Source organism: Hyphomicrobium sp. CS1BSMeth3 (assembly GCF_900117415.1).
Taxonomy (GTDB): Bacteria; Pseudomonadota; Alphaproteobacteria; order Rhizobiales; family Hyphomicrobiaceae.
Genome location: NZ_FPEI01000006.1, coordinates 2,585,001 through 2,695,274 on the forward strand (window position 1 = coordinate 2,585,001; position 110,274 = coordinate 2,695,274).

Below are 110,274 nucleotides of genomic sequence, written 5' to 3' on the forward strand. Positions count from 1 at the left end.
CTTCGGCGTTCGCTACCATCCGCTGCTCAATACCCGCAAGGCGCACACCGGCGTCGACTGGGCCGCCCCTATCGGGACGCCGATCGTGGCCGCCGGCTCCGGCGTCATCGAGGAAGCGGGACACAAGGGACAGTACGGCAATTACATCCGCATCCGTCACGCGAACGGCTATCAGACGGCCTACGCGCACATGAGCCGGTTTGCGCCGGGCGTCGCGCCAGGCGTGAAAGTGCGGCAGAACCAGCTCATCGGTTATTCAGGGAATTCGGGCTTCTCGACGGGCCCGCACTTGCACTACGAGGTCCTGGTCAACAACCAGTTCGTCGATCCGCTCTCGATCCAGGTGCCGCGCGAGCGCCGTCTGACCGGACGCCAGCTCGCCGAGTTCCAGAAGGAGCGTTTGCGCATCGAGGATCTCTTGCGCCGCCATCCTGTCCGCGTCGAGCAGGTCGCCGGGCGATAAGCCCGAGGCTTAAAGCTCGGAGCGGAAGGGGCGCGCGAGCAAGCCTTCGATAGCGGCATCGACAGTGAGCCTGCCCTCGATGATCGCATAGACGGCCGCAGCGATCGGCACCTCGACGTCGTGCGCATCGGCGCTGCGAACGACGGCAGCGGCCGTATACACGCCCTCGGCTGTGGAATGCAGCTCGCTGAGCGCTTCGCTGAGTGTCCGGCCCTGGCCGAGAAATCGGCCGAGGCGCATGTTGCGTGACTGCGGGCTCCCGCAGGTCAGCAGCAGATCACCGAGCCCCGAGAGACCGACGAGCGTATCGGGATTGACGCCGAGGGCCGTTCCGAGGCGGCGCATCTCGGCGAAACCGCGCGTGACGAGCGCGGCATGTGCGCTGGCGCCGAGACCGCGCCCGTCGACAACGCCGGCGGCAATGGCGAGCACGTTCTTGATGGCGCCACCGAAGGCCACGCCGGTCGTATCGGCCGTCCAGTAGAGGCGGAAGTGGCGGCAGCCGATTGCGCCGACCAGCGCCTGGCCGATCGCTTCATCACGGCACGCGAGCGTGAGAGCCGTTGGAAGACCGCGCACCACATCGTGAGCAAAACCAGGACCGGAAAGCACGGCCATGCGGCAATCCGGAAGCGTCTCGGCCAGCACGTCGGTCATGAGCTTGCCCGTGCTCTGCTCAAGACCTTTGGAGCAGATGACGACGGGTGTTTCGGGAGCAATGTGAGACGTGAGCGAGTGCGCGATCGCCCGTTGCGTCTGCGCCGGTGTCGCGAGGAGCACCGCATCGACCTCGGCCATTCGGGCAAGGTCGGACGTTGCGGCAAGATCTGCATCGAGCGTGACGCCAGGCAGATAAGCTGCGTTGGTGTGCTGGCGATTGATCTCATTCGCGACGGAGGCGTCACGCGCCCAAAGCAGCACGCGGCGCCCGGCCATGCGTGCAACCTCGGCAAGCGCGGTGCCCCAGGCTCCGCCACCAACCACGCCAATGCTCTCGATAGTCTTGCTCACGTCTCTTGCTCGTTGCCGCCATGAGGGCGAGCGCCGCGATCGTTCGAATTGGACTCGGGGGCGCCGCTTGCTGCGTCCGAACGAGCCGCCGCACGCGCCTTCGCTTTACGTTTGACGAGGTTCTGGCGGAGTTTGTCAGCAAGACGTGCCGCGCGCCCATCGCGCCGCTCGGCCCCCTGCTTTTCGCCTGATCGAGCCATGGCCTATCCCATGAGGCCTGCGGCAGCGAGACGCGCGCGCAAATCGGCCTCAGCAGCCGCCAGACGCTCGGCATCGGTCGCTCTCAAAACAAGCTCAGTGCCGTAGAGCCGGCCATCGCGCACGAAGGGATAGCTGCCCATGGAAACATCCGGGAAGGCCTTCTGCGAGGCTTCCAGCGGAGCTGCGACCTCACCTTCCGGCTTCAGCATCTCGATGTTCACCGAGAGCATCTTGCGCCCGGTCCTGAGCTCGGGCGTCACCGCATCGAGCATGGCCTGCATGACAACGGGAATGCCGGCCATGACAATGACGTTCTCGAGCCGAAAGCCGGGCGCGACAGAAACCTTGTTTTTAACGAGGCTTGCGCCGTCCGGAATGCGCGCCATGCGAAGACGCGCCGGCGTCGCCTCGACGCCGCGGCGCGCATAATTCTCCAGCATCAGCGCCTTGACCTCGGGATGGTGGTCGATCGAAACACCGAAGGCCTTGGCGATGCTGTCGGCGGTGATGTCGTCGTGCGTCGGGCCGATGCCGCCGGTCGTGAAGACGTACGTGTAGCGGCGGCGCAGCGCGTTGACGGCGGAGACGATCTCGTCCTCGACGTCACCGACGACGCGGACCTCCTGCAGGCGGATGCCGATCATCGTGCAGTGATCGGCAATCGCACCGATGTTCTTGTCCTTGGTGCGCCCAGAGAGGATCTCGTCCCCGATCACGAGCAGCGCCGCGGTTACTGTTTCCTCGCCCGTGTCGGCCATTGCGCTCTCGTTGCTCCTGTATGGGCTCGTGCCGGATCAGCCCGGGATCTGCAATTGCACGACCTGCCGGCCACGCTTGACCACTATGCGCCACAACTGCGTGCGCCGCGCGAGCAACTTTTCGAGATCGACGACTGATGTCACCTGCTGATCGCCGATCGAGATGATGATGTCGCCCGGACGGAAGTTTAGCCGTTCTGCTACGGAGCCAGAGCGCACGCTGAGCACGACAATGCCTCCGGCCTCGTCGAGATCGAGCTCGTCGGCAACGTGCGGCACCAGATTGGCGATGCGCGCGCCATCGAACGGATGATTGCCCGTGAGATTGCGCACATCATCGGCGCCGATCTGCGGCGGCGGCTGGAGCGGGAGCTGCAGGGCTACCGCGCGCCCCTTGCGAATGAGGTTGATCTGCACAGCGTGGCCAATGCCGCGCGTCGCGAGGCGATAGTTGACGGCGCGAGCGTCCGTAACCTCATGACCGTCGACCATGGTGATCACATCGCCCGGCTCGATGCCCGCGGCGGCGGCCGGGCCGTCCTTGTGCACGCGCGTCACGAGCGCACCGGACGAACGGCTGAGCCGAAGTCCTTCGGCGATCTCGCGCGTGATGGAATCGAGGCGCGCACCGAGCCACGGGCGCTGGATCTTCTTGCCGCTGAGCGCGCTCTCCACATAGAGCCGCACGAGATTGGACGGGATCGCAAAGCCGACGCCATGCGAGCCGCCGGATCCCGAGTAGATCGCGGTGTTGATGCCGATCAGGCGCCCGGACATATCGACGAGTGCGCCTCCCGAATTGCCGGGATTTATCGCCGCATCCGTCTGGATATAGGACTGGATGTCGGCACGTCCGATCTCCGAGCGGCCGAGCGCAGAGATGATGCCGCTCGTGACGGTCTGCCCGACGCCAAAGGGATTGCCGATGGCGAGGACGAGGTCACCCACTTCGAGATTGTCGGAATCATCGAACTGCAGCGAAGGGAATTTCCCGTCTCCGCCGTCGATGCGCAGGATCGCGATGTCCGTCTTCTCGTCCTGCAGAACGATCCTGGCATCGAACTCGCGCCGGTCCGCGAGGACGACGCGAATCTCCGAGGTCGCACCGACCTTGACCACGTGGGTGTTTGTGACAATGACGCCATCCGGCGACACGATCACGCCCGAGCCGAGCGCGCTCTGAACGCGCTCACTCGACATGCCGAAGCGGTCGCGGAAGAAGTCGCGGAACAGTTCGCCGGAAAGACCCGGCGGCTGGGCGGCCACGCGGCCACGGGCGTACACGTTCACGACGGCGGGTGCCGCTCGCTTGACGATCGGCGCGTACGAGAACTGAACGGCGGCGCGAGAGGGCGGCGGCTCCTTGCGTTGCGCCGCGGCCGGGCTCAGGCCGCCGAGCAAAAGCAGCGAGAGCATCACCAGAAGGGCAGTCCCGCCGGCGCATTTTGGGCCTGAAGCGTGCGAAACCTTCATCCAACCCCCAACCAGAAACGCCCGGCACTGGAAGCGGTCGAACCGACGATGCACGGGCACCGAAGTTTATAGTGCAGGCGGGCACGCCGTTGAAGCGCCACGCTGCGACGCGGCGGGCGCATATCCGCAGGGCGGGAAGATAGCGGCCGACGAGGCCTTATGTGGCGGCCGCTGCTAATGCGCCTCAGGCCAGGCTATCGACAATACCCTCGATGGCGGCCCCGACCTCCTCGATCGGCGCCATGCCGTCGACGGCATGAAGGTTGCCCCTGCAGAAATAGTACCCGATGAGCGGCGACGTCTCGCGGTAGTAGGCGATCATGCGGGTCGTGACGGTCTCGGCGTTGTCGTCGGCACGGCGCGTGAACTCCGTGCTGCCGCAGACGTCGCAGACGCCGCGCACCTTGGGGCGCTTGAAGCGATCGTGATAGCCCTCGCCGCACTTGGCGCAGGCATAGCGGCCGACAATGCGCTCGACGAGCCGGTTGTAGTCGACCTTGAGCTCGATGACGGCGTCCATGCGCTCGCCCTTGGCCTCGAGCATCTTGTCGAGTGCGGCCGCTTGCTGGAGCGTGCGCGGGAAGCCGTCGAGAATGAAGCCCGACTTGCAATCGGGCTGCTGGATACGCTCGGCGATGATGCCGACGACAACGTCGTCGGAGACAAGCTCGCCCTTGTCCATGAGCGCCTTGGCCTTGAGACCGATCTCGGTCCCGGCCTTGACGGCAGCGCGCAGCATCTCACCGGTCGAGAGCTGCACGAGGCCGCGCTTCTTTGCGAGTTGCTGCGCCTGGGTCCCCTTGCCGGCCCCCGGCGGCCCCAACAGGATCAGTTTCATCTCCGCCCACTCCGCGACGTTGCACCCCTGAGCTTCGCCTTCTTGATGAGACCTTCATACTGGTGGGCGAGGAGGTGGCTCTGAACCTGGGCCACAGTATCCATCGTGACGCTCACTGCAATCAGCAGCGAGGTACCACCAAAGTAGAAGGGCACAGCCGCGTAGGCGATCAACAGCTCTGGAAGAACGCAAACAATCGCGAGGTAGATCGCACCGACGAGGGTGATGCGCGTCAGCACATAGTCGATGTATTCAGCCGTCTTCTGGCCGGGCCGGATGCCCGGCAGATAGCCGCCGTACTTGCGCAGGTTGTCGGCGGTATCGTTCGCATTGAAAACGACGGCAGTATAGAAGAACGCAAAGAAGATGATCATCGCCACGTAGATGACAATGTGCAGGGGCTGACCGCGGCCGAGCGCTGCCACGAGGGCATTGAGCCACTCATGGCTGCCGCCGGCACCACCCTGGCTGAACTGCGCCGCCGTGATCGGCAGCAGCAGCAGCGACGAGGCGAAGATCGGCGGAATGACGCCCGCGGTGTTGAGCTTCAGGGGAAGGTGCGAAGCCTCACCCTGGAACATGCGGTTGCCAACCTGTCGTTTCGGATACTGGATGAGCAGGCGCCTTTGGGCGCGCTCCATGAAGACGATCGCGGCGACGACGCCCAGCATCAGCACGAGGAGGGCGAGCAGCAGCGGCGTTGCGAGTGCGCCCGTGCGCGCAAGCTCGAAGAGGCCGATGAGCGCGCTCGGCAAGCCCGCGACAATGCCGGCGAAGATGATGAGCGAAATTCCGTTGCCGACGCCGCGCGCGGTGATCTGCTCGCCGAGCCACATGAGGAACATCGTGCCGCCGACCAGCGTGATCACGGTCGACATGCGGAAGAACCAGCCGGGATCGAGGACGACCGAGCCCATGGAGCCTCGCGAGCCTTCGAGGCCGATCGCGATGCCGTAGGCCTGGAAGGCGGCGAGCACCACCGTGAGGTAGCGCGTGTACTGGTTGATCTGCTTGCGGCCCTGCTCGCCCTCTTTCTTGAGGGCCTCGAGCTTGGGCGAGACCGACGACATCAACTGCATGATGATCGATGCAGAGATGTACGGCATGATGTTGAGCGCGAAGATCGCCATGCGCTCGATCGCGCCGCCGGCGAAGAGGTTCACCATGCCGAGGATGCCGGACGAGTTCTGGCGGAATGTCTCGGCAAAGGCGACCGGATCGATGCCGGGCATCGGAATGAAGGTTCCGATGCGATAGACGATGAGCGCTCCCAGTGTGAACCAGATCCGCTTCTTGAGCTCTTCGGCCTTCGAAAAGGCGCCGAAGTTCAGGTTGGCTGCAAGTTGCTCGGCGGCCGATACCATGGCGTGTCAGGCTCCCGGGACGGGTGCGGGCCCCGCGCCGGAGATCCGGGCGGAGCCACGTGAATTTCGCTCAACATGGGGCTTGAACAGGTTCGGCGCAACTGGCGACAGCGACGCGGCCCCCACACAACCGTTCCGCACCCGTTTCCGCCCCGACCGCTTACGCGGCCTATTCGTCGTCGGACGACTTCTTCTTGCCGCCCGACTTGGCCTTCTTGGCCGCAGTCTTGGCGCGCTTTGCCTCATCGGCCTCGAGAACCTTGCGCTCGATCAGCGTGATCTGGCCGCCGGCCTTCTCGATCGCCGCACGCGCGGAAGCCGTTGCGTGATTGACGGTCAGCTTGAGCGCGGCCTTGAGCTCGCCGCCGCCCAGAACGCGAACACCGCTCAGCTCGCGCCGCACGAGGCCCGCGGCCTTCAGCGCTGCGATATCGACGGGCTTGCCCGCATCGAGACGACCGGTATCGACGGCGCCCTGCAGGTTGCCGAGCGAAACCTCGTTGAACTCGTCGCGGCTCCGCGAACGGAAGCCACGCTTCGGCAGACGCCGATGGAGCGGCATCTGGCCGCCCTCGAAGCCGCCGATCGCGACGCCCGAACGCGCCGTCTGACCCTTGCCACCGCGGCCACCGGTCTTGCCGATGCCCGAGCCGATGCCACGCCCGATCCGAATGCGCGTCTTGCGCGAACCGGGATTGTCCTTGATGTCGTTGAGCCGCATGGCCCCGCGCTCCTTCCTTGCCCGACGCCGTTATTTCGTCTCTTCGACGATCCTGACGAGGTGCGGGATCCTGTTGATCATGCCGCGCACGTCCGGCGTATCGACGAGCGTGCGCCGGCGGTGCAGCTTGTTGAGGCCGAGACCGACGAGGGTCTGGCGCTGGATTTCAGGGCGCCGCGTGGGGCTTGCGATCTGCTCGACGGTGATCGTCTTGCCGGCGCCGCTCTTGCCGTCTGCCATGTTCTTCGTGTCCTCTGGCCGTGTAACCGGAGCCGCAGCCCATTTGCCGCCACTTGCCGGCTACTTGCCTACTCCTGGGCCGCCTCAGCCGTCTCGCCCGCAGTGTCGCGACGGCGCGCGACGATCTCGCTCACCTTCTTGCTGCGGCGGGCGGCAACGGCACGCGGATTTTCCTGCGTCTTCAGCGCGTCGAACGTGGCGCGAACCATGTTGTAGGGGTTCGACGAGCCAAGCGACTTCGCGACGACATCGCGCACGCCGAGCGCATCGAACACGGCGCGCATCGGACCGCCGGCGATGATGCCGGTGCCCGGAGGCGCCGCGCGCAGAACGACGCGGCCCGCGCCATGGCGACCCTTGCAGTCATGGTGCAGCGTGCGCTTGTCGCGCATCGGCACGCGCAGCATCGCGCGGCGCGCCGCCTCGCCGGCCTTGCGGATGGCTTCCGGCACTTCGCGTGCCTTGCCATGGCCGAAGCCGACCTGACCCTGCTGATCGCCGACGACCACGAGCGCCGCGAAACCGAAGCGCTTGCCGCCCTTCACAACCTTGGCGACGCGGTTGATGTGGACGAGCTTCTCGGTGAAATCGCTCTTGCGATCGTCGTCGCGGTCCCGGTCACGGGAGGGATTGCGTGCCACGTCGATAACCCTTTCTAGCTCAGAAGCTCAGGCCGCCTTCGCGGGCCGCATCGGCCAGCGACTTGACGCGACCGTGATAGATGTAGCCACCGCGATCGAACACGACTTCGGAAACCCCGGCCTTGACCGCGCGCTCGGCGAGCAGCTTGCCGACCTCGGCAGCCGCGGCCTTGTCCGCACCGGTCTTCAGCTTGCCCTTGAGATCCTTCTCGAGGCTCGAAGCCGAAGCGACCGTCACGCCCTTGGCGTCGTCGATCACCTGCGCATAGATGTGCTTGGACGAACGGAAAACCGACAGCCGCGGCCGTCCGTTCGCGACCTTCTTCAAGGTCCGCCGTACGCGCTGGGCGCGGCGCTGGAACTGCTTGTCGTGGGCGCTCATCGGTTCTCTCGCTTACTTCTTCTTGCCTTCCTTGCGCAGGATGAACTCGCCCTGATAGCGCACACCCTTGCCCTGGTACGGCTCCGGCGGACGGAAGCCGCGGATCTCCGCTGCGACCTGCCCGACTTTCTGCTTGTCGATCCCCGAGATCAGCACGTGATCCTGGCGCGGACCGCCAAGCTTCACGTCGATGTCGGCCGGGATCTTGTAGTTGATCTCGTGGCTGAACCCGAGTTGCAGCGTCAGATCCTTGCCCTTGAGCTGGGCGCGGAAGCCGACGCCGTGGATCTCGAGCGTCTCGGCATAGCCGTTGACGACACCCTTGACCTGGTTGTCGACGAGCGTACGCGAGAGGCCCCACATGGCGCGTGCGCGCTGCGTGTCCTCGCGCGGCGTCACGGCGACTCCGGCAGCCGTCTTCTCGACCTTGACGTCCTCGGGGAGCGTCACGGAGAGCTCGCCCTTCGGCCCCTTGACCTTGACGGTCTGGCCATTCACCTCCGCCTGCACATTGGCGGGAATGGGGACCGGTTTCTTGCCGATGCGCGACATCGCCTAGTTCCTCAATTCAATTCATCAAGCAGCAGGCGCCCATGTTTCATGGTCGGGCGCCTCCGCGTCAGAACACGCTGCAGAGCACCTCGCCGCCAACCTGCTCCTCACGTGCCCGCGTGTCGGACATCACGCCCTTCGGCGTCGAGAGGATCGAGAGGCCGAGGCCGTTGGCAACCGTCGGCAGATCACGGAGCGGCGAGTAGACGCGACGGCCCGGCTTGGAGACACGCGAGATCTCCTTGATGGCCGGCTGGCCGTTCAGGTACTTGAGCTCGATCTCGAGCTCGGACATACCGTTCTTGTGATCGACGCGCGTGTAGCCGCGGATATAGCCTTCCTCGGTCAGCACGTCCAGGACGCGCGTTCTGAGGTTGGAAGCGGGGCTCGTGACCTTCGGGCGCCGCCGCATCTGCGCATTGCGGATGCGGGTCAGCATATCGCCGAGCGGATCGTTCATCGCCATAGGATCTCGTCCTTCTACCAGCTCGACTTGACCATGCCGGGGATCATGCCCTGGCTTGCCAGCTCGCGGAGCTGGTTGCGGCACAGCTTGAGCTTGCGATAGTAGCCGCGCGAACGGCCGGTGATTTCGCAGCGGTTGCGGATCCGCGTCTTGGACGAGTTCCGCGGCAGCTCGGCGAGTTTCAGGCGCGCAGCGAAGCGCACCTCGGCCGGCTGCTTCTGATCAGCCGCCGTTTCCTTCAGCGCCGCGCGCCGCTCGGCATACTGATCCACCAGCTTGCGCCGGCGCTCATTCTTGTTGATCGAGCTCTTCTTCGCCATCAGGTCCTCCAAGACCCACATGTCGGCAGGAACGTCGCCTGCCTGATCGTCATTCGCCCGGCTTACGTCCGGAAGGGGAAGTTGAAGGCACGCAGCAGCTCGCGCGCCTCATCGTCGGAGTGCGCGGTCGTGCACACGATCACGTCCATGCCCCAGATCTCGTCCACCTTGTCGTAGTCGATCTCGGGGAACACGATGTGCTCCTTGAGACCGAGCGCAAAGTTGCCGCGACCATCGAAGCTCTTCGGGTTCAGCCCGCGGAAGTCCTTCACGCGCGGCAGCGCGATCGTGACCAGGCGGTCGAGGAACTCGTACATGCGGTCGCCGCGCAGCGTCACCTTGGCGCCGAGCGCCATGTTCTCGCGCACCTTGTAGGTCGCGATCGACTTGCGCGCCCGCGTGATGACCGGCCGCTGACCGGCGATGAGCGCGAGATCGTTCGACGCGTTCTCGACCTTCTTGCGGTCGTTCACGGCCTCGCCGACGCCCATGTTGAGCACGATCTTCTCGAGGCGGGGAATCCGCATCGGGTTCTCGTACTTGAAGTGCTCCGCGAGCTTCTTGCGAATCTCCTGCTCATAGAGCGACTTCATGCGCGGCTTGTAGTCCGCGGGACGAGGCTTGCGCGGCGCAGCAGCACCACCACCGGCCGCGGGCTTGCCCTTGGCTTCCTTGGCGGGCGCACCCTTGCCCTGCGGCTTGCCGCCCTTCGCACCGCCCTTGGCGCCAGCGGGGGCGCTGCCGCCCTTCTGTTTCGCGTTGTCGGCCATGGCTTATGACTTCTCCGGAATGACTTCGCCCGAACGCTTCGAGAACCGCACCTTGCGGCCATCCTCGAGGAACTTGAAACCGACGCGCGTCGGCTTGCCGTCCCTCGGATCCTCGAGCGCGAGGTTCGACAGATCGATCGTTGCTTCCTTCGAGATGATCCCACCTTCCGAAGCCGCAGTTTGCTTCTGATGGCGGCGAACCATGTTCACGCCACGCACCAGCGCGCGGTTCTCCTTCGGGATCACCTTGATGACCTCGCCGTGCTTGCCCTTGTCGCGGCCCGCGAGCACGATGACGTGGTCACCCTTTTTGATCTTGAGTGACGGCATCTCAGAGCACCTCCGGCGCGAGCGACATGATCTTCACGTGCTTGCGCGCACGAAGCTCACGCGTGACCGGTCCGAAGATGCGCGTGCCGATCGGATCGCCGTTGGCGTTGATCAGCACCGCGGCGTTGCGGTCGAAGCGGATCAGCGAGCCATCGGCACGGCGCACGCCCTTGGCGGTCCGCACGACGACGGCCTTCATGACCTGGCCCTTCTTCACGCGGCCGCGCGGAATGGCCTCCTTCACCGACACGACGATCGTATCGCCGATCGTCGCATAGCGGCGCTTGGAGCCACCGAGCACCTTGATGCACTGCACACGACGGGCGCCGGAGTTGTCGGCGACGTCGAGATTTGTCTCCATCTGGATCATGGCGCGATCCTCAATCCTTCCTGCCGCATCAGCCCGGCTGCTTCAGCGCGACCCAGCGCTTGTGGCGCGAGATCGGCGCGCTTTCCTGGATGCGCACCTTGTCCCCGACCTTGAACGTGTTCTCTTCGTCGTGCGCCTGGTACTTCTTCGACCGGCGCACGGTCTTCTTGAGCAGCGGGTGCGTGAAGCGACGCTCCACCTCGACCACAATGGTCTTGTCGTTCTTGTCGGAGACGACGACGCCGTTCAGAATGCGCTTTGGCATGATCGTTCTCCTGCTTACTTGCTGGCCGCAGCCGGGGCATTGCCCCTGAGCGCGCGGGCAACCGTCTTCACGCGTGCGATCTCGCGGCGGACGACGCGAATGCGCGCCGTGTTCTCGAGCTGGCCGGACGCCGCCTGAAAGCGCAGGTTGAACTGCTCCTTCTTGAGCTTCACCAGCTCTTCGTCGAGCTGATCGAGCGTCATGCCCTTGAATTTCTCAGTCGCCATCTCAGGCCTCTCAAACTTTCTCGTGCGGTCCGCAGGCGATCACAGCAGGCGCGTCACGATACGCGTCGCAATCGGCAGCTTCGCCGCGCCGAGCGTCAGCGCCTCGCGGGCGACATTGTCCGGCACGCCGTCGATCTCGAACATGATGCGGCCCGGCTTGACGCGGCACACCCAGAGCTCGGGGCTACCCTTGCCCGAGCCCATGCGCACCTCGGCCGGCTTCTTCGTCACCGGCACGTCCGGGAAGATGCGAATCCACACGCGGCCCGCACGCTTCATGTGACGCGTGATGGCACGACGCGCGGCCTCGATCTGGCGCGCGCTCAGGCGCTCCGGCTCAGCGGCCTTGAGGCCGTGCGAACCGAAGTTGAGATCGGTCCCGCCCTTGGCAGCGCCGTGAATGCGGCCCTTGTGCTGCTTGCGGAACTTCGTCCGTTTTGGTTGCATCATGACAGTCGTTCCTCGAAGGCCTTAATCGCGCGAGCGGCGGTCGCCGCGGTCGCCACGATCACCCCGATCGCCGCGATCCTCGCGCCGGCGACGATCACCACCGCCACCCTCCTGCGACTCGAGCGCGCGACGCTCGGACGCCATCGGGTCATGCTCGATGATCTCGCCCTTGTAGATCCACACCTTCACGCCGATGATCCCGTAGGCCGTGCGCGCAACGCCGTAGCCGAAGTCGATGTCGGCGCGCAGCGTGTGCAGCGGCACGCGGCCCTCGCGGTACCACTCGACGCGGGCAATCTCGGCGCCGCCGAGACGGCCGGAGACGTTGATACGAATGCCCTGCGCACCGAGACGCAGCGCCGACTGCACGGCGCGCTTCATGGCGCGGCGGAAGGCCACGCGGCGCTCGAGCTGCTGGGCGATCGTCTCGGCGACCAGCGTCGCATCGATCTCGGGCTTGCGCACCTCGACGATGTTGAGATGCACTTCCGACTGCGTGAGGCGCGCGAGCTCGCCGCGCAGCTTCTCGATGTCGGCGCCCTTCTTGCCGATCAGGATGCCCGGACGCGCGGAGTGCACGGTCACCCGGCACTTCTTGTGCGGGCGCTCGATCACGATCTTCGCGATGCCGGCCTGGCGCTGCATCTTCAGGATGTGCTCGCGCATCTTCCTGTCTTCGTGCAGCAGCTTGCCGTACTCACCGCGGCTCGCGAACCAGCGGCTGTCCCAGGTCCGGTTGATGCCGACGCGCAGGCCGACGGGATTGACCTTGTGGCCCATCAGGCGGCCTCCTCTGCTGTCTTCTCGGCCTCAGCCTTGGCTGCAGCCTCGCGCACGATCACGGTGAGCTGCGAGAACGGCTTCATGATCCCGCCCGAACGACCGCGACCGCGGGCGTGGAAGCGCTTCATGACGAGGTTCTTGCCGACGAAGGCCTCGGAGACGACGAGATCGTCGACATCGAGACCGTGATTGTTCTCGGCGTTCGCAATCGCGCTCATGAGGCACTTGCGCACGTCGACCGCAATGCGCTTCCTCGAGAACTCGAGCTCCGTCAGCGCCGTCTGCACTTTCTTGCCGCGGATCATCGCTGCGACGAGGTTGAGCTTCTGCGGCGAGACGCGCAGGTTGCGCGCCACGGCCTGGACCTCGTTCTCCGGCAGACGCCGTTCGGCTTTGGGCTTGCCCATCTTACCTGCCCTTCGTCGCTTTCTTGTCGCCGCTGTGGCCATGGAAGGTGCGCGTCGGCGCGAACTCGCCGAACTTGTGCCCGACCATGTCCTCGTTGACGGACACGGGAATGTGCTTCTGGCCGTTGTGCACGCCGAACGTCAGACCGACGAACTGCGGCAGGATCGTCGAACGGCGCGACCAGATCTTGATGATCTCGCTGCGGCCTCCCGCGCGCACCTTCTCGGCCTTCTTCAAGAGATAGCCGTCGACGAACGGGCCTTTCCAAACCGAGCGTGCCACGATCGATGCTCCTACTTGCTCTTGCTGCGCGTGCGGACGATGAACTTGTCCGTCGACTTGTTCTTGCGCGTCTTGAAGCCCTTGGTCGGCTTGCCCCACGGCGTCGCCCAGTGCTTGCCGCCCTTGGTGCGGCCGCCGTTCGGGTGATCGACCGGGTTCATCATGACCGAGCGCACGGTCGGACGAATGCCGAGCCAGCGCGTGCGGCCGGCCTTGCCGATCGAGACGTTGCCGTGATCCGGGTTCGAGACCGCACCAACCGTCGCCATGCACTCCTGGCGCACGCGCCGCGTTTCGCCCGACTTGAGCTTCAGCACGGCCCAGCCGGCATCACGGCCGACGAGCTGCACGAAGGCACCGGCCGAGCGCGCGATCTGACCGCCACGGCCCGCCTTGAGCTCGACGTTGTGCACGATCGTGCCGATCGGGATCGACGCGAGCGGCATGGCATTGCCGGGCTTCACGTCGACGGCGCTGCCGGCGACGACCTTGTCGCCGGTGTTGAGGCGCTGCGGCGCGAGGATGTAGGCGAGCTCGCCGTCCGTGTACTTGACGAGCGCGATGAAGGCCGTCCGGTTCGGATCGTACTCGAGCCGCTCGACCGTACCCTCGACGTCGAACTTGCGACGGCGGAAGTCCACACGGCGATAGGCCTGCTTATGGCCGCCGCCGATGTGGCGCATGGTGATGCGCCCGTGGTTGTTGCGACCACCGGTCTTACTCTTGCCCTCGACGAGCATCTTGACCGGCGCGCCCTTCCAGAGGTGCTCGCGGTCAACGAGCACGAGCTGGCGCCGGCCGGGCGATGTCGGGCGATATGTCTTCAGTGCCATGGTCGTTCTCTATTCCTCAGAGACCCGTCGTGACGTCGATCGAGTGCCCTTCCTCGAGCGTCACGATGGCCTTCTTGACCTCACCCTGGCGAGCGACGATGCCCTTGAAGGCCTTCAGCTTGCCCTTGCGGACGATGGTGTTGACCGCCTTCACCTTGACGTTGAAGAGCTGCTCGACCGCGGCCTTGATCTCCGGCTTGGTCGCTGAGCGCGCAACCTTGAAGATCACCTGGTTCGCCTCGGAGGCCATGGTGGCCTTCTCGGTGATGATCGGCGCGCGAATGATGTCGTAGGCCTTGAGCTTGCTCATTTGAAGCGCTCCTCGAGGGCGGCGACAGCGGCCTTGGTCAGCACCAGCTTCTGGCGGCGCAGAATGTCGTAGACGTTGATGCCCTGGATGGGCAGCAGGTCGACATTCGGAATGTTGCGCATCGCCTGCACGAAGCCCGTGTCGAGCTCCGAGCCGTCAATGAAGAGCGCGTTCGTGAGGCCGAGGGCCGCGAGTTGCGCCTTGAGGCCCTTGGTCTTGCCGTCGGTGGACGCGGCCTTCTCGAGCACGATGATCTCACCGGCCCGCGCCTTGGCGGAGAGCGCGTGGCGAAGCGCCAGCGCGCGCACCTTCTTCGGCAGGCCCACGGCGTGGCTGCGCGGCTTCGGCCCGAAGGCCTTGCCGCCGCCGCGCCACTGCGGCACGGACTTGTCGCCGTGACGGGCGCCACCGGTGCCCTTCTGCTTGTACATCTTCTTGCCCGTGACGGTCACTTCGGACCGGTCCTGGGCATGATGCGTGCCGGCCATGCGCTTCAGGAGCTGCCAGCGCACGGTGCGCTGAATCAGGTCCGGGCGCGGCTCCAGATTGAAGATCGCGTCGGCAAGCTCGACCGTCCCGGCCGAGCCCGCGTCGAGCGTGGTGACTGGGGTCTGCATCAGGCCTGCTCCGTCGTCGTCTGGGCGGCACCGGCAGCACGCGCGCGGAAGGCGCCAGGCGTCGGCGCATCCTTCGGCGGCTTCTTCACGGCGTCGCGAATGAGAACCCAGCCGCCCTTGGCGCCAGGAACGGCACCGCGGACCAGGATGAGGCCACGCTCGACATCGGTCTTCACCACTTCGAGGTTGAGCGTCGTGATGCGCTCGTCACCCATGTGGCCGGCCATCTTCTTGCCCTTGAAGACCTTGCCGGGATCCTGGCGCTGACCAGTGGAGCCAAGCGCGCGGTGCACGACGGAGACGCCGTGCGTTGCGCGCATACCGCCGAAGTTCCAGCGCTTCATGCCGCCCTGGAAGCCCTTACCCTGGCTCTGACCCGTCACGTCGACGAGCTGGCCGGCGACGAAGTGGTCGGCCGTGATCTCGGCGCCGACTTCGATCAGGTTTTCCGGGCTCACGCGGAACTCGGCGAGCTTGCGCTTCGGCTCGACCTCGGCGCGCGCGAAACCGCCGCGCTCGGCCTTGGTCACGCGGTTCGGCTTGCGCTTGCCAGCGCCGAGCTGGAGCGCGGTGTAGCCGTTCTTTTCCTGCGTCAGGTGGCCGACGACCTGCAGGTTGTCGAGCTTCAGCACGGTCACGGGGATATGCTCCCCGGTCTCCGTGAAGAGCCGCGTCATGCCGACCTTCTGTGCAATCACTCCGGAACGCATCCGTTGCATTCCTTTCCTAAGGACTGAGCCACTGGTTCCTGTCCGGTCTGCTGCAGCGTGCCTCTCGACCCGCCATCAGCCCCAGCCAGCCGTCAGAGCTTGATCTCCACGTCGACGCCGGCCGCGAGGTCCAGCTTCATGAGCGCGTCCACCGTCTGCGGCGTCGGATCGACGATGTCGAGGAGCCGCTTGTGGGTCCGCATTTCGAACTGCTCGCGGCTCTTCTTGTCGATGTGCGGCGAGCGGTTCACTGTGAACCGCTCGATGCGGGTCGGCAGCGGAATGGGGCCGCGCACCTCAGCGCCGGTTCGTTTCGCCGTATTCACGATCTCACGGGTCGACGCATCGAGAATTCGATGGTCGAACGCCTTGAGCCGGATCCGGATGTTTTGGCCGTTCATCGTCTCACTCGTCCCGCTGGAAACGTGAGCGCCCGTTGTCTTGCAACACCGGGCGCCCGCGCCTTCTCCTCATTACTCGATAATCTTCGTGACCACGCCGGCGCCGACCGTGCGGCCGCCCTCGCGGATGGCGAAGCGCACGCGCTCCTCCATGGCGATCGGCGAAATCAGGTCGACGAGGAACTCGGCATTGTCGCCGGGCATGACCATCTCCGTCCCTTCCTTCAGCGTCACGATGCCGGTCACGTCGGTCGTGCGGAAGTAGAACTGCGGACGGTAGTTGTTGAAGAACGGCGTGTGGCGGCCACCCTCTTCCTTCGTGAGGATGTAGGCCTCGGCCATGAACTTCTTGTGCGGCTTCACGGAGCCCGGCTTCGCGAGGACCTGGCCACGCTCGACGGCTTCCTTGTCGATGCCGCGCAGGAGGCAGCCGACGTTGTCGCCAGCCTCGCCCGAGTCGAGCAGCTTGCGGAACATCTCGACGCCCGTGACGGTCGTCTTCTGCGTGTCGCGAAGACCGACGATCTCGGCTTCCTCACCGACCTTGATGGTGCCGCGCTCGATGCGGCCCGTGACGACCGTGCCGCGGCCCGAGATCGAGAACACGTCTTCGATCGGCAGCAGGAACGGCTTGTCCTTCGGACGCTCGGGGAGCGGGATGTAGGTGTCCAGCGCCTCGTAGAGCTTGAGGATCGCCTCGTCGGCGAGCGGGCCCTTCTCACCGTTGAGCGCCTTGATCGCGGCGCCGCGGATGACCGGCACGTCGTCGCCCGGGAACTGGTACTGCTTCAGCAGCTCGCGGACCTCGAGCTCGACGAGGTCGAGGAGCTCTTCGTCATCGACGATGTCGCACTTATTGAGGAACACGACGATGTACGGCACGCCGACCTGGCGAGCGAGCAGGATGTGCTCGCGCGTCTGCGGCATCGGGCCGTCGACCGCGGACACGACCAGGATCGCGCCGTCCATCTGGGCGGCACCCGTGATCATGTTCTTCACGTAGTCGGCGTGGCCCGGGCAGTCGACGTGGGCGTAGTGGCGGTTCTCGGTCGCGTACTCGACGTGGCTCGTCGCGATCGTGAGGATCTTCGTCGGGTCGCGGCGGCCCTGGCTCTCGGAGGCCTTGGCAACCTCGTCATAGGCGATGGCCGTCTTCGTCCAACCCTTGTCGGCCGAGACCTTCGTCAATGCAGCCGTGAGCGTCGTCTTGCCGTGGTCGACGTGACCAATCGTGCCGACGTTGCAATGCGGCTTATTGCGATCGAATTTCTCCTTGCCCATCTCAGGCTCTCCTCATGCGTCTGGACGACTGGCGTCCTCTTTGAACTCAGAAGTCGTGTTGAACTTGTCCTTGGGGGATCAGGCGTACTTGGCCTTCACCTCCTCGGCAACGTTGCGCGGCACCTCGGCATAGTGAGCGAACTGCATCGTGTAGGATGCACGTCCCTGGCTCATCGAGCGCAGCTGGCTCACATAGCCGAACATATTCGCCAGCGGCACGTTGGCCCGAATGACGGTCGCGTTGCCGCGCATCTCCTGGTTGCGGATCTGGCCGCGCCGGCTGTTGATGTCGCCGATCACGCCGCCGACGAAGTCGCCGGGTGTCACCACCTCGACGTCCATGATCGGCTCCAGAAGCTTGATGCCCGCCTTCTGGCAACCCTCGCGCATCGCCTGACGCGCTGCGATTTCGAACGCGATCGCGGAGCTGTCCACCTCGTGGAACGCGCCGTCGAACAGCGTCACCTTGGTGTCGACGAGCGGGAAGCCGATGAGGACACCGCTGCCCCAGATGCTCTCGACGCCCTTCTCGACGCCGGGGATGTATTCCTTCGGGACGGTGCCGCCCACGATCTCCGAGTCGAACTCGTTGCCCGAACCCGGCTCCTGCGGCTCAAGACGCAGCTTGACGCGGGCGAACTGGCCCGAACCACCAGACTGCTTCTTGTGCGTGTAGTCGATATCGGTCGCACGCGCGAGCGTCTCGCGGTAGGCAACCTGCGGCGCGCCGGTCGCGACTTCGACGCTGTGCGTACGACGCAGGATGTCGACCTTGATCTCGAGATGCAGCTCGCCCATGCCCTTGATGATGATCTCGCCGCTCTCGGGATCGGTGTTGACCCGGAACGAGGGATCCTCGGTCGCCATCTTGGCGAGCGCGACGCCCATCTTCTCCTGGTCAGCCTTCGATTTCGGCTCGACCTTCATCTCGATGACGGGCTCGGGGAACTCCATCTTCTCGAGAATGACGCGGTTGTTCGGATCCGAAAGCGTCTCGCCCGTGCGGGTATCCTTGAGGCCGAGCAGCGCGACGATGTCGCCGGCATAGGCCTCCTTGATCTCCTCGCGGTTGTTGGCGTGCATGAGCAGAATGCGGCCAACGCGCTCGCGCTTGTCGCGCGACGTGTTGATCACGTTCATGCCGCTCTCGAGCTTGCCCGAGTAGATGCGCGCGAACGTCAGGACGCCGTACGGGTCGTCCATGATCTTGAACGCGAGCAGAGAGAGCGGCTCGCTGTCGAGCGGCTTGCGCTCGGTCATCTCACCGGACTTGACGTCCGTGCACGGCATGGCACCGCGATCGACGGGCGACGGCAGGAAGTCCACCACCGCGTCGAGCAGCGTCTGAATGCCCTTGTTCTTGAAGGCCGAGCCGCACATCATCGGATAGAAGGCACGCGTGATCGTGGCCTTGCGAATGCACTTCTTGAGCGTCGCGATGTCGGGCTCTTTGCCGTCGAAATAGGCGGCGAGCGCGTCGTCGTCCATCTCGACCGCAGCCTCGATCATGGCGGCGCGGAATTCGTTCGCCTTGTCGACCAGGTCAGCCGGAATCTCTTCCTCGACGAACTTGGCGCCCTTGTCGTCACCCTGCCAGATGAAGGCCTTCATCTTGAGCAGATCGACAACGCCCTTGAAGTTGCTCTCGGCGCCGATCGGAATCTGCAGCGGCACGGCGCGCGCGCCGAGCTTCTCGCCGATGTCCTCGAGGCACATGTAGAAGTCGGCGCCGGTCTTATCCATCTTGTTGGCGAAGATGATGCGCGGCACGCCGTACTTGTCGCCCTGACGCCAGACGGTCTCGGTCTGCGGCTCCACACCCTGGTTGCCGTCGAGCACGCACACGGCGCCGTCGAGCACGCGCAGCGAGCGCTCGACCTCGATCGTGAAGTCGACGTGGCCTGGCGTGTCGATGATGTTCAGGCGCTTGCCGTTCCAGAACGTGGTCGTGGCCGCGGACTGGATCGTGATTCCCTTCTCCTGCTCCTGGACCATGAAATCCATGGTCGCGGCGCCGTCGTGGACTTCACCGATCTTGTGGCTCTTGCCAGTGTAGAAAAGGATCCGCTCGGTCGTCGTCGTCTTGCCGGCATCGATGTGGGCCATGATGCCGAAGTTGCGGTAGTCCTCGATCGCGTATTCGCGGGCCATGTCCGTTGCCTCGTCGTCGTCCGGTTACCAGCGGTAGTGCGAGAAGGCGCGGTTGGCTTCCGCCATCTTGTGCGTGTCTTCGCGCTTCTTCACCGCCGTGCCGCGGTTGTTGGCGGCATCCAACAGCTCAGCCGACAACCGCTCTTCCATCGTATTCTCGTTGCGCGCGCGTGCCGCGGCGATCAGCCAGCGGATCGCAAGCGCCTGACGCCGCTCGGAGCGAACCTCGACCGGAACCTGGTACGTCGCACCGCCGACGCGGCGCGAGCGAACCTCAACCGAAGGCATCACGTTCTCGAGCGCCTGGTGGAACATCGGCAGCGCATCCGCCTTGGCGCGCTGCTGCATCCGCTCGAGAGCACCGTACACGATGCCTTCGGCGGTCGACTTCTTGCCCTCGACCATGATCGAGTTCATGAACTTGGACACAACCAGATCACCAAACTTGGGATCCGGGTTGATTTCCCGCTTCTCGGCACGATGGCGACGCGACATGCGCTCGTTCCTTCTCGTCTCTTTGTGCCGCCCGCTCGGGGCTATTCCTCAAATGCGAGAGCGCCGCTCCGAATAGGGGCGGCGCCCACCTGTCCTTACGTTCTTACTTCGGCCGCTTGGCACCGTACTTCGAACGGCGCTGTTTGCGGTTGGCTACGCCCTGCGTGTCGAGCACGCCGCGGATGATGTGGTAGCGCACGCCCGGAAGGTCCTTCACGCGGCCGCCACGGATCATCACCACCGAGTGCTCCTGGAGGTTATGACCCTCACCCGGAATGTAGCCGATGACCTCGAAGCCGTTGGTGAGACGGATCTTGGCAACCTTGCGCAGCGCCGAGTTTGGCTTCTTCGGCGTCGTCGTGTAGACGCGCGTGCAGACGCCACGCTTCTGCGGGCAGGCCTCCATGGCCGGGACCTTGTTACGCTCCCGGGGCTTCACCCGCGGCTTGCGGATCAGCTGCTGAATCGTCGGCATCGCGCCTCGTCCGTACCTCGTGCACCCACCCCGTTCGGGGCCGGATGCGCCAAACCTGACGAGCCGAGTTGCCCTTTTCCGGGGCCCCCAGCTCGCAACACCAGAGGATCGAACGTTCCGCCAGGGCGGCGCGCCGATCTTGGTCCGAAATTGTCCTCTGCTTGAGAACGATAGTGTTTAGGGGCGGCTAGCAATGAGCCGGAAGCTTTTCCGCAGGCAGCTCACGATCGCCGAATTACGGCTTCTCTGCCTGCAAAGCTCCGCCCGATAGCGCCCTACGACCTACCGTGAGAGTGGGCGCAAAATATACACCTCGAATTATAAGGTCAACACCCTTGGACAACGATTTTGTCGCGGGGGCCCGAAGTTAAAGAAATGCGCCGTTTATGGGCATTTCTCGGCGCTCAGGGAACGCCGATGCGTCCCCATCCGGGGAGCTTGAGGGCCGGACGGCGAATATCGATGCCTGCAACCGCCCCCATGAACAGGAACTCGACACCCTCGACCCAGCCGACGGTGAACCCGATGAGGCCCCTCACGAGAAACTGCACGCCCGTGCGGCTCGGCGTAAGGCCCACATACACGGGAGCTTCTGTGAAATCCTTGCCGATGGCGGTCGGGAGCAGGCCGGGAGCCAGTGCCGGAACCTCGCGGGCGAGGTAGCCGATGAAGGTATTCGAGTTCGGCCCCGGCCACGCCTTGTAGCTGCCGGCATTCGAGAAGGGATACGCGGCGACGGCCCGCTCGATTGCCGCAATGGCCTCGGCGGCCTCCGGCCCCCTGACCGACGCCACGACGGAGGGCGAATTGCTGTACCAGTGGCTATCGGGCGGAAGATGGTCCGTTCGAACGGGCCGCCCCCATCCGACGACGTCATAGCGCGTATAGCGAGGGGCGCCGGCCGCCTTGGTCACGATCCAGGTGTGATGCGCGAAGATGCCTTTCCAGCCGCCTGTCCGCCCGGCCAGCAGGTAGACCGCGGGCTCGGGATCGGCCGCCGCAGGCTTCAGAATGCCCGTGGGAGCCCAGTTCGCGTCGCGCCAATTCCAGGCGGTGTTCGTCGCCACCCACCATGCTGCGTGGGTCACCAGGGGGATGAGGAACAGGAACAGCAGCACTTTGAGCATCTGTCTCACCAACCGTCGAACCGAGCGCCGCTTGGGTTTCTTCAGCGCTGCTGGAATGGCGTCAGACATGGGAACTCCGAAACGCACCTACGCACGGGCCGAGGCCTGCCTATCCGTCGATCTCCGCCCTCGCGAAACCTGCTGCCTTGGCCTCATCCTCGCTGCAGAACCAGCGTTCGCCGCGTGCCGAGACGACCCGAAGCCTCACGTAGGTCGGCGACCAGGGCAGGTGGTAGGTTTTGATGGTATCGCCGCGCCGGCCTGCGACCTTGCCCTTGATCGGACAGCCTTGCGGCGCCTTGGTCTTGGCCTCGTTCCACATGCGCTGGCGCCACTCGGCTGGCCGTTCCGGCGAGGCGGGGCCGCTCCAGAGGCCGGCCTTGGCCTGTTGCGCCTGGGCTTGCGCGCTCCGATAACGGGCCATCATCCCGCTCTCGGCGAGGACGTGGCCACCTTCGACCAGGGTATTGGCGAGGTCCGTGCCGCCGGCTGTGCAGGTCGCGCGCCAAGCACCCTCACCGATCTTCCCGTTCGGCTCGCAACGCACCTGGCGCCCCGCGACGAGACGCGTCAGCGCGGTGTGCGCCGCTTCCCCGCAGCGCCAGACGCGACTGTCCGAGCGCGCGCAGGTCTGGTCGCGCTCAGGTGCCTCGATGCCTTCGAGGCGGACGGTCTGCTGGCCAATGCGCAGCGTGTCGCCGCCTGCCGCGAAGGCGCGCCCGACGATCGGCGGCTCCGAGGCCTTGAAGGGCACGAAGCTCGAGAGCGACATCGTCGGCAGGCTGATGCTGGGCGCTGAAGGCGTCAGGCTGGCCGGCCAGAGCCAGAGTGCAGCCAGCACGGCCGCCGCCATCGCGCCGCCGCCGACCACAATATGCCCGATCCGCGGCGGAATGCGCTGGAAGGGTGCGGCGAGGCTCGTAAACACCGTCGCGCCAACGCCGTAGCGCAGGCGAGGCGTGAGGCCGGCCAGCAGGCAGACCGCACCAATGGCCAGGATCAGCACCGCCTCGCGATCGAGGCTCCCGGTCAGGAGCGGACGCGCGAGGCCCGACAGCAGCGCGACGCCTCCGGCCAGCATCAGTGGCCCCGAAACGCCCGGCCTGCCCAGGAAATCGAGGAACGGACGGCTCGCAACTGCGAGGCCGCCACCGGCAATCCGGCTCAAGGCGGCAAGATTGCCGCCCGTCCAGGCGGCGCTGCCAACGCCGGCACGGCCGAGCCAGCCACCCGCCGCGCGCAAGCCCGAACCCGCGGCCACACTGCCGACCCGGAGGCCCTGCCCCGATGCCGACGATGCCCGCCGGATGCCGCTGGCCGAGGCAATGGAAGCGCGGCGAATGCCCTGCGCGGACACCGCGGAAAGGCGCCGAATGCCGCGCCCGGAAGCCGCCAGAAACTGCCGCGAGCCGACTGCCGAGGCCGCCAACGCCCGCTTGATCCCATGCCCTGAGGCCACGAGTCCCATGCGCACGCCACGCTTGGACGCAGCCGAAGCCCGACGCGCGCCATCGCCGGCAGCCTGCGCACCCTTGCGCCCGAGGCGAGCCGCCTCCTCGGCGGCACGAATGGCCCCGTCCTGCGCCGAGCGCTTGATCTCCTCCGCCCGCTCGCGGCGCTGCTCACGCCGGATCGCGATCGTCGTCTTGACGTACTTGTGCCACTCGAAGCCTTCGCTCTTGCGGCGCCAGGGCCAGCGTACGGCCATGCGGGTGCCCCTCTCGTGTCCCGATCCCGAAGTTCGCCCGACCATCACACGGGCAGCCAATCGGGCCGGGTTAGCGCCGGTACGCGGCCGCGCAAAGCGCAGTCGCCCCGCTGCCGGCGCGCGAATCGCATGTGCATCTCGATGCGAGCAAAACATGGCCCGAGCGCGGCGCCAAGGCTCGCGGAAATTGTCCTGTTATCAATCTGTGCGCAGACTTCGTGACTAGGGGCGAGCGAGGATCCATGCCGAAGCATGTCTCCGACATGACCTCGCGCTCCTCACCCGAGACGCGTCATCGCGTCCTGTGCACTTGCCCTCTGAGCGCGGTTCTTCCGTCACTATCCGTTAAGAGCTTCGCAAGGATCACATTCAAATTGAGCGTGCAGTACTTCTCTAGACCGGGAATGCGCGCGGCGCGCGCAATCAACTTGCCCTTGAACGAGGTCACGTAATTGGTGCGAAGATCGACAATAGTCAAACCGGACTCCTCGAACATCCGCCTGTAATCATCGATCGTATGTTGGTTCAGGTCGAGGTGCATCCAGTCCCGTGGCGCGTGATATTCGCGGCCGTGCATCCTACTCAGCTTCTTGAGTGCGTAGGATCTGAGCATGAGATGCCCCCATGGCCAAATGATTCGAGGCCACCCGGGAAGCATCTCTCTTAGCCACCCGTGATCACCGTCGGGCGCATGGTACAGCGGCCCGAATCCGATATATACTTTGCCGCCCGGCTTCAGGCGCCGGCGCACCTCAGCCAGAAGACCGGGAACGTCCATGACGTGCTCGAGGGTGTTCTCGGAAACGACGACGTCGAATTCCCGGGGGGGTAGTTTTCGATGTACCCGGTCCAGAATTCGACCTTGTCATAGAACTGGTTGTTTTTGTGCCGCTGCCGCGCAATTTCGCTATCGACAGCCGACGGATCTATGCCGAGCACGCGCTCCGCGCCGCGGGAGGCCATCTCGAGGACGCGCGCCCCCTTACCGCTTCCGATCTCGACGATTGTTTGGCCGGTAAAGGAGGGGCACTCGTCAAATCCGAACCCCCGCCAAAATGGCTGCTCTTCCCGCATAATATCTGCCTTCCGGGCGTTAACAATTGCACAGCCCAATTGAAATCAGCCTACGTCGTATTGCTGCCAGCGTGGAGTGTCACCGAAATTCATTCAAAATAGTTAGAGAGTCGCCCTAATTCGCGATCGCCGCCTCGATCAAGGTGCGTAGCATCCCCGAGGGCGCAATTGATGTGCGTGTCTCCATGTCGAAGAAAACATTCACGCATTCCGCCGTCGCGACACAGGCGTCACCGACGAAGACGCCGTAACCCGTCGTGATCGAACGGTTGCCGAGCTTGATGAAGCGCGAGCCCACCTCGACCGTACCGGGGTAGAAGATCTCGCGGCGGAAATCGATCGCCGCCCGCGCCAGCACGAAGTCGATCCGCGCATCCGTTTGGGCTTGCTGCATGAGCTTGTAGTAGAGATCGCAGCGCCCCGCCTCGATGTACGAGGCGATCGATACGTTGTTGACGTGGCCGAGCTTGTCGGTGTCGCAGAAGCGGACCGTCACCGGCGTGAAAAGCTCGAAGGTTGCGCGCCGGGTCAGGTCTTTCACAGTTCCGTGTTGCATGTCTCGCTGATCATCCTGCTGTTTTGTTTTTCTTCGATTATGCGCCCGTCGCCCGCACGCTGCCGATCCCGTCGATCGCGAAGTCGAAGGTCTCGCCGACCGCGATCGGCAGTGTCGGAATGAGGCTCCCGGTGATCACGACCTGTCCCGCGGCGAGCGGCTTGCCGCGCGAAGCCGCGAGGTTGGCGATCCATGCGAGCGCGCCCATGGGATCGTCCGTCTTGCCGCTGTGCTTCCCGGAGCCCGTGGTCAGGTTGCCTGCGAGGCCATTGAGATCGAGGCTTGCAGGCACTTTCACCGGCGCGCCGAGCACGATGCCGGCATTCCACGCGTTGTCGCAGATCAAGGAGTGCGCCTTGGACGACTTGTAGTCCGCATTGCGGTCCTCGATCAGCTCGAAGGCGGGCATGACCTCGGCGACGGCCGCGCGCACTTCGTCACGCGTGTAGGGCGTGGCGCGCGGCTCGAAGGTCTTGCCGACGCGCACGGCGAGCTCGCATTCCATGACCACGTGCATGTGATCGGCGAGCCGGATGGTCGCGGGCGATTGATGTATGCGCTTCGAATAGATCACGCCGCCGCAAGGATGATCGATGCCCATGAGCGCCTGCATGACCTTGGTGGTCGTCGCGATTTTGAGCCCGCCAACCTCGCCATAGAGAGGCGTCCACAAGGTGCGTAGCGCCTCCTGGGCCGCATAAGCCTCGTCGATCGTCTTCGGCGCAATGTCCTCGGGAAGGTTAGCGAAGGGTGCGCGCGTACGATGGGCCTCGGCAATAAAGCGGGCGGCAGCGGCGGGATCGAAGGGCATGGCGGACCTCGCGAGGCTCAATGGAGGGCTGAAAAACGGCAGCCACCCTAACCTGCTGAAGCCCGCCGGCAAACCCGCTTTGCAGCCCAGGCCCTCCGGCAACGGACGACCACAGGGCTTGAACGGCTGCCGATACGCGCTTTATCAGAGGCAGCCCAAGTTTGAGGAAAACAGGAGAATTGCCGCGATGAGCACCGACAGCCCGTCGCCCGCGACGCCACGCCCCTTCCAGGCCGAGGTATCGCGCCTGCTGCACCTCATGGTGCACTCGGTCTACACCGAGAAGGACGTGTTTCTGCGCGAGCTGATCTCGAATGCGTCGGACGCCTGCGACAAGCTCCGCTACGAGGCCATCGCGCGGCCCGAGTTGATCGGCGACGATGCGCGCCTCGCCATCCGCATCGAGACCGACAAGGAAGCCGGCCGGCTCGTCATTGCCGACAACGGCATTGGCATGAACGACGCGGAGCTCGCCGAGAACCTCGGCACGATCGCCCGCTCGGGCACGCGTGCCTTCCTCGAGCGGCTCGGCAAGGAGGGCGAGGGCTCGGCCCTCATCGGCCAGTTCGGCGTGGGCTTCTACGCGGCCTTCATGGTTGCAGATCATATCGAGGTCGTGAGCCGCAAGGCCGGCGAGGACGCCGCGTGGCTCTGGACGTCCGATGGCGCGAGCGGCTTCACGATCGCGCCAGCCTCCGAAACGGACGCCGCGAAAGTGCCGCGCGGCACGCGCATCACGCTGCATCTCAAGGACGACAGCCGCACTTTCCTCGATGACTACGAGATCGAGCGGATCGTCAAAACCTACTCCGATCACATACTCTTCCCCATCGAGCTGATCGGCGCGGATGGCGCAGCCAAGCAGCTCAATTCCGCGAGCGCGCTCTGGCAGCGCTCGAAGAGCGAGGTGAAGCCGGACGAATACACCGAAGTTTATCGCAGTCTCTCTGGCCAGCTCGATCAGCCGGCCCTGACCGTCCACTACAAGGCCGAAGGCCGGCAATCCTATGCGGCGCTCCTGTTCGTGCCGACGCAACGGCCGTTCGACCTTTTCGATGTCGAGCGCAAGGGGCGCGTGAAGCTCTACGTCAAGCGCGTGTTCATCACCGAGGATGCAGCCCTTCTGCCGGGTTATCTGCGCTTTGTGCGTGGCGTGATCGACTCCGAGGATGTGCCGCTCAATATCAGCCGTGAAATGCTGCAGAACAATCCGGCCGTGACGCAGATCCGCCGCGCCGTGACCACCAAGGTCATCAGCGAGCTGGAGACCTTCGCGAACAAGGAGCCGGAGAAGTTCACACAGATCTGGGAGACGTTCGGGCAGGTCCTCAAAGAGGGCATTTACGAAGACTTCGAACGCCGCGATCAGCTCCTGAAGCTCGCGCGCTTCCGCTCGACGGCCGGTGACGGCTGGCGATCGCTCGGCGAGTACGTCGCGGCCATGCGCGAAGGTCAGACCGAGATCTACTATCTCGTCGGCGAAAGCCTCGATCGCCTGAAGTCGAGCCCGCAGCTCGAGGCGGCGAAGGAGCGCGGCGTCGAGGTGCTGCTGCTCGCCGACCCGGTCGATGCCTTCTGGACGACGGCCATGCCGAAGTTCGCGGACAAAGCCATGAAGTCGCTCTCGCAGGGTGATGTGGATCTTTCTGCGGTTCCGCTGAAGGAAGAAGCCGCAAAGCCGAAGGCGGATGCGCCGAAGGACGTCGGCGATCTCATTTCATCGCTGAAAGCCGCGCTCGGCGACGAGGTCGATGATGTGAAGGTTTCGCAGCGCCTCGTCAGCTCGCCGGCGTGCCTCGTCGCGACCGCGCACGGCCCGGACCGCACGCTCGAACGGATGCTCCAGCGCCAGCAGCGCGGCATCAACGTGAAGCCGATCCTGGAGATCAATCCCGGCCATCCGCTGATTGCGGCCATCGACCGCGCGCGTCTCGCCACGGACCAGATCGTGGTGGATGATCTCGCGCACCTGCTGCTCGATCAGGCCCGCATTGTCGAAGGCGAACTGCCGACCGATCCGGCGCGTTTCACCGAGCGGCTGAACCGCTATCTGGTAGCCGGCCTCGCGGTACAGAACACAGAAGGCAGACCCGCATGAGCGATCAAAAGGCGAAAGCCGCAGGCGCGAGCACGGTGCGCAACCCATTGCTCGCCAAATGGAGGACGCCGTTCGAGCTTCCACCCTTCGAGAAGATCAGACCGGCGCACTTCCGCCCGGCCATCGACAAGGCCATCGAGACGCACAAGGCCGAGGTCGAGAAGATCTTCTCGAATACGGCGGCGCCGAATTTCGCCAATACGGTCGCGGCCATGGAGAAGGCGGGCGCAGACCTCACACGCGTGCTGCGCGTGTTCTACAATCTCACGAGCGCCGACACGAACCCCGAGCTGCAGGCCATCGAGCGCGAGATCGCGCCGATCCTCTCGCAGCACCACACGGCGATCGCGCTCGATCCGCGCTTCTTTGCGCGCGTCGATTCCATCTACTCGCGCAGCAAGCGCATGAAGCTCGATGACGAGCAGCGCCGCGTGCTCGAACGCACGCACACGAGCCTCGTGCGGTCCGGTGCTCGCCTCGACGAGCCGTCGAAGAAGCGCATGGCCGAGATCAATGCGCGGCTCGCAACGCTCGGCACGACGTTCGGCCAGAACGTGCTCGCCGATGAGCAGGCCTACAAGCTCGTGCTCGAAACCGAGGCCGATCTCGCGGGCCTGCCGGATTTCGTGCGCGCAGCCGCCAAGCGCGCCGGCAATGACCTCGGCCACCCGGGCAAGCACGTGATCACGCTCGCGCGTTCGAGCATCGAGAGCTTCCTGCAGTTCTCGACGCGGCGCGACTTGCGCGAGATTGCTTTCGCGGCCTGGATCAAGCGCGGCGAGGGCGGCGGCGAGCACGACAATCGCGCGGTCGCAACCGAGATCCTCGCGCTCCGCGCCGAGCGCGCGCATCTTCTCGGTTTCCAGACGTTCGCGAAGTTCCGCCTGGAAGATGCCATGGCGAAGACGCCGGAAGCCGTGCGCGGCCTCTTGGACGAAGTCTGGACCGCCGCCGTCAGGAAGGCCGGCGAAGAGCGCGACATGCTCCAGCGCATGGTCGACCAGGAGGGCGGCAACTTCCAGGTCGAGGCCTGGGACTGGCGCCACTACGCCGAGAAAGTGCGCAAGGCCGAGTTCGATCTCGACGAAGGCGAGATCAAGCCCTACCTGCAGCTCGACCGCATCATCGAAGCTTCATTCGATACCGCGACGCGCCTCTTCGGCCTCAGCTTCGAGGAGCGCGCCGACCTGCCGAAGTATCATCCCGACGCGCGCACCTGGGAAGTGAAGCGCGCCGACGGCACGCACGCCGGTGTGTTCATCGGCGACTATTTCGCGCGGCCCTCGAAGCGCTCGGGCGCCTGGATGAGCGCCTTCCGCAGCCAGCAGCGCCTGCGCGGCGATATTCACCCCGTCATCGTCAACGTGCTCAACTTCGCGCGCGGCGCCGACGGCGAGCCGACGTTGCTGAGCTTCACCGACGCGCGCACGCTCTTCCACGAGTTCGGCCACGCCCTGCACGGGCTCATGTCCGACGTGACCTATCCCTCGATTGCCGGCACGGCCGTCTCGACGGATTTCGTGGAGCTGCCCTCGCAGCTCTACGAGCATTGGCTCGACGAGCGCGCGGTGCTGCAGCGCTTCGCCCGCCATCACAAGACGAACGCGCCGATCCCCGATGCGCTCATCGATCGCCTCGATGCGGCGAACAAGTTCAACCAGGGTTTCGCCACCGTCGAGTACGTCTCCTCGGCACTCGCGGACATGGAGCTGCATGCGCTCGAGAAGTTCGACGGCTTCGATCTTTCGCGCTTCGAGGCCGACATGCTGAAGCGTATCGGCATGCCCCGCGAGATCGTCATGCGCCACCGCCTGCCGCACTTCGCGCACATCTTCTCGGGCGGCGGCTACGCGGCCGGCTATTACAGCTACATGTGGTCCGAGGTCATGGACGCCGATGCCTTCGAGGCCTTCGAGGAAACCGGCAACGCCTTCGATCCGGCGACGGCCAAGAAGCTCGCCGAGTTCATCTACTCGGCCGGAAATCGGCGCGATCCGGTGGAGGCGTACACCGCATTCCGCGGGCGCCTGCCGACCTCGCACGCCATGCTGAAGAACCGAGGGCTTATTTGAGTGCCGCGGGCTGCTGGGAAGGGGTGCTGCCGCCTCAACCTGTGGTGCCATGCCCGCGGCGGCCACAGCGATAGCGCTCCCGAACCCCGTCCTTTATGGACTGGGAGCGCGCCGCGAGCACGTCATCATCCCCTCTCCCCGCCCTTGCGGGGAGAGGGTTAGGGTGAGGGGCGGCGGCAAACGCCAACGTTTCAGCAAGCTCCCGCCCCTCATCCCGACCTTCTCCCCGCAAGGACGGGGAGAAGGGGAAGTAGCTCGCGAAGCAAGTCAAGCCTTCGTCCCGAGGCGTCCCGAGCCGATGACGGGCGTCGCATCCGCATCGAGCGGCCAGCGGGCGCGCGCGGCGAAGTCGAGTGCGCTCGTGTCGTGACGCGCGAGATGCTCGGCGCCGGCCCACGCGACCATGGCGGCATTATCGGTGCAGAGCGCGATCGGCGGGATGGAAAGGCGCACACCTTCCCGCGATGCAAGATCACTCAGCCCAGCGCGCAGGCGCTGATTGGCCGCAACGCCACCAGCAACCACGAGCACATCCACCGCAGCGCGATTGCGCGCAATGCGAAGCGCCGTGCGCGTGCGATCAACGACGGTCGCGACCACGGCCTGCTCGAAGGATGCGCAGAGATCGGCAATGGCCTGATCATCGAGCGGCGCTGCTGCCTGCGCGGCATGGCGCACGGCCGTCTTGAGACCGGCGAACGAGAAATGCGGCTCGGCACGCCCCAACATCGGTCGCGGCAGGGCGAAGCGATCGGCACGGCCGCTACGCGCGGCCTTCTCGACGGACGGCCCGCCGGGCTGCGGCAGGCCGAGCAGCTTCGCCGTCTTGTCGAAAGCCTCGCCGAGCGCGTCATCGATCGTCGTGCCGAGGCGGACGTACTGCCCGACGTCCTCGATGAGCAGCAGTTGCGTATGCCCGCCGGATACGAGCAGGAGGACGTAGGGCGGTTTCAGCCCCTCGGTCAGACCGGCCGTCAGCGCGTGAGCCTCGAGATGGTTCACGGCGATCAGTGGCAGGCCGTGCACGAGCGCGATGGCTTTCGCTGCCGTCAAACCGACCAGCAGACCACCGATCAGTCCCGGCCCCGCCGTCGCCGCCACGCCCGAAAGATCATCGAAGCCGATGCCCGCCTCGCTGAGCGCCGATGCGATAATCTCGTCCAGGCATTCGACGTGAGCCCGCGCGGCGATTTCGGGGACCACACCGCCATAGGGCCGGTGTTGCTCCCACTGGGAGCGGACGACACTCGAGAGTATGCTGCCCTGGCCGTCGGCAGTGCGCGCGACCACGGCTGCGGCCGTTTCGTCGCAGCTCGTCTCGATCCCGAGAACGATTGGGGTCCGCCCCACTTGGAGTTCCGAAATACTGGCCACGTACGCCTGCTGATGGAAGCATTTGCATCGCGCCCCGCAGCCGGGCATAGACTGCCGGCGCGGCGCTCCTGGTGGGCGCTGCGGTAGCATCGACCGAGGACATCTTGCAACAACCGCGGCTCCGCATCGGCACCCGTGGCTCGGGTCTGGCGCTCGCCCAGGCCCACGAAGTCCAGCGCCGGCTGATGGCCGCCCATGGCTTCGCGGAAGCTGAAATCGAGATCGTCGTCATCCGCACGAGCGGCGACCGCATCCAGGATCGCCCCCTCAGCGAGGCCGGCGGCAAGGGGCTCTTCACGAAGGAGATCGAGGAGGGGCTGCTCGACAAGAGCATCGATCTCGCTGTCCATTCCATGAAGGACATGCCGACGGTTCTGCCGGAGGGCCTGACCATTGCCGCCATGCTCCCGCGCGAGGACGTGCGCGATGCCTTCATCAGCGTGAAGTGGGCCTCCATCGACGCGCTGCCGCAGGGCGCGGTTGTCGGCTCGTCATCGCTGCGGCGTCAGGCACAGCTCCGACGCCTCAGACCCGATCTCCAGGTCATCACCTATCGCGGCAATGTCGAGACGCGCTTGAAGAAGCTCGCCGATGGCGTTGTCGATGCGACGCTGCTCGCCGTTGCAGGGCTCAAGCGCCTCGGGCTCGCGGATCGCATCACGGCCGTGATCCCGGATGATGCCATGCTGCCGGCCGTGGCGCAGGGCGCGATCGGCATCGAATGCCGCTTTGACGATGAGGATACGACAGCGTTGCTCGCGCCGCTCAATGATGCTGCGACATCTCTCTGCGTCACGGCGGAGCGCGCCTTCCTCAATCGGCTGGAAGGCTCGTGCCGGACGCCCATTGCCGGGCTCGGCAGGCTCGATGGCGGCACATTCACCTTCCGCGGCGAGATCCTGACGCCCGACGGCCGCGAGCATCACGCGACGAGCCGCAGCGGTGCCCCGGCCGCCGCCGTCCAACTGGCGACCGAGGCGGCCGAGGAGCTGCTCTCGCGCGCCGGCCCGGACTTCTTCGGAGCCCACGGCTGATGCTTTTTCTGGTGACCCGGCCGGAGCCCGAGAGCACGAAGCTCAAGGGGCTCATCGAGGAGCTCGGCCACGAGGCCGTCGCCGAGCCGCTCATGGAAGCCGAGCTGATGCCGGAGGCCATCGACGATCTCGAGGGCGTCACGGCGCTCATCGCGACCAGCCGGAACGCGCTTCGGGCCCTCTCGCAGTCCCCCTATCTGCATGATGCCGTCGCCATTCCGCTGTTTGCGGTCGGCCGGGGCACGGCCGAGGAGGCACGCCACCTCGGGTTCGAGCGGATTGCCATCGGCCCCGGCTCGGTCACCGGCTTTGCGGCGGCGATCGCCGGCACACTCGACCCGGCCGACGGGTTGATCCTGCATCTCGCGGGGGATGTCCTGGCCGGCGACCTGGCCGGCGAGCTCCAGGAGCTTGGATTTCGCGTGCTGCAACCCGTCGTCTATCGTATGAAGGCGGCGGAGGCCTTGAGCGACGGTACAAGGGAGGCGATCGGCGAGGGCGCGGTCGACGGTGTGGTGCTGATGTCGCCGCGCACGGCGCGCATCTATGCCGGCCTGATCAAGCGGCACGGGCTCACCGACGCCGCCGCGGAGATGGTCCACGTCTGCCTCTCGGACGCCGTTGCCCGGAGTCTCTCAGCCCTCGGGGATGTGCCGATCGAGGTGGCGGAAGCGCCATCGCTGAACGCAATTCTCGAAGTGATCCAGCAGGTTGGCGACCGATTGGACGACAAGCATTTACCCTTGTGACTTAAGGACAATTCTCAAGCGCATTGACTTTGCGCATGTCTCGCGAGGACCGACCGGGTTAGGTATCGCGTAGCGGAAGGATGAGGCAGCAATGACGAACGGCACGCAGGGATCTGGGCCATCAGGGCCGAAGCGGCCGCACGCGACCATCGAAGGCAAGGCAACCGAGATCAAGCCGGAAGCACCCAAGCCGGCTGCCGGAGCAGCGCCCGCCAATCCGTCGACGGACCAGCGCGCTACGGCCGAGAAGGTGGCCGGTGCTGCCGCGAGCGTCGCCGCCGAGCCGAAGAAGACCGAACCGCCGAAGCCTGCCGGAACGTTTACCGCGTCCTCGGCGAGCAAGCCGGGCCCGGCGCCCACGCCACCACCATCGCCCCCACCATCACAACGCAGCGGATCGGCATTCGGCTCGATCATCTCGCACGCGGTGTCCGGCGTCGTCGGTGGTGCACTCGTGCTGCTGGCGGCGCCCCTCTTGGGCATCGGCGGACCTGACGCGACGAAGGCGCCGCCCGAGGTGGCGCAGCGGATCGCCGCACTCGAAACAGCTGCCAAGCAGGCATCCCAGCCCGTTGTCTCTCCCGACGTCGCCAAGCGCCTTGCCGGGCTCGAACAGGGTGTCGATCAGCTCAAGGGCATTACGGCCGCCATTCCGAGCCTCGGCGAAGGGCAAGTCCGCCTCGACGGCGAGACCAAGGCGATCAAGGATCAGCTCGCAAGCCGTACCGGTCCCGGCAGTGATGCCGAGCGCCTTGCACGCATGGAGGAGCGGCTCTCCGCGCTCGCGGCGGCAGCCCTGGCTGACCCCAAAGGCGCAGGCCCCATTCCGCAGCTCGCCCAGATCACCGGCCGCATTGCCGATCTCGAGAATGCCCTCACCAACCGCCTCTCTGCGGCGCGGCGCGACATGGTGACGGACGTCGACAACAAGCTCGCAACGACTGCCGAGGCCGCCGAGGCCGCGCGCTCGGGCACGCAACGCCTCGACCGCGAGGTGACGACAATCAAGTCGGACGTGACCCGCACGACCCAGCGCGTCGACCAGCTCAAGACCGGCTCGGATCAGCTCAGCGAGGTGACGCGCTCGACACAGGACGAGATTTCCCGCCTGAGGTCCGCGCTCGATACACTCCGGCGCGAGACGGCGAAGCCCGCCGACGTCAGCGCCGCGGTCGCACCGGCCGCCGCGCGGCTCGCCAAGCTCGAGGCGAGCGTTGCTGAGGTTTTGAAAGCCGAGGCCGACCGGCAGAGCAATGCCGAGCGCATTGTGCTGTCGCTGGAGCTCGGCAATCTGAAGCGCGCCATCGATCGCGGCGGCTCCTACGCCGCCGAGCTCGCCGAAGTGCGCAAAGTTGCCGGCAATCGCCTCGATCTCTCGGTGCTTCAGCGCTACCAGGACGACGGCCTGCCGACGACGGCCGAGCTGGCGCGCCAGTTCCGTCCCCTGACAGCCACGATCATCGACGCCGATGCCGAGAAGCAGGATGCTTCCGTCGTAGACCGCCTGATGTCGGGCGCGCGGACCATCGTGCGCGTGCGCAAGCTGACGCCGGATGCGGATGACACCTCCGTGGAGGCGACCGTAGCGCGCATGGAAAGCGCCCTGAATGACGGGCGTCTCGCCGATGTGACGCGCTATGCGAAGACGCTCCCGCCGAAGAGCATCACCGGTGCGACGCGGGCGTGGCTCGACAAGGTCGCCGCCCGCCAGGCCGTCGAGGAAGCCATCGTCACGATCGACCGCCAGCTCAAGTCGTCGCTCGGAGCAACGCCCGCCGCGTCGCCGAAGGATGCCAAGCAATGATCCGCCTCATCCTGTATCTCGTTGGCGTCGGGCTGCTTGCGACGGGCCTTGCCTGGCTCGCGGATCGGCCCGGGCAGATGCTGCTCACATGGCAGGGCTATGAGATCGAGACGACGGTCTTCCGCGCCGTCGTCATCTTCGCCATCCTGATCGGCATCGCCGTTTTCCTGTGGTCGCTGCTGCGCCAGTTGTGGAACAGCCCGGCCGCCGTCGGCCGCATGGTCAATCGCCGCCGCCAGGAGCGCGGGCTCGAGGCCCTGTCTAGCGGCATGATCGCCATCGGCGCCGGCGATCGCTCGCAGGCCATGCGCCACGCCATCCAGGCGCGCAAGGCACTGCCGAACGAGCCGCTGACGCACCTTCTGCGCGCGCAGGCCGCCCAGCTCTCCGGTGACCGCACGACGGCGCGGCGCATCTTCGAAGCCATGCTCGGCTCGAAGGAAACCGAGCAGCTCGGCCTGCGCGGCCTGTTCCTGGAAGCAGAGCGCGAGGGCGAGCACGAGGCCGCGCGTCAGTTCGCCGATCGTGCCCTGCGCCTCAACCCTCAACTCGGCTGGCCGATCGACGCGCTCTTCGAGCTGCAGTGCCGGGCCTCGGATTGGACGGGCGCACTCGATACGCTCGCGGCCGGCAAGCGCAATGGCCACTTCGAGAGGACGATCGCGGACCGGCGCCGCGCGGTCATCCTCACAGCCCAGGCCCAGGCGCTGGAAGATACGAACGCCGACAAGGCGCTCGCTCTCGCCATGGAGGCGCACAATCTTGCGCCCGATCTCGTGGAGGCTGCGGCGATTGCCGGTCGCGTGTTCTCTTCGAAGGGACAGACAGGCAAGGTCGCGCGCGTCATCGAGCAGACGTGGAGGCGCGCACCGCATCCCGATCTGGCGATCGCCTATGCCTATGCGCGCTCCGGCGACAGCCCGAAGGACCGCCTCGATCGCGTGAAGAACCTCGCGCGCACGACGCCGCACTCCGTCGAGGCACCGATCGCTGTGGCGCACGCGGCCATCGAGGCGCACGACTGGACGGAAGCGCGCAAGGCGCTTGCGCCGCTCGTCGAGAGCCGTCTCTCACAACGCGTGTGCACGCTCATGGCGCGCATCGAGGGCGAGCAGTTCGGCAATGCCGGACGCGTGCGCGAATGGCTGGCGCGCGCGGCCAATGCGCCGCGTGATCCCGCCTGGACGGCCGATGGCGTCGTTGCCGATCGCTGGGCTGCGATCTCGCCGGTCACCGGCACGCTCGATGCCTTCCAGTGGAAAGTGCCCGTCGAACAGAAGGGCACGCAGGACGAGGAGCTGGCGCTCGCCAAGTTCGAGGAGCTCATGGCGCTCGGTGATGGCAGCACCGAGAAGGTGATCGAGGCCAAGCCGCTCGGCAATGACGACGTACCTCAGACCGTCGAGGTGCGCACCGTGCCGGCGACCGAGGAAGCGCCCAAGCCGAAGCCGGCGGCGCCCACCGCGGCACCAGCGACGACTGCTGCTCAGCGGACGAGCGGCAATGGTGCGCAACCACATCCCTACGTGCCATCGCGCGCACCGGACGATCCGGGCGTCGAGGATGAGGAGCCGGCGCCCAAGACTGCCAAAGCAGCCAAGGCATCAGCCTGAAGCAGTGCCGCGCGGGGGATACCCCGCGCCTTCATCTTTCATCGGGTTTGAGAGAGGTTCTCAGCGCGCGGCGGTGCGCTCGCCGCTGAAGACAATGCGTGCGCGTACGCCGCGGCCCGCTCGGCTCTTGATGTCGAGGCGCGCACCATTCGCCGCCGCCAGCGAGCGCGTCAGCGGCAATCCAAGACCTGTCTTGTGAACCGCACCGGCAACGGCCACCTCTTTCCCCGCAGGCGGCATGCCGGGGCCGTTGTCCTCGACCTCGACCCACACATCACCGCTCAGCTCGTAACCGGTCGTCACCTTGATGCGCACGGACGCGCCGCCATGCTTGATGCTGTTCGAGATCAGGTTGATCAGCATCTGGCGGACATTGCGCCGATCCGCGATCACGTGCGGCAGGCCACCGACGAGCGCCGCTTCGAGCCGTGCACCGGACTTCTCGGCGAGCGGCTGGAGCGACGTGCTGATCGCCTCGACCTCGGCATTGAGGTCGACCTCCGCGAAGACGCGCGCGCCGCCGGACTGGTTCGGCGCCTCACGCAGGATGCCATCCACCACATCCAGGCCATGCCGCGCGCTCGCGAGAATGTCGCGCACATAGCCGCGATAGCGCTCGTTCGGCCATGGCCCGAGCCGCTCCTCGGTGATGACCTCGGCAAGCGAGACGATGGCGGCGAGTGGCGTGCGGATCTCGTGCGCGAGATGAGCGTGCCGCTCGTCCATCTGAGGATCGCCTTTTTGCGCATTCCCTGGCCGCGCAGGCGCCGGCGCAACGGGCTCGGGGGCCTCATCCTGGTTCGCGGGTGCGTCCACGCCGGCGGTTATGCGTGCCGAGCCCTGGCGGATGCGCCGCGCGATCTCACGCAGCGTCTCCATATCATTGAGCGGCGGATTGGCCTGCGGATCCGCCTTTGGACTTGGCGCGGGGCTGGGCGTCGAAACTGCCGGCGGGCTTGCTCGTGAAGTGGGCGCAGGGTTCGCGGGAGACCGCGGCGGGCGTGGTGCCGCCACCGGCTCTTCCCTGAGAACCGGGGCGGCCTTCGCGCGCAGGGCGGGCGCGGCCATGGTCAGCTCCCGGCGGCGCACTTCCTTGCGGCCGGCAGACGGACGCGCAACCGCCCCCGCTATGACGAGGAGCAGGCCTGGCCCCACACTTTCATCGAGCGTGCGGACTTCGCAGGCGAGCGTGCGCACGCCCGATGTGGTCCAGAATTTGAGCGACTCGATCGTGCTGGCAGTCGTTTCCAGGAACGAGCCCTGGGCAAAGCGATTGCGCAGGTTCCTGAGCGCCGGCACCACGCTGTCGAGCACCGGCGACAGGGTCGGAATGCCCCAGACAGCGCCGCCCCGCCCGTTGGCGCCGGCCACAGTGCCTCGTTCCACATCGATGACCCAAGCGGGCCCGCTGACGCCTGCAAGCGTCTCCGCAAGCGCGCTTTCGATCGGGCTTTTGGAAACGAAGTTCAAAGGAGGCTCACCCCTCCGGCCGGCGCGTTCTCCATTTGTTTAGAGCAGCCGACTCGATGGCTGTCCAGTGCGCCGGCGCGCCAGGGCTCGTCCGAGGCCCCCGTCATCCACAGTTGTACTGCCGCAGGTCGCGACAGCGCGCTGCCGGCTTCGGCTATTTCTTGCCCGCGGCTTTGGCGCTGCCCGCCTTGGTGCTGCCCGTCGTGGCCGGAGCGGCCTTCGAAGCGGGCGCCTTGGCCGTCGTCGGCTTGGCAGCCTTGATCTTCTTCATGTCCTTGCCCCAGCAGATCGGCGCCTGGGCAGTGCAGGTGTGCTCGTCGAAAACGATGAAGTCGAGGAACAGCTCGCACTTCACGGTCTTCTCGCCGACCCGATAGTCCTTGATCCCGCGCTTGGTCATGGTGCTGGCGATGTGCTTGTCGAGGAGCGCCAGCGCATCGCGCGTCGGGCCGTCCTTGCCATAGTCGTTCACCTCGAAAGCCAGCGTATCGCAGTCGGCCGAAGCCGGAGTTGCCGCGAGCAGAACCGCAAGGCCTGCAACTGCCGAGAAGAGAGAGAACGTCCGCATGGCCGCTCCTTTCGCAGATCGCCTGTGGGCGGAGGAATTCACGTTTATCTTGTTTCCGCTATAGCGGCCGTGCCATGGCTTTGCCAGACCCCGGGGACGATCCACGCCAATCCTCCTGGGGACGCGGCAGAAGCGCCACAAGAGAGCCAAGGGCTTTCCACGCGCCCAAGTGCCTCTCGCGGCCACCGGAACGGACGCGCCCGCATGATTTTGCCGCATTGGCCCGGCTATCAATGGCCGCACATTCCATCCACATCTTCGAGGAGTTGCATGCGCCGCACCGCCCGCCTCAGAGCTTGCGCCTTTTCCGCGCTCGCCGCCCTTACGGCGACGATCGCCCTCAGTGCCGGCGCGGAGGCAACCCCTCCCCCTCCGAGCCCGAGCAAGATGAACTGCCAGAACACCGGCAGCTTCGAGAGCTGGCTTCGCAACTTCCGTCAGGAGGCCGCCGCGGCCGGCGTCACGCGGGCGACGCTCTCCGCCGTGCTCGACGACATGACGCTCGACCAGGGCATCATCGCGCGCGACCGGCGCCAGACGTTCTTCGGGCAAAGCTTCGTCGATTTCCGCGGTAAGCTCGTCTCGCGCAATCGCATCCAGAACGGCCTGCGGCAGATGGAGCGCCACCGCGCGACCTTCGCACGCGCCGAGAAGGAATATGGCGTGCCGGCCCCGGTCATCACCGGTTTCTGGGCACTGGAGAGCGATTTCGGCGCCGGCATGGGCAAGCTCTCCGTCCTGCGCTCGCTGGCGACGCTCGCCTATGACTGCCGCCGCGGCGAGATGTTCACGCGCGAGTTCATCGCCGCCCTCAAGATCATCGACCGCGGCGACCTGAAGCCTTCCGACATGATCGGCTCATGGGCCGGCGAGCTCGGCCAGACGCAGTTCCTGCCGACGCACTATCTCGCACACGCCGTCGACTACGATGGCGATGGTCGCCGCGATCTCTTTTCGAGCCCCGCCGATGTGATCGGCTCGACGGCCGCCTACCTCAAGCATCTCGGCTGGCGCGCGGGCGAGCCCTGGCTCGAGGAAGTGCGCGCGCCGCGCAACCTGAACTGGGCCGAGGCGGATCTCACTATCCAGCATCCGCGCAGCCAGTGGGCCAAGTGGGGCGTGACGCGCGCCGACGGCAAGCCAATCCAGTCCGATGGCCTGCAGGCGTCGCTGCTCGCGCTCATGGGCCGCGACGGGCCGCTCTTCCTCGTCTACCCGAACTTCAAGGTCTATCTCGAGTGGAACCAGTCGCTGAACTACGCGACGACCGTCGGCTATCTCGCGACACGCTACGCAGGCGCGCCGGAGATGCGCGATATCGGCAAGGACATCCCGTCGCTGAGCCTCGATCAGGCCAAGGAGCTGCAGACGCTGCTCACCCGGCGCGGCCACGATGTCGGCCGCATTGACGGCATCATCGGCGCTGGCACGCGCGCGGCCGTGAAGAAGGAGCAGCTCCGCCTCGGCATGGTCGCGGACGCCTATCCGACGGCCGAGCTCATCGAGAGGCTACGCGGCAGGCAATAGCGCTAGCTGCCGCCCGGCTCCGCTTCAGTTCTCGTGAGCTTCCGCACAGCGTGCCATGGCCGCCCATCGATCGCCGCCAGGCCGAGGCCGATCATGGCCATGCCCACGATGTGCCTGAGCTCGAGCGTTTCGCCGAGAAACATCGTGCCGAGGAGGATGGCGCTGACGGGTATCAGCAGCGTCACGAGCGAGGCATTGCTCGCGCCGGCTGTCGCGAGCAACCGGAAGAAGAGAACATAGGCGAATGCCGTGGAAAGTGTGGCGATGCCGATCAGAGCCGCAATGGCATTCATGCCCGGCAGGGGAAGCGACCAGGGCCGGTCGATCACCAGCATCATGGGAAAGAGCAGAAGGCTCGACGCGACGAGCTGGCCGGCCGCCGTGGCCATGGGGGCAACGCCCATCGCACGAAATCGTCGCCCGAAAATGCCGGCAAAGGCATAGCTGACGGCGGCGCCGAGACAGGCGAGTTGAGACATCACGCCGGCGCCGAGCGCGTGCACGGCATCGCTGCCGATCATGATCGCCACGCCAGCGAGGCCCGCGAGCACGCCGAAGAACCGCCCACCCGACAGCTTCTCGTCAGGCGTCATCATGTGCGCGAGGACGACCGTGAAGAGCGGCGTCGAGGCATTCAGGATGGACGCGACACCCGAGGCAATGTGCTGCTGCCCCCAGACAATGAGCAGGAAGGGAATGGCGTTGTTGAGAAGCCCCATGCCGAAGAAGGCGATCCACACGCGCCGTTCGGCGGGCATTCTGATGCCGGCAACCTTCAGGACAGCAAGCAGGACCAGCGCGGCCAAAGAAACGCGGGCAACAACGACCGTGAATACAGGCAGCTCCTTGACGGCAATCGCATTGAAGAAGAACGCACCACCCCAGACGGCCGCCAGCGCAGTGAGCGTCATCCATTCGAGCGCCGTCATCGACCGGTTGATGGGCGGGCTTGGTGACATGCAGCTCTCCATGGGCAGGTGACGGAGGTCGCCTGAGGCGCGCGGACAGTGGCTTCAGGCCGAAGCCGGCGCGATCCGAATCTTGCTGTCGTATTGGCGTGGACGCCGCACTATGGCCGCGGCACCGCGATGAATGCCATGCGTGCAGGATTGTGCCCGAAGTTCTGGGCACGACGGCGCGCGTCATAGCCGGCGGCGGACAGGATCGCGAGCATGTCCGCTTCGCTGTAGTGCGCGAGGCCGAGCGCAGTGCGCGCCTTGCGGTAGTCCGAGAAGAATATGCGCACGAGCCCAAAGCAGCTCGCGATCAGGAAGCCGTTCTGCGCGCTGAGCTTCAGCAGTGCGGCAACATCGGTGAGCAGCCCGACGTTCGGCGGGATCACATCGGCGATCAATAGCTGGCCGCCCGACTTCAGCAGCCTCCGCCACGTCGCGAGCAGGCCGTCCAGGTCCGCGCGGCTCAGGTACTGCAGGACCGAGTTCACAAAGATGAGGTCGAGGCTCGCCTCGGGAATCTCGCCGAGCTGCTCGGGCGCCATCACCACGACATTGCCGAGCAGGCCGAATTTCTGCGCGAGCCGCGCGCGCACGAGCTCTGCGCCATCACAGAGGTGCAGAACCTGGCATCGCTTGGCAACGAGGCCCGCCGATAGCGCCTCGCCACAGCCGAAATCGAGCACCGATGGCTGGCCTTGCGGCAGAGCGTCCACGAGCTGGCGGGCGATCAACTCATAGTGCACCGCCTTATGGCGTGCATTGACGTAGATTGGCGTGTCCTGGTTCCAGTATTCGCGCCAACTCATGAGCGTCCCACCCGTGTGCCATTCTCTCGGCGCCCGTCGGTGAACGCCCCGCCTCAGTCATACTCGAAGCGCGATTCCTGGGCATTATGCATTATGAGGAGGCGAGGCCGGTTGCGCAGCGCTGCCGCGGGCCTCTACTGGACGACTGGAAGACGCATATGCATCGGAAAGGACCAGCCCATGGCGAACCGCGCACAGGCTGAGGCTCCCCACGCCAACACCGGCCCGCTCAGGATCCTGCTGGAGACCTTGAAGGCGAGCGGCCCCGATCCGCAAGGTCGTCTCGTCCTCGCTCACGCCCTGCTCAGCTCCGTCGACGAAGCCGTGCTTGCAACTCGTCCGACTGCAGAGCTCACGACGCTCGTCGATCACGCCATGGCGTTCCTTCAGGAAAAGCCCGTGGGCGCACCAAAGGTCGCCGTTCGATCGCTTGGCGGCGACCGCGCGGTGATCGAGATCCTCAACCAGGATATGCCCTTCCTCGTCGACAGCATCGCCGCTGAGCTGCACACGCGCGGCCTTGCCATCGATCTCGTGTTGCATCCGCTGATCAAATGCGAGCGCACGCCCGACGGCCGGCTCGTACGCATTCTCGGCAGCGGCGACAAGAGCTGGAACGACACCCGCCAGGAGAGCTACATCGCGACCTACGTCAGCGGGCTCGCCGCTGGCGAAGACGATGCCATCGTCGCGACGCTCAAGGACATTCTGAAGGAAGTGCGCACGGCCGTCGGCGACTGGCAGGCCATGCTGGCGCGCCTCGGCAAGGCCATTGCCGGCCTCGAAGCGGCGCCGGCAAGCGTCCCGGCTGCGATGCGGCAGGAGGCGATCGCGTTCCTGAAATGGCTCGAAGCCGGCAACATCACGCTGCTGGGGATGCGCGAGTACCGCCTCGACGGCGACATGCAGACGGGCACGCTTGCGGCCACCGAGGAAGTCGGCCTCGGCCTTCTCCAGGATCCCAAGGTGCTGGTGCTGCGGCGCGGCAGCGAGTTCGTCGCGCTCACGCCGGAGATCCGCGACTTCTACCTCCAGCCTGATCCGCTCATCATCACCAAGGCCAATGTCAGGAGCCGCGTCCACCGCCGCGCCTACATGGACTACATCGGCGTCAAGACCTACCGCACCGACGGCTCGCTCGCGGGCGAGCTGCGCATCGTCGGCCTCTTCACCTCGCAGGCCTATGTGAAGTCGCCGCGCGAGATCCCGATCCTGCGCCAGAAGGTCGAGACCGTCATCGCGCGATCGAGCTTCCCGCCCGAGAGCCACGATGGCAAAGCGCTGCTCAATGTGCTGGAGAGCTTTCCGCGCGACGAGCTCTTCCAGATCGGCATCGATGATCTGGCGACTTGGACGGCGGGCATTCTCGACCTGGAGCTGAGGCCGCGCGTGCGCGTCTTCGCGCGCACGGATCGCTTCGACCGCTTTGTCTCGGCGCTCGTTTTCGTGCCGCGGGACCGCTTCTCGACCCGAGTCCGCGAAGAGATCGGCAACTATCTCGCAGCGATCTTCCACGGCCACGTCTCGGCATTCACGCCCTACTTCACCGAAGGCCAGCTCACGCGCGTGCACTTCATTATCGGCCGCCGCGAGGGCACGACGCCGAAGGTGGCAGCCGAAGTGCTGGAGCAGGGCGTCGCGACCATCGTGAAGACCTGGCAGGACCGCCTCGTCGAAGCCCTCCACAAGGCCGGCCCCAAGACGGCGGCACTTGCCGGCAAGTATCGCGAGGCTTTCTCGGCGGGCTACGCGGAGTTCTTCCCGACGGCGCGCGCGATCGAGGACATCCGGCGCATCGAGCGGCTCGGGCCAGAGCGACCGCTGGCCATCGACTTCTATCTGGAGAAGGCGAGCGGCACCGAGCGGCTGCGCGCCGCCGTCTATCGCTTCGACGAGCCGATCCGGCTGTCCGAGCGCGTACCCGTGCTCGAGAATCTCGGCTTTTCCGTCATCGATGAGCGCACGTACGAGGTCGCGCCGCGCTTCGGCGACATGATCCGCAAGGTCGTGCTGCACGATATGGTACTGGAGGCCATCGACGGCTCGACCATCGACATCAGGCGCCATGACGTGCGGCTGGAGGATGTCTTCCGCGCCGTTCTCGGCGGCGCGACGAGCAGCGACACGTTCAACCGGCTGATCATCGCGGCCGGCGCCGACTGGCGCGAAGCCGCACTCATGCGCTCCTACGCCGCCTACATGCGCCAGCTCGGCCTTCCGTTCGGCCCGGCCTACATCGCCGCGACCCTGATCCGCCACGCCGGTATCGCGCGCGATCTCGTCGAGCTCTTCCATCACCGCTTCAATCCCGATCATGGCGGCTCGCCCGACGAACGCATCAAGAGCGAGGCGCCGATCCGCGAGCGCATTGCCGGTGCACTCTCGACCGTCGAAAGTCTCGACGAGGACCGCATCATCAATCATCTGCTGTCGCTCATCGACGCGACCGTGCGAACCAACTTCCATCAGAAGGACACGAAGGGTCAGCCGCCCGAGATCATCGCCGTCAAGCTGGCCGGCCACGAAATCGAGTTCATGCCGCGCCCGCGCACGTACCGCGAGATCTGGGTCGCGAGCCCGCGGGTCGAAGGCGTGCACCTGAGGTTCGCGCCGATCGCGCGCGGCGGCATTCGCTGGTCGGATCGCGCGCAGGATTTCCGCACGGAAGTGCTCGGCCTCGTCAAGGCGCAGCAGGTCAAGAATGCCGTGATCGTGCCGGCCGGCTCCAAGGGCGGCTTCATTCCGAAGCTGCTGCCGCGCGGCGGCTCGCGCGAAGCCATCCAGGCCGAAGGCACCGCCGCCTATCGCATTTTCATCTCGGCCATGCTCGATCTCACGGACAACCTCATCGATGGCAAGATCGTCCCACCCGAGCGCGTCGTGCGCTACGACGGCGATGATCCTTATCTCGTCGTTGCCGCCGACAAGGGCACAGCGACCTTCTCCGACCTCGCCAACGAGATCTCGACGAGCCGCGATTTCTGGCTTGGCGATGCCTTTGCCTCGGGCGGCTCGGCCGGCTACGACCACAAGAAGATGGGCATCACGGCGCGCGGCGCCTGGGAGTGCGTGAAGCGCCACTTCCGCGAGATGGATACCGACATCCAGACGCAGCCCTTCACCGTGATCGGCGTCGGCGACATGTCGGGCGACGTGTTCGGCAATGGGATGCTGCTCTCACCGGCCATCTGCCTCCGTGCCGCTTTCGACCATCGCGACATCTTCCTCGATCCCGATCCCGATGCGGCGGCGAGCCTCGCGGAACGCGCGCGCCTTTTCGCTCTGCCGCGCTCGAGCTGGCAGGACTACAACAAGTCGCTCATCTCAAAAGGCGGCGGGGTTTTCCCGCGCTCGTCCAAGTCCGTGCCCCTCTCGCCGGAAGTACGGGCCATGCTCGGCATCAATGCCGAGCACTTGACGCCCGCCGATCTCATCAACGCGATCCTGAAGGCCGAGACGGATCTCCTTTGGTTCGGCGGTATCGGAACCTACATCCGTGCTTCCACAGAAACCGACGCCGATGCCGGCGATCGCGCCAATGATGCGATCCGCGTCACTGCCCCTCAGATCCGCGCCAAGGTCATCGGCGAGGGTGCGAACCTCGGCGTGACGCAGCGCGCGCGCATGGAGCTTTCGGCGCGCGGCGTGCGCCTCAACACCGACTTCATCGACAATTCGGCCGGCGTGAACTCCTCCGACCAGGAGGTGAACATCAAGATCGCGGTCGTGCCGGTCGTGAAATCGGGGCGCCTCGACATCGCGGCACGCAACACGCTCCTCGCCAGCATGACCGACGAGGTCGCCGAAGCCGTCCTGCGCAACAACTACCAGCAGTCTCTCGCGCTAAGCCTCGCCGAGCGGAATGCGGCTGCCGACCTCAGTGCGCACGCACGCCTCATCGAGGCCCTCGAGCACCGCGGCATCCTGGAGCGCGAGATCGAGTTCCTGCCCTCGCTACCGGAAATCAGCGTGCGCCAGTCCTCGGGTCGCGGCCTCACGCGTCCGGAGCTCGCCGTGCTGCTGAGCTATGCCAAGATCGCGCTCCGCAGTGACCTGCTCGCGAGCGCCGTGCCGGACGCGCCGGCCCTCGAGCCGCGCCTCATCGAGTATTTCCCGCCAGAGCTCGCCCGCGCCTATCCCGATGACCTCAGGCGCCATCAGCTCCGCCGCGAGATCATCGCGACGACCGTGACGAATGCCGTCGTCAACCGGCTCGGCGCGGCCGCTCCCCAGCGCATGGCTGACGAGACCGCGCGCCCTGTTGCCGAGATCGCCTATGCCTTCACGGTCGCGCGGGCCGTGCTCGGGCTCAATGCCATCTGGCCGCGCATCGATGCCCTCGACAATCGTATCGGCGGCACGCTGCAGCTCGATCTCTACGCCCGCACGCAAGAAGCGCTCGCCCATACGACGCGCTGGTTCCTGCGCGATGGCCAGTCCGCGAGCGACCTCGAAGGCACGATGGCCACCCACACGCAAGGCGCGGCCGAGCTGACGGCACTGATCGCGCGCGGTCTCGGCGAGGAAGTCGAAGCCCAGCTCCGCACGGCAGAGCAAACCTTCGTCGAGAACCAGGTTCCGGTCGATCTGGCAGCCGACCTCGCCCGTCTGGCGCTGCTCGTGGATGCGCCGGCCATCACGGAGGCGGCCTCACGCGCGAGCGTCCCCTACGCGAATGCCGCGCGCGTGGTGCTCGGCCTGAACAAGCGCTTCCATCTGCGCAACCTGATCGACACCGGTCGCCGCATCCGCGCCTCGGACGCCTACGACATGATGGCGGTCGCGGGCGCCGAGCAGGCCCTGCTGGAAGCCCGCCGACGGATCGCGCTCGGCATTCTCGCCACCCCCGGCGAGGATGCGCTCGCCCGCTGGGCGAAGCAGCATGGCGAAGAGATCGCCCGGGTCGCCGCCGCGCTCGACGATCTGAGCTCGAGCGGGCCGCTGACGCCGGCGCGACTGATGGTCGCCGCCACGCGCCTTGGCGATCTCTCGCGCACGACCGCCTGACCTCGGGGCTTGAGCCCGGAGCCCCCCGCGGGCATCTTGTCCTGCTAGGTGCCATGCCGAGGGGGCGGCGCCTCAACGGGGAACCCTGGCATGTCCACTGATGTTGCGGCGACCGGGAGCACGGCGCCGCCTGCGGCACTCGCCGGCTGGGCCATGTTCGACTGGGCCGGCCAGCCCTTCTACACACTCGTGCAGACCTTCCTGTTCGCGCCCTATTTCGCGAACGTCGTCGTCGCCGATCCGAGCCAGGGACAGGCCGCATGGGGTTATGCGGCGGCGTTCGCCGGCGCGATCGTCGCCATCGGCAGCCCGATCCTCGGCGCCGTCGCCGACAGCGGCGGTCGGCGCAAACCCTGGATCGCGCTCTTCGGCCTTATGCTCGTCGTCGGCCTCTGCCTGCTCTGGTTCGCGACGCCGAAGCTGCAGGGCCCGATGTTCTTCCTCGTGCTCGCGGGCTATGCGCTCGCATTCGCCGGTGCCGAGTTCGCCGCCGTCTTCAACAACGCGATCATGCCGACGCTCGTGCGCAAGGATCAGCTCGGACGGCTCTCCGGCATTGCCTGGGGGCTCGGATACGCGGGCGGTCTCGTGAGCCTCGCGCTCGTCGCCGGCTTCATCGTCACGGATCCATCGAGCGGCAAGACCATGCTCGGCATGGACCCGATCCTGAGCCTCGATCAGGCGAGCCGCGAGGGCGACCGGCTCGTCGGTCCGCTCTGCGCGGCATGGTTCATCCTGTTCGTGATCCCCTTCTTCCTCTTCGTGCCGGACAATCGGCAGGTGCTGCACGGCGGCTCCGAGAGCCCGATCCGGGATGCGCTGAAATCATTGTGGGCGACGGTCCGCAACCTGCCGAAGGATGACCGCAATATCCTCTGGATGCTCGTCGCGCGGATGCTTTACGCGGACGGCCTCGCGGCGATCTTCGTTTTCGGCGGCATCTACGGCGCCTCGGTCTTCGGCTGGCGCACGTTCGACCTCGGCCTCTTCGGCATCATTCTCGCCGGGACGGGCGCAGTCGGCGCCGTGATCGGCGGCCTGCTCGATGACCGCGTCGGCGCCAAGACGGTCATCGTCGGCTCCATCGTGATCTTGCTGATCGGTTTCTTCGGTATCCTGTCGGTGGACAAGGGGAGCGTACTGTTCGGCCTGCCGATCGCCGAGAAGCAGCCGGGCTCCGGCGCGTTCTCGTCGCTCGGTGAGCAGGTCTTCCTGGCCTTCGCGATCCTGATCGGCCTTGTCGCGGCCCCTGTTCAGGCCGCTGGCCGATCGCTGCTCGCGCGCCTCGCGCCACCCGAGCGCATGACGCAGTACTTCGGCCTCTTCGCATTCTCGGGAAAGGCGACCGCCTTCCTGGCGCCACTCATGATCGCACTCGTGACCACCACCACGGGCAGTCAGCGTTGGGGCATTGCAACGACGGCCCTGTTCCTGATCGGCGGGCTCATCTTCATGCTGCCGGTCAAGGAGCCGCAGCGCGCATAAAAGATTGGCCCCGATGCAGGGGGGACTGCATCGGGGCTTTTCATCAGCAGGGGGGATGCTGCTCGGCTTACCAGCCGTAGCGGCACTGATGAAAGCGCTTCCACCAGTAGCGGCTGCCGGTCTCCATGGCCTTGCGATACAGGCCGTGGCAGCGGTGGACGGAGTAGCCGTTGTAGCCGTAGCCGCCGTAGACGATCGGGCCGCCGAGAACGATGCCGACACCAACCTTGCCGAAGTGCTTGTGCTTGTGGCCGGCTTCGGCCTGGGGAGAGGCGAGGCCGCTACCGCCGACGATGGCGAGCGTGAGGGCGGCGAGGGCAGCGGTCTTGGTGAGGGCAGACTTGATCGACATGGGTACTTCTCCTGAGGGCGTGAAGCGTTGATCCGAGTTTCGCGGCGGTTTTGCTCGCCACTTGCCCATTCCGTCGCGCCATCTCCGAAAGAGGTTCAAAGCCCCCTCGATTTTTTTTCAGAGGCCCGCAGGCCCTCACTGCCGAGAGCCCCCGGACCGCATCGACCCCACCGGGTTCACGTGTTATGAACCCGTCCCTGCCAGGGCACGCGTTGCACCCGCACCAATCCAGCCACACCACAACTCACCGCCGGAATAAGCCATGACCACACGTGATCCCCTCAAGCTCGGCATTGCTGGCCTCGGCACCGTCGGCGCCGGCCTCATCCAGCTCCTCGAGGTTCATGGCACGAAGCTCGCGGACCAGCTTCACCGGCCCGTCGAGGTCGTCGCCGTCTCGGCCCGCGACCGCACCAAGGACCGGGGCGTATCGCTCGAAGGTCTGCGCTGGATCGACGATCCCGTCGCGCTCGCGACCGATCCGGGCATCGACTGCTTCGTCGAGCTGATCGGCGGCGAGGACGGCGTCGCCAAGCGCGCGGTGGAAGCTGCGCTTGCAGCCGGCAAGCACGTGGTGACTGCCAACAAGGCGCTGCTCGCCCATCATGGCTTCGAGCTCGCGCAGCTCGCCGAGAAGCACAACGTCGCGCTCAACTTCGAGGCGGCCGTGGCCGGCGGCATCCCCGTGATCAAGACCGTGCGCGAAGCGCTGGTCGGCAATCAGGTCCGCCGCGTGTCCGGCATTCTCAACGGCACCTGCAATTACATCCTGAGCAAGATGCAGGAGGAGCGCAGCCCCTTCGCCGAAGTGCTGAGGGAAGCGCAGGCGCACGGCTATGCGGAAGCCGATCCGACATTCGACATCGGCGGCTTCGACGCCGCGCACAAGCTGACCCTATTGACCAGCCTCGTGTTCGGCACGCGTGTCGCCTTCGACCAGATCCACATCGAAGGCATTCAGACGATCACCGACGCGGACATCAACGCGGCGGACGAGCTCGGCTATCGCATCAAGCTGCTTGGCGTCGCGACACTGACCGAGGCCGGCATCGAGAGCCGCGTCACGCCCGTGATGATCCCGGTCGAGACCGCCATCGCCGGCGTCTCGGGCGTCACCAACGCCGTCGCGCTCAATGCGGATTTTGCCGGCAACCTGCTCCTCGTCGGGCCGGGTGCCGGCGCGCGGGCGACCGCCTCGGCCGTCGCGAGCGACATCGTCGATATTGCCGCCGGCTTTGTTCTGCCAGCGTTCGGCGTGCCCTCCTCGCGGCTGAAACCGCACAAGAGCGCACCGCTCGGCCAGCACAAAGGGGAATACTACGTGCGATTTTCGGCCTTCGACCGGCCGGGCGTGATGGCCGCGATCACGGCCCGCATGGCGGAGCAGGAAGTCTCGCTCGACAGCATCGTGCAGCACGGCCCCCGCGGCGCGCCAGGCGCGCTCGCGAACATCGTGATCATCACGCACGAGACGACCGAGGCGTCGATCCGCAAGGCGCTGGAGGACATCGAGGCCGACGGCAAGGTCGCCGAGAAGCCGCAGATGATCCGCATCGAGGAAGTGTAAGGCCTTCTCCCTCTCCCGTTCCTGCAATGAGGAGGGGATCGACGCGCCTCGGCGGCAGCCGCAGCGCCTGCGCGCTCAGCGCTCTTCCTCGTCGTCCTTCTTCTCGCCCGTGCCGAGCTCCTGAAGTCGCGCGAAGACGCGCGAGGCCGCGGCCTCCTCGGACTCCTCGGGTTCCTCCGGCTCGGCCGGCGGCTCGGGGAAGCTGACGTCGGGCTGTGGCCCGAGGCCCGGAACGGTCTCCGACGTCGGCAGCAGCGTACCGGCCTTCGGCTCGGCCGGCGCACCTGCGCCCTGACGATCCTGCGGCGCGCGCTTGGCGGCCTTCGCGACCTCGGCATCGAGATCGATCTGCGAGCAGAGCCCGAGCGTCACGGGGTCCTGCGGCGTGAGGTTCTGCGCGTTCCAGTGCGTGCGATCGCGGATCGCGGCGATCGTCGGCTTGGTCGTGCCGACGAGGCGGATGATCTGGCTGTCCTTGAGCTCGGGGTGATTGCGCAGCAGCCACATCACGGCATTCGGGCGATCCTGACGGCGCGACACGGGCGTGTAGCGCGGGCCCCGCTTCGTCTTGACCGGCGGGATCTCGACCTTCGACTCCGCGAGCTTGAGGCGGTAGTCGGGATCGCCCTCGCCGCGCTTGATCTCCTCGCGGCTGAGCTGGCCGGAGGCGATCGGGTCCATGCCTTTGATACCCTGCGCGACATCACCGTCGGCGATGCCCTTGACCTCGAGATGGTGAAGCCCGCAGAACTCCGCGATCTGATCGAAGCTGAGCGAGGTATTCTCGACAAGCCAGACGGCTGTCGCTTTCGGCATCAGCGGTTTGCGATTGCTCATGGTTTGGGCTTTCCGGGGTATGGGCTCTTCCGGCCTGCCCGATAGGTCGAGCAGCCGTGGATATCGAGTTCCATGGAGGGATCAGGCGTGCTTATAGCGCGATGGTCCCTGCCAGGGCAACCGGCAGATGTGGGGTTGCAGATGGCTCCACCGGGCCCTGGGCCTCAGGCAGACAGGATGGCGGAACTGGCCTACGCTCTGAGAGTGGACCGAACACGGATCAAGTGCCATGCCCAGACTCGAATTCTGGTACGACTTCGCCTCGACCTATTCCTATCTGGCCGCCATGAGGATCGAGCCGCTGGCTGAGGCCGCAAAGGTCGACATCGCCTATCGACCCTTTCTGCTCGGCCCCATCTTCAAGGCCCAGGGACTTATGACATCCCCCTTCGTGCTGAACCCTACGAAGGGCCGCTACATGGCCCGAGACATTGCGCGTACGGCCACCGCGCGCGGGCTTGCCTTCCATGTGCCGGAGCCCTTTCCAGCCCATAGCCTGATGGCGGCGCGAATCGGCATGGTTGCGGAGGAAGAGGGCTGGATCGGCCCCTTCACACGGGCGGTCTTCGCGGCCGAATTCGCCGAGCGCGCGGATATTGCAACCTCCGATACGCTTGTCCGCCTCATTGCCGGCCTTGGCCGAGACCCCGAGCAAGTCATGGCTCGCGCCGGCTCCGAGGGGATCAAGTCGGCCCTCCGCTCGCGGACGGAAGCCGCTGCCGACAAAGGAATATTCGGCGCACCGACCTTCATCGCGGAGGATGGCGAGCTGTTCTGGGGCGACGACCGCCTGGAGGCTGCCCTGGCCTGGGTAAGCGGGGCCGCACGCCCCGGGGCTGAATGATTGTTCACCATAAATCAGTTACTTAGCACTCTGGACGATGATATATTGCGCGCGGCATCAACCTAGGGAGTGACTGCCGTGACAAGGGATCGTTGGATTCTGAAACTGAGCGCCATGGGTCTGGCTCTGGCGCTGATCGGCGGAGCGGCTCACGCCCAAGCGCCGAAGGCCGAACCCAAGGCCGCCCCGAAGGCCGAGACCAAGGCACCTCCGGCGGAGAAGAAGGCTCCCGCCAAGAAGAAGGCGGCCTCGCCCTGCCAAGGCCTCGACGAGAAGGCCTGCGGTGCGAACACCGGCTGCTCGTGGATCAAGGCCACGAAGACCAAGGCCGGCGTCGATCGCAAAGCCTACTGCCGCCTGAAGACGGCGCCGCCGAAGAAGGCCGCGGCTCCGGCGAAGAAGTAGACTGTCCGTCAGAACATTTTGCTTCCAGCCGCCGGAGCCACGCTCCGGCGGTTTTTGTTTGCTTGCCGCGGGCTGCCGGGAAGGGGTGCTGTCGCCTCCCGTCGTGGTGCCATGCCCGCGGCGGTGGTTTTGTTTTAGTGCCGCGGACTGCAGGGAAGAGGTGCTGTCGCCTCCTGGCGTGGTGCCGTGCCCGCGGCGGCCATGCGGATAGCGCTCGCGTGTGGCGCCCCACTTCCCCCCTCTCCCCATTGTCTTCAATGGGGAGAGGGCCGGGGTGAGGAGCGGGTACGCATGCTGACGTTGGCGTATGTCACCGCCCCTCATCCTAACCTTCTCCCCGTAAGCACGGGGAGAAGGGACAGTGGCGCGTTCGCGGCTCGCTCCAAATCCATAAAACACGGGGGTTCGGGGGTGTCCCCCGATTGGGGCGTGGGGCCAAGGCCCCGCTCGCGCCGAAGGCGCGACTGCGCTCACGCGGCAGCGCGACTGCATCACGACAAACCTTGCTTTCGCACGACGCCCCTCTACCGTGACGGCGGACGGGGGTGGCATGGGGCAGCTCTTCGCCGCAGCAATGGGCGCGCTCGAGCGCGAGCAGGACCGCTGGTTCCTCTGGGCACCGGTGCTGCTCGGCTGCGGCATTGCCACCTACTTCGCGCTGAGGTTCGAGCCGGCCCCTCTCGCCGCGGCCGGCGCGCTGGCGATCGCAGCCATCGTTCGCTGGCGCTGGCGCGAGGGCAGTGCGGCGGCAATCGCAGGCGGCGCACTGTTCGCGGCCATGCTCGGCTTTGCACTTGCCCAGGCCCGCACCCACATCGTCGCCGCTCCTGTCATCGCAAGCGAGCGGAGCACGCTGACGGTCACCGGTTGGATCGAATTGGTCGAGCCGCGCGAGGAGCGCGGCCAGCGCGTTACCATCCGCATTCACGACATTGCCGGCTTCAGCGCGGAGCGCCTGCCGACGCGCGTCCGCGTGCGCACGCTCACAACCGACGCGACACTCAAAGCCGGCGACGCTGTCAGCGTGCGCGCGGTGCTCTCGCCGCCCGCCGGCCCTTCGCTCCCCGGCGGCTATGACTTCGCGCGTCAGGCCTGGTTCCTCGGCCTCGGCGGTGTCGGCTACTCGCTCTCGGCCCCACAGCCCGTAACGATCGCCGCCCCCTTGCCCTGGGATCTCCAGGTGCGCGCGGCCTTCAACCGGCTCCGCCAGACGATCGCCGAGCGCGTCACGGCCGTCCTCCCCGGCGAGCAGGGCGCGATCGCCGTCGCGCTCATAACGGGCGAGCGCGGTGGCATCACGCAGGCAACGAATGCCGCCTATCGCGACTCCGGCCTCATTCACATCCTGTCCATCTCCGGCCTGCACATGGCGATCATGGCCGGCGCCATGTTCTTCACGGCGCGCTTCGTGCTCTCGCTCATCCCGGCGATCGCGCTCCGCTATGACATCCGCAAATGGGCGGCCGTCGCGGGGGCCATCGGCGCCTTTGCCTATCTGACCATCTCGGGCGCCTCGCCGCCGGCCGTGCGCTCGTTCCTGATGGTGCTCATCATGTTCATCGCGATCCTGCTCGACCGACCGGCGTTGGCGCTACGCAATGTCGCGCTGGCCGCACTCGCCATGCTGATCGTCATGCCGGAGAGCCTGATCGATGTCGGTTTCCAGATGTCATTCGCAGCCGTTGTCGCACTCGTTGGCGGCTACGAGGCCTGGCGGGATCGTCCCAATCCCGACGCACGCGCGCCCGAGCGCGGCTGGCTGTGGCGCGCGCCGCTCATTTTCCTCGGCGGCATTGTCGCCTCGACGCTGATCGCGAGCTTCGCGGTGGCGCCCTTCGGCATCTACCATTTTCACCAGAGCCAGCAGTACGCGATGCTGGCGAACCTATTCGCCGTGCCGGCCGTGAACATTCTCATCATGCCGGCCGCGCTCGCGACGCTGCTTGCGCTCCCGCTCGGCCTCGAGGCAGCACCGCTCCAGATCATGGGCCTCGGCATTTCGTTCATGAGCGGCGTGGCCTATTGGGTCGCCTCGTTGCCGGGTTCGGTCATCCGCGTCGCAGCCATTCCGACTTTGAGCTTCGCGCTTATCGTGGCGGGCGGCGCGTGGCTCCTGCTGTGGCGTACGCGGCTGCGCATTTGGGGCCTCGCCGCGATCGCAGGCGGTCTCGCGCTCGCGCCCTTCGGACCGCGACCGGACCTTCTCGTCAGCCGCTCCGGGACGCTTATTGCCGTGCGCGGCGAGGACGGCCGCCTCTCGGCACTCGCAGGCCGCGCCGATCAGTTCGACCTCGGGCGCTGGCTCGAACGCGACGGCGATGGCCGCAGCCCAGCAAGCGTCGCCGATCCTGCACAGTCGGGCTCGATCTTCATATGCGACAGCAGCGGCTGCGTAGCGCGCGTGCGTGAGCGCCGGCTGGCAGCTTCCCGCCATCCTGCCGCGCTCCGCGACGACTGCGAGCGCGCCGACATTCTCGTGCTGCGGCAAAGCCGCCCTGCAGGATGCGCCCCCTCGGCGCTGGTGATCGACGCGGCTGCTCTCCGCCGCGAGGGGGCGCATGCGCTGACCTTCCGCGACACGGAGATCGTCGTCACGACCGTGACCGGGCTGCATGGCCGCCGACCGTGGTCCGTGGAGCCGAGCGCGCGACCTCCTCAACGCCCTCGCCTGCCGCGCCGCGCACCCCCAGCCGAACGCCGGCCACCATCAGGTCTGCTCGAAGTAGCCGCCCCCGATGCGGGTCCGGTCTCGGGCGACGAATAGGCCGAGCGCGTGTTCGGCAACGACATCGACTGCGCAGTAATCCGGAAGCTCCACGCGCGGTTGCGTTACACCTCATGTATTAGTGCCCGATATCGTGAAGCTGCAGGAAGATTTGAGGACCACTGCATGAGCGAAGAGGACGACATCATTACTTACTTAGTTGCCCAGGGCGCCGACCTCGCGGTGCCCCGATCTGTGCGACACTATGTGTACATGCCAACCAAAGAGGCAGCCGGTTCCGTAGCCAGTGAATTGAGAAATCGCGGATACGCCACTGAAGTGAGCCCAGCCGCTCTAGGTAGCGCGTGGCTTGTGCTTGCCTGTCACGACGTGGTCGTGTCGGCGAGAGGTGCGGCCGCAGTACGTCGGTTAATGGAGGCGCTTATCAAGGAACATGGATGTGGCGAGTACGACGGATGGGATGCGGCGTTGCATGGTCATGAAGTCCGCCCGAAACCAAACTGACGCGATAACGACGATTAGGGCATATTGACAGGCCGGGCCCTGCCGCATAGGTTGCGCCACCTTTTCAATGGGCACCGCTGTTCGTTGCCGCACCGCTCCACCGGGAGCGCCGAGCGCCATGACACATTGCCCGCAACCGAGGCCGATGGTGTCATGAAAGTCCGCAACTCGTTGAAATCCCTTCGCGGCCGCCATCGCGGCAACCGCCTCGTGCGCCGCAAGGGTCGGGTCTACGTGATCAACAAGTCGAACCCGCGCTTCAAGGCCCGTCAGGGCTGATCTTCCTTCGCGGAATCCCGTAAGACACTGGCGCGGCCGCCATAGCGCGGACCGCGCCATTGATCGTATCCGCCGGCGTGATGAGACCCGCCCCGCTCGCGCCAGAGGCGCGACTGAGCCCTCATTCTTCCCAGAAATCCACCCTGATCGGCCGCAGCACGCCGCCCATGCGCAGGGCCTGGGCCTTGAGCGCGAGCCCAGTCCTCGGATCGATCTCGACGGCAAATCCCGAGAGCGTTCCCGGTCCCATGGACGGTTCCATGCGCCCCTTGGGAATGCGCGTGAGGAAGCGGTTGAGCGGCTCCTCGGGCTGCATACCGAGCACCGAGTTGTAGTCCCCGCACATGCCGGCATCCGTCATGTAGGCCGTGCCACCCGGCAGCACGCGATCGTCGCTCGTCGGCACGTGGGTGTGCGTGCCGACCACACAGGACACGCGCCCATCGAGATAGAGCCCGAGCGACTCCTTCTCGCTCGTCGCCTCGGCATGGAAATCGACGAGAATGGCGTCCGCGCCCATGCCGAGCGGACAGGCCTCGAGCTCGGCATCGATCGCCCGGAACGGGCAGTCGAGCTCCGGCATGAAGATGCGGCCCATGGCGTTCATGACGAGCACTTCGGCGCCATTGCGGGCCTTGTAGAGACTGGCACCGCGGCCCGGCGTCCCCAGCGGATAATTCAGCGGACGAAGAAGACGCGGCTGGCGCTCGATGAAAATGAGGGCCTCGCGTTGGTCCCAGCTATGATTGCCGAGTGTGACGGCATCGGCGCCCGCAGCGAGCAGATCGTCGCAAATGGCCTCGGTAATGCCGAAGCCACCCGCCGAGTTCTCGCCGTTGATGACGACGAAATCGAGCCTGTAGCGCTCGATGAGCCCGGGCAGGTTCTCGATGACCACGTCGCGGCCGCTGCGGCCGACCACATCCCCGAGGAACAATAGGCGCATCTCACCTGTCCGAGCGTTGCCGGGCCCCCGACGGCGTCAGGACCCAATCAAGTCGCTCGTCATAGTCGAGATGCGGCACGGCGTCGACCTCCAGCTCATCGAGCGCAAGGCCGACGGCCATGATCGGCTTCAATGTCCTCAGATGTCGGAGCGTGCGATCGTAGTAGCCGCCGCCATAGCCGAGACGATAGCCCTGAGCATCGAAGGCGAGGAGCGGCACGAGCACGATATCAGGTAGAACTTCGGGCTGTTCAGGCGCCGGTTGTCGGATGCCCCATACGCCGGCAATCAGCGTGTCGCCCGGCGTCCAGGCGCGAAACAGAAGCGGGTCGGCCTTGCCCTGCATGACCGGCAACGCCAGCGAATGGCCCTTGGATCTGAGCGCCCCCATGAGCGGGAGCGGCCAGATCTCGCCGGCCATGGGATAGTAGCCCGAGACGATGCCGGGTGGCCGATCCCCGAGGAGCGCCATGCCATGGTGCACGAGCCCCTCGTTGACGCTGCCTCCAAGCGCGGCAAGAGCCGCCTCGCGCCGCGCTTTCTGGCGTTCGCGCAGGGTCCGCTTGAGAGCAAGGATTTCCAGAGCCGCGTCGTTGGGAGCGGTCGGCATGATCAGGCCTGATGGGCGCCCGCCTGCGGCGCGGGATGGAGCTGCCTGAGCGCGGCGAGCGCGAGGGGATCGAGGCCGGCGCCGCCGTTCGCGAGATGCTCGAGAATGCCGCGGCGCATGCGCGGATCCCAGAAGTCCTGGATGTGCTTCGCAATCTGCGGCACGGCGCGCGCCTCGCCCTGCGCTGCGAAGGCCTTGGCGATCTGGTTCGCCATCATGACGAGCTTCTCATGCTGCTGCATTTTTGGCCCGCTTTCCAAGTTTGCCCGGCGGCGTGACCGCCTCGGGAATGCGATCGGGATGCGTGAAGACCTCGAAGCCGTCCTGGCGCGCGACCGCGACGAGCGTGATGCCGGCCGCGTCGGCCGTCTCGAGCGCGAGCTTCGTCGGCGCCGAGACCGCGACGATCATCGGGGCACCTGCCGTCGCCGTTTTCTGCACCATCTCGACGGAGATGCGGCTGGTCAGAAGAATGATGCCCGCGCGGACATCGACGCCGCGCCGCCTGAGGCCGCCAATGAGCTTGTCGAGCGCATTGTGCCGGCCGACATCCTCCGCAACCGCAACGAGGCCTTGCTCGCGGTTCCAGAATCCGGCGGCGTGCACGGCGCGCGTGCGCAGGTTGAGCTCCTGCGCCGCGGGAAGCGCTGCCATGGCCTCCGCGATATCGGCCGCCGCGAACGAAACATCGCTTACGACGGGCGGAAATCTCTGAGTGACGGCTTCCAGGCTTTCAATGCCGCAGAGCCCGCAGCCCGTGGGTCCGGTGATGCTCCGGCGGCGCTGGGCGAGCGCGAGACCGCGGTCCTTGGCGAGCCACATGCGCAGCTCGATGCCCTCGGCGTGCTCGACGACCTCGACGCCCTCGATCTCATCGGGCGCCGACACAATGCCCTCGCTGAGGCTGAAGCCGAGGGCGAAGTCCTCGAGATTTGTCGGTGATGCCATCATCACGGCATGCGTCGTGCCGTCATAGACCAGCGCAACAGGCACCTCTACCGGCAGCTCACGCTCCATCGCGGTGACGGCGGTGGCCGTCACCTTGATCGAGCGGGCGCGGATGGCAGCATCAGTCATCGCGCTATGCTATTCCGCGGCCTCGGCCGCCGCAATGCGCCGGCTCGCCCGCGCGAAGGCGTCGTAGTCCTCCTGGTACTGCGTCGGGCCGTTCGAGAGGCCGACCTGCACCGCCGTCACCTTGTACTCGGGGCAGTTCGTGGCCCAATCCGAGAAATCCGTGGTGATGACGTTCGCCTGCGTCAGCGGATGGTGGAAGGTCGTGTAGACGACGCCCGGCGCCACGCGGTCTGTGATCAGCGCGCGCAGCGCCGTCTCGCCGGCACGGGACTGAATGCGCACCCAGTCACCTTCCTTGATGCCGCGCTGCTCGGCGTCGTGCGGATGGATCTCGAGACGATCCTCATCGTGCCACATGACGTTTTCGGTGCGCCGCGTCTGGGCGCCGACATTGTACTGCGAGAGAATGCGCCCCGTGGTCAGCAGCAGCGGGAAGCGCGGTCCCGTGCGCTCATCCGTCGGCACGTACTCGGTGAGCATGAACTTGCCCTTGCCGCGCGCGAAGGTCGTCGCGTGCATGATCGGCGAGCCTTCGGGATTGGCGTCATTGCAGGGCCACTGCACCGAGCCCATTTCCTCGATCTTCTTGAAGCTCACGTTCTTGAAGGTCGGCGTCAGGGCTGCGATCTCGTCCATGACCTGGCTCGGATGGGTGTAGTTCCAGTCGAGCCCGAAGCCGTGCGCGAGGAGCTGCGTGATCTCCCAATCGGCATAGCCGTTGCGCGGCGTCATCACACGGCGCACGAGCTGGATGCGCCGCTCGGCGTTGGTGAAGGTTCCATCCTTCTCGAGGAAGGTCGAGCCGGGCAGGAAGACGTGCGCGTAGTTGGCCGTCTCGTTGAGGAAGAGATCCTGCACGACCACGCATTCCATCGCCGCGAGCCCGGCGGACACGTGCGTCGTATCCGGATCGGACTGCAGGATGTCCTCGCCCTGGATATAGAGGCCCCGGAACGTGCCTTCGACGGCCGCATCCAGCATGTTCGGAATGCGCAGGCCCGGCTCCGGATTGAGCTTCGTGCCCCACATGGCTTCGAACGTGGCGCGGACGCCATCATCGCTGACGTGGCGATAGCCCGAGAACTCGTGCGGGAAGGAGCCCATATCGCATGAGCCCTGCACGTTGTTCTGACCGCGCAGGGGGTTTACGCCGACGCCGCGGCGGCCGAGATTGCCCGTCACCATGGCGAGGTTCGCAATCGCCATGACGGTCGTCGATCCCTGGCTGTGCTCCGTGACGCCGAGACCGTAGTAGATCGCGGCATTGCCGCCCGTTGCATAGAGGCGGGCCGCGGCACGCAGCTCCGCCGGATCGACGCCCGTGAACTTGGCCACCGCCTCCGGCGAATGGCGCTCCTCGGCGACGAAGGCCGCCCATTCCTGGAAGTCATCCATCTCGCAACGCTCGCGAACGAACTTCTCGTTCACGAGACCTTCGGTGACGATGACGTGCGCCATCGCCGTCAGGACGGCGACGTTCGTACCGGGCAGCAGCGGCAGATGATGCGCCGCTTCGATATGGACCGAGCGCACGAGATCGATACGGCGCGGATCGACGACGATCAGCTTGGCGCCCGCCCGCAGGCGCTTCTTCATGCGGCTCGCGAACACGGGATGGGCGTCCGTCGGATTCGCACCGATGACCAGCATGACATCGGAGTCCTCGACGGAATCGAAGTCCTGCGTGCCGGCGGAAGTACCGAAAGCCGTCCTCAGTCCATAACCCGTCGGCGAGTGGCAAACGCGCGCGCACGTATCGACGTTGTTCACGCCAAAGCCGGCGCGGATCAGCTTCTGGACGAGGAACGTCTCCTCGTTCGTGCAACGCGAGGACGTGATGCCGCCGACGGCGTCGCGGCCGTACTGGAACTGAATGCGCTTGAACTCGGAGACGACGCGGTCGATCGCCTCTTCCCACGTGGTCTCGCGCCAAGGATCGGTGATCTTGTCGCGCACCATGGGCTTCAGGATGCGCTCCTTGTGCGTGGTGTAGCCCCAGGCAAAGCGGCCTTTGACGCAAGAGTGTCCGCGGTTCGCCTTGCCGTCCTTGTAGGGCACCATGCGCACGACTTCCTCGCCGCGCATCTCGGCCTTGAAGGAGCAGCCGACACCGCAATAGGCGCACGTCGTGACGACGGAGTGCTCGGGCTGGCCGATGTCGATGAGAGACTTCTCGCTCAGAGTCGCCGTCGGGCAGGCCTGCACGCAGGCACCGCACGAGACGCATTCGCTGTCGAGGAAATTCTCGGACATGCCAGCCGCGACACGGCTCTCGAAGCCACGCCCCGCAATGGTCAGCGCGAACGTGCCCTGCACTTCCTCGCAGGCGCGCACGCAGCGATTGCAGACGATGCACTTCGAGGGATCGTACGTGAAATACGGGTTGCTCTCGTCCTTCGGCATCCAGGCGTCGTTCGCCGCGCCGTCCTTCGCCTTGGCAAAGACGTGGTTCGCACCGTCATAACCATAGCGCACATCGCGCAGGCCCACGGCGCCCGCCATGTCCTGTAGCTCGCAGTCGCCGTTCGCCGCGCAGGTGAGGCAATCCAGCGGGTGGTCCGAGATGTAGAGCTCCATCACGCCGCGGCGGAGTTGCTTCAGGCGCGATGTCTGCGTGTGCACGACGAGCCCGTTCATGGCCGGCGTCGTACAGGAAGCGGGCGTGCCGGGGCGGCCTTCAATCTCGACGAGGCAGAGGCGGCAGGAGCCGAAAGCCTCGATGCTGTCGGTCGCGCAGAGCTTCGGGATCTGCGTGCCGAGCTCCATGGCCGCGCGCATGATCGACGTGCCCTCGGGCACCGTCACCTCGACGCCGTCGATGGTCAGCGTGACCATCTTCTCGGACTTGGAGGCCGGCGTGCCGTAATCGATCTCGTTTACGAGCGTCATGCTGTTCTCACTCCGCTGCCTGCGGCAGGCGCTTGGCCCGACGGAAATCATCCGGGAAATGCGTAAGCGCGCTCATAACGGGGTACGGGGTAAACCCGCCAAGGGCGCACAAGGATCCGAACTTCATGGTGTTGCAGAGGTCCGTGACGAGCGCGAGATGGCTCTCGGGCTGATCGCCGGCCAAGATCTTGTCGATGGTCTCGACGCCGCGCGTCGAGCCGATGCGGCAGGGTGTGCACTTGCCGCAGCTCTCGATGGCGCAGAACTCGAAGGCAAAGCGCGCCTGCTTGGCCATGTCGGCCGTGTCGTCGAAGACCGTGATGCCGCCGTGGCCGATGAGGCCGTTCTTCGCGGTGAAGGCCTCGTAGTCGAAGGGCGTGTCGAAGAGCGCGCGCGGGAAGTAGGCGCCGAGCGGACCGCCGACCTGCACGGCCTTGACCGGACGCCCGCTGAAGGTTCCGCCGCCGACATCATCGACGAGCTCGCCGAGCGTCATGCCGAAGGCTGTCTCGAAGAGGCCACCGTGCTTGACGTTGCCGGCGAGCTGAATGGGCATGGTGCCGCGCGAGCGCCCCATGCCGAGATCGGCATAGACCTTGGCGCCTTCCGAAAGGATGAACGGCACGGCCGCGAGCGAGAGCACGTTATTGATGACCGTCGGACGGCCGAAGAGGCCCTTGTGCGCGGGAAGCGGCGGCTTGGCGCGCACGATGCCGCGCTTGCCTTCGAGGCTGTCGAGAAGTGCCGTCTCCTCGCCGCAGACATAGGCGCCGGCGCCGGTGCGCACTTCGAGATCGAAGGCCTTCTTCGATGAGGCAATGCTCGCGCCGAGCAAGCCGGCCTTGCGCGCGATGCCGATGGCTTCCTTCAGCGTCGCAATGGCGTGCGGATATTCCGAGCGGACGTAGATGTAGCCTTTGGTCGCGCCAACGGCGAGGCCCGCAATCGTCATGCCCTCGATGAGCAGGAAGGGATCGCCTTCCATGATCATGCGGTCGGCGAAGGTCGCGCTGTCGCCCTCGTCGGCATTGCAAACGATGTACTTCTGGTCGGCCGGCGCATCGAGCACCGTCTTCCACTTGATGCCCGTCGGGAAGCCAGCGCCGCCGCGGCCGCGCAGGCCGGACTTCGCGACCACATCGACGATGCCCGCGCCGCCGAGGCCGACGGCCTGCTCCAGGCCGACGTAGCCGCCGTGCGCGCGATAGTCTTCGAGCGAGAGCGGATCGATGATGCCGCAGCGCGCGAACGTGAGCCGCGTCTGGCGCGCAAAGAAACCGATCTGCTCGACGGGACCGACCGACTTGGCATGGCCGGCGACGGCGAGCGAGTGACCATCGAGCAGACCTGCGGCCACGAGGCTCGCAACGTCGCTGACGTCGAGCGGCCCGAAGCCGTGCCGCACGCCATGGCTCTCGACCTCCAGCAGCGGCTCGAGCCACATCATGCCGCGCGAGCCCGTGCGCACGATCTCGATCGAGCGGCCGGCGGCCGGCGCGGCCTTGGCGAGCGCCGCGGCGACCTCATCGGCGCCGACAGCAACGGCGGCCGCATCCCTGGGAATGAAGAACCGCACGCTCATGCCCCGGTCTCCTTCAGCAGGGCGTCGAGTCGTTCCGCCGTCATGCGCCCGACAACGCGGCCGTCGATCATCGCGGAGGGCGCGGTCGCGCAGAGCCCGAGGCAGTAGACCGGCTCGAGCGTGACGCGGCCATCGGCGCTGGTCTCGCCGCAGGCGACGCCCAAGTGATGCTCGGCCCGCTCGACGAGCGCCTCGCCGCCCATGGACTGACAGGCCTCGGCCCGGCAGAGCTTCAGCACGTGGCGACCGGCCGGCTTGGCCCGGAAGTCATGGTAGAAGGTGACGACGCCGTGCACCTCGGCACGGGAAAGGTTCAGCACCTGCGCCAGGGCCGGAACCACGGCCTCAGGCACATAGCCGAGCGCCGACTGAACATCGTGCAGGATCTCGATCAGCTCATCCGGCCGATTGCCGTGCTCGGCGGCGACCGCTCGCGCAGTCTCGTCTGCTGTCTTGTCAGCCATTCAGGGCACCTCTTGCGGCGGTGCGCATCGCACCTAACCCACTCATCCTACTTATTTATTTCGGACGAATGCGTACACGATGGCACCCTGGCACCGCGCACCTAAAATCATTCCAGAAACGCATCATCGCCCAGAATGGCGACAGCGATCCAATCGGTTGTTCCGATGGGTTAATCGGGGCGGCCGATGACGCAGCGCGGCATGAGGAAGGGCTACTTCCGGCCCGCGCCGGCGGGCGCAGCGACCTGCGCGGCGGACTCGAAGACCGCCAGAACCAGGGGCGAGACCGGGTCGCGGTCCACGGCGACCAGACCAACGCTGTGCTCGATCTCGGGGTTCGTCAGCGGCACCGCCCGAATGTCCGACATGGGCCCGAGGATTTTCAGGAAATACTCCGGCACGATGCTGGCGAGCCCCATGAGGTGCACGTTCGCATAGAGGTTGATGACCGAGTTGGTCTCCAGCCGGATGATGGGCGTGCTGTTCGCGGTGCGGAACGCCCGATCGATGATGCGCCGGTTCTGCATGTTCGGGGTCAGCAGGCAGAGTGGCTGTTTCGCCGCCTCAGCCCAGGTGACGGAGGCCTTCCCGGCCAGGTGATGGTCATCGCGCAGGAGCAGGCAGTAGCGCTCCATGTAGATGGACTCCGCGCGCATGCCCTCGATCGGCTCGTTGTCGAGGTAGGTGAGGCCGACATCGATCGAGAAGTCCTCGAGATTGCGCAGGATCTCGACCGAGCTCTGCGAGAGCACGGTAAGCTCGATGCCGCTGTGACTGTCCTGGATGGCCTTGGTGATCAGCGCCGCCATGGGCAGTGCGGACGGCACGACCCCGAGCGAGAGCCGTCCGACCAGCGCGCCCTTGGCGCTGCGCAGCGTCGAGATTTCCTGCTGCAGCGAGCCCCAGTTGTCCAGAATGGCGTGCGCCCACTTGAGCACGCGCTCGCCTTCCGCCGTGAGGCCATGAAAGCGCTGGCCGCGCTCGACGATCGGCACGCCGAGCTCCTGCTCGAGCTGGCGAATGCGCCCCGAGAGCGTGGGCTGCGTGACGTTGCACGCCTTCGCTGCGCGCGTGAAATGCTTCTCGCGCGCGAGCGCCGAAAGGTACTGGAGCTGGCGAATATCCATGGTGCGCGGAGTATATCAGGCCGCGCGGTCTCTGGCATACCAAGCCAACGCCGCACGTTCGCACAAGGTAAGCAGCACGTAGCTCCGGGCTGGGCTCCTAGCCAGGAGGCCCATAGCCGCCGCCGGCCGGCGTCTCCATGTGATAGAGATCGCCTGGTTGCATCTCCCGCCGGTCATTGCCTTCGAGACGCTCTTTGGTCCCGTCCGCGCGCTCGACGATATCGATGCCACAGGCGCCCGGCTCTCCACCGGCAAGGCCAAAGGGCGGCACCTTGCGGTGCGAACCGAGCGTGGTGACCGTCATGGCCTCCAGGAAACGCATACGCCGGACGGCGCCGTCACCCCCGTGCCAGCGGCCCGCACCGCCCGAGCCGCGCCGAATGCCGAAGGCCTCGAGCCGCACGGGAAAGCGCCATTCGAGGATCTCGGGATCGGTCATGCGCGTGTTCGTCATGTGCGTCTGCACGGCGCTCGCGCCATCGAAACCATCGCCTGCGCCCGTGCCGCCACAGATGGTCTCGTAGTTCTGCAGGCGCTCGTTGCCCCAGACGAAGTTGTTCATGGTCGCTTGCGAACCGGCAAGCACGCCGAGCGCCCCGAGCAGAGCGTTCGTTGCCGCCTGCGAGACTTCGGTGTTGCCCGCGATCACGGCTGCCGGAGCGCGCGGGTTCAGCATCGTGCCTTCGGGCGTGATGATCGTCAGCGGCTTGAGGCAGCCTTCATTGAGCGGGATCTCGCTCTCCGAAAGCGTGCGGAAGACGTAGAGCACCACCGCGCGGCAGACGGCGAGCGGGGCGTTGTAGTTGAACTCGCTTTGCGCCGACGTGCCCGTGAAATCGATGGTCGCACTCCGCGCCTTGCGATCGACGCGCACGGCAACGTGGATCGCCGCGCCGCTGTCCATGGGATAGTGGAACTCACCATCCTTGAGCGTATCGATAGCCTTGCGCACGGCGGCTTCCGCATTGTCCTGCACGTGGCGCATGTAGGCATCGACGACGGGCTGGCCGAACTGCTCGACCATGCGCAGGATCTCGCGCACGCCCGTCTCGTTCGACGCGATCTGCGCGCGCAGGTCCGCCATGTTCTGGTCGATGTTGCGGCAGGGATAGCGTCCCGAGGCGAGCAGCGCCCGCGTCTCCACATCCCGGAGGCGCCCCTGATCGACCATCTTGAAGTTGTCGATGAGAACGCCTTCCTCGTCGATGTGGCGGCTGTCCGGCGGTGCCGAGCCCGGCGTCCTGCCGCCGATGTCCGCGTGATGGCCGCGCGAGGCGACGATGAACAGAATGCGCGCACCATCGCGGCTGAAGACCGGCGTCACGACGGTCACATCGGGGAGATGCGTGCCGCCGCGGTAGGGATTGTTCAGCATGATGCTGTCGCCGGGCTTCAGGTTGCCGGCATTGAGACGCAGCACCGTGCGTACGGCCTCGCTCATGGAACCCAAGTGCACCGGCACATGCGGCGCATTGGCGACGAGATTGCCTTGCGGGTCGAAGAGCGCACAGGAGAAGTCGAGCCGCTCCTTGATGTTTACCGAATAGGCGGTGTTCTCGAGCGTCGCCCCCATCTGCTCGGCGATCGACATGAAGAGGTTGTTGAAGACCTCGAGCATGATCGGATCGGCTTCCGTGCCGAGCTGCTCGCGGCGCGCCTGGGCTGCCGTGCGGGTGAGCACAAGATGGCCGAGGTTCGTGATCTCCGCCGTCCAGCCTTCCTCGACGACGTTCGTGCCGGTCGGCTCGATGATGATCGCGGGGCCGTCGATGGTGTCACCAGGTCCGAGCTTCGCGCGGTCATAGAGCGGCGTGTCACTCCAGCCTGAGCGCGTGTGCACGCGCACGTTCGCAATCGGGCGGCCGTCAGCGTCGCGTGCGCGCGTGATGGGCCGCTCGACAAGGGCGTCGCTGGCGCCGATCGCTTCCAGCGCCACGGCCTCGACGATCAGATCGTCGCGCTCGACGGCAAAACCGAAGCGCGCGCGATGAACCTCGGCGAAGCGCTGGCGAAGCTCGTCCTCTGTGCCGTAGTCGACCGCCAGTGGCTGATGCGCGCCCTCATAGCGCACGTGCACGCGCCGCTCGACCACGATCCGATCGCGCGGGATGTCCTGGCCGAGCACTTCCTCAATGGCACCAGCCTCGAGATCGGCAAGCGCTTCGGCGACAGCCTCCACCGAGCCCTTCAACGGACGCTCGATCTGGCGCTCGCGCAGCGCGCGCACCTCCGCGAGGCCCATGCCGTAGGCTGAGAGCACGCCCGCATAAGGATGCAACAGCACCCGCGTGATCCCGAGTACGTCGGCGATGGCGCACGCGTGCTGACCGCCAGCCCCGCCAAAGCAATTGAGCGTGTAGCGTGTCACGTCGTAGCCGCGCTGCACCGAGATTTTCTTGATCGCATTGGCCATGTTCTCGACGGCAATGCGCAGGAAGCCTTCAGCAACCTCCTCCGGCTTATACGACGTGCCGCTCGCGGTATTGATCTCAGCGGTCAGGCGCTCGAACGCCTTGCGCGCAGCCTCGACGTCCAACGGCTCGTCGCCACCTGGACCGAACACGCTTGGGAAATGATCCGGCTGGATCTTGCCGAGCAGGACATTGCAGTCGGTGACCGCGAGCGGACCGCCGCGGCGGTAGCAGGCAGGCCCCGGGTTGGCGCCCGCGCTTTCGGGGCCCACCTGAAAGCGGCCGTCCTCGAACTTCAGGATCGAGCCGCCGCCCGCCGCGATCGTGTGAATGTGCATCATAGGCGCGCGCATCCGCACGCCCGCGACCTCCGTCTCGAAGGAGCGCTCGAACTGGCCGTCGAAGTGCGTGACGTCGGTGGACGTGCCGCCCATGTCGAAGCCGATGAGCTTCTCGAAACCGGCCATGGTGCCCGTCCGGACCATGCCGACGACGCCGCCCGCCGGCCCCGAGAGGATCGAGTCCTTGCCCTGGAAGAGCGCGGCGTCGATCAGCCCGCCATTCGACTGCATGAACTGAAGGCGCCGGCAGCCGCCGCGATCCGCGCCGAGCTCGTCGCGCACCTGATCCACGTAGCGGCGCAGCACAGGCGAGAGATAGGCGTCGGCAACCGCCGTATCGCCACGCGAGACGAGCTTGATGAGCGGGCTTGCTGTATGGCTCGGCGAAACTTGGCGAAAGCCCACTTCGCGCGCGATCTCCGCGACGCGCCGTTCGTGCGCTGGATAGCGATACGAGTGCATGAACGCGATGGCAACGGCGCGGATACCTGCCGCATAGGCCGCTTCCAGCGCCGTGCGCGCCGTCGCCTCGTCGAGCGCACGGACGACCTCGCCGCGCGCGCCCATGCGCTCGTCCACCTCGGCGACGCGGGTATAGAGCACCTCCGGCAGCCTGATATGGAGATCGAAGAGCCGCGGGCGGTTCTGGTAGCCGATGCGCAGGAGATCGGCGAAACCCGTGGTGATAAGCAACAGCGTCGGATCGCCCTTGCGCTCGAGCAGCGCGTTCGTCGCGACTGTCGTGCCCATGCGGACGGTATCGATGAGACCCGGTGGAATAGCCTCGCCAGGCTTCAATCCGAGCAGATCGCGAATGCCCTGCACGGCGGCGTCGCGATAGCGCTCAGGGTTCTCCGAGAGTACCTTGTGGCAGAGGATTTCGCCGTCCGGCCGTCGCGCGACGATGTCCGTGAATGTGCCGCCGCGATCGATCCAGAACTGCCACATGTCGGTGCTTTGTGTTCGATGCTGTGCATGAGGGCCGCAGCACACGCGCGGAGCTAACCCATCACCACCTTGGGCAACCAAAGTGCGAGATCAGGCCATACCATCAGCGACCCAACGAGCGCCAGCATGGCGGCGACGAACGGCAAAGCGCCCCAAATGACGTCAGTAACCGGTCCGCGGTCCCGCATGCCTTGCACGACGTAGAGATTGAGCCCCACCGGCGGTGTAATGAGCGCGACCTCGATCATTACCGTCAGCACAATGCCCCACCAGATCGGATCCCAACCGAGTGCGAAGACGATGGGCGCGATGAACGGCGTCGTCAGGATCATCATGGAGATCGTCTCCATGAAGCAGCCGAGCACGACATAGAACGCGATGATGAGCAGCATCGTGCCGTACTTGCCGAGGCCGAGACTCTGGATCCATTGCCCAAGCCCGTCCGTGAGGCCGATCGCGGCGAGCACGAAGTTGAGGAACTGCGCCGCCATGATGATCAGCATGATCATGGCGGTCGTGCGCATGGTGCCTTCGGCGACCGCGCGCAGCATCGAGAAGGAAAGCCGACGCTCCCAGACGGCGAGGACGAGCGCTGCCACGACACCGAGCGAGGCCGCCTCCGTCGGCGTGGCCCAACCTGCATAGATCGAGCCGACCACGGCCAAGAAGATGAACATCGGCGGCAGCAGGTCCGGCAAGACGCGGATGCGCTTCGCCCACGACGTCTCCATAGGCGCCCCGCCTTTGCGGCGATCGATCAGGCAGAAAAGCAGAATGATCAGCATGAACAGGGCGGCAAGCAGCGCCCCCGGAATGAAGCCGGCGAGGTACAGACGCGGCACCGACGTGTTGGTCAGCAGGCCGTACAGGATGAAATTGATCGAGGGCGGAATGAGAATGCCGAGCGTGCCGCCCGCGGCAATACTGCCGAGGAAGAGACGCTCGTCGTAGCCGCGCTGCCTGATCTGGGGAATGGCGACGGTGCCGATCGTCGCGGCTGTCGCCACGCTCGAGCCGGAAGTCGCGGCAAACATCGCCGAGGTGCCGATGTTGGCGTGCATGAGGCCGCCCGGCAGCCACGAAAGCCACTGCGCCGCTGCGTTGTAGACGCGCTCGGCAATGCCGGCCCTGAGCAGAATCTCGCCGAGCATCACGAACAACGGGATCGCAATCAGGATGTACTCGCTCGACGAGTTCCAGATGATCTCGCCCATGGCGCGCTGCAGCGGCATGGCGGCGAAGAAATCGTTCAGCGCCAGACCGAGAACGCCCATGACGGCGGCGACGGGCACGCTGATCGCAAGCAGGCCGAGCAGAAGCAGAAGAGCAGTTGCCAGCATGTGATTTAAGCTCCTGCGCCCGGCTTCTGGCCGCGGACGTCCAGGCCTTTCAGTTCGGCCTCGATCTCCTCCTCCGTCGTCGCGACACCTGCGATCGCTCGGACACCGCCCCAATCCCCCTTCAGAACGCAGGCAATCGAGCGGATCAGCGCCACCATGATCGCGAGGAAGAACAGGCCGATACCGTAAGCCCAGGGGATCTGCGCCCAGGCGAGCGGAATGCGGAGCTGCGTGTTCGAGCGGATGCCTTCGACATAGCTCGTCATCGCCACGTCGATGGCGCGCTCGAGAAGGGCGAACACGAAGACGAACAGGGCCAGGAGCGCGATGATATCCATGATCGCGCGGGCTGTCGGTCCGAACTGGATATAGAGGACGTCAATGCGCACGTGACCGCGATTGACGAGCACGTAGGCCATCGAAAGACTCGTTCCTACCGCGAAGAGATAGCCGGAAATCTCGTCCGAACCAGAGAACAGGAAGCTCGCGCCGAGCATCGCGCCCGCTCCCTTCCGCAGCAGCACCTCGGCTGTGACGATGATTGCTGCCGAAAAGAGCAATGTCCCGCCTAGCCAGATGCCGATTTGCGCGAGCGCCGAGATCAGCCGCCAAGCGGGATCACGCAGGACGATCAGCACGAGAAGCGCTACGGCAACGGCAGCGAACTGCCATGCCGGCGTCTCGGACAGCAGCGTGCGAAGCATATCCGTCATTATAAATAAAAGGCCCAGGAGACGATCCCGGGCCTTCCCCTTTTTGCGCGGACTGTTAGTTGGCCTTGGCCGTCAGGCCGTACTTGCTGCCGACAAGCTCGGTCCACTTCGCAGCGCACTCGGCACCGCAACGCTTCGCCCACGCCGCAAGCACCTGCTCGTCGATGGCCTTCTTGCGCTCTTTCATGGCGTCACCCGAAGGCACGAACAGCTTCAGCTTGCCTGGCGGGCCCACCGAGCAAGCACCGTTACCGGTGTTGCAGGCGATGCCCTCCTCGGTCTCTTCCTCGATGACCTTCCACGCTTTGTCCTCGAGCTTCTTCATCTCCGCCTGAATGACCGTCCGGGTCGCCTCAGGCAGCTTGTTCCAGACGTTCGTATTCACGACCCAAACGCCGACCGTGTAGTTCACGGGCAGGCGGATCAGCGTGTTCACGACCTCGTACCACTTGGCCTTGTAGCCGGGCATCGTGCCTGTCACACCGCAGTCGGTGACGCCCTTCTCCAGCGCCGGCACGACCTCGCCGAAGGCGATCGTCACACCGACGCCGCCGAGCGCCGCAACGAAATCAGCCTGCGATGTGCCCTGGACGCGGACTTTCTTGCCCTTCAGGTCATCGATGCTGTTGATCTCGCCTCTGCAGAAGATGACCTGCTCCGGGAAGGTGAACGTGCCGAGGATCGTCGCGCCGTTGCGCGCCATGGCCTTCTGCATTTCGGGCAGCCAGGCATTCACGATTTCGCGGCCCATCTTGAAGTCGCGCGCAACGCCGGCGATGTCGGACGCCTCGATGATCGCGCCGCCATCCTCGACGTAGATCGGCAGCGCGGCAGCGAAGTCGAACACGCCCTGCTTGAGCAGGCGCACGACCTCCGTGCCCTTCAGGTTCACCTCGGTGATCGACTTGATGTTGCCCTTGAGCTTGCCGCCCGTCGCCTTGGGCAGATCTTCCGTCCAGAAGGGCTGCTCCATCTTCTGCCAGTTGGTCAGAAAGTTCCACGTCCCGACGGCATTGAAGGTGCGCGGCTGAAGATCCTGCGCCCAAACCGGAATGGACGCTGCTGCCGCGAGGGTCGCGGCGACGCAGGCAGCAGGTAATTTGAACTTCATCAGTACTTCCTCCCTTTGAGACATTCGGAATTCAGCTCAACCGTCCGTCACAACGCCGCCAGCTTGCTGTTCAGGCGATCCGTAATGAGCATCGAGCCCGGCTTGTGGGTAATGCAGAGCGGCGGGCGGGCATTAAGAACGACGGATTGCGGCGTGACCCCGCACGCCCAGAATACGGGGAGCATTCCCTTTTCGACAACCGGCGGCGGATCGCCGAAATCGGGCGCCATCAGGTCCTTGATGCCGATCGCCTCGGGAATGCCGATGTGTACGGGCGCCCCGTGCACGGCTGGGAAGCGCGACGTGACCTGGATGGCGCGAATGGCGTCCGCCGGCGTCATCATGCGCATGGACACGATCATCTTGCCGCTGAACGGCCCGGCCGGTGCGCAATCGATCGACGTGCGATACATCGAGACGACCGTATCGCGCTCGATGTGATAGAGCGAGATGCCCTCGTCGATCAGCGGCTGCTCGAATGAGAAGGAGCATCCGAGTACGAACGTCACGAGGTCGTCGGTCCAGTAGCCGCGGATGTCCGTCGGCTCATCGACGCATTCGCCATTCTTGAAGACGCGGTATCGCGGCACGTCCGTGCGGATGTCGATGTCGCCGAGATCGGGAAGCGCCGGATCGCCGACGGCCCCCATACCTATGACTGGGCAGGGCTTAGGATTGCGCTGGCAGAAAGCGGCGAAGTCGGTGGCATAGGCCTTCGGCAGGATGCACAGGTTGCCCTGCACGAATCCCGGCGCCTGACCCGCGGTGTGTCCCGTGATCTCGCCGCTACGACACTTCAGACGTGCGGCCTGAGACGGCAGAAAGCCGCTCACGCCTGCATTCACAGGCCGATCCTGCATATGAGGCCTCCCCAGACCTTGAATTCCCATCGCGCGCCCGCTTTACACAGTGCCTCGCGTGGAGGGACAAAATTGCATTCGTACGGACATACGTCAATTTGAGATATTCAGATTCCGATGGCGTGCCAGTGGATTGAGCAAGATGGCGCCGAGGCGGTCGAATGAGCTTACGATGCTTGGATCATACGTATGCCGATCACGCCGTGCAGTTGACGGACGCAGGGCTGCCGTCGAAGCTCACGCGACATTGGACAGCCCCGAAAGTCGCGGAGCAAGCCCCATGAAGATCACGCATCTCTGTAAGCTCCTCGGACTGCTTCTTGGGATTATCGTCCTGTTCGGCGTGGTGCCGCGCGCGAGCGCTGCCGAGCCCATCGAGATCTTCGATGCTCATCTTCACTACAATTGGGAGCCAAAGCCCTACTTCTCGCTCGACGAGGTGCTCGCGCTCTTCAAGAAGCACCGCGTCACGGGCATCCTCGCGACGAGCCGGCCGAACGACGGCACGCGCGCGCTCGTCGCCGCCCAAGCCGTGGGGAAGGCCGAGGGGCTTTGGGTCGTGCCCTTCATCCGGCCCTATCGCATTCGGGCCGACATCGGCAGTTGGTTCAACGATCCCTCGATCTACGACCTCGTGCGCGAGGAATACGCGCGTGGCGGCTATCGCGGGGTCGGCGAGTTCCACCTTACGGGTCGCGCCGCCGCCACCGACTGGGTGCGCAAGACCGTCGACTTCGCTGTCGCGCACGACCTCTACCTGCACGCACATGCCGATGCGGAAGCCATCGAGATCCTGTTCGCTCATAATCCCAAGAGCCGCATCATCTGGGCCCACACGGGCTTCTCGCTCGAGCCGGCACGCGTTGCGGCACTCCTGGACAAGTATCCGACGCTCTGGGGCGAGCTCTCCTATCGCGGCGGCATAACCGAAGGTGGACGGCTGTCGCCTGCGTGGCGCGCCCTGTTCGAGCGCTATCCCGACCGCTTCCTCATTGGCTCGGACACCTGGATCAACGAGCGGTGGGCGAGCTACGGCGAGATCATCGCCGGCTATCGGCGCTGGCTCGCGGAGTTGCCACCCGAGATCGCGGCCAAGATCGCGCATGGCAATGCCCGCGCCCTCTTCAAGGATGCCGCGCCGCCTGTACGATAGATCTCACGGCGCGAAGCTCGACCGCAGCTCAGCCGCCCATCTCCCCTCGATGCGCGTGACCACCCAGATGGAGCGATAGCTTGCGATGGCCGAGTTGTCGGCGCGGTAGCGCGTGAACTGCACGTCGAGATGAACCTTCTCTGGGGACGCCGCGATGACCTTGCGGAAGTCCCACGCGCTGTGATGCCAGTCGCCGCCGGCGCGGGCGCGGAAATCAGCGAAGTAGCGCTCCGGGCTTTCCCAGATCCGCATGCCGGCGCCGGACAGACGATAGTGCGGAAAGTGCAGCGTTGCGGCGAGCGCGACATCGTCCTTGGCATTCAGCGCCGCGATATGGCGGTCGAGCACCTCGATGGCCGCTGCCACGGCCGCCGGATCGTCGGACGCGCTCATTGCACTATCGCCCACCATGCGAACCTCCGCGGCCGGTTGTTGACGCCCGGCAAGGCGATGCGGGACACTTCGCCGATCCCCCGCGCAAAAAGGAGCACTCAATGAAGCCCGTCGATCCCCGCACTGCAAGCCCCGAGGTGCGCGCCGTCTTCGACGACATCAAAGCGACGCGCAAGGTCAAGACGATCAACAATTTCTGGCGTTATCTCGCCCACGAGCCGCGCATGCTCAAGCACACCTGGGAGAGCCTCAAGGCCATCATGGGGCCCGGACACCTGGACCCGCTGACCAAGGAGCTCGTCTATGTCGCCATCTCGATCACCAACAACTGCGAGTACTGCATGGCCTCGCACACAGCGGCTGCACGCGCCAAGGGAGCGACGGAAGCTCAGATCAATGAGCTCTATGCGGTCGTCGGGCTCGCCAACATGACCAACCGTCTCGCGAACGCCTACAAAGTCCCGGTCGACGCGCAATTCAAGGATGCAACCTGAGGCGTCTGCCACCTGATTGCCGCGGTTGGCCTCTAGCGTACGCTCAGAGGCACTTGTGGCGCGCAGTTCAGCAGCGACCCATGATCGCGGTATCGGAAAAACTCGGAATTTTGCCGCAATGCGCGACGATGCGTGCTCAGGTGTGGTATTAGGGGCACGCGGCGCGGCGTTCAATTTGCGTTCCGCGAAAGCGTTGCCGAACCGAGCATGACCGGCCATCAGCACTTCGAGAACGACGGGACTCATGTCGCAAGCCGATCAACCCATTGAATGGTATCTGGCGCGCGACGGGCAGCAGCACGGTCCGATCAGCGCCGCGGAAATGGAGAAGATCATCGAGCTCGGCTATCTTCTGCCGACCGATCTCGTGTGGCGACAAGGCTTTACGGACTGGAAGCCCGCCTCCGACGCATTCCCCAAGATGCCCGAGGTCCCAACCCAGGCTCCCCCGCCGCCGGCACCGCCTCCAACTCAGGCTGCTCCGCGGCCTGCCGACGCACCTGCTGCAAAAGCAGGGCCTGCGGAGCCGAGGGCAGACACGGCGCGCGACCGCGCACATATCGCGAAGGATCCCGCGAGCTGGGAGGCCGAAGCCCGCCGCAAGACCGTGCAAGGGGGCGGTGATCCAGCCGGCCTGGATGCTGGTCCGAAGGATCGCCCCGGGCAGGCGCCGGCACGCCACTCCGATCCGCGCGAGGTGATCGCCGCAGAGGCAGCCCGACGCGAGGCAGCAGCCCGCCGGACGCGCGAGGCTGGCGCTCATCAGCCTCAGCCGGGCGCGCGCGGACCGGCTGGCCGCCAGCCGGCCACCGGCCAGCCCATGGGCGAGGCTCCGGTCCGAACCAATCCGACAGCACCGCTCCGCAGCCCACAGCCTGCCGCTGGCAGCGCCATGCCGCCGCATGGCGGGGATGAAGACGATGCCTGGGCCGACGAGCCGCCGCGTCGCCGCTTGCCGAAGCTCGCGATCGCCGCCGTCGCACTCCTCGTGCTCATCGGCGGGGGAGTCTTTGCCCTTCACGCCACGGGGCAGCTCGACCCCATCGTCAATCGTGTTTCGTCCGCCTCGGCGCCGCAGTCATCGACGCCGCCGACGGTTTCGGCCAGTCCCGAGGCGCGGAAGCAGGCGCCAGCCGACTATGCGACCGATCCGGTCGAGGTCGATCGCCAGTTCCAGCGCACGGCCCTCTGGAAACTGCTCAAGACCGAGTTCCCGGACTGGTACGGCGAGCGCGTGCGCGACACGGCCCGCCTCAAGGCCGAAGGAAAGGCCGACAAGGCGATCTCGCAACATCTTGCCGAGCAGCTTGTCGCACTGCGCCGCAAGCACGTGACGGATGCCCTAGCCGCGAGCCCGCAGCACCTGAAGACGGTCGCGACCGCATTCCTCGAGAACCTCGAACGTCTCTCGCAGCACAGCGTCGATGCCTGCTACGGCTTCATCTCGCAGGGCGAGACCAATCCGCTGATCGTGGAGCTCACGAGCGCCTCCGAGCACACGCCCTCGCTGCAGCGCCAGGCTTCCGCGATCTTCACCGCCATCGTCGAGGGCCGCCGCACGCCGGCCCAGCACCGCCAGCCGACGCGCGACGACTACGACCAGCTCGCCATTCAGCTCGCCAAGCGCGGCTGGAGCCCCATGGACCTCCAGCTCTTCTCTGATGCCCGTTCGCTTGCACGAGCCGCACCCGAGCGGGTTTGCCGGATGGTCCAGGACTGGTTCGCGGCCCAGCTCGCCGTCGGCGACGAGGAAGTGCAGGTGCGCCTGCTCATCGAGGCCCTGAAACCGGTTGTCGCGGGCTAAAGCAGGGGCACGCGCGCGAATGCCGCGGCTGCTTGCCGGCCGGATCAACTGCATCTAAGTCATCGCCATGCAGACGAGCGCCCAGAACCTCACGAGCCGCCTTGCCAATCCGACCCGCTTCATGTCGCTCAGCGCGACCGCGTTGCCGTGGTTGGGGGGCATCGCCGCTGCATTCATTGCATTCGGCCTCTATCTCGCGTTCTTCTCAGCCCCGCCCGACTACCAGCAGGGCCAAACCGTCAAGATCATGTTCATCCACGTGCCCTCGGCCTGGCTCGCCATGGGCATCTATCTGCTGGTCGCGATCTCGAGCTTCGGGCTTCTGGTCTTCCGCCACCCCCTCGCCGACGTCTCTGCCAAGGCGGCCGTGCCGCTCGGTGCCGCTTTCACCTTTCTCGCGCTCATCACCGGCGCGCTCTGGGGCCGGCCCATGTGGGGCGCCTATTGGGTATGGGACGCGCGGCTCACATCCGTCCTCATTCTCTTCTTTCTCTATCTCGGGCTGATGGCACTGCGCTCCTCGCTCGACGACGAGGCCCTCGCCAGCAAGCTGACCGCAATTCTCGCGCTCGTCGGCATCGTCCTGCTGCCGATCATCAAGTTCTCCGTCGAATGGTGGAATACGCTGCATCAGCCGGCAAGCGTGCTGCGCTTCGGCGGTCCGAGCATTCACGCATCGATCCTCGTTCCGCTGCTCGTCATGGCCGTGGGCTTCGTTCTCGCCTTCACCGCGATGCACCTGATGGCCATGCGCAATGAGATCCTGCGCCGCCGCGTGAAGGCGCTGACGCTCGCCGAGGTCAGCCGCGCCGGTGCCGGCCTCCCTGCGGGCGCGAAAGGCTGAGCACCATGAACCTAGGGCCGCACGCAGCCTTCATCATCGCTTCCTATGCGATCGTCGCGGCGGTCATGATCACGCTCGTCGCCTGGCTGATTTTCGACGGCCGCCGCCAACAGCGTGCGCTCGACGCGCTCGAAGCCCGCGGCGTGCGCCGCCGGTCGCGCGCCGGGGATAGCGGCCAATGACGGACCGCACGACGGATGCGCCATCCGCGCCTCGCCGCAGGCGGCTGCTGATACTGGTACCGCTCGTGCTGTTCGGCGCCATGGCCGTGATGTTCGCCTTCGCGCTCACCAAGGGCGATCCTGCAAGACTGCCATCAGCGCTGATCGGCAAGCCGGCGCCGGCTCTCGCATTGACTGCGATCGAAGGCCTGCAGGAGGGCCCGCGCGCCGTCCCGCTGCTCACGTCCGAGCTGCTGCAGAAGGGCGCGGTGACGGTCGTCAACTTCTGGGCCTCGTGGTGCCTCCCGTGCGTCGAGGAGCATCCGCTGCTCATCGAGATTGCACAGAAGGCGAGCGTGCCGGTGCTCGGCATCAACTACAAGGATGCCGCCGCCAATGCGCGCCGCTTCCTCGGTCGCTACGGAAATCCATATGCCGCCGTCGGTGCCGACACGTCCGGGCGCACGGCCATCGAATGGGGCGTCTACGGGATGCCCGAGACCTTCATCCTCGATGGCCAGGGTCGCGTTGCCTACAAGCACGTCGGCCCGATCACGCAGGACGCACTCGAGCGCACGATCCTGCCAACGATCGCGCGGCTGAGGGCCGGAAAACCGGGATGACTCCTTCCCCTTCTCCCCGTTCTTACGGGGAGAAGGTGGGGATGAGGGGCGGGAACTCGCGCGACGTCAGCGTATGCCGCTGCCCCTCACCCTAGCCCTCTCCCCGCGCGCGGGGAGAGGGGATTCGATGCTTACTTGCAGCTCGTCGCGACAGCCTGAAGCGCCTGCGAGATGCCGGCGAGCGAGTAGGTGTCGGTCGTCGTCGTGCCGCGCTCGGATGTGCCCATCACCGTCATGGTCGAGCCCTTGCGCATGGCATCGAGAAGCTTCAGCTCGTCGCCCGCATCGGCGACGTAGGCGCGATCCCCATGCACGAACAGCTTGAAGTTCGTGCTGCCGACCGCGAGCGTCACCTCGCTCCCCCCGCGCAGCGGATAGCCGACGCGCACGCTGACCTCGGCCTTCACGCCGTCCTTGGGCCAGCTCGAGACATAGATGAAGGCCGGGCTGCGCTTGGCGCCCGACGGTTCCTGTTTGGTCGGCTGCGCAGTCGCAAAGCACAGCAGGCTCCCGCCATCGCCGTGCGAAAATGCCGTCCAGCTCGAGAACGTGCCGATGGATTTGATGTTCTGCGCGAGCGCGATGCTGCCGGCAAGCGCCACGGCCGCCACCGTAGCGGCGGCGCGCAGCGTGACGGCGCGCGTCCATCCCCGATGAGACATGAGCCTGCAATTCTCCATTCTCGTGCGGCGCTCTACCGGCACATTACGTCCGCCGACCGATTATTGTTCCCCGCGACGGACGACGCGCCCGCCTTGCACATGCGGCTCGGGACCGACCATCGGCCCGCCCTCGCCCACCGGCCGCGCCGCGAATCGGCCGAGCGATCGTACGCGATCATACATGACGATGGCCCCCGCCATGGCCACGTTGATACAGAACGTGGTCGGTATTTTGACAGTGTAGTCGCAACGCGCAAGCATCTGAGGCGAAAGGGATCCGCGCTCCGGCCCGAGCACATAGGCCGCCCGCAGCGGATGGCGGAAGCTCGGGAGGTCGATGGCATCCTCGATGAGCTCTATGCCCACGAGCTTGCAGCCCTGCGGCAGCACCATGTCCTCGAGGCTGGCCCAGTTGTAGTGTGGGAGATGCTGGAGCCCCCTAGAGGTATCAGCGGCAGCTTCGCGCGCCTGGTAGGTGGCCCCGACGGTGAACGTGAAGCTCGCACCGAAGCCATGTGCGGAGCGCATCAGGTTGCCGACGTTGAGGCTTTTGGATATGCGCTCGGCACCAATGGCGAAGTAGCCGCGGTTGACGGGCTGAGCCGGCGTCGTACTCATGTCACGGGCGCTCCCGGTCGGAGGGCACTGAATTCATTGAGGAGGTGTCACATGAAGGCCGCCCTGTGCAAGTCGCTGGAAGGTCCCGAGGCTATCGTGATCAAGGAGATCGCGGATCCGGTCCCCGGGCCGGATGAGGTCGTGGTGCGGGTGCGCGCGGCGGCCCTCAACTTCCTCGACACGCTGATCACGCGCGGCAAATACCAGTTCAAACCGGACCTTCCCTTCTCACCAGCCGCCGAAATCGCGGGCGTCGTGGAGGCCGTGGGCGCCAATGTGCGCGACCTGAAGGCTGGTCAGCGCGTGTGCGGCTACATTGCCTGGGGCGGGGCGCGCGAGAAGGTCGCGGTGCCGGCCAAGCTCATGATCCCGATCCCCGAGGGCGTCAGCGACAAAGCCGCCGCCGGCATCAGCGTGACCTACGGCACCGCCATGCACGGCCTCAAGGATCGCGGCGGGCTCAAGGCCGGCGAGAGCGTTGCCGTGCTCGGCGCCTCAGGCGGCGCGGGGCTTGCGGCCGTCGAGATCGCCAAGCTCATGGGCGCGCGCGTGATCGCCGTTGCCTCCAGTGCGGAGAAGCTCGCCATTTGCCGCGAGCATGGTGCCGACGAGCTGCTCAACTATGCGACCTCCGATCTCAAGACCGGCTTGCGCGAGCTGACCGGCGGCAAGGGCGTCGACGTCGTCTACGACTGCGTCGGCGGCGACTATTCCGAAGCGGCCCTGCGCTCCATCGCCTGGGGCGGCCGCCTGCTCGTGATCGGCTTCGCGGCGGGTGCAATCCCGAAGATCCCGCTCAATCTCTTCCTGCTCAAGAATGCCGCCGCGGTCGGCGTCTTCTGGGGCGAGATGATCATGCGCGAGCCCGAGCAGCACCGCGCGAACATGATCGAGGTTCTGGACTGGTGTGCGAAAGGGCGTCTCAAACCGCACGTTCACGCGACCTACCCGCTCGCGCGCATCGGCGAGGCGATCACGGCCCTCGACAAGCGACAGGTCACAGGGAAGCTGATCGTCGAGATCTGAAGCTCGGATCTGCACCCGACGGCATACTGGCGGGGCGCGGGCTCTGCTAGTGTCATGCGTGCCGTCTGATCTGGCGGCATCTCATCTCCACTGCCCATCCGACGGCGGCGACGCCCGCCCATATCTCCTCCCATCACGCGGCGGGCCTCTCATGACTGCGGACGTTCTGCTCATCATCGCCGGCGCCTTTGCCGGCGGGCTCGTCAACGGGCTCACCGGCTTCGGGACTGGCATGACGGCGCTCGTGCTCTGGCTGCACGCCCTCCCCGTCACGGTCGCGGCAACGCTCGTGCTCGTCTGCTCTGTCGTGGCGCAACTGCAGTCGCTGCCCTCGATCTGGCACGCGCTCGACTGGCGCCGCCTTGCGCCTTTTCTCATTGGCGGTTTGATCGGCATTCCGCTCGGGACGTGGCTGCTCGTGATGGTCTCGGTGCAAGCAGTGAAGCTCGGCGTCGGCATCGTCGTCACGACCTATTGCACGGTCATGCTGCTCGGCAGCTTCCGCCCGACTGTCCATTGGGGCGGCCGCATTGCGGATGGCATCATCGGCCTTGCAGGCGGCATTCTCGGCGGGCTCGCGGGGCTCTCCGGCGCGCTGCCGACGATCTGGGCGAGCCTGCGGAACTGGGGCAAGGATGCGCGCCGCGCCGTCTTCCAGGGCTTCAACCTGACGATCCTGACGGTCTCGCTCATGGCACACGCCGCCGCGGGCCTCGTGACGGCAGAGCTCGGTCGCGCGGTGCTCTTCGCGCTGCCCGGCACGCTCATCGGCGCCTTCATCGGCCAGCGCATTTACCGCCGCCTCGATGATCACCGCTATGACCGGCTCGTGCTCGCCATCCTGCTCGTCGCCGGGCTCACGTTGCTCTGGTCGAGCCTCTGACGCGCACGTTCAGCGTACCGCCGCGGCTTCCTTGGACGTCTCGGACGACTGCTCGGCGCGCGGATCGAGCTCGAAGACAGCAGGCGTTGTCTTCGGCACCACGACGAACGGCTCCGTACGCGCAGTCGGAAGCTTCGGACGCACTTGAACGCGCAGCAGCATGACGATCGCAATGCTCGCGTGGGCGATTGCCGTGTGCAGGAACAATCCGCCGTGCCCGAATGCCTGCATGAGCGCCGAAGCCATCATCGGCCCGAGAATGGCGCCCACAGAGAACACGAGCAGCAGCCCGCTCGAGACTTCCACGGCGCGCTTGCGGTGCACGAGATCGTTCGCGTGCGCCACGCACAGCGTGTAGACCGTGAACGCCATGGCGCCGTAGAGCGCACCAAGCAGGAACAGCACCGCGGCACCGTTATTCGCCATGAGATAGAGCGACGCGCCCCCCGCCGCAGCGACCGTACACACGACGATGCCGACAGCGCGCCGGCCGAGCTGATCCGAGAGGCGCCCGATCGGCCACTGGCTGATCGCCCCGCCGAGCACGCACAGCGACATGAAAAGCGAGGTATCGCGCACGGAAAGCCCGGCGCCTTGCGCGAAGAGCGGCGAGAACGTCCAGAAGCCCGAGTTGACGATGCCGGCTGCAAAGCAGCCGAACACCGCCGCCGGTGAAACCGTCATGAGCCATCCGAGGCGCATCTTGGCTCTGGGCGGCGGTTGCGGCGCGCTGCGCGGCGTCAGCGCAATCGGGACGGCCGCGAGCGAATAGAGAATGGCGACGAGCGAGAAGAGCTCGAAGCTCGCCGGATTGCCGGTTGATATGAGCAGCATACCGCCGGTGACGACCGTCAGGTTGGTCATAGCGTAGGCGCCGAGGACGCGCCCGCGCGTCTCAGGCTGCGATGCGCCAGTCAGCCAGCTCTCGATGATCATGAAGAGGCCCGCGAAAACGAGGCCGTTCAGCGCGCGCAGGATCCACCAGACGGGTGCAATCGTCCAAATGGCATGGAGGAGCGGCGTCATCGTTGCCAGCGCCGTCAGGGCGGCGAAGGCGCGAATGTGCCCGACAGTCCCGATCACGCGCGGCCACAGCAGGCAGCCGATCATCAGGCCTGCGAAGTGGGACGAGCCCATCAAGCCAATATCGTAGGACGAGAAGTGCTCGATATTGGCCCGGATCGGCACGAGAACGCCGAAGAGCCCATTGCCCATCATCAGGATCGATGCGCTGAGCAAAAGAGCCGTCACCGGCCGGAGAAGTCCGGTCATCACGTATCCTAGTTTTCTGGAAAGCCGGATGTGCGCTCAGGCGCTCGTTGCCCCAGTCGACAGTTTCTTCAAAAGGCGCATGGCATCGCGCAGGATCTGCCCATGATCGAAGGCGAGCTCCGCCTTGCGCCAATCCTCCACCCACTCCGCCGCTGCAGCGTCGTCACCCGCCACGGCCTTGGGCGCGCGCACGCGCGTCAGATACACGACGGCCGCCGTATGAAAGCGCGGATCGCGCTTCGGATCGGAATAGACGCCGACCAGGTGCAGCGAGCCGGCCTTGACGCCGGTCTCCTCCATCAGCTCGCGCCGGCATGCATCCTCGACCGTCTCGCCGACATCGACGAACCCGCCCGGCAGCGCGTAGTGCCCGACGTACGGCGGATTCTTTCGCCGAATGAGCAGCACGCGCCCCTTGGCGTCGACGGCGACGCAGTCGGTCGTCAGCCGAGGCGTTACGGGCTTGGGCATCCATTACTTCTCCCTCTCCCCATTGTCTTCAATGGGGAGAGGGTCGGGGTGAGGGGCGGCCGCTTGCGCTGACGTCGGCGTCTGCCGCTGCCCCTCACCCTAACCCTCTCCCCGCAAGCGGGGAGAGGGGACTCCCGCGCCGAGGTGCAGTCTAATCGATCAATGACGATGCGACTTCTCGAAGGCGGCCTTCTGCTCGGCCGTGGCTTCCTTCTGATACTTCGCCTGCCAGTCCTTGTAGGGCATCCCGTAGACGATCTCGCGCGCCTCATCCTTGCTGATCTCGTGCCCGGTGGCCTTCGCGGCCTCCTGATACCAGTTCGAGAGGCAGTTGCGGCAGAAGCCGGCGAGGTTCATGAGGTCGATGTTCTGCACGTCGGTGCGCGTGCGCAGATGCTCGACCAGCCGGCGGAATGCAGCCGCCTCGAGCTCGGTCGTCGTCGCTTTGTCGATCTTCGCCATGGCTCGCTTCTCCTGTTCGCACAGACCGCATCAAAGGCGGTCGAGATTGAGATCCGGCCGCCCTTTCAACGCATGAACAAGCGCAACGATCCGATCTGCCCACTGCTGCTGGCCTTGGGGCTCTCGGATCAAATCCTGTCGTATCTCGATCAGCGCATTCGCAAGCCCGCGCGCGGTCGCGTGCTGCCAGAGGCAGTCCCCTTCGAGGCTGCCCTTGTAGGGCTCGTTGTCGCCGACAATGAGACCGCCATCGGCATTGAAATAGTCGAGCATGGGCGCAGATAGCCGCATGTCGCGATCCCAGAGAATGCCGACATGCCACGGGCGCGGCACGCCCTTCCAGCTTTCAGTGAAACTATGGATCGAAATGATGGCGGGAGGCACGCCTGCGGCAATGCAGCGCTCGATCACGTCCTCGATCATGTTGTGATAGGGGCGATAGTAGCGCGTGGTGCGCTTTTCCCTCTCGGCCGCATCGAGATGACGATTTCCCGGGATCACCGCGCCGTCCGAGAGCCGCATGATCATCGTCGGATCATCGGCGCCGCGATTGGGATCGATGAGCAGGCGCGAGAAGCGTGTGAGCACTGCCGGCACGTCGAGCGCGGCAGCAAGCGCGCGCGTTACGGCGGCAGCGCCGATGTCATAGGCAATGTGGCGGCGGAGCTGCGACTCGGGCAGGCCGAGGGTGCCGTACTCCGGCGGAAAGGCATTGCCGGCATGATCGCAGAGCAGGATCAGCCCGGCGTCGGCGCGTCCGGGGACGACGGCAAAGCTCTCGGCCTCGACGGCTTCGATCCTGGCACCCGCAGGGGGCGGCTGTTCAGTGGCATCGCGCATGGCCCGGCACTCTACTGCCAAGCCTCGTCCAAAGCGACCCGGCGCGGTGTCACGTACAGCCGGAGAACCCGTCGGCCGTCATCTTCGCTTCATAGGGCTGGGTCACGGCACTGCCGAGGGTCAGGCCCGGTTTCACCGCGCCCCAATCCTCCGGCTTCAGGATGATGAACCAGCCCTTGTCGTAGGGATCGGTGTTGGCCAGCGTCGGATCGGCGACGAGCGCATCGTTGATCGCCACGACCTCGCCGGCGGCGGCAGACTTCGCCGGTCCCACCCACTTGCCGCTCTCGACCGTCGCGCAGCTCTTGCCCGCGTCGACCTTTCGCCCGACCTTCTTCGGTGTGAAGGCAACGAGCTGGCCGGCCATGGCCGTCGCGACCGTGGTCATGCCGACCTTCACTGTGCCGTCGCCCTGCTCCTGAAACCAGATGTGGTTGTCCACATCGTAGAGCAGATGGTCCGGGAGGTTGCAGCCATTCACGACGGGCATTTCAGATCTCCGGCAATGCGTGAGCGTCGCCGCTCGTTATCTCGGGTTCCGGCCTCTCGACAAGGCTCAATGTCCAGCCGCGCGCAAGGGCCGCGCGGAACAGCAGAATTCGCCGAGCCCCGCCACTTCCAGCTTGCCGCCGACGAACAGCATGAGATGCCGCGCGATCATGGCCGCGAGCGTCAGGCGGTGGCCCGTATCCGGATGGTCAGGCTCGAAGGCAATCAGGTTGTAGTGGTAGACGAGCTCGCGGCAAGTCTCGCGACAGGCATTGAAGGACGGCTCGCCACGCGCCCCCTGGCGATGCAGCGCGAGCAGGCGGAAGCCCTCCTTGCGCGCGTCCGTCGGGGCTTCTCCACGCGCGCGGACCCACGCTTCGAGCACACGCTCACCGATCGCCAGCAGCTCCGCGGCCGCGCTCGCCGGCGCAGTGCTGCCGTCCATGGCAATGGCGTCGATGCGTTCCTCGATACCGGCAAAAGCCGGGTACGCTGCCTGTCCACTCATGCCGCCCTCCGCGCCACCAGACGCACGACGTGCGCCCGGCCCTGATGCCGGGTGCCCTCATCGAGCCTCACGTCCGCCTCATGGAGAAGCTCGATGTCCGCGCCTGCGAAATCTTCCCGCAGGAGCTCGGCGGTGTAAAGCATCTCGGGTGGTGGACCGCCGCGACGTCCAGCCTTGCGGTTCTCGACATGCTTCGGCGTAAAGGCTTCGAGCAGCAGGATCCCGCCCGGCTTCAGCGCGCCAAGCATCCGATGGTGCATGGACTGGCGCACGTGCGGCTCGAAATGCACGAAGATCGCGGCAATGCCGTCGAAAGTGCCGACCGGCCAATGCCAGGAATCCAGATTGGCGTTCACGAAATCGAGGTGCACGCCGCGCTCGGCCGCCAAGGCCCGAGCCTTTTCGACGCCGATAGCCGAGGCCTCGACGCTCGTCACGGCAAAGCCCTGCTCCGCCAGCCACACGCCATTGCGCCCTTCGCCATCGCCGGGCACCAGGATGCGGCCTTTGGGTGCGAAGCGATGCGCCTCGGCAGTTAGGAATATATTCGGCGCCGTACCGAAGATGTAGCCAGCCTCGACGTACTGGCGGTCCCACTTCGGGCCCGTCACAGTATCTCGCGCCGCCGTGCCGCCGCTCATCATATCAGCCGCTTCTCGATGATGAGATCCATCGAGTCCGAGATATTCGTGTGAATGCCGAGCGCACGCGGGCCGATGCCGAGCGCCAGGCCGAGAAGCTGCGTGAAATAGAGCACCTTCACGTTGGTCTTCTTGCCGAAGCGCTTCTCGGCACGCACCTGGTGCATCTCGAGGCCCGTATGACAGGTCGGGCATTCCGTGGCGATCACCTCCGCGCCGGACGCCTCCGCCGCCTGCAGGATATTGAGCACGAGCTTGGTCGAGGTATCGCTGTCGGAGAGCGTATGCGCGCCGCCGCAGCAGGCGGTCTTCAGTGGGAAGCTCACGTTCTCGGCGCCAGCGGCCGCAAGGAGATCATCCATGAAGTGCGGCTGGCTGGTCGACTCCGATCCGGGACCCTGGTCCTTCTCGGGGAAGATGTGGCGGGGGCGCACGTACATGCAGCCGTAGTAGTTCGCAATCTTGAGGCCTGCGAGCTTGCCCTTCGTGCGCTCGCGCAATCCATCCTCGCCAACGGTCGCCTTCAGCCAGTCGAGTGCGTGGATCGTCTCAGCCTCGCCCGCTTTATACGCCTTATGACCGGCCTTCGTGCTCAGCTTCTCGACGACCTCGACGGACTTCGGATCATGCGCGAGATCGTGCTCGGCCTTCTTGAGATTGTGGTAGCAGCCATTGCACGGCGCCATGACGACGTCCACGCGATCCTCGTTCACGGCCTGCGAGAGCACGCGCGCTGAGAGATACGTCTGGATCTTGGGATCGACGTTCTTGACCTCCATAGCCCCGCAGCAGTTCCAATTGGAGACCTCGCGCAGGCCGAGGCCGAGCTTCTTCGCGATCGCGCGTGTCGAGACATCGTAGCCGTTGCCCGTGCCTTCGAGCGCGCAGCCCGGATAGTAGCCGACGCTGCGGTACTTCTTCGCCTTGTCCGTCACGTCGACCATGTCATCACTCCGGGGCAGCGAACTTGCCTTCGACAAGCTCGCGCGTCTGTTTCGAGGGCACGACGGGCACGATCTCGAATGAGGCAAGATCACCCCAGTGCAGGATCCACGCCTGAATGAGCCGCGCGTCGTCGCATTCCATGAGCTGGAAGCAGCGATCGAAATTCGGCTCGATCCAACTATCGATGTACTTGAGGCCCTCGGGCAGCCCGCGGCCCTTGTCGCGCAAGTGCTGATAGATGGGCTTGGGATTGCAGTCCTTGAAGCGCTCGATGATCATGAACAGCATGGCGTCACTCCGCGGCTTCACGCACGGGCGCATGTGATTGCTGCGGCTTGCTCTTGCCCGCGATCACGGCCTTCTGCTCGCTCTCGACCTCGTGGATGTAATCCTCGAGTGCGATGCGGGCTTTGTCCCAGCCGCGCGTCTTGGGCTTAAAGATCTGCGCCCAGGCCATCTTGATCCCCCACTTCACGGGAAGGCGCTTGGCAATGGCAAAGCCGATCGCGGTCAGCCAGTCCTGCATGAGCGGCTGCTTCGTCTTGCGCAGGAAGTTCTGCAAGACTTCGGTGTCCTCGATGCGCCCGCGCTGCACGATCTGGTGCGTGAACTCCTCGTCGAAGATGTGCGAGGGCGAAGGCGGCGTATAGCCCTTCATGGTGAGCCAATGGGCCGTCGCCTTCATCACGCCTTCGGGCTCGACGTCGCGCGGGCAGATATGCGTGCACTTGTGACAGGACACACACTGCCAGATGATGTCCTTGTCGCGGAGAAGCTCGCTCTCCATGCCCATACGGATCAGGTAGATCCAGTAGCGCGGGTTGAAGCGCGGCTCGATGGCATTGACCGTGCAAGCGTTCGTGCACGAGCCGCACTGCCAGCAGCGATGGATCTTGTCGCCACCCGGCATGGCGGCGATCTCGTCCTCGAGGTTCTCGTTGTAGTCCGTGACGACGCGCGACTCGATGAAGGTCGACCAGTGACCGGAGACGTCGATGCCCTCGATCACGAGATTGTCGTGCGTCTTGAGGTTCTCGGGCCGGATGAGCGATTTCTCGTGAATGGGCATCGGTCCGGCCTCAGTTCAACTGTTTGATCGCATCGAGCGAGAGGGCATCACCGTCGATCGCGCCGCGCCCGCGCCGCTTGGCGATGCGGTCGAGGCCAAGGATGCGGCGCGTGTGCTCGAGCGGATCGGCCTCGGCCGAGAAGTCCGTCTTCAGATAGGCGCCGCCCTGCGCATTGATGTAGTCGCCATAAATCTGCGCCTGGAGCAGATCGACGTACCAGAGCATGTCGCGGAAAATGCCGTTGTCCGAGAGGAACTGCGACAGCTCCTCGCGCAGCACGAGGAAGGTCTCGTGGCCGTCCGGAATGTCGATGACGATATGGTCGACGTCATCGCCTGTCGCCGGATCGTGCCAGATCTCACGCAGCACGCCTGTGTTCGTGCGCGTGTCCCAAACCCAGCGATGCATGAGCGGATAGTGCTCGGGGTACACGCCGTGCAGTAGCTCGGAGGCAAGATCGCGCACGAAGCGATTGGTCTTGTCCTCGGGGAAGGTTTTCACGAACGCGGCGACGCGGGCATCGCCCGTGCCCGGTACATGCGCATCGCTCAGCAACACGGTGATCGCGTCGCGTACACGCGCCCAACCGGCCGCATCGATCAGGCCTGCAATCCGGCGGCGTACGGTCGCCATGAGAATGACGATGTCCTCGAAGGCATCGCGCTCGATGTGCGCAGCTTTGCCCCCAGCGAGGCGATCCTGCAGCACATCGGACTTGAGCTTCACGGCCGCCGCGAAACGCTCGATGCCGCCGATCGGCTCGGCAGCGCGGATCAGCGCTTCCAATGCCAGCCGCAGCTTGGCGCCGGACAAGTGCAGCACGGGGCGAGCTGCAAGCCCCTCCATCGCGCCGATGTGCTGAGCCGCCGCCATCATACCACCAGCTCACTGTGAGCGACGCTCATCGGGTTCGACAGCGCCTTGTGCACGGGGCAGGCCTGGGCGACGCGGAGCAGACGCTCGCGAATGTCCGGCGCGAGATCGCTCGTGCCGAAATCGATGTCATAGCGGAGCACCGGCGCATCCGCGCGCGACTGGTCGTACTTCACGCGCACTTCGAGATCCGGCAGCGCCCAGCCGTGCCGGTCGGTATACATGCGGATCGTCATGGCAATGCAGGTCGCGAGCGAGGCTTCAAGCAGCGCGAACGGCTTGAAGCCGGCCTCGCGCCCGCCATCGGCGACGATCGCATCGGCAAGCCCCGTGTGCTTGCCGTCGCTGAACTCGATCGTATAGGGCTCGGCATGGCTGCGCGTGACGATCATCAGACCGGTCCTACTCCGCCGCTTCGAGAAGACGCCCTTCGGCGGCTGCCAGCGCGGAGAGCGCCGCCCCATTGGCCTGCGCGATCGAGTCGTCGATCGTCTCCGGCCCGATGGCCGCGCCGGCGACGAACACGCCCGGCCGCGAGGTCGCGCCCATGATGCCGTACGTGTCCTTGCGCGCGATGTAGCCGTGTTTGTGCAGCTCGACGTCGAACACGGCCGAAATCGTCATGTTGTCGACGTTCGGGTCCATGCCGATGGCGTGCACGACCATGTCGAAGGGAATGGTGATCGGCCGCTTCACGAGCGTGTCCTCGCCCTTGACGATGAGCTGGCGGCCGTCACCCGTCACTTCCGCAATGCGCGCCTTGATGTACTTGACCTTGAACTCCTCCTGGCTGCGCCAGTAGTAGTCCGTCTCGTAGTGCCCGAACGTGCGGATATCCATGTAGTAGATGTAGACGTGGCAGTCCGGCAGCTCCTCGCGGATCTCCATCGCGAGGTTGGCCGAGACCGTGCAGCAGATCTTCGAGCACCACTCGCGGCCGATCTGGCGGTCGCGCGAGCCGACGCAGAGCAGGATCGCGACGCGCTTCGGCTTGCGGCCATCAGACGGACAGCGCACGCCCTGACCTGACGAGATCATCTGCTCGACCTGCGTCGTCGTCACGACATCGGGAAAGAGGCCGAAGCCCCACTCCGGCTTGTTGACGCTGTCGAAGTGCGTGAAGCCGGTCGTGAGGAGCGCCGCGCCGGCTTCGACGCGCGAGCCGTCCGACAGCTCGGCGATGAAATTGCCGGGCGTGCCGGAGAAGCGCGAGACGGTCGTGCCGAGCTTGCGCGTGACGCTCGGGTTGCTCTCGACGCGCGTGACCATGCTGCCGATCGCATCTTTGGCCCAGCGGCCCGAAGGCACGAGCTTGGCGTAACCCGAATGAATCGGTGCGCCGCCGAGGATGGCCGTCTTCTCGACCAGCACCGAGGAACGCCCGACAGTCGAAAGTGCGTGCGCCGCCGCGAGGCCCGCCGGCCCGCCGCCGACGATGAGAATGGGCTTTGTCATACTCAAAGGCTCCGCTGAAGGAAGGCCAGCCTGATACCGAGCAGGACGAAGAGGCTGCCGAGCGCGCGCTCCATCCATGTGCGCACGACACTGCCGGCACTCAGCGCGGCCGAGGCGCGCGCCGTGAACCACGCGACCATGAGGCACACGATCGTGCCGGTCGCGCAGAAGATCAGGCCGAGCACGACGAAGGCGAGCGCCTTCGATGGCGCGCCCGCCGAGATGAACTGCGGCAGGAAGGCCAGGAAGAAAAGCGCCACCTTGGGATTGAGCGCGTTCGTGAGAAAGCCCTGCAGGAAGATGCCGCGGAGCGAGATCGCGGCCCTTCCATTCGATGCAGCAGCGTCGCTCACACCCGCGTTGCGCAGAAGCGAGATGCCGACCCACACGAGATAGACGGCGCCGACGAGCTTCAGAATGAAGAAGGCCTCGGCCGATGTCGAAAGGATCGCCGATAAGCCCAGCGCCGCCGCCGCAATGTGCACGAAGCAGCCCGCGGTGATCCCGAGCGCCGCGACGGCGCCCGCACGCGCGCCGAGCTGCGCACTGCGGCCCATGATGTACGCCATGTCCGGGCCGGGCGTGATGTTGAGCAGCAGCCCCGCGGCCACGAACAGCCAGAGATCCGTAATACCGAGCATCGCCTACTCTCCGGGCGGCGGCGGAGGGATGACCTCGCGCTTGATCGGCTTGAAGCCCGGCCCCGACGTAATGCGCAGGCGCGGATCATAGAGCTGGTCGGCAGCGCCCGACTTGATCTGCTCGAGGTACTGCTCGAACTCGGCCTTCTTGGCCTTCCAGTCGATGCCGAGCTTTTCGAGCAGCCGCTCGATCGGGCTCGCGTGCCAGTGCGTCTGCACGATCTTGTAAGGGTCGGCGCCGCAGACGAGCGCGGCGAACTGGCAGTCCGCCAGGACGGGCAGCTCATAAGGCTTACCCGCCGCGCGACCGATCCATTGGTTCTTGTCGAGCGTGGTGATGCAGCCCGTGTCATGGCCGATCATGACGTCGGCCTGGGCCTCCTCGACAGCGACCCTGATCTTGCGGTCGATGGCGAAGGAGCGCGTGAACTCGCGCTCGGAAATGATGTGGCGGAAGCCGAAGCCGCAGCAGTCGTACCACGTCTTGTAGTCGATCACATTGGCGCCGAGCCGCTGGACGAGCCCGGTCGAGACCGCGACGCGGTTCCCTTCGAGGATCTCGTCATCGTAGATCGCATCCTCCGGCACCATCTTGTAGACGTGGCAGGCCGGATGGATCGTCGCGCGGACGGCTGAAGCGTCGATCGTCTGATGATCGGCAATGCGGTGGCGCATGACGTGCAACCACTCGGAGTAGTGCACGACCTCCTCGGGGATGAGCAGCTTGCCATCGACGAGACGGCCGAGCTTGCCGAGGATCTTCGTCACGCTCTCGCGTAGCTTCGCGGAATGAATGAGATAGGCGCGCACTTCCTTGTAGTTGCCGAAGGACGTGCCGCAGTGCACGAGCGGGTAGTAGTAGCCCTCGGGCAGGCCCTGCGCCTTCGCCGAGACGTACGCCTGATGGAAATTGCGCAGGAAGACGGCGGCAAGGCTCTCGATGTTGCCGATGCCTGAGCCGTGATAGTTCCACGCGGTGCAGGATGTCTGATCGGTCTCGTCGAGATAGCTCGTGCCGATCTTGTTCTGCAGCCAGAGCAGCGAGACGGGATAGCCTGGGATGTTGCCGCACTGGCCGCAGCTCTTGTGATGCCAGAGCTGGGTCGTCGGAACGCGCTTCGTCCAGCCGTAGAGCGTCTTGGCCTCGATCGGCTCGTGCTGGTCCGTGATGCGATGGACCTTGATCTGGCCCTCTTTCTCGAGCTGCCACATGGCATCGCGCACGTCCTCGACGCGATCCTTGTTGGTCAGCATGGAGCGGCGATCGATCCGCTGCTCGACCCAGGCTGTGGCCGTCGCGGCCTCGCTTGCGGAAAGGTTGGCGGGCTTCCACTCGGGACCATGGCCCGTGAAGCGCTCGCCGTTCTGCGAAGGGCGATGGGTCGGATTGCTCATTTGCTCCTCCTGCCGCCTGCCGGCTTCGGCTTTTCTTTCGGCTTCGCCGCGGATTGCGGCGTGCCAGCCATCATCTCATCGAGGCGCTTCTGCATCTTCTTCGGCGAGACATCCTCCATGCGCGTCTGGATCATCCAGACATAGCCGAAGGGATCCTCCACCTGCCCGGCGCGATCGCCGTAGAACTCGTCCTGCACCGGCCGCCTGATCGTGGCACCCGCTGCCAGTGCGCGCTCGACGACCGCGTCGACGTCAGCGACATACAGGCACATGGTCACGGTCGTACCGCCGAGACTGCGCGGACCGAGAACGCCCATCTCGGGGAACTCGGCGGAAAGCATCACGCAGCTCTCGCCGAAGAGGAGCTCGGCATGACCGACGCGATCGCCCATCATGAGGCGGTAGCGCTCCTTGGCATCGAAGGCCTTCTCGTAGAAGTCGATGGCAGCAGCAGCATCGGCCACGCGCAGATACGCCATGGCGTCGCTGTAGCCTTTCGGCGGCTTGTACTTCACTTTTGTCATACGCATGTCCGCCTCAATGACGTGAGATGTGCCATGCTGCACTCTCAGTCATCGTCCTCGGCGTCCTCCTGCTCCTCGAGGAAATCTTTCCAGTCCTCGCGCTTCTCTTCCATGATGTCGGTGATGACGTCGAACAGGTTCTCGTCGATGCCCTCGAGCTGGTCGAGGACGCCGGTCATCTCCCAGATGGTGTAGAGCTCGACCGAGGTCTTGAGATTGACCTCCCACGCAGTTTCCGTGGTGTTGAGCGTCGCCATCGGGATCGCCTTGCGCAGCAGCTTGAGCGGCGCATTGACCTTGGAGATGTTAGGCCCCCAGTCGGCGAAGTGTTGGGGATTGATCATGTCCGGCGCGAGCTGATTGCCCGTCGAGATCAGCTTCAGCATCACGCGGCTGAATGGGCGCAGCACGTCCTTCGCCGACTGCATCTGATGCTTGATCGCGACCTCGCGCATGAGCATGACGAGGCCACCCGGCGAATTGCGGAAGGGGCAGCGTGCGGCGCACGTGTAGCACTGGGCGCAGGACCAGATCTTTTCCTGCATGGCATCGTAGATGCCTTCGAGGTTCTCGGTCCAAAGGAGCTGGACGATCTCGCGTGGCGAGAAGTCGTAGTAGTGCGCGGCCGGGCAGGTCGCGGTGCAGATGCCGCAGTTGAGGCAGCCATGCAGCTCGTGGTCGAAGCGCATGTCCTCCTGCAGATCGCGGAAGATGGCTTCGAGCTTGGCGCGCGGCACGGGCGGCTTGTCCGAGACCGGATCGCCGATGAAATCCTGCACGCGTGTTGCGGTGGCCTCAGCCATCGGCGCGACCTCAGTAGCTCAGGACCCGGGTGTCTTCGCCTTCCATGACCTCCTCGATGAGGTAGGCACCGCCAACGATCCCCGAGCACTCGGGGATCAGGTCCTCCTGCTTCATGTCGAAGAGATCGAGGTTCGGCGAGCAGCAGAAGAACTTCACGCCCGCCTCGTGCGCGTCCTTGATGAAATCGTAGACGCTCTTGGGGCTGCCGGGCTTCACGACGAGTGTCTCGGCAACGCCCTTCTTCATGAGGCGGCCGGCCGTCGCGGTGCAGATGACCTCGACCTCATAGTCCATGGCGGCGGCAACCGAGGCCTGGAATATCGGCGCGCCCAGCTCCTCGCCATTGCGCGGGTCCGTATTCGCCATGATGATCACGAGCTTCTTGGCCATGCCGTGCCTCCCGGTCCTGGACGCGGGCGGGCGCCCGCGCCGCGCTGCCAGTTTACGCGCGTCGCTCCGCCGCTGCTGCATGGCAGCTTGTCGGCATGGCAGCGTCCGGCGCGCTTCCTTGTTGGGGCAGCCTGGAATCCTTATACAGTGGCCTCCGCAAAGCGGCAACCGAACATTCGCATGTGTGAATATATAACGGCGCTGCGCCGCCAGTGCTGGGGCGCCGCCTGAGCCGCCGAGGGGAGGAAGTCCGGAATGTCGGCCGAGGCCAAGGCGCCGCCGGATGAGCGCGGGCGCATCGTCTGGGCCGTCACCTGGATGGTCGGGGCGCTGATCTCTTTCACGCTGGTGGCGATCGCGGGCCGTTCAGCCGCGCGCGGGGCGGACGCCCTGCAGATTGCCGTCTGGCGAACTCTGATCGGGTTCTCCATCCTCGTGCTGATCATCAAGGCACAAGGCATCGCGTTCGGCAGCCTCACATCCAGACGACCGGGCCTGCAGGTGGTCCGCAATCTCGTTCACTTCACGGCGCAGTTCAGTTGGCTCTACGCGTTGACGCGGATGACGCTCGCCGAGCTGACGGCGCTCGAGTTCACGGCACCATTGTGGGTCGCACTGCTCGCCCCATTCCTGCTCGGCGAACGATTGACCGCACTGCGGCTGGGCGCTGCCGTGCTCGGCTTCATCGGCGTGCTTATCGTGGTGCGCCCAGGCGCCATTCCGCTCAGCGAAGGCACACCCTTCGGTATGATTGCGGCGATCGGGTTCGCGCTGTCCATGCTGACGACGAAGCGCCTTCTCATTGGCGACAATGCCCTCACGATCCTTTTCTGGATGCAGGGCCTCCAGATCCTGATCGGCCTCGCCGTCATCCTCGGCCGCGCGACGCTGGGGTATGGACCAGGGCTCCCGATGCCCGACTTCATCACGTTCTGCTGGCTCGCCGGCGTTGGCGCGTTCGGTCTTACGGCACACTACTCGCTCGCGAAGGCCTTCACCTATGCCGATGCGATCATTGTCGCGCCGATGGATTTTCTGCGGCTGCCGCTGATGGTGCTTGTCGGCGTCGTGCTCTACGCCGAGCCGCTCGACTTCTGGGTATTGGGTGGCGGCCTCATCGTTGTCGTCGCCAACTTTCTGAACATCCGCGGCGAGCGCCAGCGCACGGGCCGAGGCTGAGATGAGCGCCGAAGCCTCGCTGCCCCAGCGTTCCGGCCATGCTGCCGTGCTTGCGGCCTTCTGGATGGCGGGCACGCTCGCCATGATCTCGCTGCTGGCCGTCGCCGGGCGCGAGGCCATGCGCGCGCTGCCGACCATGGACATGATCTTCTACCGGAGCTGGATGTCGCTGCCGGTCGTCGTGCTCATCGCGCTTGCGACGGGGCACAGCCTCTCGGTCTTCGGCACGCGACGGCTCGGCTTGCACGCGTGGCGCAATGCCGCTCACCTCGCCGGACAATTCACCTGGTTCTGGGCCATCACGCAGATCCCGCTCGCCGAGGTCTTCGCGCTCGAATTCACGACGCCGCTCTGGGTGGCGCTGCTCGCACCGCTCATTCTGCGCGAACGCATGACCCTGCCGCGCCTTGCCGCCGTGATGCTCGGGTTCATCGGCGCGCTCGTCGTGATCCGGCCCGTGGGCATGTCGATCAGCTTAGGGACAGCGTCGGCGATGGCCTGCGCCGTGGCCTATGCGTTCTCGTACATCGCCATGAAGCAGCTCACGCGGACCGAGCGTCCGCTCACGATCCTCTTCTGGCTCTCGCTCTTTCAAGGCCTGTACACGACGGTCCTGACGTTCGGAAAGCTCACCTGGCCCGATCCCGCGACCTGGGGCTGGCTCGTCGTCATCTCGCTGAGCGGGCTCGCGGCGCACTACTGTATTGCGCGCGCCTTTGCCCTCGCCGATGCGACCATCGTGACGCCCATGGATTATCTCCGCGTGCCGCTGATCGCCTTCGTCGGCTGGCTGGTCTATGCCGAGGCCCTCGACCCGTTCGTCCTCATCGGCGGCGCCGTCATTGCAGGCGCCAACATCATCAATCTGCTGGCAGAACGGCGATCCGCGAGCACCTGATCCGCCCCGATCCGGCATTCCATGCCCCAGTGGAGGTGCTATAAGCACCAGACCATCCGCCCCCGGAGCCCGCGCATGTTCGTGACTTTCTTCCATGAGCTCAAGGCCGCCAAGGTGCCCGTCACCTTGAAGGAATACCTGACGCTGATGGAAGCCCTGCAGGCCGATCTCGCCGACCAGCGCGTCGAGAACTTCTACTACCTCTCGCGCGCCGCACTCGTGAAGGACGAGCGCCATCTCGACAAGTTCGACCAGGTCTTCGGCCACGTCTTCAAGGGCCTGGAGCTGATGAGCGACGCCGCCGAGGCCAACATCCCCGAGGAGTGGCTGCGCGCCATCTCGAGCCTCTATCTCTCCGAGGAGGAGAAGAAGAAGATCGAGGCCCTTGGCGGCTGGGACAAGATCATGGAGGAGCTGAAAAAGCGCCTCGCCGAGCAGAAAGGCCGTCACCAGGGCGGCAGCAAGTGGATCGGCACAGGCGGCACCTCGCCCTATGGCGCGGAGGGCTACAATCCAGCCGGCGTGCGCATCGGCCAGAAGGAAAACCGCAACTTTCGCGCCCTCAAGGTGTGGGACAAGCGCGAGTTCAAGGATCTCGACGACAAGGTCGAGCTCGGCACGCGCAATATCAAGGTTGCCCTACGCCGCTTGCGCAAGTTCGCGCGCGAAGGTGCGGCCGACGAGCTCGATCTCGACGGCACCATCAAGGGCACGGCGCGCAAAGGCTATCTCGACATTCAGATGCGGCCCGAGCGGCGCAATGCCGTGAAGGTTCTCATGTTCTTCGATATCGGCGGCTCGATGGACTACCACGTCAAGCTCGCCGAGGAGCTCTTCTCGGCGGCGCGCGCCGAGATGAAGCACATGGAGTATTTCTACTTCCACAACTGCCTTTACGAGTTCCTCTGGAAGGACAACAAGCGCCGCTGGACGGAGCGCACGCCCACCTGGGACGTCCTGCACAAGTACCCGGCCGACTACAAGGTCGTGTTCGTCGGTGATGCCTCCATGAGCCCCTACGAGATCAGCGTTCCCGGCGGCTCCGTCGAGCACATGAACGAGGAGCCGGGCGCGACCTGGATCAAGCGCGTCACGGACATCTACGAGCACGCCGTGTGGCTCAATCCGGTGCCCGAGCAGCACTGGAGCTGGACGCCCTCGATCAAGCTCATGAGCGACCTCATGGAAGGGCGCATGTTCCCGCTGACGCTCGACGGCCTCGACAAGGCCATGAAGGAGCTCATGCGCTGAGATCCTCCTTGGAGGGCCTTTTTGCAGCCCCCCTTGCAGGAGGAGCGGAGAGACCACACATAGCGGGACATCCCGGTCTAAAGCGTCGGACCTCAAATGCGACCCACGCCTGGGCCGATCTCAAAGTCGCATTTAAGGTCCAAAGACGCTTTAGCGTCATAGTGTTCTAAAGCAACTTTGGACTTGAAATTCACTCCCCGCCTAGCCTCGAACTGAGGTGAATTTCAAGTCCGTTGCTTTAGTTTGATCCGCACCTGATGGACCTGAAAGGGCCCTTCCTCTGATGGATTACCTGCTGACACTCGCCGCAGACCCAGCGGCGTGGGCCGCACTCGTGACGCTCGTGGTGATGGAGGTCGTGCTCGGCATCGACAACCTCATCTTCATCGCCATCCTGACCAACAAGCTTCCCGAAGAGCACCGCGTCATGGCGCGGCGCATCGGCATCAGCGGCGCGCTGGTCCTCCGCCTCCTGCTGCTCGGCACCATCGCCATCATCGTCACTCTGACGACGCCGATCTTCTCGATCTTCGGGTATGGCTTTTCCTGGCGCGACCTCATCCTGATCGCCGGTGGTCTCTTCCTCGTGTGGAAGGCGACGAAGGAGATCCATCACCGCGTCGATCCCGACCCGAATCCGGATCATCTCGGCAGGGTCATCGGTCTCACGTTCGGCGCGGCCGTTTTCCAGATCCTGCTGCTCGACCTCGTCTTCTCCATCGACAGCATCATCACAGCCGTCGGCATGACGCCGCACGTGCCGATCATGGTCATCGCCGTCATCTTTGCCGTCATTACGATGCTGGTCGCCGCGACGCCGCTCTCCAATTTCATCGGCCGCAACCCGACGATCGTGATGCTGGCGCTCGGCTTCCTGCTCATGATTGGCACGGTGCTCATTGCCGAAGGCTTCGGCGCACATGTGCCCAAGGGCTATATCTACGCGGCCATGGCGTTCTCGGCGCTCGTCGAGGGCTTGAACATGCTCGACCGGCGCGCCCGCCAGCGCCGGCGCGAGGCCGGCATCAAGGACGAGGCGCCGCACTGAAGCGAGCGCCTACTTCTTCCTGGTGAGCGTCTTCAATGCGTCGATCGCGGCGTAGTGGTCGGGCTCGATCTTGAGCGCGGCCTCGAAATCGGCGCGCGCCTTGTCCCGCGCGCCGAGCTTACGGTGGATCTCGCCTCTGTTGACGAAGAGATCGGCGCTCGCACCGTCGATAGAAATGGCGATGTCGTACTCGGCGCGTGCCTTTTCGAGCTGTCCGCGCACTTTATGCACCTCGCCGCGATAGGCATAGGCGACCGGATCGCGTGGATTGAGCACGATCGCCGCCTCGAAATCGGCCATGGCCAGCTCGGGCCTGCCTTCAGTCAGCGTCACGATCCCGCGGTTCACGAGCGCCTCCGCCCGCACCTCGACCGGGAGATGGACATCATCGATGAGCTCGGAGCACACGCGCTGGCGCTCATCGTTGTAGATCTCGTCGTCCTTGCAGTGGTCGAGGAGCTCGGCAATGCTCGCCGGCATGGCGACAGCCCCGCTCGTGAGGGCCGCCTGCGAGATCAGCAGAACGCCAAGCGCCCCCGCGGCCATGGCCACCAGTGGAACCCGCATGATCTCGCCCTTCTCTTCGCGCACGCCAGCCCACGGCCCGCCGCGCACGGCAGGTCCCTTGGCTTCCGGCTGTCAGCAACCGCCGGAATGCGATGCATTATTTGAGATCGTGAGCCGCCGCCGAGACGATGCAGTTCACCTGCAATGGCTCATTGATTTGATGTAGTGCGATGCTGCGATCCGCACAAGCACGATTGCTGCGGCGCACGAGCGGGGTCTGTCATATCCACTTATCCACAGTGTTGCAGCCGCCACATTCCCGAGCCGGAGCCGATCCGGCATGGTCGGCGCATCTGTGGGGGATGCGATGGCGGGCTCGGACGACAGCGTCCGTATTGATATCGACTTGGGCGAAGCCGAGCGCGAAGCGGAGCGCATCCGCACGTGGCTCGCGGCGCTGCGCCGCCGCCATGATCTCGCGCGCTTCGAGTACACGCGGCATGTGCGCATCGTGCCGGCCGGGGCCACCTACAGCCACCCCATCCTCACGCTCGGCACGCGTTTCACGGAAACGGAAGACCTCCTGCTCTCGACGTACCTGCACGAGCAGATGCACTGGTATCTCTGGCTGCTCGGCGGCCCCGATCACGATCCGGTCGCGCCATTCTTCGACGAGCTGGTGCGCCGCTATCCCCAGGCGCCGGTTTGGCTGCCCGAGGGCGCGCGCAGCTACGAGCAGACTTATGTCCATCTCGTCGTATGTTGGCTCGAGCTCGAGGCGACGTCGCAACTGATCGGGCGCACACGAGCCAATCGCATGGCCGATACGACATGGGGCTATCGCTGGATCTACCGTACGGTTGTCGCCGACCGCGATCCGCTCTGCGACCTGTTCACCGAGCATGGAATCTATCCGATGATGCCCGCGCCGGAACTGATCGCAAAGGAAGCGGCGCGGCGACGAGCCGAGCTCGATGGCGAAGAGAGCGAGGACGCCCCTAGCGCAGGTCGGCGAAAAACTGCTCGAGCATCGCGCGCGCCTCGCTCTCGCCGAGGCCAGGATAGATCTCCGGCGCGTGGTGGCAGGTCGCGTGGCTGAACACGCGCGCGCCGTGCTCGACGCCGCCGCCCTTGGGGTCGGCCGCGCCGTAGTAAAGGCGGCGCAGGCGCGCGAATGAGATCGCCGCTGCACACATGGGGCACGGCTCCAGCGTCACGTAGAGATCGCAACCGATGAGCCGCTCGGATTGCAGCACCTGCGTCGCCTGCTGAATGACGAGCATCTCGGCGTGGGCGGTCGGGTCCTTGCGGGCGCGCGTCAGGTTATGCGCCTCGGCGATCACGCTGCCGTCCGGCCCGGCGATAACGGCACCGACCGGGATCTCGCCCAGCTCGGCGGCGGCTCGCGCCAACGCGAGCGCGCGATCCATATGGCTTGAGGCGTTCGGTGATGTCATAAGCTCCCGGCGATACAGCCAATGCGACCACGCCTCAAGCCCGGAGTTACTGCCATGCGCCCGCCAAGATCAGACCGCCCCCGGGCCGGGCGCCGGGATTCCGGCCCGAACGCCGGCCAAGGCATGGGCCAAAGCTCGGGCCAGAAGCGCGGCGGCAAACCGGGATGGCGCAAGGACCCGACTGCCGGGCCGCGGCCGGGCTCGTCACCGGGCAGGAAGGCGGACGCGACAGGGGCCACCCGGCAGCCGGAGCGCGGAGCAGAGTCGGGCTTCAGGAAGCCGAGCCGGCCCTCGCGCCAGAAGCCGGAGCCAGAGCGGGCGCCGCATGTCCCAGCGCCGCAGCGCCGCCCGCGCAATATGCCGCCGCCCTCCGGTCGCCCAAGCGAGGAAATGCGCATTGCCAAGGCGCTCGCCCGCGCCGGCCTCTGCTCGCGCCGTGAGGCCGAGCGCTGGATCGAGGAAGGGCGCGTCAGGGTGAACGGCAAGAAGATCACGAGCCCGGCTCTCGACGTGGACCCGGGCGATCGCATCGAGGTCGATGGCAAGCCGCTCCCCGATGCCGAACCCATCCGTCTCTGGCGCTATCACAAGCCGCGCGGACTCGTGACGACGCACCGCGATCCCGAGGGCCGGCCGACCGTCTTCGAGAAGCTGCCGCCCGAGATGCCGCGCGTGATGTCGATCGGCCGCCTCGATCTGAACACCGAGGGCCTGCTGCTGCTCACGAACGACGGTGCGCTTGCTCGCCATCTCGAATTGCCGACGACGGGGTGGCTGCGCCGCTATCGCGTGCGCGCGCACGGCAAAGTCGAGCAGGCGGCGCTGGACAAGCTCAAGAACGGCGTCGAGATCGAGGGCGTGCGCTATGGCCCTGTCGAAGCGACGCTCGATCGCGAGCAGGGCCACAACATCTGGATCACCATAGCGCTCCGCGAGGGCAAGAACCGCGAGGTGCGCAAGATTCTCAATCACCTCGGCCTCGACGTGAACCGCCTGATCCGCGTGTCGTACGGCCCCTTCCAGCTTCTCGACCTCGAACCGGGCGCGGTCGATCCCGTGCGCCGCAAGGTCATTGCCGATCAGCTCGGTCCGCGCCTCGCGCGCGAGCTCGGCCTCGTCGATCGCGAGAACGATGCCGAAGCGCGGCGCACCCGGGCCAGGAAGCCGAAGGACGCGACATGAGGATCGTCGGCGGCAAACTGCGCGGCCGCAATCTCGCAGCGCCGAGCGATGATGCCATCCGGCCGACCTCGGACCGCGTGCGGGAGGCCGTGTTCAACTGGCTCCTGCATGGCGATCCTGTCGCGCGCATCGAGGGCGGGCGCGTGATCGATCTCTTCGCAGGCACGGGCGCGATGGGTATCGAGGCGCTCTCGCGCGGTGCGACTTTCTGTTTGTTCGTCGAGGAAGCGGCGGAAGCGCGTGGCCTCATCCGGCGCAATATCGAGGCCTTCGGGCTGACGGGCGTGACGAAGGTCTGGCGGCGCGACGCGACCGATCTCGGACCGGCGGGGAACATGCAGCCATACGATGTCGCGTTCCTCGATCCACCCTACGGCAAGGGGCTCGGCGAGAAGGCGCTCGCGGCGCTGGCGGAGGGCGGCTGGCTCGTGCCCGATGCGCTGTGCGTGCTCGAGGAGCGCAAAGGTGTAGAGCCTGCGGTTCCGCCCCAATACGACATCGTCGATCAGCGCACGTGGGGCGATACGCAGGCGGTGCTGCTGCGGTTCAGGGGCGCGTAGCCGCTACCGCCGCCCGAACAACCGCTCGATATCCGCACGGGAGAGCGAGACGTACGTCGGGCGGCCGTGATTGCACTGGCCGGCGCGGGGCGTCGCTTCCATCTCGCGCAGGAGCGCGTTCATCTCGGGACCAGTCAGCCGACGGCCGGCACGCACACTGCCGTGACATGAGATCGTGCCGAGGATCGCATCGAGCCGCGCTTCCAGAAGGCCGGTCGTACCTTCGGTCAACACTTCACGCGCAAGATCCTTCACGAGCGCCGCGACATCGCACTGGCCGAGCAAGGCCGGCGTCTCGCGTACGAGCACAGCGCTCGTCCCGAACTGCTCCAGCGCAAGCCCGAGCTCGCCGAGTTGCTCCGCCGCCTCCGAGAGGGCAGCCGCTTCATCCGCGTCGAGGTCCACGATCTCGGGGATCAACAGGCCCTGGCGCTTCACGCCGCCATTCGCGAGCATGGCCTTCATGCGTTCGAGCACGAGACGCTCGTGCGCGGCGTGCTGATCGACGATGACGATGCCGTCGTTCGTCTCGGCGACGATGTACGTGCCATGAAGCTGAGCGCGCGCAGCGCCGAGCGGATGATCGGCGCTCTCCCCCTCATTCGACACGGGCGGCGCCATATCGTGCGCGACGGGCGCGCTCGGCTCGACGGCGAGGCCTGCAAGTGGCGCCTGCACGCTCTCGGCAAAACCAGCCGAATAGCTCGGCCGCGATGGCGGCGACCACGACTGCTGCGGCGCGGACATTTCATTGCGCCGCGCGAGCACGTCGAGCATCCGCGCGCCACCCTCGGCGCTGGAGCGATGACCGGCGCGCTCCAGAACTTCGCGAATGCCACCGACGAGCAGCGAGCGCGCGGCCCCTGCATCGCGGAAGCGCACCTCGGCCTTTGCGGGGTGCACATTGACGTCGACGTGGCGCGCGTCGAGCTCGACAAAGAGCGCGACCAGCGGGTGCCGCCCCTTGGGGACCAGATCGCCGTACGCGCCACGCAGGGCGCCGAGTAGCAACCGATCCCGCACAGGCCGCCCATTCACGAACAGGAACTGCAGTCCCGCATCGGGCCGGTTCAATGTCGGCAAGCCGACGAAACCGTGCAGCCGCACACCCTCACGCGTGCCATCGAGCGCCAAAGCATCGGCCATGAACTCGCGGCCCATGATGCGGCCGAGCCGTGCGAGCAACCCTTCAGGCCCCGGCGCGCAGGCGGGCAAGCGCAGACCCATGCGCTCGCCCGTCGTCAGCGAGAATCCGATCTCGGGATTGGCCATGGCGAGCCGCTTGACCATCTCGGAGATGGCGAGGTTCTCCGCCCGCTCGGACTTCATGAACTTCAACCGCGCAGGCGTCGCCGAGAAGAGATCACGCACTTCGACGATGGTGCCGGGATTGAGTGCGGCAGGACGCACCTCCTCCTTGCGGCCGCGATCGACGACGATCCCGATGCCGTGCCCGGCGGCCGACTGGCGCGTGCGGATCTCGAGATGCGCGATCGAGCCGATCGACGGGAGTGCCTCGCCGCGAAAGCCGAGCGTCGTGATGTTGAAGAGGTCCTCGTCGCGAAGCTTCGAGGTTGCATGGCGCTCGACGGCGAGCACGAGGTCGCCCGCGTCCATGCCGGAGCCGTCGTCCGTCACACGGATGAGCGAGAGGCCGCTGCCTGCCGTGACGATCTCGATCTCGCGCGCGCCGGCGTCGATGGCGTTCTCGACGAGCTCCTTGACGACGCTCGCCGGGCGCTCGACGACCTCGCCGGCCGCGATGCGGTTGATCGTCTCGGCTGTGAGCTGCCGCACGGCCATGAGTGCCGCTTTCCCCTCGCAGTGCGCGGGTGCGGCCGACCGTGCCCTACCTGGACAGCCGCTCGCGCGTGAGCACCTTGGCGAGCTCGACCGCCGGCTGGTCGAAAGGATCGAGATCCATGAGCCAGCCGGCGAGAATCGTCTCGATCATGAAGTGCATCATCAAGCCGCCGAGCGTTGCCGCGTCAAGCTGCTCGATGTCGATTGTCCGCACCGGCCTGCCGGCGCGGTTGAGCGCTTCGGGAACGGCCTGGGCCTGGGCCGAGACGAGCTCGGCCACACTGCGGCCGGCCATCACGTCCAGACCCGCCAGTTTCGCGAGCTTCGGGTCGATGACCGGCCCCGATTCGGCATTTTTGACACGCAGGACGGTCAGCGCGTGCTCGCGCGGGCCATCCATGAAGAGCTGGAGCTGGCTGTGCTGATCGAGCGGGCCGAGGCAGGCCAGTGGCGTCGTGCCCTGCCCGCCTTTGCCGAGGCTTTCCGCCCAAAGCTGCACGTACCAGGCGCCGAGCCGCTGGAGGCGGTCCGCATAGGACATGAAAACCATGACCTTGGTGGCCTTCTCGCGCGCGAGCGCGACGGCGAGCGCGGCGCCGACGGCGGGGGCAGAAGCCGATGGATCGGATGCGCTGAGCGCTTGCTGAAGCACGGCATCGGCGCCGGCGCGCAAGGCGCGCGGATCGAGCCCTCGGGATATGGCCGGGATGAGCCCGACGACCGTGAGCGCCGAATAGCGCCCGCCGATCGCCGTCGGATGATCGAGGACCGGGATGCCGCGGCTCGTCAGGAGATCGCGCAGGCCATTGCGCACGCCCGGTCGCGTCGGCTCCGTGATGCCGAGGAACAGCTCCGCCGACCGCCCGCCGAGACCGGCCGCATCAACGGCCTGCAGGGCGGCAGCCGCCTGGACCAGCGTCTCGGGCGTGCCGCCGGATTTCGACGTGATGACGAAACGCGTCGTCGCGAGATCGACGTCCTTGAAGGCGAGCGCGAGCGTTGATGCATCGAGATTGTCATAGAAGCGCGTGCGCGGGCGCTTGCGCTGCTCGACATCGGCCGAGCCTGGAATGTTCCAGCCACCGAGCTGGGCGAGCGCCTGTCCGCCAAGGCTCGAGCCGCCCATGCCGAGAAACACGATCATCTTCGCGCCGACAGAGAGCTTCGCGAGCGCCGCCTCGGCAGCGACGATATCGGCTTCCTCGCGCGTCAACCGCAGCAGCGGCAGGCTGCCGTCAGCGTGCGCGGCCTTCAGCTTGGCGAGAGGGGCTGCGGTCTTGTCGAGCCATGCGGCGAGCGTGCGGCTATCGAGCCCGTGTGTGCCAATGCGCGCGTCGAGGCAGCCCGCAATGCTCTGACGATAGAGCCGCGCCCCGGATCCGGCACCGGAGACATCCAGCTCGACGGGATCGGTCATCCGCTCAACTCCCTCGCCTTCGAACCCCACATGCCAATCGAGAAGCCGGCGCCATTTCGGCACATCGGCTTCTCGATCCTGGCATCACCATATGAAACGCGTTCGAAACTCAAGTCGTTCCGCACGCGATACTTTACTGCTGCGCGAGCCCTTGCGGCTTGCCGACGACGGTGACGATCAACTCGTCGGCCTTCAAGAGCCGTGCCGCAACGCGCTTCACATCCTCGAGCGTCACCGCATTGACCAGCGCATTGCGCTTGTCGATGTAGTCGATGCCATAGCCCTCGAAGAGGAAGCCGAGAAGCTGATTGGCAATCTTCGCGTTCGTGTCGAAGCGCAGCGCGAACGATCCCGTCAGGTAGTCCTTGGCGTTCTTGAGCTCATCGGGCGTCGGCCCATTGCTGGCCATGCGGCGCAGCTCCGAGCGGATCACGTCAAGCGAGCGGCCGACCTCCTCGTTCTTAGTCGCGACGCCACCTGCGAAGATCGCCGTGCGGCGATAAGGCTGCAGATAGCTGTAGACCGAATAGGCGAGGCCGCGCTTCTCACGCACCTCCTCCGTGAGCCGCGACGCGAAGCCACCGCCGCCGAGGATCTGGTTCAGCACGAAGGCCGCCATGAAGTCGTCGTCCTCGCGCGCGATGCCCGGCGCGCCGAACTGCACGACCGACTGCGGCACATCCATGTGGATGACCTTGACGCGCTCCTTGGCCTCCGGCGTCGTCGGCGGGATCGGCGTCAGCTCGGCCTTGGCCGGCAGATCGCCGAAGACGCGATCGAGGAGCGCCCCGAGCTGCTCGGCATTGATGTCGCCGACGGCGACGACCTTCAGGTTGTCGCGCGCGAACGTGCGCTTGCGGAAGCCTTCGAGATCATCGCGCGTGATCTTGGCGATGCTGTCGGGCGTGCCCTCGGGCGGGCGACCGTAGGGGTGGTTCGCAAAAGCCTGCTCGCTCCAGGCCTTGCCGGCAATCCGGTTCGGATTCTTGGCGGCGAAGGCGAGACCCGAAAGGAGCTGCCGGCGCACGCGCTCAACGGCGTCAGCGTCAAAGCGTGGGTTGTTCACGGCCATGCGCAGCATCTCGACGGACGGATCGCGGTTGGCGGTCAGCGTCTCGAAGCTGCCGTAGATGCCGTCGCGCGAATCCTCGAAGCTCATGCGGAAGGCGAGCTCCTCCATGCGCTCCTGGAACTTGTGCGAGTCGAGATCGCCCGCGCCCTCGTCCATCATGGCCGTCATGAAATTGGCGAGGCCATCCTTGCCTTGAGGGTTCTGCGCGCTGCCGCCCTCGAAGACGAAGCGCAAGGCGATGAGCGGCACAGCCTGCTCCTGCACGAGCCATGCCTCGATGCCGCCGGGACTTTTGACTGTCTGAATTTTCATTGCATGAGCCTTGGCCGTGAGGACGGGTGCCGCGAGGCAGAGGAGCATGGCCGACGCGACGACTGGAAGACGGGCGGGGCGAACAAAGAGCCTTCCACGCAGGGGTGCCGAACTGGACATGATACTAGCCTCGCTATGTCGTCGCGTTGATACAATGTTGGTCGGCGCGCGAGCGCCGCGTCGTCCTCGTGTGTGCGCTGGTCACCTCTATGGTTTGTCCTCTCGCATCCTTCAGGAGCGCGTGCCGGGCGGCTGGTTCGGTGCCTCGGGAAGCATCGTGCCGGTCACCGAGCGCAGAATGTCGAGGTGGCGCGTGGCCGCCTGCACCTGCGCCGCGGTGACCTTGGAGAGCCGCTCGGGCCACTCCTCGATATCCTTGACGGTCGCGCCCACGGTCAGGGCCCAGCCGTAGCGGCGCGCAAGCGAGGCCTGATTGTCGCTCTGGAAGATGTACTCGGCGAGATAGGCCTTCTTGGCGCGCTCGAGCTCCGCCTCGGTCACACCGTTCGCAGCGACATCGGCGATCACGCTGTCGATGAGCTGCTCGATCTTCTCGAACGGGACGCCGTCGTTCGGCACGGCGAACAATGCGATCTTGCCGAGGTCGCGGGCGGTGCCGGAGTACCAGCCGCCGGCGCTCGAGGCGACATGCTCATCGACGACGAGCTTCTTGTAGATGCGGCTCGTCGGACCGGAGGCGAGGATCTTCAGCAGGAGATCGAGGGCCTCGGCCTCGCCCGGCGCGGCATGGGTGTAGGCCGGCGCGATGTAGTGGCGATGCCACGTGCGGCGCCCAGCGCGCGGATCCTTGAGCTCGATGCGGCGCGCCGCGCGATGCGGCGGCTCGCCGGGACGCTCGACGGTCGACACGTTCGGATTGCGCGGGATCTTGCCATAGGTCGCCTCGGCGAGCTTGCGCACTTCCTCCGGCGTCACATCGCCGGTCACGACCAGGATGGCATTATTGGGCGCGTAGAAGCGCTTGTAGAATTTCATCGCGTCGTCGCGCGAGAGCTTGGCCATCTCGTGTTCCCAGCCGATGACCGGGATGCGGTAGGGATGCGCGAGATAGAGCGCAGCGCCCATCTGCTCGTCGAGGATGGCGCTCGGGTTGTTCTCGACGCGGCTGCGGCGCTCCTCGAGGATGACGTCGCGCTCGGTGAGCACTTCCTTCTCGTCGAGCTTGAGGTTGACCATGCGGTCCGCCTCCATCTCCATCACCTTGGGGAGACGGTCCTTGGAGACGCGTTGGAAATAAGCGGTGATGTCCTGCGCCGTGAAGGCATTGTCCTGCCCGCCGAGGCGCGAGACGATCTTCGAGAACTCTCCCGTCCCGATCTTCTCGGTCGCCTTGAACATCAGGTGCTCGAGGAAGTGGGCGATGCCGGACGTGCCCGGCGGCTCGTCCGCGGCACCGACGCGGTACCAGATCATGTGCGTGACGACCGGCGCCCGGTTGTCGGGGACGACCACGACCATCAGGCCATTCGGCAGCGTGAACTCCGTCGCGCGCGGACCGGTCTGGGCGAGCGACGTAACGGGCATGAGCGAGAGCATGGCTAATCCGATGATCAGGAGGCGAACGTGGACGAAGGCTCGCGTGAGCATGATCACTTTCCTACGCACAGGGATGCGGCAGGCCGCACCTCATTCCGCACATTGCGCCACCAAGCCGGCTACGGGCCGCGGCTCGAAGCCCCCGAGGGCTCCATTGAACCGCTGGGCGGCACTCTATCGCGTCCAGGGACCGCAAAGGCAGCGGGACCTGCAGACAGCACCTGAGCCGGAGCCGGGCTTGCCGAGAATGGCTCATCCCAGCAGGGCATTGCAGCGCGAGCGTGGCGATATCGCCACAATTTTCGCACGACTTTGTGATCGAGTTGCACCGCGAACAATGCCACGGGCGGAGTGACCACTGTTTTTATTGAATTTTCTGCGTCGCCGCGCGCGGCGAGAGCACAGAGACTAGAGTGGCATAGCCATCACATCTCCGGGCTCGCGGCGTGAATTTCGGGCCGCGGTGGCCCCAAGTCAAATGACAACATTTTCATGTTCGGGCCCGCTTGCGCGGGGTGTGCGCCTAGGACGCACCCGCTTCGGCCGCCTCCAGCGCCGCCGAGGCCGTGAGCCAGGCCTCCTCGGCCGCGGCCATCTGCCGGCTGACGTCGGCCCGGGCGATCGAGAGCTTCTGTGCCTTCCCTGGATCCTCATAGGCGCGCGGGTCGGCGAGCGCCGCGTCGATCTCGGCGCGCTTGGCCGTCAGCTTCTCCAGCTCCTTCTCGGCTGTCTGCACGGCACGGCGGAGCGGCGCGGTTTCTGCGCGCCGGGCGGCGGCCTCACGACGCTGATCGACGCGCGCGACCTTCGGTGCTGCCGCTGGGTTGGCGCCCTCACGCTGCGCGCGTGCGCGGCCGCGCTCGGCAAGCAGGTCCGCGCGGTAGCCATCGAGATCGCCGTCGAAGGAGCGCACGGTGCCGCCCTTCACGAGCCACAGGCGATCGACGCACGCCTCGATCAGATGGCGATCGTGGCTGATGAGGATCACGGCACCGGGGAAGTCGTTGAGCGCCTGGATGAGCGCCTCGCGGCTGTCGACGTCGAGATGGTTCGTCGGCTCGTCGAGAATGAGCAGGTGCGGCGCATGGAAGGCGGTCAACGCCAGGAGCAGGCGCGCCTTCTCGCCGCCCGAGAGGTTGGATGCCTTGGTGTCGGCCTTGTCGTGCGAGAAGCCCCATGAGCCGAGGCGCGTGCGCTTCTGGGCCTCGGTCGCATCCGGCATGAGCGCTGCGATCTGGTCATAGGGCGACCAGCCGGGGTTCAGGTCATCGAGCTGGTGCTGGGCGAAATAGCCGACGCTCACGCGCTGCGCCCCGAGGACCTGCCCGGTCATGGGCTGAAGCCGACCCGCGAGCAGCTTGGCGAACGTGCTCTTGCCGTTGCCGTTCTGGCCGAGCAGCGCGATGCGATCGTCCTGGTCCACATTGAGATTGAGACGGGTCAGAATGGGGGCGCCCGGCTCATAGCCGACGGCCGCATCCTCGATCTTGAGCAGCGGGCTCGCGAGCAGTTTCTGCGGCGCCGGCAGGCGGATCGGCACGACGCTCTCGTCCACCTGCGCGGCAATGGGCTTCATGCGGGCGAGCGCCTTGATGCGGCTCTGCGCCTGCGTCGCCTTGGAAGCCTTGGCCTTGAAACGGATGATGAAGGCCTCGATGCGCGCGCGTTCCTCCTCCTGGCGCCTGGCGAGCTTCGTCTCGAGACGCTGCTTCTCGCGACGCGCCTCCTCGAAGTCGTCGTAGCCACCCGCGTAGAGCGTGAGCTTGCCGCGATCCAGATGGAGGATGTGGCCGACCGCGCGGTTCAGGAGATCGCGGTCATGGCTGATGATGACGACCGTGTGCGGATAGGTGCGCAGGTACGTCTCGAGCCAGAGCGTGCCTTCGAGATCGAGATAGTTCGTCGGCTCGTCGAGCAGCAGGATATCCGGCTCGAGAAAGAGAATGGCCGCGAGCGCCACGCGCATCCGCCAGCCGCCGGAGAATTCCCGGCAGGCGCGCGCCTGCGCTTCCTCATCGAAACCGAGGCCGGCAAGGATCTGCGCGGCGCGCGAGGGTGCCGAATGGGCATCGATGTCGCCGAGCCGCTCGTGGATGGCGGCAATGCGATGGGGATCCGCTGCCGTCTCGGCCTCGGCGAGGAGTGCCGCGCGCTCCGCATCCTGGGAAAGCACCCACTCGATGAGCGAGTCGGCGCCGCCCGGCGCCTCCTGCGCGACATGGCCGACCTTG

General features: G+C 65.8%; 114 protein-coding genes (2 of these 114 running past the window's edge). 31 read left to right on the forward strand and 83 right to left on the reverse strand.

The features are described from left to right. Positions 1 to 463 carry the final stretch of a M23 family metallopeptidase gene (locus tag CS1BSM3_RS26945; RefSeq protein WP_244540623.1) on the forward strand. Its footprint begins 1,367 nt before the window's first position, so 463 of the gene's 1,830 nt are visible here — the last part of the coding sequence; its start codon lies off the left edge, out of view; its stop codon occupies positions 461 to 463. A gap of 9 nt (positions 464 to 472) precedes the next feature. Here CS1BSM3_RS26945 and CS1BSM3_RS26950 read toward each other — a convergent pair whose 3' ends face one another. From CS1BSM3_RS26950 to CS1BSM3_RS27130, 35 genes are all read right to left on the reverse strand, one after another. After that, positions 473 to 1,474, reverse strand: coding sequence for an NAD(P)H-dependent glycerol-3-phosphate dehydrogenase (locus CS1BSM3_RS26950; RefSeq protein WP_072393387.1), 1,002 nt, complete (start codon positions 1,472 to 1,474; stop codon positions 473 to 475). A gap of 203 nt (positions 1,475 to 1,677) precedes the next feature. Then, positions 1,678 to 2,433, reverse strand: a complete 756-nt coding sequence (locus CS1BSM3_RS26960) for a competence/damage-inducible protein A (protein ID WP_072393393.1) — start codon at positions 2,431 to 2,433, stop codon at positions 1,678 to 1,680. A gap of 36 nt (positions 2,434 to 2,469) precedes the next feature. After that, a complete protein-coding gene (locus tag CS1BSM3_RS26965) occupies positions 2,470 to 3,906 on the reverse strand; it encodes a Do family serine endopeptidase (RefSeq protein WP_174263798.1) in 1,437 nt (478 codons plus the stop codon). A 184-nt stretch (positions 3,907 to 4,090) separates the two neighbouring features. After that, positions 4,091 to 4,744: an adenylate kinase gene (locus tag CS1BSM3_RS26970; RefSeq protein WP_072393399.1), complete on the reverse strand. Its 654-nt coding sequence runs from the start codon at positions 4,742 to 4,744 to the stop codon at positions 4,091 to 4,093. Continuing rightward, positions 4,741 to 6,108, reverse strand: a complete 1,368-nt coding sequence (gene secY / locus CS1BSM3_RS26975) for a preprotein translocase subunit SecY (RefSeq protein ID WP_072393402.1) — start codon at positions 6,106 to 6,108, stop codon at positions 4,741 to 4,743. The genes CS1BSM3_RS26970 and secY overlap by 4 nt, the downstream gene beginning before the upstream one ends. 169 nt (positions 6,109 to 6,277) lie before the next feature. Further along, positions 6,278 to 6,829, reverse strand: coding sequence for a 50S ribosomal protein L15 (gene rplO / locus CS1BSM3_RS26980; RefSeq protein WP_072393405.1), 552 nt, complete (start codon positions 6,827 to 6,829; stop codon positions 6,278 to 6,280). 30 nt (positions 6,830 to 6,859) lie between these two features. Continuing rightward, entirely contained in the window at positions 6,860 to 7,069 is a 210-nt protein-coding gene (gene rpmD, locus CS1BSM3_RS26985) for a 50S ribosomal protein L30 (RefSeq protein WP_072393408.1), read from the reverse strand. 68 nt (positions 7,070 to 7,137) lie between these two features. After that, entirely contained in the window at positions 7,138 to 7,710 is a 573-nt protein-coding gene (gene rpsE / locus CS1BSM3_RS26990) for a 30S ribosomal protein S5 (RefSeq protein ID WP_072393411.1), read from the reverse strand. A gap of 19 nt (positions 7,711 to 7,729) precedes the next feature. Continuing rightward, positions 7,730 to 8,092 (reverse strand): 50S ribosomal protein L18, encoded by a 363-nt coding sequence (gene rplR, locus CS1BSM3_RS26995; protein WP_072393414.1) that lies wholly within the window; start codon positions 8,090 to 8,092, stop codon positions 7,730 to 7,732. A gap of 12 nt (positions 8,093 to 8,104) precedes the next feature. Continuing rightward, a complete protein-coding gene (rplF, locus tag CS1BSM3_RS27000) occupies positions 8,105 to 8,644 on the reverse strand; it encodes a 50S ribosomal protein L6 (protein ID WP_072393417.1) in 540 nt (179 codons plus the stop codon). Between the two features lie 67 nt (positions 8,645 to 8,711). After that, complete coding sequence (gene rpsH / locus CS1BSM3_RS27005; protein WP_072393420.1) at positions 8,712 to 9,110, reverse strand: 30S ribosomal protein S8; 399 nt, start codon at positions 9,108 to 9,110, stop codon at positions 8,712 to 8,714. A gap of 14 nt (positions 9,111 to 9,124) precedes the next feature. Further along, a complete protein-coding gene (gene rpsN / locus CS1BSM3_RS27010) occupies positions 9,125 to 9,430 on the reverse strand; it encodes a 30S ribosomal protein S14 (RefSeq protein WP_072393423.1) in 306 nt (101 codons plus the stop codon). Between the two features lie 62 nt (positions 9,431 to 9,492). Next, positions 9,493 to 10,200 (reverse strand): 50S ribosomal protein L5, encoded by a 708-nt coding sequence (rplE, locus tag CS1BSM3_RS27015; protein ID WP_072393426.1) that lies wholly within the window; start codon positions 10,198 to 10,200, stop codon positions 9,493 to 9,495. Between the two features lie 3 nt (positions 10,201 to 10,203). Continuing rightward, the gene (gene rplX, locus CS1BSM3_RS27020) at positions 10,204 to 10,530 is read right to left on the reverse strand and encodes a 50S ribosomal protein L24 (protein WP_072393428.1); all 327 of its coding nucleotides are present in this window, start codon (positions 10,528 to 10,530) and stop codon (positions 10,204 to 10,206) included. A gap of 1 nt (position 10,531) precedes the next feature. After that, a complete protein-coding gene (gene rplN, locus CS1BSM3_RS27025; protein ID WP_072393431.1) occupies positions 10,532 to 10,900 on the reverse strand; it encodes a 50S ribosomal protein L14 in 369 nt (122 codons plus the stop codon). A gap of 28 nt (positions 10,901 to 10,928) precedes the next feature. Further along, positions 10,929 to 11,165, reverse strand: coding sequence for a 30S ribosomal protein S17 (rpsQ, locus tag CS1BSM3_RS27030; RefSeq protein ID WP_072393435.1), 237 nt, complete (start codon positions 11,163 to 11,165; stop codon positions 10,929 to 10,931). Between the two features lie 14 nt (positions 11,166 to 11,179). Continuing rightward, on the reverse strand, positions 11,180 to 11,392 hold the full coding sequence (gene rpmC, locus CS1BSM3_RS27035) for a 50S ribosomal protein L29 (RefSeq protein WP_072393437.1): 213 nt from the start codon (positions 11,390 to 11,392) through the stop codon (positions 11,180 to 11,182). 39 nt (positions 11,393 to 11,431) lie between these two features. Then, entirely contained in the window at positions 11,432 to 11,842 is a 411-nt protein-coding gene (gene rplP / locus CS1BSM3_RS27040; protein WP_072393440.1) for a 50S ribosomal protein L16, read from the reverse strand. 21 nt (positions 11,843 to 11,863) lie between these two features. Continuing rightward, on the reverse strand, positions 11,864 to 12,622 hold the full coding sequence (rpsC, locus tag CS1BSM3_RS27045) for a 30S ribosomal protein S3 (protein WP_072393443.1): 759 nt from the start codon (positions 12,620 to 12,622) through the stop codon (positions 11,864 to 11,866). Beyond that, positions 12,622 to 13,032 (reverse strand): 50S ribosomal protein L22, encoded by a 411-nt coding sequence (rplV, locus tag CS1BSM3_RS27050; protein WP_072393446.1) that lies wholly within the window; start codon positions 13,030 to 13,032, stop codon positions 12,622 to 12,624. The genes rpsC and rplV overlap by 1 nt, the downstream gene beginning before the upstream one ends. A gap of 1 nt (position 13,033) precedes the next feature. Further along, the gene (rpsS, locus tag CS1BSM3_RS27055) at positions 13,034 to 13,315 is read right to left on the reverse strand and encodes a 30S ribosomal protein S19 (RefSeq protein ID WP_072393449.1); all 282 of its coding nucleotides are present in this window, start codon (positions 13,313 to 13,315) and stop codon (positions 13,034 to 13,036) included. Positions 13,316 to 13,326: 11 nt separating this feature from the next. Further along, positions 13,327 to 14,148 carry a 50S ribosomal protein L2 gene (rplB, locus tag CS1BSM3_RS27060; RefSeq protein ID WP_072393451.1) on the reverse strand — a complete coding sequence of 274 codons (822 nt, stop codon included), beginning with the start codon at positions 14,146 to 14,148 and terminating at the stop codon, positions 13,327 to 13,329. A gap of 16 nt (positions 14,149 to 14,164) precedes the next feature. Further along, positions 14,165 to 14,458, reverse strand: a complete 294-nt coding sequence (locus tag CS1BSM3_RS27065) for a 50S ribosomal protein L23 (protein ID WP_072393454.1) — start codon at positions 14,456 to 14,458, stop codon at positions 14,165 to 14,167. Further along, a complete protein-coding gene (gene rplD, locus CS1BSM3_RS27070) occupies positions 14,455 to 15,075 on the reverse strand; it encodes a 50S ribosomal protein L4 (protein ID WP_072393457.1) in 621 nt (206 codons plus the stop codon). The genes CS1BSM3_RS27065 and rplD overlap by 4 nt, the downstream gene beginning before the upstream one ends. Further along, a complete protein-coding gene (gene rplC / locus CS1BSM3_RS27075) occupies positions 15,075 to 15,785 on the reverse strand; it encodes a 50S ribosomal protein L3 (RefSeq protein ID WP_072393460.1) in 711 nt (236 codons plus the stop codon). The genes rplD and rplC overlap by 1 nt, the downstream gene beginning before the upstream one ends. A 92-nt stretch (positions 15,786 to 15,877) precedes the next feature. Further along, entirely contained in the window at positions 15,878 to 16,186 is a 309-nt protein-coding gene (gene rpsJ / locus CS1BSM3_RS27080) for a 30S ribosomal protein S10 (protein ID WP_046476129.1), read from the reverse strand. Positions 16,187 to 16,258: 72 nt separating this feature from the next. Beyond that, entirely contained in the window at positions 16,259 to 17,467 is a 1,209-nt protein-coding gene (gene tuf, locus CS1BSM3_RS27085) for an elongation factor Tu (RefSeq protein ID WP_072393463.1), read from the reverse strand. Between the two features lie 78 nt (positions 17,468 to 17,545). Beyond that, positions 17,546 to 19,618: an elongation factor G gene (fusA, locus tag CS1BSM3_RS27090; protein ID WP_072393466.1), complete on the reverse strand. Its 2,073-nt coding sequence runs from the start codon at positions 19,616 to 19,618 to the stop codon at positions 17,546 to 17,548. 24 nt (positions 19,619 to 19,642) lie between these two features. After that, the gene (gene rpsG, locus CS1BSM3_RS27095) at positions 19,643 to 20,113 is read right to left on the reverse strand and encodes a 30S ribosomal protein S7 (RefSeq protein WP_072393469.1); all 471 of its coding nucleotides are present in this window, start codon (positions 20,111 to 20,113) and stop codon (positions 19,643 to 19,645) included. A gap of 103 nt (positions 20,114 to 20,216) precedes the next feature. Further along, complete coding sequence (gene rpsL, locus CS1BSM3_RS27100) at positions 20,217 to 20,588, reverse strand: 30S ribosomal protein S12 (RefSeq protein ID WP_072393472.1); 372 nt, start codon at positions 20,586 to 20,588, stop codon at positions 20,217 to 20,219. Positions 20,589 to 20,992: 404 nt separating this feature from the next. Then, positions 20,993 to 21,784 (reverse strand): DUF3750 domain-containing protein, encoded by a 792-nt coding sequence (locus tag CS1BSM3_RS27105; RefSeq protein ID WP_210188835.1) that lies wholly within the window; start codon positions 21,782 to 21,784, stop codon positions 20,993 to 20,995. Positions 21,785 to 21,824: 40 nt separating this feature from the next. Beyond that, positions 21,825 to 23,423 carry a thermonuclease family protein gene (locus CS1BSM3_RS27835; RefSeq protein ID WP_143149375.1) on the reverse strand — a complete coding sequence of 533 codons (1,599 nt, stop codon included), beginning with the start codon at positions 23,421 to 23,423 and terminating at the stop codon, positions 21,825 to 21,827. Positions 23,424 to 23,715: 292 nt separating this feature from the next. Beyond that, positions 23,716 to 24,279 (reverse strand): methyltransferase domain-containing protein, encoded by a 564-nt coding sequence (locus tag CS1BSM3_RS27115; protein ID WP_143149376.1) that lies wholly within the window; start codon positions 24,277 to 24,279, stop codon positions 23,716 to 23,718. A 333-nt stretch (positions 24,280 to 24,612) separates the two neighbouring features. Further along, the gene (locus tag CS1BSM3_RS27125) at positions 24,613 to 25,053 is read right to left on the reverse strand and encodes an acyl-CoA thioesterase (RefSeq protein WP_083528935.1); all 441 of its coding nucleotides are present in this window, start codon (positions 25,051 to 25,053) and stop codon (positions 24,613 to 24,615) included. A 37-nt stretch (positions 25,054 to 25,090) separates the two neighbouring features. Further along, positions 25,091 to 25,864 (reverse strand): 2-keto-4-pentenoate hydratase, encoded by a 774-nt coding sequence (locus tag CS1BSM3_RS27130; protein ID WP_072393487.1) that lies wholly within the window; start codon positions 25,862 to 25,864, stop codon positions 25,091 to 25,093. 187 nt (positions 25,865 to 26,051) lie between these two features. Here CS1BSM3_RS27130 and htpG point away from each other — a divergent pair, with 187 nt between their 5' ends. After that, positions 26,052 to 27,962, forward strand: a complete 1,911-nt coding sequence (gene htpG / locus CS1BSM3_RS27135; RefSeq protein WP_072393490.1) for a molecular chaperone HtpG — start codon at positions 26,052 to 26,054, stop codon at positions 27,960 to 27,962. Further along, positions 27,959 to 30,034 (forward strand): M3 family metallopeptidase, encoded by a 2,076-nt coding sequence (locus tag CS1BSM3_RS27140; protein WP_072393493.1) that lies wholly within the window; start codon positions 27,959 to 27,961, stop codon positions 30,032 to 30,034. The genes htpG and CS1BSM3_RS27140 overlap by 4 nt, the downstream gene beginning before the upstream one ends. Before the next feature lie 267 nt (positions 30,035 to 30,301). Here the strand turns inward: CS1BSM3_RS27140 and tsaD are convergent, their stop codons facing one another. Then, on the reverse strand, positions 30,302 to 31,384 hold the full coding sequence (tsaD, locus tag CS1BSM3_RS27145; protein ID WP_072393496.1) for a tRNA (adenosine(37)-N6)-threonylcarbamoyltransferase complex transferase subunit TsaD: 1,083 nt from the start codon (positions 31,382 to 31,384) through the stop codon (positions 30,302 to 30,304). Between the two features lie 128 nt (positions 31,385 to 31,512). Between tsaD and hemC the strand changes: the two genes are divergently transcribed. From hemC to CS1BSM3_RS27165, 4 genes are all read left to right on the forward strand, one after another. After that, on the forward strand, positions 31,513 to 32,442 hold the full coding sequence (gene hemC / locus CS1BSM3_RS27150; protein ID WP_072394687.1) for a hydroxymethylbilane synthase: 930 nt from the start codon (positions 31,513 to 31,515) through the stop codon (positions 32,440 to 32,442). Continuing rightward, positions 32,442 to 33,191 (forward strand): uroporphyrinogen-III synthase, encoded by a 750-nt coding sequence (locus CS1BSM3_RS27155; RefSeq protein WP_072393498.1) that lies wholly within the window; start codon positions 32,442 to 32,444, stop codon positions 33,189 to 33,191. Before hemC ends, CS1BSM3_RS27155 begins: the two co-directional genes overlap by 1 nt. Positions 33,192 to 33,282: 91 nt before the next feature. Beyond that, complete coding sequence (locus CS1BSM3_RS27160) at positions 33,283 to 34,995, forward strand: COG4223 family protein (RefSeq protein ID WP_072393501.1); 1,713 nt, start codon at positions 33,283 to 33,285, stop codon at positions 34,993 to 34,995. Next, positions 34,992 to 36,608 carry a heme biosynthesis protein HemY gene (locus tag CS1BSM3_RS27165; protein WP_072393504.1) on the forward strand — a complete coding sequence of 539 codons (1,617 nt, stop codon included), beginning with the start codon at positions 34,992 to 34,994 and terminating at the stop codon, positions 36,606 to 36,608. The genes CS1BSM3_RS27160 and CS1BSM3_RS27165 overlap by 4 nt, the downstream gene beginning before the upstream one ends. Positions 36,609 to 36,668: 60 nt before the next feature. Here the strand turns inward: CS1BSM3_RS27165 and CS1BSM3_RS27170 are convergent, their stop codons facing one another. Continuing rightward, the gene (locus CS1BSM3_RS27170; protein ID WP_072393506.1) at positions 36,669 to 38,078 is read right to left on the reverse strand and encodes a sensor histidine kinase; all 1,410 of its coding nucleotides are present in this window, start codon (positions 38,076 to 38,078) and stop codon (positions 36,669 to 36,671) included. A gap of 154 nt (positions 38,079 to 38,232) precedes the next feature. Then, the gene (locus CS1BSM3_RS27175; RefSeq protein ID WP_072393509.1) at positions 38,233 to 38,646 is read right to left on the reverse strand and encodes a hypothetical protein; all 414 of its coding nucleotides are present in this window, start codon (positions 38,644 to 38,646) and stop codon (positions 38,233 to 38,235) included. 270 nt (positions 38,647 to 38,916) lie between these two features. Between CS1BSM3_RS27175 and CS1BSM3_RS27180 the strand changes: the two genes are divergently transcribed. Beyond that, positions 38,917 to 40,173 (forward strand): lytic murein transglycosylase, encoded by a 1,257-nt coding sequence (locus tag CS1BSM3_RS27180; RefSeq protein WP_072393512.1) that lies wholly within the window; start codon positions 38,917 to 38,919, stop codon positions 40,171 to 40,173. A gap of 2 nt (positions 40,174 to 40,175) precedes the next feature. Here the strand turns inward: CS1BSM3_RS27180 and CS1BSM3_RS27185 are convergent, their stop codons facing one another. Continuing rightward, positions 40,176 to 41,132: a DMT family transporter gene (locus tag CS1BSM3_RS27185; protein ID WP_072393515.1), complete on the reverse strand. Its 957-nt coding sequence runs from the start codon at positions 41,130 to 41,132 to the stop codon at positions 40,176 to 40,178. 110 nt (positions 41,133 to 41,242) lie between these two features. After that, on the reverse strand, positions 41,243 to 41,935 hold the full coding sequence (locus tag CS1BSM3_RS27190) for a class I SAM-dependent methyltransferase (RefSeq protein WP_072393518.1): 693 nt from the start codon (positions 41,933 to 41,935) through the stop codon (positions 41,243 to 41,245). 180 nt (positions 41,936 to 42,115) lie between these two features. Here CS1BSM3_RS27190 and CS1BSM3_RS27195 point away from each other — a divergent pair, with 180 nt between their 5' ends. Then, positions 42,116 to 46,942 (forward strand): NAD-glutamate dehydrogenase, encoded by a 4,827-nt coding sequence (locus CS1BSM3_RS27195; RefSeq protein ID WP_072393521.1) that lies wholly within the window; start codon positions 42,116 to 42,118, stop codon positions 46,940 to 46,942. Positions 46,943 to 47,032: 90 nt separating this feature from the next. Continuing rightward, positions 47,033 to 48,427 (forward strand): MFS transporter, encoded by a 1,395-nt coding sequence (locus CS1BSM3_RS27200; protein ID WP_072393524.1) that lies wholly within the window; start codon positions 47,033 to 47,035, stop codon positions 48,425 to 48,427. A 67-nt stretch (positions 48,428 to 48,494) separates the two neighbouring features. Here CS1BSM3_RS27200 and CS1BSM3_RS27205 read toward each other — a convergent pair whose 3' ends face one another. Beyond that, positions 48,495 to 48,779: a hypothetical protein gene (locus tag CS1BSM3_RS27205; protein WP_072393527.1), complete on the reverse strand. Its 285-nt coding sequence runs from the start codon at positions 48,777 to 48,779 to the stop codon at positions 48,495 to 48,497. Positions 48,780 to 49,041: 262 nt separating this feature from the next. Here CS1BSM3_RS27205 and CS1BSM3_RS27210 point away from each other — a divergent pair, with 262 nt between their 5' ends. Beyond that, entirely contained in the window at positions 49,042 to 50,346 is a 1,305-nt protein-coding gene (locus tag CS1BSM3_RS27210; RefSeq protein WP_072393530.1) for a homoserine dehydrogenase, read from the forward strand. Between the two features lie 75 nt (positions 50,347 to 50,421). Here the strand turns inward: CS1BSM3_RS27210 and CS1BSM3_RS27215 are convergent, their stop codons facing one another. Beyond that, positions 50,422 to 51,183: a DUF1013 domain-containing protein gene (locus CS1BSM3_RS27215; RefSeq protein ID WP_072393533.1), complete on the reverse strand. Its 762-nt coding sequence runs from the start codon at positions 51,181 to 51,183 to the stop codon at positions 50,422 to 50,424. A gap of 229 nt (positions 51,184 to 51,412) precedes the next feature. On the opposite strand from CS1BSM3_RS27215, the gene CS1BSM3_RS27220 reads away from it, so the two are divergent. The 5 genes from CS1BSM3_RS27220 to ykgO all read left to right on the forward strand — a co-directional run bounded on the left by CS1BSM3_RS27220 (position 51,413) and on the right by ykgO (position 55,940). Beyond that, a complete protein-coding gene (locus tag CS1BSM3_RS27220) occupies positions 51,413 to 52,027 on the forward strand; it encodes a 2-hydroxychromene-2-carboxylate isomerase (RefSeq protein ID WP_072393536.1) in 615 nt (204 codons plus the stop codon). A 78-nt stretch (positions 52,028 to 52,105) separates the two neighbouring features. Beyond that, positions 52,106 to 52,432, forward strand: coding sequence for a hypothetical protein (locus CS1BSM3_RS27225; protein ID WP_174263799.1), 327 nt, complete (start codon positions 52,106 to 52,108; stop codon positions 52,430 to 52,432). 550 nt (positions 52,433 to 52,982) lie between these two features. Continuing rightward, positions 52,983 to 55,196, forward strand: coding sequence for a ComEC/Rec2 family competence protein (locus CS1BSM3_RS27230; RefSeq protein ID WP_072393542.1), 2,214 nt, complete (start codon positions 52,983 to 52,985; stop codon positions 55,194 to 55,196). Between the two features lie 126 nt (positions 55,197 to 55,322). Continuing rightward, positions 55,323 to 55,661 (forward strand): ribonuclease E inhibitor RraB, encoded by a 339-nt coding sequence (locus tag CS1BSM3_RS27235; protein WP_072393545.1) that lies wholly within the window; start codon positions 55,323 to 55,325, stop codon positions 55,659 to 55,661. Positions 55,662 to 55,814: 153 nt separating this feature from the next. Next, on the forward strand, positions 55,815 to 55,940 hold the full coding sequence (gene ykgO / locus CS1BSM3_RS27240) for a type B 50S ribosomal protein L36 (protein WP_072394690.1): 126 nt from the start codon (positions 55,815 to 55,817) through the stop codon (positions 55,938 to 55,940). A 121-nt stretch (positions 55,941 to 56,061) separates the two neighbouring features. Here the strand turns inward: ykgO and CS1BSM3_RS27245 are convergent, their stop codons facing one another. The 13 genes from CS1BSM3_RS27245 to CS1BSM3_RS27305 form a co-directional block, all read right to left on the reverse strand. Further along, positions 56,062 to 56,886, reverse strand: coding sequence for a TIGR00282 family metallophosphoesterase (locus CS1BSM3_RS27245; RefSeq protein WP_072393548.1), 825 nt, complete (start codon positions 56,884 to 56,886; stop codon positions 56,062 to 56,064). 1 nt (position 56,887) lies between these two features. Next, positions 56,888 to 57,496: a 5-formyltetrahydrofolate cyclo-ligase gene (locus tag CS1BSM3_RS27250; protein ID WP_072393551.1), complete on the reverse strand. Its 609-nt coding sequence runs from the start codon at positions 57,494 to 57,496 to the stop codon at positions 56,888 to 56,890. 2 nt (positions 57,497 to 57,498) lie between these two features. Next, entirely contained in the window at positions 57,499 to 57,738 is a 240-nt protein-coding gene (locus CS1BSM3_RS27255; RefSeq protein WP_072393554.1) for a formate dehydrogenase subunit delta, read from the reverse strand. Continuing rightward, positions 57,725 to 58,573, reverse strand: coding sequence for a formate dehydrogenase accessory sulfurtransferase FdhD (fdhD, locus tag CS1BSM3_RS27260; RefSeq protein ID WP_072393557.1), 849 nt, complete (start codon positions 58,571 to 58,573; stop codon positions 57,725 to 57,727). The genes CS1BSM3_RS27255 and fdhD overlap by 14 nt, the downstream gene beginning before the upstream one ends. Positions 58,574 to 58,582: 9 nt before the next feature. Beyond that, complete coding sequence (gene fdhF / locus CS1BSM3_RS27265) at positions 58,583 to 61,462, reverse strand: formate dehydrogenase subunit alpha (RefSeq protein ID WP_072393560.1); 2,880 nt, start codon at positions 61,460 to 61,462, stop codon at positions 58,583 to 58,585. Between the two features lie 7 nt (positions 61,463 to 61,469). Then, positions 61,470 to 63,044, reverse strand: coding sequence for an NADH-ubiquinone oxidoreductase-F iron-sulfur binding region domain-containing protein (locus tag CS1BSM3_RS27270; protein ID WP_072393563.1), 1,575 nt, complete (start codon positions 63,042 to 63,044; stop codon positions 61,470 to 61,472). Beyond that, on the reverse strand, positions 63,041 to 63,508 hold the full coding sequence (locus CS1BSM3_RS27275) for a formate dehydrogenase subunit gamma (RefSeq protein ID WP_072393566.1): 468 nt from the start codon (positions 63,506 to 63,508) through the stop codon (positions 63,041 to 63,043). Before CS1BSM3_RS27275 ends, CS1BSM3_RS27270 begins: the two co-directional genes overlap by 4 nt. Positions 63,509 to 63,720: 212 nt before the next feature. Beyond that, on the reverse strand, positions 63,721 to 64,635 hold the full coding sequence (locus CS1BSM3_RS27280) for a LysR family transcriptional regulator (RefSeq protein WP_072393569.1): 915 nt from the start codon (positions 64,633 to 64,635) through the stop codon (positions 63,721 to 63,723). Positions 64,636 to 64,732: 97 nt separating this feature from the next. Next, a complete protein-coding gene (locus tag CS1BSM3_RS27285) occupies positions 64,733 to 68,335 on the reverse strand; it encodes a hydantoinase B/oxoprolinase family protein (protein WP_072393572.1) in 3,603 nt (1,200 codons plus the stop codon). A 53-nt stretch (positions 68,336 to 68,388) separates the two neighbouring features. Further along, positions 68,389 to 69,675 (reverse strand): TRAP transporter large permease, encoded by a 1,287-nt coding sequence (locus CS1BSM3_RS27290; RefSeq protein ID WP_072393575.1) that lies wholly within the window; start codon positions 69,673 to 69,675, stop codon positions 68,389 to 68,391. A 5-nt stretch (positions 69,676 to 69,680) separates the two neighbouring features. Beyond that, positions 69,681 to 70,388: a TRAP transporter small permease subunit gene (locus CS1BSM3_RS27295; RefSeq protein ID WP_072393578.1), complete on the reverse strand. Its 708-nt coding sequence runs from the start codon at positions 70,386 to 70,388 to the stop codon at positions 69,681 to 69,683. A 55-nt stretch (positions 70,389 to 70,443) separates the two neighbouring features. Next, positions 70,444 to 71,499, reverse strand: coding sequence for a TRAP transporter substrate-binding protein (locus CS1BSM3_RS27300; RefSeq protein ID WP_072393581.1), 1,056 nt, complete (start codon positions 71,497 to 71,499; stop codon positions 70,444 to 70,446). Positions 71,500 to 71,546: 47 nt separating this feature from the next. Beyond that, entirely contained in the window at positions 71,547 to 72,359 is an 813-nt protein-coding gene (locus tag CS1BSM3_RS27305; protein WP_072393584.1) for a putative hydro-lyase, read from the reverse strand. A gap of 280 nt (positions 72,360 to 72,639) precedes the next feature. On the opposite strand from CS1BSM3_RS27305, the gene CS1BSM3_RS27310 reads away from it, so the two are divergent. Continuing rightward, on the forward strand, positions 72,640 to 73,512 hold the full coding sequence (locus tag CS1BSM3_RS27310) for an amidohydrolase family protein (protein WP_072393586.1): 873 nt from the start codon (positions 72,640 to 72,642) through the stop codon (positions 73,510 to 73,512). A gap of 3 nt (positions 73,513 to 73,515) precedes the next feature. Here CS1BSM3_RS27310 and CS1BSM3_RS27315 read toward each other — a convergent pair whose 3' ends face one another. Then, positions 73,516 to 73,905 carry a hypothetical protein gene (locus CS1BSM3_RS27315; RefSeq protein ID WP_143149377.1) on the reverse strand — a complete coding sequence of 130 codons (390 nt, stop codon included), beginning with the start codon at positions 73,903 to 73,905 and terminating at the stop codon, positions 73,516 to 73,518. Positions 73,906 to 74,006: 101 nt separating this feature from the next. Here CS1BSM3_RS27315 and CS1BSM3_RS27320 point away from each other — a divergent pair, with 101 nt between their 5' ends. From CS1BSM3_RS27320 to CS1BSM3_RS27340, 5 genes are all read left to right on the forward strand, one after another. Continuing rightward, positions 74,007 to 74,399, forward strand: a complete 393-nt coding sequence (locus CS1BSM3_RS27320; protein WP_072393593.1) for a carboxymuconolactone decarboxylase family protein — start codon at positions 74,007 to 74,009, stop codon at positions 74,397 to 74,399. A gap of 244 nt (positions 74,400 to 74,643) precedes the next feature. Then, entirely contained in the window at positions 74,644 to 76,203 is a 1,560-nt protein-coding gene (locus CS1BSM3_RS27325; protein WP_072393596.1) for a DUF4339 domain-containing protein, read from the forward strand. Positions 76,204 to 76,270: 67 nt separating this feature from the next. Next, positions 76,271 to 77,047 carry a heme ABC transporter permease gene (locus CS1BSM3_RS27330; RefSeq protein WP_072393599.1) on the forward strand — a complete coding sequence of 259 codons (777 nt, stop codon included), beginning with the start codon at positions 76,271 to 76,273 and terminating at the stop codon, positions 77,045 to 77,047. Positions 77,048 to 77,052: 5 nt separating this feature from the next. Further along, positions 77,053 to 77,229 carry a heme exporter protein CcmD gene (ccmD, locus tag CS1BSM3_RS27335; protein WP_072393602.1) on the forward strand — a complete coding sequence of 59 codons (177 nt, stop codon included), beginning with the start codon at positions 77,053 to 77,055 and terminating at the stop codon, positions 77,227 to 77,229. Then, entirely contained in the window at positions 77,226 to 77,831 is a 606-nt protein-coding gene (locus CS1BSM3_RS27340) for a DsbE family thiol:disulfide interchange protein (protein ID WP_072393604.1), read from the forward strand. The genes ccmD and CS1BSM3_RS27340 overlap by 4 nt, the downstream gene beginning before the upstream one ends. Before the next feature lie 131 nt (positions 77,832 to 77,962). On the opposite strand, the gene CS1BSM3_RS27345 is transcribed toward CS1BSM3_RS27340, so the two are convergent. Together CS1BSM3_RS27345 and CS1BSM3_RS27350 are read right to left on the reverse strand one after the other, a co-directional pair. Further along, positions 77,963 to 78,493 (reverse strand): invasion associated locus B family protein, encoded by a 531-nt coding sequence (locus CS1BSM3_RS27345; RefSeq protein WP_072393606.1) that lies wholly within the window; start codon positions 78,491 to 78,493, stop codon positions 77,963 to 77,965. 60 nt (positions 78,494 to 78,553) lie between these two features. Continuing rightward, a complete protein-coding gene (locus CS1BSM3_RS27350; RefSeq protein ID WP_072393608.1) occupies positions 78,554 to 79,111 on the reverse strand; it encodes an RNA methyltransferase in 558 nt (185 codons plus the stop codon). Between the two features lie 51 nt (positions 79,112 to 79,162). On the opposite strand from CS1BSM3_RS27350, the gene CS1BSM3_RS27355 reads away from it, so the two are divergent. After that, positions 79,163 to 80,137 (forward strand): NADPH:quinone oxidoreductase family protein, encoded by a 975-nt coding sequence (locus CS1BSM3_RS27355; RefSeq protein ID WP_072393611.1) that lies wholly within the window; start codon positions 79,163 to 79,165, stop codon positions 80,135 to 80,137. Between the two features lie 151 nt (positions 80,138 to 80,288). Beyond that, positions 80,289 to 81,020 carry a sulfite exporter TauE/SafE family protein gene (locus CS1BSM3_RS27360; RefSeq protein ID WP_072393614.1) on the forward strand — a complete coding sequence of 244 codons (732 nt, stop codon included), beginning with the start codon at positions 80,289 to 80,291 and terminating at the stop codon, positions 81,018 to 81,020. 9 nt (positions 81,021 to 81,029) lie between these two features. Here CS1BSM3_RS27360 and CS1BSM3_RS27365 read toward each other — a convergent pair whose 3' ends face one another. From CS1BSM3_RS27365 to CS1BSM3_RS27450, 18 genes are all read right to left on the reverse strand, one after another. After that, positions 81,030 to 82,292: an MFS transporter gene (locus CS1BSM3_RS27365; RefSeq protein WP_072393616.1), complete on the reverse strand. Its 1,263-nt coding sequence runs from the start codon at positions 82,290 to 82,292 to the stop codon at positions 81,030 to 81,032. A 36-nt stretch (positions 82,293 to 82,328) separates the two neighbouring features. Further along, on the reverse strand, positions 82,329 to 82,763 hold the full coding sequence (locus CS1BSM3_RS27370) for an NUDIX domain-containing protein (RefSeq protein WP_072393619.1): 435 nt from the start codon (positions 82,761 to 82,763) through the stop codon (positions 82,329 to 82,331). A gap of 159 nt (positions 82,764 to 82,922) precedes the next feature. Then, positions 82,923 to 83,225, reverse strand: coding sequence for a DUF1244 domain-containing protein (locus CS1BSM3_RS27375; RefSeq protein WP_072393621.1), 303 nt, complete (start codon positions 83,223 to 83,225; stop codon positions 82,923 to 82,925). 30 nt (positions 83,226 to 83,255) lie between these two features. Next, positions 83,256 to 84,065: an N-formylglutamate amidohydrolase gene (locus CS1BSM3_RS27380; RefSeq protein ID WP_083528939.1), complete on the reverse strand. Its 810-nt coding sequence runs from the start codon at positions 84,063 to 84,065 to the stop codon at positions 83,256 to 83,258. Between the two features lie 49 nt (positions 84,066 to 84,114). Continuing rightward, complete coding sequence (locus CS1BSM3_RS27385; RefSeq protein ID WP_072393623.1) at positions 84,115 to 84,555, reverse strand: biotin/lipoyl attachment domain-containing protein; 441 nt, start codon at positions 84,553 to 84,555, stop codon at positions 84,115 to 84,117. 66 nt (positions 84,556 to 84,621) lie between these two features. Beyond that, the gene (locus CS1BSM3_RS27390; RefSeq protein WP_072393626.1) at positions 84,622 to 85,062 is read right to left on the reverse strand and encodes a hypothetical protein; all 441 of its coding nucleotides are present in this window, start codon (positions 85,060 to 85,062) and stop codon (positions 84,622 to 84,624) included. Then, the gene (locus CS1BSM3_RS27395; protein WP_210188836.1) at positions 85,059 to 85,706 is read right to left on the reverse strand and encodes a class I SAM-dependent methyltransferase; all 648 of its coding nucleotides are present in this window, start codon (positions 85,704 to 85,706) and stop codon (positions 85,059 to 85,061) included. Before CS1BSM3_RS27395 ends, CS1BSM3_RS27390 begins: the two co-directional genes overlap by 4 nt. Next, the gene (locus CS1BSM3_RS27400; RefSeq protein ID WP_072393629.1) at positions 85,703 to 86,647 is read right to left on the reverse strand and encodes a CoB--CoM heterodisulfide reductase iron-sulfur subunit B family protein; all 945 of its coding nucleotides are present in this window, start codon (positions 86,645 to 86,647) and stop codon (positions 85,703 to 85,705) included. The genes CS1BSM3_RS27395 and CS1BSM3_RS27400 overlap by 4 nt, the downstream gene beginning before the upstream one ends. 4 nt (positions 86,648 to 86,651) lie before the next feature. Next, a complete protein-coding gene (locus CS1BSM3_RS27405; protein ID WP_072393632.1) occupies positions 86,652 to 86,936 on the reverse strand; it encodes a DUF3303 domain-containing protein in 285 nt (94 codons plus the stop codon). Positions 86,937 to 86,940: 4 nt separating this feature from the next. Beyond that, entirely contained in the window at positions 86,941 to 87,717 is a 777-nt protein-coding gene (locus CS1BSM3_RS27410; protein WP_072393635.1) for a 4Fe-4S dicluster domain-containing protein, read from the reverse strand. A 10-nt stretch (positions 87,718 to 87,727) separates the two neighbouring features. Continuing rightward, entirely contained in the window at positions 87,728 to 88,594 is an 867-nt protein-coding gene (locus tag CS1BSM3_RS27415) for a hypothetical protein (protein WP_072393638.1), read from the reverse strand. Continuing rightward, the gene (locus tag CS1BSM3_RS27420; protein WP_072393640.1) at positions 88,591 to 88,983 is read right to left on the reverse strand and encodes an OsmC family protein; all 393 of its coding nucleotides are present in this window, start codon (positions 88,981 to 88,983) and stop codon (positions 88,591 to 88,593) included. Before CS1BSM3_RS27420 ends, CS1BSM3_RS27415 begins: the two co-directional genes overlap by 4 nt. A gap of 10 nt (positions 88,984 to 88,993) precedes the next feature. Beyond that, entirely contained in the window at positions 88,994 to 90,046 is a 1,053-nt protein-coding gene (locus CS1BSM3_RS27425; RefSeq protein ID WP_072393643.1) for an FAD-dependent oxidoreductase, read from the reverse strand. Positions 90,047 to 90,048: 2 nt separating this feature from the next. Continuing rightward, positions 90,049 to 90,687, reverse strand: coding sequence for a LysE family translocator (locus CS1BSM3_RS27430; protein ID WP_072393645.1), 639 nt, complete (start codon positions 90,685 to 90,687; stop codon positions 90,049 to 90,051). 3 nt (positions 90,688 to 90,690) lie between these two features. After that, positions 90,691 to 92,082 (reverse strand): heterodisulfide reductase-related iron-sulfur binding cluster, encoded by a 1,392-nt coding sequence (locus CS1BSM3_RS27435; RefSeq protein ID WP_072393648.1) that lies wholly within the window; start codon positions 92,080 to 92,082, stop codon positions 90,691 to 90,693. Beyond that, complete coding sequence (locus tag CS1BSM3_RS27440; protein WP_210188837.1) at positions 92,079 to 92,612, reverse strand: VOC family protein; 534 nt, start codon at positions 92,610 to 92,612, stop codon at positions 92,079 to 92,081. Before CS1BSM3_RS27440 ends, CS1BSM3_RS27435 begins: the two co-directional genes overlap by 4 nt. Before the next feature lie 38 nt (positions 92,613 to 92,650). Next, positions 92,651 to 93,409 (reverse strand): 4Fe-4S dicluster domain-containing protein, encoded by a 759-nt coding sequence (locus CS1BSM3_RS27445; protein WP_083528941.1) that lies wholly within the window; start codon positions 93,407 to 93,409, stop codon positions 92,651 to 92,653. A gap of 10 nt (positions 93,410 to 93,419) precedes the next feature. Then, a complete protein-coding gene (locus CS1BSM3_RS27450) occupies positions 93,420 to 93,800 on the reverse strand; it encodes a DsrE family protein (protein ID WP_072393654.1) in 381 nt (126 codons plus the stop codon). Positions 93,801 to 94,055: 255 nt separating this feature from the next. Here CS1BSM3_RS27450 and CS1BSM3_RS27455 point away from each other — a divergent pair, with 255 nt between their 5' ends. The 4 genes from CS1BSM3_RS27455 (at position 94,056) to CS1BSM3_RS27470 (ending at position 98,176) form a co-directional block, all read left to right on the forward strand. Continuing rightward, the gene (locus CS1BSM3_RS27455; RefSeq protein ID WP_072393657.1) at positions 94,056 to 94,979 is read left to right on the forward strand and encodes a DMT family transporter; all 924 of its coding nucleotides are present in this window, start codon (positions 94,056 to 94,058) and stop codon (positions 94,977 to 94,979) included. Position 94,980: 1 nt separating this feature from the next. Further along, the gene (locus tag CS1BSM3_RS27460; RefSeq protein ID WP_072393660.1) at positions 94,981 to 95,877 is read left to right on the forward strand and encodes a DMT family transporter; all 897 of its coding nucleotides are present in this window, start codon (positions 94,981 to 94,983) and stop codon (positions 95,875 to 95,877) included. A gap of 75 nt (positions 95,878 to 95,952) precedes the next feature. Then, the gene (locus CS1BSM3_RS27465) at positions 95,953 to 97,128 is read left to right on the forward strand and encodes a vWA domain-containing protein (protein ID WP_072393663.1); all 1,176 of its coding nucleotides are present in this window, start codon (positions 95,953 to 95,955) and stop codon (positions 97,126 to 97,128) included. A gap of 283 nt (positions 97,129 to 97,411) precedes the next feature. Then, entirely contained in the window at positions 97,412 to 98,176 is a 765-nt protein-coding gene (locus CS1BSM3_RS27470) for a TerC family protein (protein WP_072393666.1), read from the forward strand. Positions 98,177 to 98,185: 9 nt separating this feature from the next. Here CS1BSM3_RS27470 and CS1BSM3_RS27475 read toward each other — a convergent pair whose 3' ends face one another. Next, positions 98,186 to 98,743, reverse strand: a complete 558-nt coding sequence (locus CS1BSM3_RS27475; protein ID WP_174263800.1) for a tetratricopeptide repeat protein — start codon at positions 98,741 to 98,743, stop codon at positions 98,186 to 98,188. 280 nt (positions 98,744 to 99,023) lie between these two features. On the opposite strand from CS1BSM3_RS27475, the gene CS1BSM3_RS27480 reads away from it, so the two are divergent. Further along, on the forward strand, positions 99,024 to 99,782 hold the full coding sequence (locus tag CS1BSM3_RS27480; protein ID WP_072393672.1) for a hypothetical protein: 759 nt from the start codon (positions 99,024 to 99,026) through the stop codon (positions 99,780 to 99,782). Here the strand turns inward: CS1BSM3_RS27480 and CS1BSM3_RS27485 are convergent. After that, positions 99,682 to 100,140 carry a nucleoside deaminase gene (locus tag CS1BSM3_RS27485; RefSeq protein ID WP_072393675.1) on the reverse strand — a complete coding sequence of 153 codons (459 nt, stop codon included), beginning with the start codon at positions 100,138 to 100,140 and terminating at the stop codon, positions 99,682 to 99,684. The genes CS1BSM3_RS27480 and CS1BSM3_RS27485 overlap by 101 nt on opposite strands. Positions 100,141 to 100,263: 123 nt before the next feature. On the opposite strand from CS1BSM3_RS27485, the gene CS1BSM3_RS27490 reads away from it, so the two are divergent. After that, positions 100,264 to 101,322 (forward strand): pseudouridine synthase, encoded by a 1,059-nt coding sequence (locus tag CS1BSM3_RS27490; protein ID WP_348532917.1) that lies wholly within the window; start codon positions 100,264 to 100,266, stop codon positions 101,320 to 101,322. After that, a complete protein-coding gene (gene rsmD, locus CS1BSM3_RS27495) occupies positions 101,319 to 101,882 on the forward strand; it encodes a 16S rRNA (guanine(966)-N(2))-methyltransferase RsmD (RefSeq protein ID WP_072393687.1) in 564 nt (187 codons plus the stop codon). The genes CS1BSM3_RS27490 and rsmD overlap by 4 nt, the downstream gene beginning before the upstream one ends. A gap of 3 nt (positions 101,883 to 101,885) precedes the next feature. Here the strand turns inward: rsmD and mutL are convergent, their stop codons facing one another. From mutL to CS1BSM3_RS27520, 5 genes are all read right to left on the reverse strand, one after another. Further along, the gene (mutL, locus tag CS1BSM3_RS27500) at positions 101,886 to 103,685 is read right to left on the reverse strand and encodes a DNA mismatch repair endonuclease MutL (protein ID WP_072393691.1); all 1,800 of its coding nucleotides are present in this window, start codon (positions 103,683 to 103,685) and stop codon (positions 101,886 to 101,888) included. Positions 103,686 to 103,731: 46 nt separating this feature from the next. Continuing rightward, a complete protein-coding gene (locus CS1BSM3_RS27505) occupies positions 103,732 to 105,102 on the reverse strand; it encodes a glucose-6-phosphate isomerase (RefSeq protein ID WP_072394705.1) in 1,371 nt (456 codons plus the stop codon). 133 nt (positions 105,103 to 105,235) lie between these two features. Next, positions 105,236 to 106,486, reverse strand: a complete 1,251-nt coding sequence (locus CS1BSM3_RS27510) for a M16 family metallopeptidase (RefSeq protein ID WP_244540624.1) — start codon at positions 106,484 to 106,486, stop codon at positions 105,236 to 105,238. A 231-nt stretch (positions 106,487 to 106,717) separates the two neighbouring features. Next, complete coding sequence (locus CS1BSM3_RS27515) at positions 106,718 to 108,094, reverse strand: M16 family metallopeptidase (RefSeq protein WP_072393696.1); 1,377 nt, start codon at positions 108,092 to 108,094, stop codon at positions 106,718 to 106,720. 472 nt (positions 108,095 to 108,566) lie between these two features. Beyond that, positions 108,567 to 110,274, reverse strand: the 3' portion of a protein-coding gene (locus CS1BSM3_RS27520) for an ABC-F family ATP-binding cassette domain-containing protein (protein ID WP_072393699.1). Its footprint extends 191 nt past the window's final position; the window shows 1,708 of its 1,899 coding nt (coding positions 192-1,899); its start codon lies off the right edge, out of view; it ends in the stop codon at positions 108,567 to 108,569.

Bases quoted from the DNA above. Each gene is read 5' to 3' on its own strand.
- CS1BSM3_RS27435 (WP_072393648.1), bottom strand. From the start codon at position 92,082: ATGAGCAATCCGACCCATCGCCCTTCGCAGAACGGCGAGCGCTTCACG.
- rpmD (WP_072393408.1), bottom strand. From the start codon at position 7,069: ATGGCAGACGGCAAGAGCGGCGCCGGCAAGACGATCACCGTCGAGCAG.
- CS1BSM3_RS27300 (WP_072393581.1), bottom strand. From the start codon at position 71,499: ATGAAGTTCAAATTACCTGCTGCCTGCGTCGCCGCGACCCTCGCGGCA.
- CS1BSM3_RS27275 (WP_072393566.1), bottom strand. From the start codon at position 63,508: ATGGCTGACAAGACAGCAGACGAGACTGCGCGAGCGGTCGCCGCCGAG.
- CS1BSM3_RS27305 (WP_072393584.1), bottom strand. From the start codon at position 72,359: ATGCAGGATCGGCCTGTGAATGCAGGCGTGAGCGGCTTTCTGCCGTCT.
- CS1BSM3_RS27440 (WP_210188837.1), bottom strand. From the start codon at position 92,612: ATGCGTATGACAAAAGTGAAGTACAAGCCGCCGAAAGGCTACAGCGAC.
- CS1BSM3_RS27400 (WP_072393629.1), bottom strand. From the start codon at position 86,647: ATGGTCGACGTGACGGACAAGGCGAAGAAGTACCGCAGCGTCGGCTAC.
- CS1BSM3_RS27160 (WP_072393501.1), top strand. From the start codon at position 33,283: ATGACGAACGGCACGCAGGGATCTGGGCCATCAGGGCCGAAGCGGCCG.
- CS1BSM3_RS27205 (WP_072393527.1), bottom strand. From the start codon at position 48,779: ATGTCGATCAAGTCTGCCCTCACCAAGACCGCTGCCCTCGCCGCCCTC.
- CS1BSM3_RS27185 (WP_072393515.1), bottom strand. From the start codon at position 41,132: ATGTCACCAAGCCCGCCCATCAACCGGTCGATGACGGCGCTCGAATGG.
- rplC (WP_072393460.1), bottom strand. From the start codon at position 15,785: ATGCGTTCCGGAGTGATTGCACAGAAGGTCGGCATGACGCGGCTCTTC.
- rpmC (WP_072393437.1), bottom strand. From the start codon at position 11,392: ATGGCGACTGAGAAATTCAAGGGCATGACGCTCGATCAGCTCGACGAA.
- rplV (WP_072393446.1), bottom strand. From the start codon at position 13,032: ATGGGCAAGCCCAAAGCCGAACGGCGTCTGCCGGAGAACGAGGTCCAG.
- fdhF (WP_072393560.1), bottom strand. From the start codon at position 61,462: ATGACGCTCGTAAACGAGATCGATTACGGCACGCCGGCCTCCAAGTCC.
- CS1BSM3_RS27345 (WP_072393606.1), bottom strand. From the start codon at position 78,493: ATGTCTCATCGGGGATGGACGCGCGCCGTCACGCTGCGCGCCGCCGCT.
- rplB (WP_072393451.1), bottom strand. From the start codon at position 14,148: ATGGCACTGAAGACATATCGCCCGACATCGCCCGGCCGGCGCCAGCTC.
- CS1BSM3_RS27370 (WP_072393619.1), bottom strand. From the start codon at position 82,763: ATGCCCAAGCCCGTAACGCCTCGGCTGACGACCGACTGCGTCGCCGTC.
- CS1BSM3_RS27320 (WP_072393593.1), top strand. From the start codon at position 74,007: ATGAAGCCCGTCGATCCCCGCACTGCAAGCCCCGAGGTGCGCGCCGTC.
- CS1BSM3_RS27455 (WP_072393657.1), top strand. From the start codon at position 94,056: ATGTCGGCCGAGGCCAAGGCGCCGCCGGATGAGCGCGGGCGCATCGTC.
- CS1BSM3_RS27175 (WP_072393509.1), bottom strand. From the start codon at position 38,646: ATGCGGACGTTCTCTCTCTTCTCGGCAGTTGCAGGCCTTGCGGTTCTG.
- CS1BSM3_RS27325 (WP_072393596.1), top strand. From the start codon at position 74,644: ATGTCGCAAGCCGATCAACCCATTGAATGGTATCTGGCGCGCGACGGG.
- CS1BSM3_RS27485 (WP_072393675.1), bottom strand. From the start codon at position 100,140: ATGACATCACCGAACGCCTCAAGCCATATGGATCGCGCGCTCGCGTTG.
- CS1BSM3_RS27355 (WP_072393611.1), top strand. From the start codon at position 79,163: ATGAAGGCCGCCCTGTGCAAGTCGCTGGAAGGTCCCGAGGCTATCGTG.
- CS1BSM3_RS27280 (WP_072393569.1), bottom strand. From the start codon at position 64,635: ATGGATATTCGCCAGCTCCAGTACCTTTCGGCGCTCGCGCGCGAGAAG.
- CS1BSM3_RS27515 (WP_072393696.1), bottom strand. From the start codon at position 108,094: ATGCTCACGCGAGCCTTCGTCCACGTTCGCCTCCTGATCATCGGATTA.
- CS1BSM3_RS26960 (WP_072393393.1), bottom strand. From the start codon at position 2,433: ATGGCCGACACGGGCGAGGAAACAGTAACCGCGGCGCTGCTCGTGATC.
- CS1BSM3_RS27390 (WP_072393626.1), bottom strand. From the start codon at position 85,062: ATGAGTGGACAGGCAGCGTACCCGGCTTTTGCCGGTATCGAGGAACGC.
- htpG (WP_072393490.1), top strand. From the start codon at position 26,052: ATGAGCACCGACAGCCCGTCGCCCGCGACGCCACGCCCCTTCCAGGCC.
- rplX (WP_072393428.1), bottom strand. From the start codon at position 10,530: ATGCCGTCACTCAAGATCAAAAAGGGTGACCACGTCATCGTGCTCGCG.
- CS1BSM3_RS27480 (WP_072393672.1), top strand. From the start codon at position 99,024: ATGGTCGGCGCATCTGTGGGGGATGCGATGGCGGGCTCGGACGACAGC.
- CS1BSM3_RS27490 (WP_348532917.1), top strand. From the start codon at position 100,264: ATGGGCCAAAGCTCGGGCCAGAAGCGCGGCGGCAAACCGGGATGGCGC.
- CS1BSM3_RS27210 (WP_072393530.1), top strand. From the start codon at position 49,042: ATGACCACACGTGATCCCCTCAAGCTCGGCATTGCTGGCCTCGGCACC.
- CS1BSM3_RS27450 (WP_072393654.1), bottom strand. From the start codon at position 93,800: ATGGCCAAGAAGCTCGTGATCATCATGGCGAATACGGACCCGCGCAAT.
- rplP (WP_072393440.1), bottom strand. From the start codon at position 11,842: ATGATGCAACCAAAACGGACGAAGTTCCGCAAGCAGCACAAGGGCCGC.
- CS1BSM3_RS27065 (WP_072393454.1), bottom strand. From the start codon at position 14,458: ATGAGCAAGCTCAAGGCCTACGACATCATTCGCGCGCCGATCATCACC.
- ccmD (WP_072393602.1), top strand. From the start codon at position 77,053: ATGAACCTAGGGCCGCACGCAGCCTTCATCATCGCTTCCTATGCGATC.
- CS1BSM3_RS27340 (WP_072393604.1), top strand. From the start codon at position 77,226: ATGACGGACCGCACGACGGATGCGCCATCCGCGCCTCGCCGCAGGCGG.
- CS1BSM3_RS27310 (WP_072393586.1), top strand. From the start codon at position 72,640: ATGAAGATCACGCATCTCTGTAAGCTCCTCGGACTGCTTCTTGGGATT.
- rplD (WP_072393457.1), bottom strand. From the start codon at position 15,075: ATGCAGACCCCAGTCACCACGCTCGACGCGGGCTCGGCCGGGACGGTC.
- CS1BSM3_RS27505 (WP_072394705.1), bottom strand. From the start codon at position 105,102: ATGACCGATCCCGTCGAGCTGGATGTCTCCGGTGCCGGATCCGGGGCG.
- CS1BSM3_RS27405 (WP_072393632.1), bottom strand. From the start codon at position 86,936: ATGCTGTTCATGATCATCGAGCGCTTCAAGGACTGCAATCCCAAGCCC.
- CS1BSM3_RS27140 (WP_072393493.1), top strand. From the start codon at position 27,959: ATGAGCGATCAAAAGGCGAAAGCCGCAGGCGCGAGCACGGTGCGCAAC.
- CS1BSM3_RS27380 (WP_083528939.1), bottom strand. From the start codon at position 84,065: ATGCGCGATGCCACTGAACAGCCGCCCCCTGCGGGTGCCAGGATCGAA.
- CS1BSM3_RS27250 (WP_072393551.1), bottom strand. From the start codon at position 57,496: ATGCCGACCGCTCCCAACGACGCGGCTCTGGAAATCCTTGCTCTCAAG.
- CS1BSM3_RS27315 (WP_143149377.1), bottom strand. From the start codon at position 73,905: ATGAGCGCGTCCGACGATCCGGCGGCCGTGGCAGCGGCCATCGAGGTG.
- CS1BSM3_RS27200 (WP_072393524.1), top strand. From the start codon at position 47,033: ATGTCCACTGATGTTGCGGCGACCGGGAGCACGGCGCCGCCTGCGGCA.
- fdhD (WP_072393557.1), bottom strand. From the start codon at position 58,573: ATGACTGATGCTGCCATCCGCGCCCGCTCGATCAAGGTGACGGCCACC.
- CS1BSM3_RS27415 (WP_072393638.1), bottom strand. From the start codon at position 88,594: ATGATGGCGGCGGCTCAGCACATCGGCGCGATGGAGGGGCTTGCAGCT.
- CS1BSM3_RS27130 (WP_072393487.1), bottom strand. From the start codon at position 25,864: ATGCCCTTCGATCCCGCCGCTGCCGCCCGCTTTATTGCCGAGGCCCAT.
- CS1BSM3_RS27270 (WP_072393563.1), bottom strand. From the start codon at position 63,044: ATGAGCGTGCGGTTCTTCATTCCCAGGGATGCGGCCGCCGTTGCTGTC.
- CS1BSM3_RS27425 (WP_072393643.1), bottom strand. From the start codon at position 90,046: ATGACAAAGCCCATTCTCATCGTCGGCGGCGGGCCGGCGGGCCTCGCG.
- CS1BSM3_RS27125 (WP_083528935.1), bottom strand. From the start codon at position 25,053: ATGCAACACGGAACTGTGAAAGACCTGACCCGGCGCGCAACCTTCGAG.
- CS1BSM3_RS27235 (WP_072393545.1), top strand. From the start codon at position 55,323: ATGAGCGAAGAGGACGACATCATTACTTACTTAGTTGCCCAGGGCGCC.
- CS1BSM3_RS26965 (WP_174263798.1), bottom strand. From the start codon at position 3,906: ATGAAGGTTTCGCACGCTTCAGGCCCAAAATGCGCCGGCGGGACTGCC.
- ykgO (WP_072394690.1), top strand. From the start codon at position 55,815: ATGAAAGTCCGCAACTCGTTGAAATCCCTTCGCGGCCGCCATCGCGGC.
- rplE (WP_072393426.1), bottom strand. From the start codon at position 10,200: ATGGCCGACAACGCGAAACAGAAGGGCGGCAGCGCCCCCGCTGGCGCC.
- rpsG (WP_072393469.1), bottom strand. From the start codon at position 20,113: ATGTCGCGTCGCCATCGTGCCGAGAAGCGGGAAATCAACCCGGATCCC.
- CS1BSM3_RS27470 (WP_072393666.1), top strand. From the start codon at position 97,412: ATGGATTACCTGCTGACACTCGCCGCAGACCCAGCGGCGTGGGCCGCA.
- CS1BSM3_RS27410 (WP_072393635.1), bottom strand. From the start codon at position 87,717: ATGCCCATTCACGAGAAATCGCTCATCCGGCCCGAGAACCTCAAGACG.
- rsmD (WP_072393687.1), top strand. From the start codon at position 101,319: ATGAGGATCGTCGGCGGCAAACTGCGCGGCCGCAATCTCGCAGCGCCG.
- CS1BSM3_RS27460 (WP_072393660.1), top strand. From the start codon at position 94,981: ATGAGCGCCGAAGCCTCGCTGCCCCAGCGTTCCGGCCATGCTGCCGTG.
- rpsN (WP_072393423.1), bottom strand. From the start codon at position 9,430: ATGGCGAAGAAGAGCTCGATCAACAAGAATGAGCGCCGGCGCAAGCTG.
- rpsH (WP_072393420.1), bottom strand. From the start codon at position 9,110: ATGGCGATGAACGATCCGCTCGGCGATATGCTGACCCGCATCCGCAAT.
- CS1BSM3_RS27105 (WP_210188835.1), bottom strand. From the start codon at position 21,784: ATGTCTGACGCCATTCCAGCAGCGCTGAAGAAACCCAAGCGGCGCTCG.
- CS1BSM3_RS27290 (WP_072393575.1), bottom strand. From the start codon at position 69,675: ATGCTGGCAACTGCTCTTCTGCTTCTGCTCGGCCTGCTTGCGATCAGC.
- CS1BSM3_RS27215 (WP_072393533.1), bottom strand. From the start codon at position 51,183: ATGAGCAATCGCAAACCGCTGATGCCGAAAGCGACAGCCGTCTGGCTT.
- CS1BSM3_RS27165 (WP_072393504.1), top strand. From the start codon at position 34,992: ATGATCCGCCTCATCCTGTATCTCGTTGGCGTCGGGCTGCTTGCGACG.
- CS1BSM3_RS27395 (WP_210188836.1), bottom strand. From the start codon at position 85,706: ATGATGAGCGGCGGCACGGCGGCGCGAGATACTGTGACGGGCCCGAAG.
- secY (WP_072393402.1), bottom strand. From the start codon at position 6,108: ATGGTATCGGCCGCCGAGCAACTTGCAGCCAACCTGAACTTCGGCGCC.
- rplO (WP_072393405.1), bottom strand. From the start codon at position 6,829: ATGCGGCTCAACGACATCAAGGACAATCCCGGTTCGCGCAAGACGCGC.
- rpsJ (WP_046476129.1), bottom strand. From the start codon at position 16,186: ATGAACGGCCAAAACATCCGGATCCGGCTCAAGGCGTTCGACCATCGA.
- CS1BSM3_RS27220 (WP_072393536.1), top strand. From the start codon at position 51,413: ATGCCCAGACTCGAATTCTGGTACGACTTCGCCTCGACCTATTCCTAT.
- CS1BSM3_RS27295 (WP_072393578.1), bottom strand. From the start codon at position 70,388: ATGACGGATATGCTTCGCACGCTGCTGTCCGAGACGCCGGCATGGCAG.
- CS1BSM3_RS27190 (WP_072393518.1), bottom strand. From the start codon at position 41,935: ATGAGTTGGCGCGAATACTGGAACCAGGACACGCCAATCTACGTCAAT.
- CS1BSM3_RS27230 (WP_072393542.1), top strand. From the start codon at position 52,983: ATGGGGCAGCTCTTCGCCGCAGCAATGGGCGCGCTCGAGCGCGAGCAG.
- CS1BSM3_RS27430 (WP_072393645.1), bottom strand. From the start codon at position 90,687: ATGCTCGGTATTACGGATCTCTGGCTGTTCGTGGCCGCGGGGCTGCTG.
- CS1BSM3_RS27510 (WP_244540624.1), bottom strand. From the start codon at position 106,486: ATGAAAATTCAGACAGTCAAAAGTCCCGGCGGCATCGAGGCATGGCTC.
- CS1BSM3_RS27180 (WP_072393512.1), top strand. From the start codon at position 38,917: ATGCGCCGCACCGCCCGCCTCAGAGCTTGCGCCTTTTCCGCGCTCGCC.
- CS1BSM3_RS27465 (WP_072393663.1), top strand. From the start codon at position 95,953: ATGTTCGTGACTTTCTTCCATGAGCTCAAGGCCGCCAAGGTGCCCGTC.
- mutL (WP_072393691.1), bottom strand. From the start codon at position 103,685: ATGGCCGTGCGGCAGCTCACAGCCGAGACGATCAACCGCATCGCGGCC.
- rplR (WP_072393414.1), bottom strand. From the start codon at position 8,092: ATGAGCGCCCACGACAAGCAGTTCCAGCGCCGCGCCCAGCGCGTACGG.
- CS1BSM3_RS27330 (WP_072393599.1), top strand. From the start codon at position 76,271: ATGCAGACGAGCGCCCAGAACCTCACGAGCCGCCTTGCCAATCCGACC.
- CS1BSM3_RS27350 (WP_072393608.1), bottom strand. From the start codon at position 79,111: ATGAGTACGACGCCGGCTCAGCCCGTCAACCGCGGCTACTTCGCCATT.
- CS1BSM3_RS27445 (WP_083528941.1), bottom strand. From the start codon at position 93,409: ATGGCTGAGGCCACCGCAACACGCGTGCAGGATTTCATCGGCGATCCG.
- CS1BSM3_RS27245 (WP_072393548.1), bottom strand. From the start codon at position 56,886: ATGCGCCTATTGTTCCTCGGGGATGTGGTCGGCCGCAGCGGCCGCGAC.
- CS1BSM3_RS27255 (WP_072393554.1), bottom strand. From the start codon at position 57,738: ATGCAGCAGCATGAGAAGCTCGTCATGATGGCGAACCAGATCGCCAAG.
- rplN (WP_072393431.1), bottom strand. From the start codon at position 10,900: ATGATCCAGATGGAGACAAATCTCGACGTCGCCGACAACTCCGGCGCC.
- tuf (WP_072393463.1), bottom strand. From the start codon at position 17,467: ATGGGCAAGGAGAAATTCGATCGCAATAAGCCGCATTGCAACGTCGGC.
- rpsQ (WP_072393435.1), bottom strand. From the start codon at position 11,165: ATGCCAAAGCGCATTCTGAACGGCGTCGTCGTCTCCGACAAGAACGAC.
- fusA (WP_072393466.1), bottom strand. From the start codon at position 19,618: ATGGCCCGCGAATACGCGATCGAGGACTACCGCAACTTCGGCATCATG.
- CS1BSM3_RS27475 (WP_174263800.1), bottom strand. From the start codon at position 98,743: ATGCGGGTTCCACTGGTGGCCATGGCCGCGGGGGCGCTTGGCGTTCTG.
- CS1BSM3_RS27365 (WP_072393616.1), bottom strand. From the start codon at position 82,292: ATGACCGGACTTCTCCGGCCGGTGACGGCTCTTTTGCTCAGCGCATCG.
- CS1BSM3_RS27285 (WP_072393572.1), bottom strand. From the start codon at position 68,335: ATGTGGCAGTTCTGGATCGATCGCGGCGGCACATTCACGGACATCGTC.
- rpsC (WP_072393443.1), bottom strand. From the start codon at position 12,622: ATGGGCCACAAGGTCAATCCCGTCGGCCTGCGCGTCGGCATCAACCGG.
- rplF (WP_072393417.1), bottom strand. From the start codon at position 8,644: ATGTCGCGCATCGGCAAGAAACCGGTCCCCATTCCCGCCAATGTGCAG.
- CS1BSM3_RS27155 (WP_072393498.1), top strand. From the start codon at position 32,442: ATGCTTTTTCTGGTGACCCGGCCGGAGCCCGAGAGCACGAAGCTCAAG.
- CS1BSM3_RS27835 (WP_143149375.1), bottom strand. From the start codon at position 23,423: ATGGCCGTACGCTGGCCCTGGCGCCGCAAGAGCGAAGGCTTCGAGTGG.
- CS1BSM3_RS26970 (WP_072393399.1), bottom strand. From the start codon at position 4,744: ATGAAACTGATCCTGTTGGGGCCGCCGGGGGCCGGCAAGGGGACCCAG.
- CS1BSM3_RS27385 (WP_072393623.1), bottom strand. From the start codon at position 84,555: ATGCCCGTCGTGAATGGCTGCAACCTCCCGGACCATCTGCTCTACGAT.
- rpsL (WP_072393472.1), bottom strand. From the start codon at position 20,588: ATGCCGACGATTCAGCAGCTGATCCGCAAGCCGCGGGTGAAGCCCCGG.
- CS1BSM3_RS27195 (WP_072393521.1), top strand. From the start codon at position 42,116: ATGGCGAACCGCGCACAGGCTGAGGCTCCCCACGCCAACACCGGCCCG.
- CS1BSM3_RS27360 (WP_072393614.1), top strand. From the start codon at position 80,289: ATGACTGCGGACGTTCTGCTCATCATCGCCGGCGCCTTTGCCGGCGGG.
- CS1BSM3_RS27420 (WP_072393640.1), bottom strand. From the start codon at position 88,983: ATGATCGTCACGCGCAGCCATGCCGAGCCCTATACGATCGAGTTCAGC.
- CS1BSM3_RS27375 (WP_072393621.1), bottom strand. From the start codon at position 83,225: ATGGCGAAGATCGACAAAGCGACGACGACCGAGCTCGAGGCGGCTGCA.